Source organism: Paenibacillus sp. FSL E2-0190 (assembly GCF_037992965.1).
In the GTDB taxonomy this organism is placed as follows: domain Bacteria; phylum Bacillota; class Bacilli; order Paenibacillales; family Paenibacillaceae; genus Paenibacillus_AQ; species Paenibacillus_AQ odorifer.
This window is the reverse complement of sequence record NZ_CP150306.1, coordinates 1,498,962-1,614,304: the sequence shown is the minus strand read 5'-3', so window position 1 is coordinate 1,614,304 and position 115,343 is coordinate 1,498,962. Positions and strand designations below refer to the sequence as shown.

At 43.5% G+C, this 115,343-nt stretch carries 90 protein-coding genes and 1 pseudogene (2 of these 91 cut by a window edge); 12 read left to right on the top strand and 79 right to left on the bottom strand.

Features of this window, described 5'->3' with window-relative positions:
* From NST25_RS06990 to NST25_RS06965, 6 genes are all read right to left on the bottom strand, one after another.
* On the bottom strand, window positions 1–62 hold the 5' end (the start) of the coding sequence (locus tag NST25_RS06990) for a hypothetical protein (protein WP_340393588.1). 271 nt of this gene lie to the left of the window's left edge; only the first 62 of its 333 coding nucleotides appear in the window; it begins with the start codon at window positions 60–62; its stop codon lies beyond the left edge, outside the window.
* 1,148 nt (window positions 63–1,210) lie between these two features.
* Complete coding sequence (locus NST25_RS06985) at window positions 1,211–1,534, bottom strand: hypothetical protein (protein WP_076305683.1); 324 nt, start codon at window positions 1,532–1,534, stop codon at window positions 1,211–1,213.
* A 354-nt stretch (window positions 1,535–1,888) separates the two neighbouring features.
* A complete protein-coding gene (locus tag NST25_RS06980) occupies window positions 1,889–2,857 on the bottom strand; it encodes a hypothetical protein (protein WP_076187628.1) in 969 nt (322 codons plus the stop codon).
* An 80-nt stretch (window positions 2,858–2,937) separates the two neighbouring features.
* Entirely contained in the window at window positions 2,938–3,435 is a 498-nt protein-coding gene (locus NST25_RS06975) for a hypothetical protein (RefSeq protein WP_076187630.1), read from the bottom strand.
* Window positions 3,436–3,603: 168 nt separating this feature from the next.
* Complete coding sequence (locus NST25_RS06970) at window positions 3,604–4,839, bottom strand: IS110 family transposase (RefSeq protein WP_340393583.1); 1,236 nt, start codon at window positions 4,837–4,839, stop codon at window positions 3,604–3,606.
* A 235-nt stretch (window positions 4,840–5,074) separates the two neighbouring features.
* The gene (locus NST25_RS06965; RefSeq protein ID WP_076305685.1) at window positions 5,075–5,851 is read right to left on the bottom strand and encodes a recombinase family protein; all 777 of its coding nucleotides are present in this window, start codon (window positions 5,849–5,851) and stop codon (window positions 5,075–5,077) included.
* A 182-nt stretch (window positions 5,852–6,033) separates the two neighbouring features.
* Between NST25_RS06965 and NST25_RS06960 the strand changes: the two genes are divergently transcribed.
* Window positions 6,034–6,243 carry a helix-turn-helix transcriptional regulator gene (locus NST25_RS06960; RefSeq protein ID WP_076305686.1) on the top strand — a complete coding sequence of 70 codons (210 nt, stop codon included), beginning with the start codon at window positions 6,034–6,036 and terminating at the stop codon, window positions 6,241–6,243.
* 251 nt (window positions 6,244–6,494) lie between these two features.
* Here NST25_RS06960 and NST25_RS06955 read toward each other — a convergent pair whose 3' ends face one another.
* The 26 genes from NST25_RS06955 to NST25_RS06830 form a co-directional block, all read right to left on the bottom strand.
* Entirely contained in the window at window positions 6,495–7,400 is a 906-nt protein-coding gene (locus NST25_RS06955; RefSeq protein ID WP_076305687.1) for a phage/plasmid replication protein, read from the bottom strand.
* A 134-nt stretch (window positions 7,401–7,534) separates the two neighbouring features.
* Window positions 7,535–8,143: a helix-turn-helix transcriptional regulator gene (locus NST25_RS06950; protein WP_076305688.1), complete on the bottom strand. Its 609-nt coding sequence runs from the start codon at window positions 8,141–8,143 to the stop codon at window positions 7,535–7,537.
* Between the two features lie 113 nt (window positions 8,144–8,256).
* Window positions 8,257–9,030, bottom strand: coding sequence for a hypothetical protein (locus NST25_RS06945; RefSeq protein WP_076305689.1), 774 nt, complete (start codon window positions 9,028–9,030; stop codon window positions 8,257–8,259).
* Between the two features lie 36 nt (window positions 9,031–9,066).
* On the bottom strand, window positions 9,067–9,696 hold the full coding sequence (locus tag NST25_RS06940) for an endopeptidase (protein ID WP_340393578.1): 630 nt from the start codon (window positions 9,694–9,696) through the stop codon (window positions 9,067–9,069).
* Between the two features lie 143 nt (window positions 9,697–9,839).
* Window positions 9,840–11,075, bottom strand: a complete 1,236-nt coding sequence (locus tag NST25_RS06935) for an IS110 family transposase (RefSeq protein WP_340394369.1) — start codon at window positions 11,073–11,075, stop codon at window positions 9,840–9,842.
* Between the two features lie 153 nt (window positions 11,076–11,228).
* Window positions 11,229–12,032 (bottom strand): recombinase family protein, encoded by an 804-nt coding sequence (locus NST25_RS06930; protein WP_340393576.1) that lies wholly within the window; start codon window positions 12,030–12,032, stop codon window positions 11,229–11,231.
* Between the two features lie 322 nt (window positions 12,033–12,354).
* The gene (locus tag NST25_RS06925) at window positions 12,355–13,152 is read right to left on the bottom strand and encodes an RNA replicase (RefSeq protein WP_340393575.1); all 798 of its coding nucleotides are present in this window, start codon (window positions 13,150–13,152) and stop codon (window positions 12,355–12,357) included.
* A gap of 797 nt (window positions 13,153–13,949) precedes the next feature.
* A complete protein-coding gene (locus NST25_RS06920) occupies window positions 13,950–14,300 on the bottom strand; it encodes a hypothetical protein (RefSeq protein ID WP_076187637.1) in 351 nt (116 codons plus the stop codon).
* Window positions 14,301–14,311: 11 nt separating this feature from the next.
* On the bottom strand, window positions 14,312–19,852 hold the full coding sequence (locus NST25_RS06915) for an RHS repeat-associated core domain-containing protein (RefSeq protein WP_340393572.1): 5,541 nt from the start codon (window positions 19,850–19,852) through the stop codon (window positions 14,312–14,314).
* Window positions 19,853–20,513: 661 nt separating this feature from the next.
* A complete protein-coding gene (locus NST25_RS06910; RefSeq protein WP_339190050.1) occupies window positions 20,514–21,590 on the bottom strand; it encodes a hypothetical protein in 1,077 nt (358 codons plus the stop codon).
* Between the two features lie 37 nt (window positions 21,591–21,627).
* On the bottom strand, window positions 21,628–21,921 hold the full coding sequence (locus NST25_RS06905) for a hypothetical protein (protein ID WP_076187705.1): 294 nt from the start codon (window positions 21,919–21,921) through the stop codon (window positions 21,628–21,630).
* A 101-nt stretch (window positions 21,922–22,022) separates the two neighbouring features.
* Window positions 22,023–23,639, bottom strand: a complete 1,617-nt coding sequence (locus NST25_RS06900) for an RHS repeat domain-containing protein (protein ID WP_339190048.1) — start codon at window positions 23,637–23,639, stop codon at window positions 22,023–22,025.
* Window positions 23,640–23,877: 238 nt separating this feature from the next.
* Entirely contained in the window at window positions 23,878–24,411 is a 534-nt protein-coding gene (locus NST25_RS06895) for a hypothetical protein (RefSeq protein ID WP_139329986.1), read from the bottom strand.
* Window positions 24,412–24,749: 338 nt separating this feature from the next.
* Window positions 24,750–25,070 carry a hypothetical protein gene (locus tag NST25_RS06890; protein WP_340393567.1) on the bottom strand — a complete coding sequence of 107 codons (321 nt, stop codon included), beginning with the start codon at window positions 25,068–25,070 and terminating at the stop codon, window positions 24,750–24,752.
* A 1,214-nt stretch (window positions 25,071–26,284) separates the two neighbouring features.
* Window positions 26,285–27,826: a hypothetical protein gene (locus NST25_RS06885; protein ID WP_340393565.1), complete on the bottom strand. Its 1,542-nt coding sequence runs from the start codon at window positions 27,824–27,826 to the stop codon at window positions 26,285–26,287.
* A gap of 105 nt (window positions 27,827–27,931) precedes the next feature.
* Window positions 27,932–28,858, bottom strand: coding sequence for a carbohydrate binding domain-containing protein (locus tag NST25_RS06880; RefSeq protein WP_340393563.1), 927 nt, complete (start codon window positions 28,856–28,858; stop codon window positions 27,932–27,934).
* Between the two features lie 15 nt (window positions 28,859–28,873).
* Window positions 28,874–29,947, bottom strand: coding sequence for a hypothetical protein (locus NST25_RS06875; RefSeq protein ID WP_076187607.1), 1,074 nt, complete (start codon window positions 29,945–29,947; stop codon window positions 28,874–28,876).
* A 2,239-nt stretch (window positions 29,948–32,186) separates the two neighbouring features.
* Entirely contained in the window at window positions 32,187–32,501 is a 315-nt protein-coding gene (locus NST25_RS06870; RefSeq protein WP_340393561.1) for a hypothetical protein, read from the bottom strand.
* A gap of 996 nt (window positions 32,502–33,497) precedes the next feature.
* On the bottom strand, window positions 33,498–33,992 hold the full coding sequence (locus tag NST25_RS06865; RefSeq protein ID WP_076187609.1) for a hypothetical protein: 495 nt from the start codon (window positions 33,990–33,992) through the stop codon (window positions 33,498–33,500).
* A gap of 41 nt (window positions 33,993–34,033) precedes the next feature.
* Window positions 34,034–34,870: an RHS repeat-associated core domain-containing protein gene (locus NST25_RS06860; protein ID WP_340393559.1), complete on the bottom strand. Its 837-nt coding sequence runs from the start codon at window positions 34,868–34,870 to the stop codon at window positions 34,034–34,036.
* Window positions 34,863–35,045, bottom strand: a complete 183-nt coding sequence (locus tag NST25_RS06855; protein WP_340394367.1) for a hypothetical protein — start codon at window positions 35,043–35,045, stop codon at window positions 34,863–34,865. Before NST25_RS06855 ends, NST25_RS06860 begins: the two co-directional genes overlap by 8 nt.
* A 342-nt stretch (window positions 35,046–35,387) precedes the next feature.
* Window positions 35,388–36,089, bottom strand: coding sequence for an RNA polymerase sporulation sigma factor SigK (sigK, locus tag NST25_RS06850; RefSeq protein WP_036675850.1), 702 nt, complete (start codon window positions 36,087–36,089; stop codon window positions 35,388–35,390).
* 207 nt (window positions 36,090–36,296) lie between these two features.
* The gene (locus NST25_RS06845) at window positions 36,297–38,156 is read right to left on the bottom strand and encodes a DUF2264 domain-containing protein (RefSeq protein ID WP_340393558.1); all 1,860 of its coding nucleotides are present in this window, start codon (window positions 38,154–38,156) and stop codon (window positions 36,297–36,299) included.
* A 10-nt stretch (window positions 38,157–38,166) separates the two neighbouring features.
* Entirely contained in the window at window positions 38,167–39,303 is a 1,137-nt protein-coding gene (locus tag NST25_RS06840) for a glycoside hydrolase family 88 protein (protein WP_340393556.1), read from the bottom strand.
* Between the two features lie 72 nt (window positions 39,304–39,375).
* Window positions 39,376–41,184, bottom strand: coding sequence for a hypothetical protein (locus NST25_RS06835; protein ID WP_340393555.1), 1,809 nt, complete (start codon window positions 41,182–41,184; stop codon window positions 39,376–39,378).
* A gap of 73 nt (window positions 41,185–41,257) precedes the next feature.
* Window positions 41,258–42,400, bottom strand: a complete 1,143-nt coding sequence (locus tag NST25_RS06830; protein ID WP_340393554.1) for a DUF2264 domain-containing protein — start codon at window positions 42,398–42,400, stop codon at window positions 41,258–41,260.
* Between the two features lie 180 nt (window positions 42,401–42,580).
* Here NST25_RS06830 and NST25_RS06825 point away from each other — a divergent pair, with 180 nt between their 5' ends.
* On the top strand, window positions 42,581–43,417 hold the full coding sequence (locus NST25_RS06825; RefSeq protein ID WP_076307333.1) for an AraC family transcriptional regulator: 837 nt from the start codon (window positions 42,581–42,583) through the stop codon (window positions 43,415–43,417).
* 167 nt (window positions 43,418–43,584) lie between these two features.
* Here the strand turns inward: NST25_RS06825 and NST25_RS06820 are convergent, their stop codons facing one another.
* The 4 genes from NST25_RS06820 to NST25_RS06805 form a co-directional block, all read right to left on the bottom strand.
* Entirely contained in the window at window positions 43,585–50,271 is a 6,687-nt protein-coding gene (locus NST25_RS06820) for an S-layer homology domain-containing protein (RefSeq protein WP_340393553.1), read from the bottom strand.
* A gap of 149 nt (window positions 50,272–50,420) precedes the next feature.
* Window positions 50,421–51,260, bottom strand: coding sequence for a carbohydrate ABC transporter permease (locus tag NST25_RS06815; RefSeq protein WP_081383301.1), 840 nt, complete (start codon window positions 51,258–51,260; stop codon window positions 50,421–50,423).
* A gap of 15 nt (window positions 51,261–51,275) precedes the next feature.
* A complete protein-coding gene (locus NST25_RS06810; protein WP_036675858.1) occupies window positions 51,276–52,214 on the bottom strand; it encodes a sugar ABC transporter permease in 939 nt (312 codons plus the stop codon).
* A 99-nt stretch (window positions 52,215–52,313) separates the two neighbouring features.
* Window positions 52,314–53,657 carry a sugar ABC transporter substrate-binding protein gene (locus tag NST25_RS06805; RefSeq protein ID WP_340393551.1) on the bottom strand — a complete coding sequence of 448 codons (1,344 nt, stop codon included), beginning with the start codon at window positions 53,655–53,657 and terminating at the stop codon, window positions 52,314–52,316.
* A gap of 227 nt (window positions 53,658–53,884) precedes the next feature.
* Between NST25_RS06805 and NST25_RS06800 the strand changes: the two genes are divergently transcribed.
* From NST25_RS06800 to nrdF, 5 genes are all read left to right on the top strand, one after another.
* Entirely contained in the window at window positions 53,885–55,708 is a 1,824-nt protein-coding gene (locus NST25_RS06800; RefSeq protein ID WP_081383302.1) for a sensor histidine kinase, read from the top strand.
* A gap of 30 nt (window positions 55,709–55,738) precedes the next feature.
* Entirely contained in the window at window positions 55,739–57,388 is a 1,650-nt protein-coding gene (locus tag NST25_RS06795) for a helix-turn-helix domain-containing protein (protein WP_340012079.1), read from the top strand.
* Between the two features lie 403 nt (window positions 57,389–57,791).
* Complete coding sequence (nrdI, locus tag NST25_RS06790) at window positions 57,792–58,151, top strand: class Ib ribonucleoside-diphosphate reductase assembly flavoprotein NrdI (protein ID WP_036675861.1); 360 nt, start codon at window positions 57,792–57,794, stop codon at window positions 58,149–58,151.
* The gene (gene nrdE / locus NST25_RS06785; RefSeq protein WP_076185378.1) at window positions 58,138–60,222 is read left to right on the top strand and encodes a class 1b ribonucleoside-diphosphate reductase subunit alpha; all 2,085 of its coding nucleotides are present in this window, start codon (window positions 58,138–58,140) and stop codon (window positions 60,220–60,222) included. Before nrdI ends, nrdE begins: the two co-directional genes overlap by 14 nt.
* Window positions 60,223–60,261: 39 nt before the next feature.
* A complete protein-coding gene (nrdF, locus tag NST25_RS06780; RefSeq protein WP_076275365.1) occupies window positions 60,262–61,221 on the top strand; it encodes a class 1b ribonucleoside-diphosphate reductase subunit beta in 960 nt (319 codons plus the stop codon).
* Window positions 61,222–61,285: 64 nt separating this feature from the next.
* Here the strand turns inward: nrdF and NST25_RS06775 are convergent, their stop codons facing one another.
* The 16 genes from NST25_RS06775 to NST25_RS06700 form a co-directional block, all read right to left on the bottom strand.
* On the bottom strand, window positions 61,286–61,645 hold the full coding sequence (locus NST25_RS06775) for a hypothetical protein (protein ID WP_036675871.1): 360 nt from the start codon (window positions 61,643–61,645) through the stop codon (window positions 61,286–61,288).
* Window positions 61,646–62,144: 499 nt separating this feature from the next.
* Window positions 62,145–62,918 carry an SDR family NAD(P)-dependent oxidoreductase gene (locus NST25_RS06770; RefSeq protein ID WP_036675873.1) on the bottom strand — a complete coding sequence of 258 codons (774 nt, stop codon included), beginning with the start codon at window positions 62,916–62,918 and terminating at the stop codon, window positions 62,145–62,147.
* Between the two features lie 289 nt (window positions 62,919–63,207).
* Entirely contained in the window at window positions 63,208–64,470 is a 1,263-nt protein-coding gene (locus tag NST25_RS06765; protein WP_340393547.1) for a HAMP domain-containing sensor histidine kinase, read from the bottom strand.
* A gap of 101 nt (window positions 64,471–64,571) precedes the next feature.
* The gene (locus NST25_RS06760) at window positions 64,572–65,231 is read right to left on the bottom strand and encodes a response regulator transcription factor (protein WP_340394366.1); all 660 of its coding nucleotides are present in this window, start codon (window positions 65,229–65,231) and stop codon (window positions 64,572–64,574) included.
* 15 nt (window positions 65,232–65,246) lie between these two features.
* Entirely contained in the window at window positions 65,247–66,008 is a 762-nt protein-coding gene (locus NST25_RS06755; RefSeq protein WP_076282265.1) for a lantibiotic immunity ABC transporter MutG family permease subunit, read from the bottom strand.
* Window positions 66,009–66,010: 2 nt separating this feature from the next.
* Window positions 66,011–66,757: a lantibiotic immunity ABC transporter MutE/EpiE family permease subunit gene (locus tag NST25_RS06750; protein WP_340393544.1), complete on the bottom strand. Its 747-nt coding sequence runs from the start codon at window positions 66,755–66,757 to the stop codon at window positions 66,011–66,013.
* Window positions 66,754–67,464 (bottom strand): lantibiotic protection ABC transporter ATP-binding protein, encoded by a 711-nt coding sequence (locus tag NST25_RS06745; protein WP_076185383.1) that lies wholly within the window; start codon window positions 67,462–67,464, stop codon window positions 66,754–66,756. The genes NST25_RS06750 and NST25_RS06745 overlap by 4 nt, the downstream gene beginning before the upstream one ends.
* Window positions 67,465–67,622: 158 nt before the next feature.
* Entirely contained in the window at window positions 67,623–70,694 is a 3,072-nt protein-coding gene (locus NST25_RS06740; protein WP_340393541.1) for a glycoside hydrolase family 2 TIM barrel-domain containing protein, read from the bottom strand.
* Window positions 70,695–70,731: 37 nt separating this feature from the next.
* Complete coding sequence (locus NST25_RS06735; RefSeq protein WP_076185385.1) at window positions 70,732–71,553, bottom strand: carbohydrate ABC transporter permease; 822 nt, start codon at window positions 71,551–71,553, stop codon at window positions 70,732–70,734.
* A complete protein-coding gene (locus NST25_RS06730; RefSeq protein WP_232061505.1) occupies window positions 71,553–72,365 on the bottom strand; it encodes a sugar ABC transporter permease in 813 nt (270 codons plus the stop codon). Before NST25_RS06730 ends, NST25_RS06735 begins: the two co-directional genes overlap by 1 nt.
* Window positions 72,366–72,593: 228 nt before the next feature.
* A complete protein-coding gene (locus NST25_RS06725) occupies window positions 72,594–73,895 on the bottom strand; it encodes an extracellular solute-binding protein (protein ID WP_076125404.1) in 1,302 nt (433 codons plus the stop codon).
* Between the two features lie 184 nt (window positions 73,896–74,079).
* Window positions 74,080–75,870, bottom strand: coding sequence for a sensor histidine kinase (locus NST25_RS06720; protein ID WP_076192957.1), 1,791 nt, complete (start codon window positions 75,868–75,870; stop codon window positions 74,080–74,082).
* Entirely contained in the window at window positions 75,867–77,426 is a 1,560-nt protein-coding gene (locus tag NST25_RS06715; RefSeq protein ID WP_076193035.1) for a response regulator, read from the bottom strand. The genes NST25_RS06720 and NST25_RS06715 overlap by 4 nt, the downstream gene beginning before the upstream one ends.
* A gap of 239 nt (window positions 77,427–77,665) precedes the next feature.
* Window positions 77,666–77,896 carry a hypothetical protein gene (locus NST25_RS06710; RefSeq protein WP_340393538.1) on the bottom strand — a complete coding sequence of 77 codons (231 nt, stop codon included), beginning with the start codon at window positions 77,894–77,896 and terminating at the stop codon, window positions 77,666–77,668.
* 6 nt (window positions 77,897–77,902) lie between these two features.
* Window positions 77,903–79,126: a Ger(x)C family spore germination protein gene (locus NST25_RS06705; RefSeq protein ID WP_076125410.1), complete on the bottom strand. Its 1,224-nt coding sequence runs from the start codon at window positions 79,124–79,126 to the stop codon at window positions 77,903–77,905.
* Window positions 79,123–80,637 (bottom strand): spore germination protein, encoded by a 1,515-nt coding sequence (locus NST25_RS06700; RefSeq protein ID WP_340393535.1) that lies wholly within the window; start codon window positions 80,635–80,637, stop codon window positions 79,123–79,125. The genes NST25_RS06705 and NST25_RS06700 overlap by 4 nt, the downstream gene beginning before the upstream one ends.
* Window positions 80,638–80,782: 145 nt before the next feature.
* On the opposite strand from NST25_RS06700, the gene NST25_RS06695 reads away from it, so the two are divergent.
* Window positions 80,783–81,886 carry an endospore germination permease gene (locus NST25_RS06695; protein ID WP_340393534.1) on the top strand — a complete coding sequence of 368 codons (1,104 nt, stop codon included), beginning with the start codon at window positions 80,783–80,785 and terminating at the stop codon, window positions 81,884–81,886.
* Window positions 81,887–82,178: 292 nt separating this feature from the next.
* Here the strand turns inward: NST25_RS06695 and NST25_RS06690 are convergent, their stop codons facing one another.
* Complete coding sequence (locus tag NST25_RS06690; RefSeq protein ID WP_076125416.1) at window positions 82,179–82,592, bottom strand: zinc ribbon domain-containing protein; 414 nt, start codon at window positions 82,590–82,592, stop codon at window positions 82,179–82,181.
* A gap of 286 nt (window positions 82,593–82,878) precedes the next feature.
* On the opposite strand from NST25_RS06690, the gene NST25_RS06685 reads away from it, so the two are divergent.
* Window positions 82,879–83,097, top strand: coding sequence for a PspC domain-containing protein (locus NST25_RS06685; RefSeq protein WP_038569266.1), 219 nt, complete (start codon window positions 82,879–82,881; stop codon window positions 83,095–83,097).
* Between the two features lie 59 nt (window positions 83,098–83,156).
* The gene (locus NST25_RS06680) at window positions 83,157–83,849 is read left to right on the top strand and encodes a PspA/IM30 family protein (RefSeq protein ID WP_076136267.1); all 693 of its coding nucleotides are present in this window, start codon (window positions 83,157–83,159) and stop codon (window positions 83,847–83,849) included.
* Between the two features lie 27 nt (window positions 83,850–83,876).
* Here the strand turns inward: NST25_RS06680 and NST25_RS06675 are convergent, their stop codons facing one another.
* The 4 genes and pseudogenes from NST25_RS06675 to NST25_RS06660 all read right to left on the bottom strand — a co-directional run.
* The gene (locus tag NST25_RS06675) at window positions 83,877–84,587 is read right to left on the bottom strand and encodes a DNA alkylation repair protein (RefSeq protein WP_076185389.1); all 711 of its coding nucleotides are present in this window, start codon (window positions 84,585–84,587) and stop codon (window positions 83,877–83,879) included.
* Between the two features lie 22 nt (window positions 84,588–84,609).
* Window positions 84,610–85,227 (bottom strand): DNA-3-methyladenine glycosylase, encoded by a 618-nt coding sequence (locus NST25_RS06670; protein WP_076302163.1) that lies wholly within the window; start codon window positions 85,225–85,227, stop codon window positions 84,610–84,612.
* Between the two features lie 184 nt (window positions 85,228–85,411).
* Entirely contained in the window at window positions 85,412–86,083 is a 672-nt protein-coding gene (locus NST25_RS06665) for a VWA domain-containing protein (protein WP_256715766.1), read from the bottom strand.
* A 111-nt stretch (window positions 86,084–86,194) separates the two neighbouring features.
* Window positions 86,195–86,710, bottom strand: a pseudogene (locus NST25_RS06660) (TerD family protein); the annotation flags it as partial.
* 111 nt (window positions 86,711–86,821) lie between these two features.
* Between NST25_RS06660 and NST25_RS06655 the strand changes: the two are divergent.
* Window positions 86,822–87,478, top strand: coding sequence for a 3'-5' exonuclease (locus tag NST25_RS06655; RefSeq protein ID WP_076125424.1), 657 nt, complete (start codon window positions 86,822–86,824; stop codon window positions 87,476–87,478).
* Between the two features lie 70 nt (window positions 87,479–87,548).
* Here the strand turns inward: NST25_RS06655 and NST25_RS06650 are convergent, their stop codons facing one another.
* Together NST25_RS06650 and NST25_RS06645 are read right to left on the bottom strand one after the other, a co-directional pair.
* Window positions 87,549–88,505, bottom strand: a complete 957-nt coding sequence (locus tag NST25_RS06650; RefSeq protein ID WP_036680004.1) for an HD domain-containing protein — start codon at window positions 88,503–88,505, stop codon at window positions 87,549–87,551.
* A 197-nt stretch (window positions 88,506–88,702) separates the two neighbouring features.
* Complete coding sequence (locus NST25_RS06645; protein WP_340393531.1) at window positions 88,703–91,000, bottom strand: FMN-binding protein; 2,298 nt, start codon at window positions 90,998–91,000, stop codon at window positions 88,703–88,705.
* Between the two features lie 450 nt (window positions 91,001–91,450).
* On the opposite strand from NST25_RS06645, the gene hemH reads away from it, so the two are divergent.
* The gene (gene hemH / locus NST25_RS06640) at window positions 91,451–92,464 is read left to right on the top strand and encodes a ferrochelatase (protein ID WP_175619972.1); all 1,014 of its coding nucleotides are present in this window, start codon (window positions 91,451–91,453) and stop codon (window positions 92,462–92,464) included.
* A 93-nt stretch (window positions 92,465–92,557) separates the two neighbouring features.
* Here hemH and NST25_RS06635 read toward each other — a convergent pair whose 3' ends face one another.
* The 20 genes from NST25_RS06635 to NST25_RS06540 form a co-directional block, all read right to left on the bottom strand.
* Complete coding sequence (locus NST25_RS06635) at window positions 92,558–93,010, bottom strand: IDEAL domain-containing protein (RefSeq protein WP_076125508.1); 453 nt, start codon at window positions 93,008–93,010, stop codon at window positions 92,558–92,560.
* A gap of 358 nt (window positions 93,011–93,368) precedes the next feature.
* Window positions 93,369–95,186: an adenine deaminase C-terminal domain-containing protein gene (locus tag NST25_RS06630; RefSeq protein WP_340393529.1), complete on the bottom strand. Its 1,818-nt coding sequence runs from the start codon at window positions 95,184–95,186 to the stop codon at window positions 93,369–93,371.
* A 233-nt stretch (window positions 95,187–95,419) separates the two neighbouring features.
* Window positions 95,420–96,652 carry an alanine--glyoxylate aminotransferase family protein gene (locus tag NST25_RS06625; protein ID WP_340393528.1) on the bottom strand — a complete coding sequence of 411 codons (1,233 nt, stop codon included), beginning with the start codon at window positions 96,650–96,652 and terminating at the stop codon, window positions 95,420–95,422.
* A 34-nt stretch (window positions 96,653–96,686) separates the two neighbouring features.
* On the bottom strand, window positions 96,687–97,943 hold the full coding sequence (locus tag NST25_RS06620; protein ID WP_340393527.1) for a Zn-dependent hydrolase: 1,257 nt from the start codon (window positions 97,941–97,943) through the stop codon (window positions 96,687–96,689).
* Window positions 97,940–99,334 carry an allantoinase gene (locus tag NST25_RS06615; protein ID WP_340393526.1) on the bottom strand — a complete coding sequence of 465 codons (1,395 nt, stop codon included), beginning with the start codon at window positions 99,332–99,334 and terminating at the stop codon, window positions 97,940–97,942. The genes NST25_RS06620 and NST25_RS06615 overlap by 4 nt, the downstream gene beginning before the upstream one ends.
* 33 nt (window positions 99,335–99,367) lie before the next feature.
* The gene (gene uraH / locus NST25_RS06610; RefSeq protein WP_076125436.1) at window positions 99,368–99,742 is read right to left on the bottom strand and encodes a hydroxyisourate hydrolase; all 375 of its coding nucleotides are present in this window, start codon (window positions 99,740–99,742) and stop codon (window positions 99,368–99,370) included.
* Window positions 99,742–100,692 carry a factor-independent urate hydroxylase gene (pucL, locus tag NST25_RS06605; protein ID WP_340393525.1) on the bottom strand — a complete coding sequence of 317 codons (951 nt, stop codon included), beginning with the start codon at window positions 100,690–100,692 and terminating at the stop codon, window positions 99,742–99,744. The genes uraH and pucL overlap by 1 nt, the downstream gene beginning before the upstream one ends.
* 43 nt (window positions 100,693–100,735) lie before the next feature.
* Window positions 100,736–101,248: a 2-oxo-4-hydroxy-4-carboxy-5-ureidoimidazoline decarboxylase gene (uraD, locus tag NST25_RS06600; protein ID WP_076185397.1), complete on the bottom strand. Its 513-nt coding sequence runs from the start codon at window positions 101,246–101,248 to the stop codon at window positions 100,736–100,738.
* 4 nt (window positions 101,249–101,252) lie between these two features.
* The gene (locus tag NST25_RS06595) at window positions 101,253–101,789 is read right to left on the bottom strand and encodes a (2Fe-2S)-binding protein (RefSeq protein ID WP_081383303.1); all 537 of its coding nucleotides are present in this window, start codon (window positions 101,787–101,789) and stop codon (window positions 101,253–101,255) included.
* Window positions 101,776–104,070, bottom strand: a complete 2,295-nt coding sequence (gene pucD, locus NST25_RS06590; protein WP_076302168.1) for a xanthine dehydrogenase subunit D — start codon at window positions 104,068–104,070, stop codon at window positions 101,776–101,778. Before pucD ends, NST25_RS06595 begins: the two co-directional genes overlap by 14 nt.
* A 34-nt stretch (window positions 104,071–104,104) precedes the next feature.
* Complete coding sequence (locus NST25_RS06585; RefSeq protein ID WP_340393522.1) at window positions 104,105–105,004, bottom strand: FAD binding domain-containing protein; 900 nt, start codon at window positions 105,002–105,004, stop codon at window positions 104,105–104,107.
* Between the two features lie 58 nt (window positions 105,005–105,062).
* Window positions 105,063–105,992, bottom strand: coding sequence for an ABC transporter permease (locus tag NST25_RS06580; RefSeq protein WP_340393520.1), 930 nt, complete (start codon window positions 105,990–105,992; stop codon window positions 105,063–105,065).
* Window positions 105,993–105,995: 3 nt separating this feature from the next.
* On the bottom strand, window positions 105,996–107,138 hold the full coding sequence (locus NST25_RS06575; RefSeq protein WP_340393519.1) for an ABC transporter permease: 1,143 nt from the start codon (window positions 107,136–107,138) through the stop codon (window positions 105,996–105,998).
* Window positions 107,135–108,667 (bottom strand): ABC transporter ATP-binding protein, encoded by a 1,533-nt coding sequence (locus tag NST25_RS06570; RefSeq protein WP_340393517.1) that lies wholly within the window; start codon window positions 108,665–108,667, stop codon window positions 107,135–107,137. The genes NST25_RS06575 and NST25_RS06570 overlap by 4 nt, the downstream gene beginning before the upstream one ends.
* A 109-nt stretch (window positions 108,668–108,776) precedes the next feature.
* Window positions 108,777–109,937, bottom strand: coding sequence for a BMP family ABC transporter substrate-binding protein (locus NST25_RS06565; RefSeq protein WP_036680038.1), 1,161 nt, complete (start codon window positions 109,935–109,937; stop codon window positions 108,777–108,779).
* A 242-nt stretch (window positions 109,938–110,179) separates the two neighbouring features.
* Entirely contained in the window at window positions 110,180–110,752 is a 573-nt protein-coding gene (locus NST25_RS06560; protein ID WP_175617362.1) for an NTP transferase domain-containing protein, read from the bottom strand.
* Window positions 110,694–111,818 (bottom strand): XdhC family protein, encoded by a 1,125-nt coding sequence (locus NST25_RS06555; RefSeq protein WP_340393515.1) that lies wholly within the window; start codon window positions 111,816–111,818, stop codon window positions 110,694–110,696. The genes NST25_RS06560 and NST25_RS06555 overlap by 59 nt, the downstream gene beginning before the upstream one ends.
* Before the next feature lie 95 nt (window positions 111,819–111,913).
* Window positions 111,914–113,488 carry a PucR family transcriptional regulator gene (locus NST25_RS06550; RefSeq protein ID WP_076306739.1) on the bottom strand — a complete coding sequence of 525 codons (1,575 nt, stop codon included), beginning with the start codon at window positions 113,486–113,488 and terminating at the stop codon, window positions 111,914–111,916.
* A 483-nt stretch (window positions 113,489–113,971) separates the two neighbouring features.
* The gene (locus NST25_RS06545; protein ID WP_340393513.1) at window positions 113,972–114,286 is read right to left on the bottom strand and encodes a hypothetical protein; all 315 of its coding nucleotides are present in this window, start codon (window positions 114,284–114,286) and stop codon (window positions 113,972–113,974) included.
* 769 nt (window positions 114,287–115,055) lie between these two features.
* Window positions 115,056–115,343, bottom strand: partial view of an amidase family protein gene (locus NST25_RS06540; protein WP_340393511.1) — the end only. Its footprint extends 1,149 nt past the window's final position; 288 of the gene's 1,437 nt are visible here — the last part of the coding sequence; its start codon lies beyond the right edge, outside the window; the stop codon is at window positions 115,056–115,058.

The following is a 115,343-nucleotide window of genomic DNA, read 5'->3' as shown; positions in this document are numbered from 1 at the left end:
GTGTGATAATACGTTTGATCCAAGTTGTTAAGATCATCCGTTCTAACCAAGATATTACTCAATGCCGTTTTCTCTAGAATATTTCCGTTTCGATCGTATGAAAAGTAGTAGTTCCCTGGACTCGAAAAAGAATATACTAGTCTTCCATTTGAATTGTGGTAATTTGATGTCTATACTGAGCCGCGATGGCTCTCTGATCGAGCAACTGAAAATGAATACATAGTATTAATGCAGCCAAAATTATAAACTTCAGAGATTTTTTCATCTTTATTCCCCTATATAATTAAAGCCATACGTTTCGACATTGAAACTCTCCTCATCTCAAAGACATCGAATAATAAAAAACCAAGATTTTATATTAAATTCTATAATTATATTTTTTTGAATTCGACATCATCTATCAATATTGAACCACCGAAATGAATGCCCCATATTAAATAATACGTAGATTGAGTATGCAAGAATTAAATTACAACTTCTTCCATAAAAAGCATTGGTACCATTTTTATTAACGATGAAATAGATTGAATCTGCTGCAATAAATTCTACCGTTACACCTACTTCAAAACCCATTGTGTTATTGTAGGTCAATTTTTGTGAATATAATTGAGTATTATTATTTCACACCTTTACGATTACACTGTCTCCAGCAACCATTGTATTCTTGGCCACATTCAGCTATTCGAATAAATCCTGACATAGGCGCAACCCATTTTCTTGCGGAATTAAGACTCTCGATACAATACGACCGTAACAGCATATGCTGTTACGGTCCAGTTAACATTACCAATTTCCAGTTTCAAAGTTTTCGTTATAGACTTTTTCAACACTTACGTTGTTCGAATTTTCATAATGAAATTAAATAGTTGATTTAAATCAGTGCTTGTATAGTTACAATTAATCTCACATCTAATTATAGATATATAGTATACAATTTGTGCTTTTAATTCTGACGTATATATAAATACATATTCAGAATTCATAAACTTATCCAATTCAATTCAGTTTTCAATTTCATAAAAATATCAAAAAATAATTTATTTATTTCTTCTGAAACAATAATGCCATACTCTTTTATTAACATTTGCAATACCTCGTATGGAATATCGGAATCTCTTGATACCGAATTTTAAGATCATCTTTATCAATTATCATTACAGTAAATAAATTATTCTTCCTTTCTCCATCATACTTCAAACATATTTTTATATTATCTTGAAATATCTGATACATCTTTAATAACTCCTTCCGCCATGTTATTTATTAGATTAGATTTTTGCGAATCTGTTAAAGGACTCTTTAGATTAAAATCTTTAAGCAACATATTTAAAGTATCTAGTGCTGTTCTTTTATTTCCATTCTCAAATGCATGCTGCGTAATGCTTCTTGTAATTGAGGAAATCTGATCATATTTATTATCATAGTATGAAATAGTCTTTTTTAATACCGTAGCCACTACTCCGTCTCCACCGTTTATCTCAGCATTGGCAATATTACCTGTTACTCGAATGAGTCTGACTTTGGTGCTATCCATGTCCTCACCGAATCGATTTCGGCTGGATGGTGAATATCTTTATTTATTAGTGTATACGGAATACTTTCTTTCCAATATCCATTCTTATACTTCAGATTCGTATACTCATTTGCATTCCATTCCTGATAATACCAGTTTTCATTACCTTGTATATTACTTTATAATCCAATCACAGATGAGCTAGGTGAGTTTCATTGCAAGGGGGAAGTTTCAATCAGCACTCAAAAAGAAACCACATAGAGTATGTACTCACATGTGGCTCAACATATAGATTATAAAAAACTCATTTTTTTCGAGAAAAATATATAGTTTATTTAAAGGAATGCATCAAACCACATTTGCATAAAGGGAACTTTATATATCAATCTTACTTATCCAAAGGGTATTTCCATTGGAATCCAGTTCGTATGATACCTGTTGCTTTGCTTGTGATCGAGGCACGCTTTTGTTATAGATATCTAAATATAGACGTACTAAACGTACTCCCCCATGTGTACAATTAGTATTGAATATTTCAATAGCAGGATCTGGATTTCCACTCTTATTTCTGACTTCATTCTGACGCAAAGTACTTACTAATTCATTGATTCTAAAGTAATTCCTAAAAGCCCATTGAATATTACGCGATTCTTTTTTTTGGACTTCTTCGAATTCTTCGAATAGCTGAAAAACTACTGTATTATTACTTAGTATTTTTACTTTATAAGCTTGATCAAATTCAAGTAAACGCTCTTGTGGGATAAACTGAAAATAATCAGGACCAAACCACATCATCCATGTAGAACCAAACCAAATATCATTTACATATAAAGAATTTCCTGGGAGAGATGTAGGGTCAATCATAACAGTAGCACTATCTATATTCTGCAATTTCAGCTCATCGACTGGTCTTCCGTATTTCTCGTATTGCCATAAATCCGTATTTTGCTGCCAAAAATAATCATCTTCAGGATAAATGCAAGCTACAATTCCAATATTATCTTCAAAAAAACCATCTGTATATGCGATCCAATCCTGTAGTTCTACTCTAGTTATATTACTAAGATTAATGATTAGCGATGCCGCATCTCTCCCTTTATTAAGCATAATTTTATTGCCATTTAAGTCAAGTAACGTTATAAAAACAGGAGCTTTTTTACTCATCTCTTTTGTAAAGCAATTTGAAAAGTCTTTTTCGTTATAATCCAAAACATTCCCTTTAGTTACTAAATCTGATATAAAATGTTCTATTTTAAATCCAGGAGCGTTCCTTATCCAATTTAATACATTTTCTAAACTCAGATATTTACTTTCAAATATAATTCGTAATTGTGTTTGAGACATTTTAAAACTCCTTTATATAAATTTTAGTATCCCCTGCTTTGTCAAGTAGCGATTTTAGATCTATCATCCCTTTCGTACCTTTAGGAACAACAATATCTAATCGCCTTCTGTCTAGAGTAACATAAGCTTTGTCTATATATATCAAGACTGTTCAATTCCTTTAGATATTGAGATAGGGTACTATTTAAACTACTTGCCGTGTAACTCCTAGGGTCGATTGTTTTGAGGCTTATAATTTGGCGATCATTTGTTACAAAATCAATTACTGGAAGGTACCCCCCATTTTCACTTCCTATTTGATACATATCTTTATAATCATATTCTGCTAAAATCTCTTCAATCATTTCTCCTCTTTGAGTAGAACTCAAATCTGACCAAATCATATCCGATACTACTGATTTTGCTTCTTGTTCAACTATGGCTTTTGCGAGTTCGCCGAATAAATTCAGTCTTTTAGCTTTACTTCTTATTCCACTAGCACGCTTTTTCACGCCCTGCCAATAACTAGGGCTTTCCAAATCCATCCTTTTTATTTTTTCAGGTGCATAATAAGACCCCGGAGTTTCTTCGAAAATCATGTGACCACTTGGATCACTATAACGTATCGGGTTGTTATGCACATACGTATACAGGTTCAAACTCAGTGGATTATCAATCTGCCCCTCATACGTATCCTAGTTTATAAAGCGTACTTTTAATAAAGAAGGTGGCAACCGAGAACATACTCCCAATCACCACCAATTCTATCACCCTGCTTGCCGTACAGGTGTATTCGGCATCACGTATGCTGACTTTTTCTTCATCATGGCGTAGATGATGTTTACCAACTTCCTCATTAAACATACAACGGCTTGTTGTTTGGTTTTTCCTTCTGCTATCTTTTGCTCATAGTATGAATGAAAAAAGGCATTCTTCGGTTCTCTCTTGGTACGAATGACACCGATCTGACGAATCGCAAGGCTCTTGATAATATCGTGCAATTCTCGATTGCCTTGCTTACTCTTGAAGTTTCGTGACTTGTTTCCTGATCCTACAGTTACAGGTGCAATGCCAGCAAATCGGGCGAGTTTATCGGGGGATGAAAATCGGTGTATATCTCCGATCTCTGCCACAAGCTGCGCTGCTGTTACCACCTCTATACCTGTCATAGATTCAAGCTGGAAGCCAAGCTGCTTCATCAATTGCTCAATCTCTCCCTCTACCCTAGCCATTTCCTCCTTAAGAAATTTAGCAGTCTTGACTTGACTGATTACTACCGAATCTCGTGAAGTCTGGAAATCCCGATACGTATCCCCATCACCTTCGATAAGTGCAAGAATTTGAATAGCCTTCTTATGCGACAGTCCATTATTACTATGGCTTCGTAAAAAAACAGCTAATTGTTCCTCCGACATGTCCTTCAAGGTATGTGGAGAAGGGTATGCTTCCCAGAAGGCAAGTGCCGTTTTACCATCCACTTCCGAGAAGAACCTTTTATAACTTGGATACGGATAGCTAATCTGCTGATGTAGCTTCTTTACCGTTCCAGTTAAATTTTTAGCAAACCATCTTCGTTGCGTGACAAGCTGACTAATCGCCCAGAATAGATCAATGGGCTTCGCATCAGGTAGACGCTCCAGTTCGTCTCTTAATACCTTGGCGACACATTCAGCATCCCAGCTATCCGACTTCTGAACGGTCACATGGCTCTGTCTTCTGGCGTTGGCGAGTTTTGCGTTCACTTCCTTCACCCAGCAATGATTGTCCTTGAGATAAACAGCCAATCCTCTGCCGTAACCACCAACATCCTCCAGTCCATAAACAACGGATAAACCTTTTTCGGTGTATTTTTTCAATTCTTTAATGAGCAATGGAAAGGCAGACGGTTTGTTATCGAATTTAAGTTCTCCTAGCTTCTTGCTCCAACAGTCAATAATGACGGCTGTATGATGTTGTTTATGCAGGTCAACCCCTACATAGATCAGATTCTGCTGTTCTATCATTCTTCTTCGCCCCTCTATATTCGATTTGAATAGTTACTAATGAGTTTGAGTCATTTTACTCAAGAATCAGTGCTACTGTAGATGCTAGCTTTCGTATGTATCCAGCCCCATTAGTAACCACTCAATCGAGTGGATAGAACAACAATGGTGAAATAAGTTTGCATCCTCAGTTCGAGCGATCTATGCCGCAAAGATACGTTAGCAATATCTTATTTACCTTCCTTGCATTCCTTGACTAAAGAATCGCTTGATGCAATCCATCTGCTTCAATCTGTCCGTAACGATATGTTCCCTGATAGAACGCCTTATGGTCTAGGATTCGTTTTACCTGTACTTTGGTAAACTTCATTCCCTGTTCCGTGGTGAATCCTTCTTCATTTAACTTCTCAGCTAAAGCCGATAATGACCAAGCTGGGTATTGATCTTTAAAGTTGAATAATTGCTGAACAATATATGCTTTCGGCTCGTCAATGAAGATTTGCTTTGACCCTCGCTTTCCCTTGTAACCAAAAGGGATACCTCCACCTGCAAACTTACCTTCTGATGCTTTTTTATTCCGTCCTCGTCCCAGCTTCATGGCAATTTCTAACCGTTGGTAAGCATCCAACAACTCCATTAATCCGTTAATTAGAAAGTCAGACGGGTCTTTCTTAAAAATGCTATATGTTGGTTGTTCAATGCTTCGAATGTCGATACTATGTTTTTTTAGTTCTCGATGCACAAGGACTTTGACAATATCACTTCTCCATAACCTACTTGTGTTAAGTACAACAACGTAATCCACTTTTTGACTTGATACATAAGTCAGCATATCTTGGAAGCCATCACGTTCGATCTCTAAGGCGTCCTCGTCCACCTTCGCTCCACTGATTCCCTCGTTTGCAAAGACTTGAATCAGATGCCATCCCTGCTGCTCACAATACGACTGAATCTCGTCTTGCTGGTAGGAGAGACTATATCCATCCCTTGCTTGTCCTTGTGTACTAACTCGTATATATCCTATGACATTCATAGGTTTACCTCCCCTATTACCTCTAGCGTTACATGAATTAGAATTGCTGTAACACCGACGCTATATACCCTTAAGAGTATATAGTAATTATAGTACCTTTAAGCGTATATATCAATGCTAGATTGGACACAATGTGATATAGTACGGTTAATAGTACGTTTTTACGTTGGAGGATTATTCCTATGAAATTAAAGATTCGCTTAAAAGAAATACTTGCTGAGAAAGGAATTTCTCAACGTCAACTCTCCATGCAAATGAACATTCGCTACGCAACCATCAATCATCTCTGTTCCGATTCAGTAGACAGAGTCTATATCCGAACGCTGGAAGCGATATGTGATGCCCTAGACATCTCCATCCATGAACTGATTGTTGAAGATTCGGAAGCTTAAGGTGTCTAAATGCAAGTCGGGTCGGGCGCTGGATGTGCTACACCCTATTCCTCAACAAGAATCATGCTTTTTGATGTAAACCACCCCCGGGTGTTTTCCTATCGTAATGGTGAACATTTCCCGGAAGGTAGGGGTTGTAATCTCTTTATTTTCAAGTACAATAGAGACTATGTTATTTTTATTTCATCCAGCATGTTGGACTTTTTATCGTTATCGGCAAAATAACGTGTCCATCGGTGAGGATGTGTCTTCTAGCTATTTATAGCAAGACGATCTAGGCAGTTCCCTTTGGGGATTGCTATTTTTTTTGCCAAGTTTTTGCGATTGGCATACGTAGATGATGTATAAAGCTGCCTTAATACGGATTCATCAAATTTGCTTTGCAATAGCTGGAAACCAAGAACAATTTCAATCTTGGAGATGTTCTCTCTGTTCTCCATTAGCCAAGACAAATCCATATCGCTGACTTCCTCTGGATACTCAATCTGTGCAAGTGTCCTCTCCATCGTATAGTCAAAGAATGGTTTTTGGAGTAATTCTACTGCCTTCCTCGTTGGCGAGAATCTTCTCAGATCATTGTCACTAGGTCGGACTTCTAGTCGCAGTATACCTTTAGAACGTTCAATAATCTCGTTTGATTCTTCTTCCTTCCGAGTCTGCTTGTGCTTATCATAAAGCATAATTCTGCTGCTCTTGTTCCGGTATTCAACGGTCTGGTCTTGGTTGTACGCTATTGTATTCTTGTAAGCAAGCTGCTGCCTACTTAGCATCCTCACATATTCACTGACCTTCTTACCTACCTGAAAATTACAACAGACATCACATCGGCTTATTATCCATTCAGAGTGTGGGATATGCACATCAAAGAGCTGGAGCAGCCTCTCTTGCAACTGTTCAAAGAACAAGGGAATGTCTGCTTCTGTGAGCATCGTAACGTTGTCTCCGTATAGAAACTTTGGCATGGATACTTGTATTGTGAGTGTTTGGCTATTCTCGATATACTTCATATATGGCAACTTTTCATCTTTTAACGTATAGCTTGTGTTTAATGCACCTGTTTCTTTGCTAAAGAATGTAGTTGAATGTCCGTTGTATTGATTCAATATATCTGGATCAATAGGAATAGGTCTTGCTTTCAGTATGATAGTGTCAAACATATGAAACCTTCTTTCATTTCTAGTAGTCTAAAATATTGGATAAGATTGGAGATGTTATAAGAACGAGAATCCACGGCTGGAGTCAGGCTATTGTTCAACTCGTATTTATCTTGTTCATCGTGCTCACCACCTCATTAAGGTTTTATTCCTATTTCTTCAAACAGCTTGTCAAGTTTCTCAAAGAACTGTTTCTGTTCGTATTTTGCGTAATCTGGGTGGACTCCCCATTCGTTATCCCGGTGAACGAGATAATATAAGACCAATTCCAATGCTGTCTTTTTATTGCGATTCTGTTCTTGAAATACTGTAACTACATCTTCAAGCCGTTTAAAATTCTCATTTTCTTCGTCATTGACCAGTACTTCCAACTGTTCAATCAATCGTTCTTTTTTCTGCTCTTCATAGATATAGTCAACGAGCTGCCTATTATGCGAGTAATGCTCTGTTGTTGTATATTCATATCCTTCGTCATCAACACCTGTTATCTCAATTTCCTCATGTTCATCTGTTTTAGTTAAGTAAACCATCAGAATTTCCGACTTTTCGGATGGAAGCAACTCCTTCTGGAACAAGGTTTGATCCTCAATCCCAAATAACTCAGACAATTGCTCCAGACGTGGTTCAGGTATCTTCCGTCTTTCTTTGATCCAGTCCTGAAATGTTTGCTTGGAAACCCCGATGGCTTCTGCTACAGATTTGTACTCCATGTGAAACGTGTCAGCTATAAATTGTAATCCTATCATCTTATTCACCGCCATACTTAGTATGTCTTGCTGTGATGATTATACTTCGCCATACTCAGAATGTCAACATAAAAAACCACACGGATTCTCCATCCATGTGGTCAACTAATATATTACTTATTTACTACTATGCTATCTAGCAACTTATTTTCTTTCTTTATATTTTCACTTAATTCTGCAAAACTTATCTCCATTTCTAGATGGTCGCCTAACGCATGTGGAACTGAAATACTTACTCCAATTGAATCTTGGGTGATATAGCTGAATGTGCCTGATTCATTTATCTGACTTACTTCATCTGATTGTTTAAAATAATTAAGTAAATCTTGAGCATCATATCCACTCCAGATATCTTCTATAACTCCTTCCTCTTGCAAATTTAAATCTTTATCATAACTTTTATAGTTACCCTGTTTAAATGCTTCAACGAATGCTTCGTTTATCTCTAATAAATCAGTTAATTTAACCTTAACCCCCTTTTCCAAATCAATATTTGAGGTATAAAAGACATTTAACGGATAGGCTGCTCCTTCAGCAAATGCTGATCCAGAGTATTGAATGCTTAGTAACTCATTACTCTTAAATGTAATTCGATATCCGATTTCAAGACTATCCTTCTCTAATGAATACGATTTAACTATTCTTATTGCTTCTTCTTGAATCAATTCATTTATTTTCACTTCATTTGTATCATTAGCTAAATTCACTAATTTTGGATACGTTATGTTAATCTTGTTTTTAGAATACTTGTTACTTTCAACTTCGTAACTTTCTCCTATACTTGATTCACTACTATTTTTTGCTTTATCAGAGTTTAGCTCAGCTTTCGCACTACAAGAAATTAATATTAATAAAATTGGTATTATAATTATTAACCGTTGCTTCACATCTCTTCATCTCCATTCCAAGTAGTAAGTCTTTCTTTAACGTATAACTTTCTTAGTAAGTGCGTAGTATTTCTGTCTATTAGCAAGATGATTTGTCCCCCCATTAACTCGCCTTGTTACTTTTTCAACTGAAGCACCTGAATCAACCAATTCATTCATATTGTTATCATCCCACCAGAATCCAGCTGCACGCCATGCATAATTTTCAGCAACATATTCAGCACCTAACTCCATAATTTTCTGGTCATCCATTGCGTCAGCAAAACGCTGATAGTTATACCTACCAGTCATTTGTATATATCCTGCACCTCTAAATTTATATCCATCACCCTTATCCTTGTTGCCAAGTTGTTTACCTAATTTAGTTCCAGGCTCATATTTTGAAAAATATTTTTTACCACCTAATTCAGTAGTCCACCTACCCAATTCAGATTCCTGCATTACCTGTGCTAGAAAATGACTAATCCTATCGCTAGTTGTTATATCAAACATGCCCAATGTAATATTTAGGTCTTTCAACATATCATTAGTTACATTTTGGAATCCAAGTTGGGTTAACTGATTTTCTGTAACATATACTATATAACCCTTAACAGTATTTGTAGGGGCTGTATCATATGGACTATCCCCCACGATTGGCGCATGTCCACTTGGATCAGTATACATTAATGGGTTGTTCTCTACATACGTATACAAATTCAAACTCAACGGATTATCAATCTGCCCCTCATACGTATCCTAGTTTATAAAGCGACTATTCTAAAATAGAGGACGGCGACTGTTTCCAATCGCCGCCATCCAAGATTATATCATCCAGCTTTTGGTATGGATACTTCTGGAATTACGTATGCCTTCTTGGTTTTCATCAAGTAGAAGATGACACTCACTAGCTTCCGCATAATACACACAATGGCTTGCTGCTTGGTCTTCCCTGCGGCTAACTTTTGCTCATAGTACCAGTGAAAGTAGGGGTTCCGGGGTACTTTTGTAGAACGTGTAACCAGAAGCTGACGGATCGCAAGAGATTTAATGATGTCATGTAATACTCTGTTCCCCTGCTTACTCTTGTAGTTTCTGACCTTGTTTCCTGAGCCAACGATTACCGGAGCGATTCCGGCAAATCGGGCCAGCTTATCGGGCGTAGCAAAGCGATAGATATCACCAATCTCTGCTACCAGCTCCGCTGCCGTGACGAGGTCAATGCCTGTCATGCTTTCCAGTTGGAAACCTAACTGGTCCATCAGTTTTCTGATCTCTCCTTCGCCCCGTCTCATTTCCCTTTTGTAAAAGCGGATGTTTCGCACAAGGCCTTTGACAATGAAATCCCGCTTGTCTTGGAAATCACGTGTTGTGTCGCCATCATCTGCGATAAGAGACAGGATTTGCTCTGCTTTTTTGGTAGATAAACCGTTATTACTCAGCTTTCGGAGATACAGGGCCAGTTCCTCCACCTTCATACCTGACAGATGATTCGGGGAAGGGTACTTATGCCAGAAGGCTAAGGCGGTTTTCCCATCAATTTCTGAGAAGAACTTTTTGTAACTTGGATAGTGATAGCCTAGCTGCTGATGTAGCCGCTTGACCCCATCGGTCAAATTCTTAGACTGCCAATTACGCTGGGTTACTAGCTGGCTAATGGCCCAGTACAGATCAATCGGCTTGGCATCCGGTAGATTGTGTAATTCATCCCGTAAGACCTTAGCAACACATTCTGCATCCCAGGAATCTGACTTCTGTATGGTTACATGACTCTTACGTCTATTGTTCGCCAGTTTCGCATTAACTTCCTTCACGAAGCAGCCCTTTTCTGTTAAGTAGACTGCTAGTGCTCTACCATATCCGCCTACATCCTCTAACCCGTAAACCACAGACATTCCCTTCGGGGTATGCTTCTTTACTTCTTTTTCAAGTAGCGGAAAGGCCTTAGGCTTGTTATCGAACTTAATTTCTCCTAGCTTATGATTCCAACAATCCAAAATGACGGCTGTGTGGTGCTGTTTATGCAGGTCAACGCCTACATATACTAACTGATCCGGCTTTATTATGATTGTCCACTCCTTGAAGTCAACCGGAGAAATCAAGAATAAAGAAACAGGTCTGCATCCTCAGTTCGAGCGGACGGGCCGCAAAGATACGTTAGCAAAATCCTGTTTCTCCCTCATGGCTTCACACGGCTCTTTATTTCATCGACTCATAAATCAATGAGAAATGCTACTGTTCTCCATTTCCAGAATCGCTGGATGGACACCGACAGCCTCCACGTTTCCGTAACGGTATATCCCGCCGTAAAACTCTTTACGATCAAGGATTCGCTTGACCTGAACCTTCGTGAACCGCTTACCTTGCTGGGTGGTGAAGCCCTCAGCGTTCAAGCGTCTCGCTAACTCTGCTAATGTCCAATCCGAATACCGCTCTCTCAGTTCAAACAGCCGCCTAATGGCTGACGCCTCCACTCGGTTAATCTCCATCACTTTCGTGCCTCGCTTGGCTGAATACCCAAAAGCTACTCGACCCCCGGCATATCCGCCTTGCTGTGCTTTCTTATTCCTACCACGACCGAGCTTCAAGGCAATTTCCAATCGCTGATATTGGTCGAGCAGTTCCATAAGTCCATTCATCAGAAAATCATTCGGGTCTTTACGATGAATACTATATGTGGGCTGCTCAATACTCCTGATATCTACACGGTATTTTCTAAACTCCCGGTGGACTAGGACTTTGACGAGATCGCTTCGCCATAGTCGGTTTGTATTCAAGACAATTACATAATCCACACCACTCGAAGAGAGCGCATCCAGCATCATCCGAAAACCTTCCCGCTCTACTCCCATAGCTTCCTCATCTACCTTAGCGCCGCTTACTCCGGCATCCGTATAGATCGTGATTAAATTCCAACCCTGCTCCTTGCAGTACGCTTTGATTTCATCCTGCTGATACGATAGGCTGTATCCCTCTTTGACTTGCCCTTGCGTCGACACGCGAATATACCCAACTACGTTCATCTGCCTTCTCCCAATCGCAACGAAAATTTTAATTACCGTAACGGCAGTCTAGTTTAGCGCTTATTATTTGGTAATTAATTCCTTTTAATAAAAGCAAGCATAGTACGCTCCGCAGAAGAATTCAAGCTTTCTCTTCCTCCGTTGTTAATTGGTATTAAGTTCCCATATAGACTATCCAAGTAGCCTTCGGAGAGCTAAATTCCATGCAGAAACTCTAGTTTAAGCTCTAAATTATAGCCACCTTAACAGATCGAACCCAAATACGTGTGAGGGCCTAGAGGGACTCTTTATACACGTCTCGTTAAACTGTTAGGCTTTATGTTCAAGCGATAATTTGATGTGTTTCTAACCGGATAAAATTCAAATAGTCCACAGGAAATTGTCTGGATTCTATCAGCCTCAGCTCAACTCCCATCTTCCGTAAGTCCTCCATAAGCTCGTCATAGTTACCCTTAATTATTTCAGGCAGCTTTAGGTTCTTGCTTTGGAGGAACAACCGCTTGCCATAGGAGCGCTCATCCGCTTTAAATTCCTGAAGGTTCTTCAGGAGATACTTCTTAAGCTTATTTCTCCGATCTCCTGCAGATAATTCGTAAACTTGCTTAAAGTCAACATTTCCGTGGCCCCAGATAGCCCTAAACGTACCATCCGCCAGTTCCTCCCTCGGAATTCGGGGAAGATTCGCCAGTATGTGAAAGTGAATCGTTCCTCTACCTTGAAATGAGCGTACCGCAAGATATTTAAAGTCCCCATACCGCTCCCGCATCCGCTTGACCCAGTTTTCAAAATCCTTACTGGCTTCGGCCAGCGAAACGTGCTCTTTTCCATACGTTAGGGTGATGTACTTATGACCCTTGGCGAAGTTCAAATCCATCAGATTTTCGAATCGTTCTCGTTCTGCCAATGACAGCCGTCTAGGCTGTGGGATGCTGTTATATCGTGAGAAGTTGCCCAGATCTAGCGACTCAGGTTTCAAGGGAAAGTTAGAATTAATCCCTTCCATTTGGCGCTTAGTCATCGTTCGGTAGGGCTTGATGCGGCCAGGGTGTATGGGTTTCCCATACATCTTTACCTTCAAGCAGTTACCAATCCATGTTGCCTGACAGTTATACGCATTCATACTCTTCTTCCTCCTTAGGGTAAGGCCCCTTTGGGGTAGCCTTTGCCATAAATAAAGCAAGGGGAGAAGAGTGTACTCCGTGTGTATGCCATGGGGTGAAGAGTATTTTTGACGGATTTGTTACGATTAATTACGGAGATGTTTTTGGGGTAGAGCTTTTGCGGGGGCTTAAATGTATACAGCGGATTGTAATAGGGCAAATACATGCGTTTGTGAAAGTACTGACGTTTTCCTTTCTTACGGATGCAAACGCCTCCTACAGCGCCTTAAAGAGGTATCGTGTTCATCTAAACGCATATGTCGAGGAACGTTTAAGTATTGCTACCCCTCGCTGCGCTCGGAGACTCCGCTTCGCTTCGTCCAGAGTTCTTGCATTAAGAAATTGAAATGGTTACAGACAATTTAATTCAGGTAATTTACGCCTTTATTGCTTATACAGTCGGAAGTTCATGTTTAGAAAGACTTGGCCTTCTATAGTGATTTCTAATTACGTAGCATTCGTTTCTATCGCTCAGATACTGGGAAAGTTTTATCCGATCTATTTTGTTGATCAGATTGCCTCATGCAGTTTTTTTTACGAAAATCTGTTTATTTTAGTTCGGAGGTGAATGAGTGATTGAGGTGGAAATAGTCCATTAGCCGAGAGAAGTCAGTATATATATTAAAATAAACTTTGTTGATTCCATTTGAGTTTAATTTACCTTATAAAGAAAAACCTTGAAAGGCATTAGCCGATCAAGGTTCTTGATAAAACACCATTACTTGAAAATCTAAAAAGCCCCTTATGTCCGTTAACACTATTGGTCATGGTTCTTTAGTAAATCGAGAGCTACTGCAAGTTTAATTCGATATCGCTGACTTAGTCCTTTACAATATTGTGAAAGAGTTAATGCATCAGTAATTACAGCAACACCTTCATCATGCTTTAATAAAACTTTTAGGATACAATTTTCGCTAATTAAAATATCAAACAGTTCTTCTTCTTGTTCAGGAATCCAGTCAATTATATATGCTGAAAATGTATTATGAACTTCTTTCTTAAGCTCATCAATAATTGGATAATATTTACTATTACTAAAAAAATCTTCATTCGACTTAGTTAATAATTGTCTATATTCTTCCTCAGTTTTGCTTCCTTTTAATTTCATTTTTATGCTCCTCACTTAATTACTCCAGGTGTAGCTGTTACTAAGTTCCCATGTACGTCTGTTAAAATTGTCATTATTGTTGTAGGGTTATAATCATTCATTTTATCAAGTCCTATTACTTGGTTAAAAGTTATCTCTCTAACATATCTCACTCCATCAGCGCTATCAATCGTACGAATAATAGGGGATCCTATAACATCTTTACTAGATAACAAATTACGCAACTCGTTTTGAGAAATTGTAAACTGAGAGGCTGCTTTTTCTGAAAAATGTCTATCCAGTACATGAGTCCAACCTTTATTGCTGATATTTATTCTTGATTGTGCAATACCAGCCTTGATACCTTTTAAAGAATTATTGACAACAACTTCTAACTTTTTTTCACTCTGTAAAGCTTTTCTAGCCATATTAAAAAGACCTTTAGCTCCTGCAGCCGCTTTATATGCTCCATTTTCTATAAGCATAAAGTTTCTTTTAATAATTTCAGCCATTGCAGCTGCTTTTGTATCTTGTGTATTACTGTTATCCGCAATAATAGACGATAGCTGGAGTTGGGTAAGGGTTGATAAATCAACATATTGTCTTTCCCCCATACTTCCTCCGACTCCACCAGTACCCATTTGCGCAAAATGTCCTGTCGGATCAGTATAAATCAACGGATTATTATGCACATACGTATACAAATTCAAACTCAACGGATTATCAATCTGCCCCTCATACGTATCCTCATTTAAAAACCGCCCCATACTCGGATCATAATATCGTGCACGCAGATAGTAAAGACCTGTCTCTTCATCATACACTTCACCTGTGTACTTGAATGGGTTTGGCGTTTCTTCTTTTTGGCTGGTAATGTTGCCCCACACATCGTAAGCATAGCTATTCACTACTGCACCACTCGTATCTACCATCTGTACTACATCGCCGTGACCATTGTACAGATAATAATAATCTTTACTAGCGGTCTTGTCTTTCTTCACCAGTACTCGGTCGCCTCGGACATACGTGGATTTCTGCACGATATTATTACCATTTAACTTTTCTTCCGTAATTACCTGTCCATTTAAATCATAGTTTACTTGCGTATGCGTGCTACCTTTGCTCTTTATCGCACGAAGTCCGTCACCATAGTACTCGAACCTCGTCTCGCTTCCGTTCTTTGTTACGGATGTTAACGTATTCCACAAGTCATAACTATAGCTAGTATCCTCAAATGAAGCTACTGGATCACCCACACTTTGTTCCATTGTCAAGCGGTTGCCACGTACATCGTAGGTATATCCATCACGACCCCCACCTGGATGTACTGTTGCTATTAAGCGATTCAATGCATCATACGCAAATGTTGTCGTTTGTTCCGTTCCATCTTTTTTCGTTTCCTTGATCGAGATCACATTTCCGTTATTATCATATCCGTACACATATCTAGAAAGTACGCTACTTCCCTTCTGGTTCGTAATACTCTCGACCCAGTTCAGCGCTTTGTTATACGCATACTCGGTCCGTAACACACTGCCGTCTGTCAGAGTCGGATAGATAATGAACTTCACTAGGTTATTGGCAGAATAAACGTATTGAACATTGGCTGCTGATGCACTATCCACTACAGAACTTCCGTTTGTCTGCACTTTGTCCAATCTCGTTTTGTTGTATTGGTAGTTTACATAAAAGCCTAAGTAGCTATCATTCAGTTGTGTCATTCGACCAAGCGCGTCCCGCTGGTTCAGTATATAAGCAGAGTGGGCAGCTACCCCAGATGGATAGACCGTACCGCTCATACTCCGTACCTGATTCAAACTGTTCACACTACTGCTCTGCACAGCCTTCATTGTTCCATTAAGATAGGTTTTAGTAGTCTGCAAATTCGGCGAGCCATCGCTATATGTCAATTCAGTTTTCTGTGTCTGAGGTACATTGTTGATACTCCCGCTGACTGTGCTAGATTTAAGCCCACCAATTTCGTCATAGCTGTAGTTAAACACACTGCCATTACGATCGGTTTTGCTGGTTAGTTGCCCTAATGCATTGTAGGATAAGCTTTCACTTTGAGAGGCCCCATCCAGCTTGCTCGTCAATAACCCAACTTCGTTGTAGCTCTTGGTATTCAGCGTTTGCTCCGCTCCACCTTTAGCTTGCACCGTAACTTTCGCAAGCTGACCAATTCCATCGTACGTATAGCGTGTGCGCTGGTTTAACGCATCATAGACGGAGGTTAGACGATTTAGAGCATCATAGCTATACGATGTTGTAATCCCAGCATCGTTCAGATGATTCGCAGGGTCCGTATAACCGATCACGTTACCACTGATGTCGTACCGATAACTTTCTGTGAGGGGCTGTGATTGACTCGGCCAGTCTTTATAGGTTTTCATGGTAACTGGCTGGCCCCATGGATCATAGATAGTTTCCAGATAATTCAATCGTTCTTGAGTGTCAGCAGCAATCATGTAACTTTCTGTCTTGCGCTGCTTAAGGTTATGATCCGTTACATATATATTGTTATTGGCATCTGTGGCACGATTCTGCCTTCCCCATGCATCGTAACTAGCCGTAATCTCATTGCCTAACGCATCCTTTTGATAGATCGCTTGTCCTTGATCATCGTAGTGGTACTGGGTGAAGACCCATTGACTCACGTTATCGTCATAATGCTCTTCTAACAACGCTAGGCCCATTCCATTATATAACGTATTCGCATACGTTCTCATACTACTGTTAGTGGATAATTGAGTGACAGTTTTAATCGTATCGACCTTCAGAACATAGGTCCCTGCATTCACCGAATCAAAGTTACTGGAGGTTTGATGATAATAATTGTAATCGATAACCTCTCTGAAGGTTTCTCCATTGCTATTGGTTCGAATCGGATGTGTTTCTTTTTTTAGACGACCTGCTGCATCATATTCATAGACCGTAGTCTGATCGTTGCCGTCACTTTGACTTTTCAGCAAACCCGTTCCCATCTCGTAACTCATCTTCGTCTTCACGATTTTCTGGTCAGACTTCCCGATGTTGAACCACTGTTGTTGTTCTGTCGGGTAGGCGTAACGACTCTCAGGTCCGTATATGGTTACACTTTTAGCTACCAATTGACCCTTGGCTGTCTTTTCAGCCGTCATTTGAGAGATTCCACCCAAGGTATCGCGGTTACCATAACTATATGTGGTTTGTTCCCCCGACGCATTCGTTACTGTCGATAGCCTTCCCTTGTCAGTGTAGGTGTATCGTTCAATTAATGGGGCCGGATCAGATTCATTCTGGTACCAAGATTTTGTTTCTAGGAATCGATATTTAGGTTCGTATTGATAGGTTGTTGTATAGTGCTGTTTGATTCCCGGAGTGTTGAATTGTTCACCACTTAGTGGCTCCGTTTGACTTTGAAGTAAGCCCCAATCATTCCATACAGTTTCGGTATACTGATGATTAGCAGTGGCTTCACTATCTTGGGCCGCATATTCTGAGATTATCGTTCGTGTGGGTGACTGAGTAAATACCCCATGAAATGCTGTATTTTCCGTCACCTTCCGTTCTCCGCCAGCCTCCCGGGTCTCTGTACGTAAAACCCTACCGTCTTTATCAAAGGTATTTGTCGTTTGAAGGTTGTTACTAGCTGTATTACTGACCACTGCTGATGCGGTACTAAATCGGAAGTCATCAGGTAAGTGACCTGGATATTGAGTAGGCGCGTTTCCGGCATAATCTCCATTATACAAATATTTTATTTGCTGGTAAGCATTTGACCCAGTATAATCACCTCTTGAAGCCACTTGAAATTCTCTGACGCTCTCATATTCACCAATATGCCGATTAACCCAAGTATAATCATATTTGGTGGTAGAGTGGGGGTGCTTCACTTCTTTTAAAAGAGAATTAAACATATATCCATAATGAGAATAAAGAGCCACCTCATTCTGATAGTTAAAATAGGTTTTTTCTCCATTTTGTTTGGTAATCTGTGAGAGCACAGGAATACGTATTTGAAGAGGTGCTACATAATCGCCATTAGGAATACTAGCTATAACACTTTCCTTCGTCAAAACTACCTTTTGAACTTCATTTTCTCCGTCAAACACACGGATAACCACATCTCCGTCATAAAGGTTGTCTTCATAACTAAATTGAATCACACGGCCCATGGTGTCCGTGATGGAGGATAACTTACCGGCATTCTCATATTTAAACGTAATAGTATTGTTAAAGCGATCAACAATACCAATTAAATCGCCATTACCTGAAAAATATTCACGCTTAAAGTCAGAATATTCAATGTAAGATGAGGATTGGATTTGACCATTGCTAAACTGACCTTGGTTCCATGTTTCACTGACAAACCTTTTATCCTTTCCTTTATAATTGATCAATCCCGTATAATTGGATAAACCATCTATGCTTCCAACTTTATATGTGTTCCCTTTTCCATCATGATAGAACATACCTTGATCGCTGACATATTGCATAGATGGAAATTGAAATGACCATCCAATACTCATAGGAGGAGTACTATAACTATAACTCCGATCCCACATCTGCCAGTAAGAGTTCCAGAAAACATAAGAAATAAAGGGGACGCCCTGATTAGAGTCATACATAAGACCAACATCAAGATCCAAACCATCTACACCTGGCAAATGTATCAAATTTTCTTTCCGCGTCAAACTTCCCGACACCGGATCAACCACTTCACTACTATTGTTACTGTCATTATACTGAGGTTTTTGGATCTGGTTGATTTGGGAATGAACGATTAAATCATTAAACACACTAGAAGATGCTGCATCGAAAGCGTTGATCGTATTAGCTGCAAGCGCTGAGTACTCCCCTGACTCATAGACACTGGAAGTCACGGACTGCCTCTCACTAAATATAGCCGGGGTGTCGGCATATACATCGTCTTCCACAGAAGGTCGATCAATTATTTCTACATCCTTCTCAAGTTCCTGTTCAATTTCTTCCCAAGATAATTCCTTTTCCTGTTTCCATTTCCAAAACTCCAACGGTGTCAGATGTGATTGACCTATCGTGAGGTAATTAATCCAATAAACATCGACCTTGGATGCTCCAGCCTCAGCTAGTTGTTTAATTTCAGATTCAGATAAATCCGATAATTTATTGCCTTCAGAACGTGATAAGGTCTGTTTTGAAAGGGATTTACCTGCCCGTACTGCGTCTAGTTGCCCTTGTTTTTGTAAGGTTTTGGTTTTCAACTTAAGAATGATCAATGTACCCTGATCGATCTGATCATAGACGTCTGTAGACACAGATACGACTTCATCGGTAGACAGATCATTTTCGTTTAAAGCCGCTTTACTCGCGGAGTTCTCTGGACGAGTCGTAGGTGTAGGCTGTGTTCCCGAGTCCGTTAAGAAATCTACTAAATCTGGTGGTGTAGGTGAGGGAGCAGGTAAATCTTGTGCTTTGTTTATGTAAGTTTGATCAGAAGTACTTTTAACGGCTGTACTCGCGTTCGCAGTTCCTTCTAAAATATTTGGAATGATCAGAGATAAACACATGATGACCATTGATATTTTTCTGACTAGCTTTATTTTTTTCAACTTAGTTTCCTCCAGCAATTATTTTAGTTACTTATTAACGGAATAATAATCTCTACCTTCAAACTAACTTTGATATCCTATTAACTATTCAGTTTTAATACTAATTAGATTTCCATTTGAGTCATAATAGTATTTGATCACTTTATTATCTGATTGCCTTACTTGCACTAATCTTCCATTACTATCATATTGAGGAGTTTGTAATTGGGTTATAATAATATCATCTAATGAGAGAGCACCACCCCCATGGATTCCCCAATATATGTAATAATCATCACTATCTCCAGTTGTAAAAGTTACTGTTCGTGTTCCTTTTGTACCTATAGGATCCCTCCAGTAAGTCCATCCCTTATCTTCAGTATTATCAGCACTACGGGCTAAAAATAAAAGTAACGATTATCATCAGATACTTGCATATCTATAGTTTTATAGGTGAAGGTTACAGAGTAGGCTGTATTTTTTTGAAATCTACTCTTAATGCTATCGTTTCTTAAAAAATCACTCCATTCCTCTGTACCCGATGAACTCAAATACGCTGAATATTTACCGTTAACCACTTTAGAGGGATCAAAAGTAATGATTCGAGAAATCGGAGAATATAAAGTCTTAGTGTAGGACCCCTGCTCAAAAGATTCGCTTACCTTAGTTATTTCAATATCATCTATTGAAATTGCTCCCCCTTATGAATTCCCCAGATCAAATAATAGTTTTCTTTACTACCAGTTGTAAATGTTATGGTCCTCTTCTCTTTTGTTCCACTTGATTTTTTCCACGCAGTCCAACCTTTATTGTCCTGATTATCGCTACTTCTTGCCAAAAAATAAAAGTAATTATCTCCAACAGGATCCATTTCCAATGATTTATATATAAAAGTAATTGAATATGTTGTGTATGGTTCAAATCTCACTTCTTCCAAATCGGAATAACTGAACTCTTTCCATTTTTCATTCGTTTGGGATCTAAGATACGCAGAATATTTACCGCTTACAACAAAAGTAGGATCAGTTGTAATCATTCCAGATCCTGCTTTAAAATTGGTATTAAAAAAGCTTCCATTCTCGAATGACTCACTTACTTTAGTGATTTCAATATCATCAAGAGATAGCTCTCCACCATTATGAATTCCCCAGATCAAATAGTAATTTTCTTTGCTACCTGTTGTAAATCTAACTGTTTTTCTACCCTTATTTCCGCTAGAATCCTTCCAATCTGTTCTATCTTTATCTTCAAGGTTGTCAGTACTTCGAGCTAAAAAGTAGTAACATGAATCGCTATCATTTTGTTGCATATCTATTGCTTTATAAGAAAAAGAAATAATATAGGCAGTATTCGGCTCGAATTTAACTTTATTGGAATTTGTATAAGCAAATTCTTTCCATTGCTCAGTTTTAGAGGAACGAAGATTAGCTGAATAATTCCCACTTACTACCTTCGTGGAATCACTAGTGATAGTCCCATTGATAGCTAAAAAATCAGTTTTACCGAAAGAACCTTCTTCGAACGATTCACTTTTTAGTGAAATTACTTTTCCGACCTTAATATCATCTAATGAAAATGCTCCTTCCCCATGGATACCCCAAACTAAATAGTAATTATCTTTATTTCCGGTTGTAAAAGTTAACGTTCTGAACCCTGTATTCCCACTTGCATCATTCCAAGAGTTAAAGTTTATATCCTCCTGATTATCTATACTACGAACTAATGAATATAAAAAACGACTCTTATCTAATGGTTGCATATCAATTGATTTATATGAGAATGTTATCGAATAAGTATTATTTTTCGAATTTCACCTTATTTTGATCTGAATAGGTAAATTCCTTCCATTCATCAGATAAGGAAGATTTTAAATAGGCTGGATAATCTCCACTTACTACATTCTTTGGATCATTTGTGATTGATCCTGAAACAGGTAGCAGATTGGTTCCATTGAAAGTACCATTCTCAAAAGATTCATTTATTATCAGTTCAGTATTTGCAGCCAAAACTTCATTTTGAAATATAACAAAAATTAGAACTAATAATAATGCTTCAAGTACATAAATATGTAATTTCGATAATCTTATCATCTTCTCCCTTTCTTATAGACATTATATTTATTAATCTTTGATTGTCATTCTGAATAAATTCTATAGTTTGTTCTACTACTAATTTCAGTTTGGAGTATACATTACTCCCCAATATAAGTAATTTCTGGATTCCATGATGTTGCATCATATTCAGTACTTCCATTTTGATTCACTATAAAATAAATCGAGTCTCCCATTGTTACATTCAAATTTAAATTGATTTCAATACCAGTTGCATCATCTCCTTGTATACTTTTCCACCCAGTTGCTGGCCAAACTGGTGTATTATTTTTCATGATTTTGACCCGCACGCCATCTCCTTGCAAATTCACTGGGTGTTTCGCTACTCTTCCCGTTACTCTTATCGAACCTGTCTGTGGTGCGACCCACTTAAGCACTGAATCATTCCCATCTGGATGTATCCATTCTTTACTAATAATGTCCCAGTTATTTTTACCTTTCCATCTTAATTCTGTGGTGTCCCAACTCATATCTTCATAGCGAGTTCCATTCCATATTTGATAGTACCAATTGTTTCTTCCTTGTTCTGAGCCGAATGCTGAAGATACCTTCTCTATATATGTCACTGCCGGATTCCATGATGTTCCATCATATCCTTGGTTTCCATTTTGATTCACTATAAAATAAATCGAGTCTCCCATTGTTACATTCAAGTTTAAATTGATTCCAACACCAGTTGCATCATTTCCTTGTATACTTTTCCACCCAGATGCTGGCCAAACATGTGAATTGTTTTTTAGAATTTTGACTCGCACACCATCTCCTTGCAGATTTACTAGGTGTTTCGCTACTCTTCCCGTTACTCTTATCGAACCTGTATGTGGTGCGACCCACTTAAGCACTGAATCATTCCCATCTGGATGTATCCATTCTTTACTAATAATGTCCCAGCTATTTTTACCTTTCCATCTTAATTCTGTGGTGTCCCAACTCATATCTTCATAGCGAGTTCCATTCCATATTTGATAGTACCAATTGTTTCTTCCTTGTTCTGAACCGAATGCTGAAGATACCTTTTCAATATAAGTAATTGCTGGATTCCATGATGTTGCATCATATTCAGTACTTCCATTTTGATTCACTATAAAATAAATCGAGTCTCCCATTGTTACATTCAAATTTAAATTGATTTCAATACCAGTTGCATCATCTCCTTGTATACTTTTCCACCCAGTTGCTGGCCAAACTGGTGTATTATTTTTCATGATTTTGACCCGCACGCCATCTCCTTGCAAATTCACTGGGTGTTTCGCTACTCTTCCCGTTACTCTTATCGAACCTGTCTGTGGTGCGACCCACTTAAGCACTGAATCATTCCCATCTGGATGTATCCATTCTTTATTAATAATGTCCCAGCTATTTTTACCTTTCCATCTTAATTCTGTGATGTCCCAACTCATATCTTCATAACGAGTTCCATTCCATGTTTGATAGTACCAATTGTTTCTCCCTTGTTTTGAATCGAACGCTGAGAGGAATTCAAAATAAGGTTCCCCTGTATTTTTAGAAATTAAATTTCCATTTTGATCATACAGATATCTAACCGCCTCACCACTTAAATCGCTTTCTTGTATTAATCTGCCATTAGTATCGTAATAATATGAATTCATGGCATAAATACAATTAGAAGTAGGAGCAATAACCAAGAACAAAAAAATACTTATAAAACAGATAACTCGAAAAAATTTATTTTTCATATAATCCCCTTTTTTTTAATTATTTATAGTAGTCCTTCACTTTTCCCCATCTCTGTGAGCTGGTTGAATTGTCTATATAAATTGCGTCCATCCCTCTTGAGAACATCTAACATTTTGAAAAAAATTCACATTGAGACAACCTGTCCTATTTTTATACTCTCCTATTATTCATTACTGAGATATAGCCCTATTTCTCCATACATTCAAAAACATTTTTATTTTTATATTAATCTGAATACTACTGTTCGAAGTCTGCTGAATCCACAAAAAAAGTACCCATCCCATTTGCACTAGTAGATCGCAATATAATATAAACCCTGGCATTTACAGCAGTTACAGGAACACTTTCACTTATGTTCAGTGCCACGTATTCGTTGTTAACCAAAGCTGTATCTGTAATGAAAGTTCCCACGAATTTATTCTGTGCATCTACGAAATCAATGTACAATTGTACAATTGCCTCTTTGATTTCAAAGATTTGTACTTTAGCATTGGTACGAAAAGCTTTTCCACCTACGACTTGAACTGTCTGATAAAGACCTGAAAAATAGCCTACGCCTACGCCTAATCCTGAGTCCCATATTTTCTGCGCACTTTCTTTGGTTACGTCATCATAAATCAATTCGAAACCTGTGTTTGTTGCAGCCATTTTTGACCAGGCGTCTGCTGAGGTTTTTATCTGATTTTTTGCTTTTTCAAAGCTTCCATTTACTAACAGATTCTTTCTGGATTCATACTCGAAATTAGCCGTATCTACTGCAAAATCACCCATTCCTTTTACACTGGGGATCGCAATATAATATATACCCTGGCTTTTACAGCAGTTACAGGGAAATTTCCCCTTATGTTTAAGGTAACATATTCCCAATTGGCTGTGTTTGCCTCCGTTACTTGTGCCTCAACAACATAATTCTGTGCATCCACAAAATCTATGTAGAATTACACACTTGCTCCCTTGATCTCTCGAATCTGTACCTGGGCATGAGCTGAATATGCCTTCCCTCCAGTAACTTGGATTGTTTGACTAAGACCTGAATAAAGGCCGAATCCTAATTCTGTGTCCCACATCTTTTGGGCCTTATCTCCACTAGCAGCGTCATTTACCAGCTCCTAACCTGTGTTGGTAGAAGTGCTCTTGAACCAACCATCTGCTGAAGTTTTCACCTTACTTTCTAATTTCTCAAAGCTAGCGTTTACTAACAAATTATTCCTCGATCCATATTCAAAATTAGTCGTGTCTACTACAAAATTCCCCATTCCATCTATACTAGTGGATCGCAATATAATGTAAACTCTGGCGTTTACAGCAGTTACAGGAACACTCCCCCTTATATTCAATGTAGTATATTCCCAATTGGCTATGTTTACTTCCTTTACATGAGCCTCTACAACATTATTCTGTGCATCCATGAGAACTATGTAGAACTGCACACTCGCTCCTTTAGTCTCACGACCTGTACTTGAGTGCTCGCAGAATATGTCTTTCCCCCTGCAACCAGAATTTTTAACTAATACCTGTGAATAGTCCTAATCCTAATCCTGAGTCCCATATTCTTTGTGCCACTAGCTGCATCATTTACTAGTTCGAACCCAGTACCCTTACTAGATATCGATTCCCATACATCTGCTTTAGTCATATTATTGCTATCTACTTTTTCAAAACTAGGGTTAAAGATCAAATTCTCTATTAGTTTTTTTCTAAGCAGATTACCATTATCATCATAAACAAAATCATATCCTTCTCCCAAAGGGCTTGTTGCACTTAAGACACAGCCGGAAGAATCATAGTAATATGAATACGAAGTTCCAAATACATTTACACAATAGAGTAAATTAATAAGTAATACTAAAATTATAGAAAAATAAATTTTAAAATGACTTTTGAAACAACTAATATGTCCCTCCCCTGAATACTAATTGATTACTCCGCAAAAAAACAACAATATTACTACTATATTACAATTGTTCATTTTTGGAAATAATATTATATATAAGGATAAACATTCATTTTGAAAAGAATTTTTTCATTTAAATATCATTAAATATACTTTTACAGAGATTTCTAAAAAAGCTATAATTCTATCAGATTTTATAAGGAGGTAATATGATAATGAGAATATTACAAAGGTAATGACGATTTAGAATCTCCTTGAGTGGCAGGTCAAGAAGTCTCAGATGGAGTCTGGAAAGCTGTTGTTCCTTTTAAACAAACATAACAATGAAACTGGCTCTACTATAATGATGTTTGGGTTAATAGTGTTTACTTTGGAGGGGTTACAACGGTTGTAAAAAAAATACTGTCACAGAGTCAAATGGTGAGGATGATCTAAAACAAAGTGGGGGACAAAAAATATCAGCTGGAACATGGAAAATAACTTTTCCAATTAGTGAGCACAACAATGAAATCGGCACTTATACAACTCACATCTATTCGACAGATTTATTCGGAAATAGTACTGAGATTGTTGTAAATACTCAAGTTATTAATTAAGATTGACATTGTGGCCTTATCGAGATTAAACAAGCAGCAAGACCTCAATACTGAGTCTTACTGCTTGTTGTAATATAAATCAAATTGTACCGTACCGTTTCTATAAAAATTTGCAGAGAGTTCTTTTAACACTGACACCTAATAACAACAAATATTACGGAACATTCAAAAATTGTATACTATCCACGTAGGCTGTTCCCGTTGCGTCCGAATCGCAAACAATTCGCAAGACAATACTTACTGTCTGAGGCTTTGTTATAAATTCAACACTATTGTATCCCCATTGTTTCTTTGAGGCGTTATATACCGTACCACCATCATAAACAAGGTTTCCTTTCGCATCGTACTCCAGCCAATCTATGTATACTCCACCAGTGAGCAAGGCATCGTAAATCCAACCAGCAAGTCTATACTTAGTATTCGAATTAACTACAATATGCCCATATTCTGCAGTCACAGTCACTGCATCCTTAGAGTGAAATTGCATACTAGAAAGACCTTCTCTTGCAAATCCTCTCCACAGAGAGAGAAGTGGGCTAGGTGCATACCACAGAGAATCATCTGCTTCAAAAGAAGTATCCAGTAACGGCAGATTATTGTCTTTTCTGAATTCAATTGCATCAGCATAAATACTTCCCGTTGCCCCTTCATCCACAACTACACGAATTATAATTTTACTAGTAGTTGGTCTTGTGGTGAATTCTACCGAACCGTATTGCCATGTTTTATTTTTTCCTGTCGTATATATTGTTCCTCCATCATATACTAATTTTCCTGCTTTATCGTACTCCATCCAATCAATATATGTATTCCCAGTTACTAGCGAATTGTACAACCACCCGTCTAAAACATAGGTTGTATTAGGATCTACTATAAATTCTCCACATTCAGCAGTTGCCGTAACCGGGATATTAGAATTAAATCGCAAGCTTTGTTTACCGTCTTTAAATCCATCTGTTGAAAAAGTAAAGAAACTACTCGGAAGATTGGAATACCACGAATTCTCTCCGGACTCAAAGGAAACTCTAGAAAGAGGAAGTTTATTTCCTTTTTCAAATCTTATATCATCAAAGTAAGCCTCACCTGCCGCTCCAGCATCAAGGACTACTCTGAGAATAATTTTAGAAGTTTGAGGTTTAGTTATAAACTCTACTCTGTCATATTGCCATTTATTTTTATCTAGTGCACTTAAAGTACCACCATCGTAGATTAGCTGATTTGAAGCATTATACTCCAACCAATCGATGCTCGCATTTCCACTCAATAATTTGTTATTAATCCACCCGCTTAAGGTATATAGCGTACTAGGAGTCACTTCAAGTATTATAGACTCTGCTGTTACAACAGTAGATTGGGTAGAGTAAAAGTAGAGACTTTGCGTCCCTTCTTTGGGGTTAATGGTGGAAAGAGAGAACATTGAATTTGGTAATTTAAAATTCATTGCTTCTGTCCTTTCTTCAAATGAAGATTCCAGAATTAAATAATCTTCTGATTTATTTGATTTCCCCAATAAACTTCCATTGTTGTCATAAATGAATTTTTTTTGATATTGAATATTATTTTTGATATAAGTCTCTGATTGTAATCTTGAATTCATATCATAATTATAAATAGAGGCCGAAGTTGTTTCTGGGTGGGCAATAAAAACAATTATAAAGGCCAGAATCAAGATCCTTAAAGTCATATGTTTCGACATTTGAAATCTCCTATTCTCAAGTTATATAAATTCTTATCCGATCTCTTGTACCGTTATAGATGCCATCTTTTTTCACCTACCTTTTATTAAATATAACTGCGCCACTCAACTCTCTTTAAAAGTAACCTTATCTACTACAAATGCGGCTCCAGATGAAGAATCTATGTGAAAATGAACTCTCGCTGTCACCGCCCCAACTGGCGGCTTTAATGTTCCTCTCACAGTTGTCCATATATTTAAGGCTCTTACATCTGCCAATGTCACTCCGTTGATCAACCTTCCGGATACATCGTAATAATTCACGATGAACTTTAATGTTCCACTTGGCAAGTTGATTACATTAATCAGACCGCTCAGAGTATACGATGATTCAGTAATTACAGCTACTTCTTGATATATTCCACCTACGCTGGTCATTACTATTTTTTGGGCTTGAGTCCCAGAAGCTACAGTTGAGGTTGTCAATTGATAATCCCCATAGGCTCCATATTTCCCCCAGCCATCTGCAACACCTCCGATTTGAGAAGCCTCGAAATCCCCGTTTGCCAGCATACTTCCATCTATACTTTCCTTAAAATTAAGCATATCTACTACAAATGTACCTCCAGATGAGGATGCTATGTGAACATGAACTCTCACTATCACGGCTTCTATTGGAGTTTTAATAGTGCCTCCCATGGTTGTCCATACGTTTAAGGTACTTATTTCTGCCAATGTCACACCACTGATTGCTTTTCCCGAACGATCGAAATAATCAACGATTAGCTTTACCGCCCCATTTTGCACACTACTTATATTTATTCGACCTTTCAAGTCATACAGAGTATTCCCACTTACTGCTATATCTTGATATAAGCCCCCAGAACCAGTCATCGTAAGGCTTTGGGATTGTTTACCTGAAGTTACAGTCGAACTTATAAGCTGATATACTCCTGAAGCTCCGTATTTCCCCCATCCATCTGCAACACCACCGATTTGGGACGCTTCAAAATCCCCATTTGCCAACATATTACCGTCGATACTTTTTTTCATGGTTACAATATCTACCTATGCTGTGCCTCCAGTTGAAGAAGTCACTTGAATATGAATTCTTGCTATTCGAGCTCCTACTGGCGTCTCTATTGTTCCACCAGTGGTAGTCCATGTGTTGAGCACACTTACTTCCGCTACCTCCCTCCCACCGAGCGCTTTTCCCGATATATCAAAATAATTGACGATCAGTTGAACCCTTCCATTCGACATGCTGCTTATATTTATTCGACCATTCAAGTCATACAGAGTATTCCCACTTACTGCTATATCCTGATACAAACCTCCTACGTTAGTCATCGTAAGCTTTTGAGACTGGGCTCCAGAAGTCACATTTGAGGATATGAGTTGATATTCACCAAAAGCCCCGTATTTCCCCCAGCCATCCCCCACGCCATTCATTTGAGATGACTCAAAATCTCCGTTTGCTAGCAAATTACCGTACGTACTCTTCTGCACTGAAACCATATCTATCAACAATGTACCTCCAGATGAAGAAGCCAAGTGAAAATGTATCCTTGCCATAATCGTTCCCTTTGGCGTTCTTATTGCTCCTCCAATGGTTGTCCATAAGTTCTGTACACCTATTTCTGCAAGAGTCTCTCCACTGATTAAATTACCCGAAGCATTATAATAATCAACCCTCAGCATCACCGTTCCATTCAGCATATTACTTAGGTTTATTCGGCCATTTAATTCATACGCTGTATCCTCACCTACCTGTATATCCTGATACAATCCTCCTACACCGTTGGTTATTATCTTTTGAGACTGTTTACCACTAGCCACTGCAATCACTTCTACTTCACTTTTTGGTTTTTGAAAACCCGGTCCAGAATAAGTGTTCCAGTAATTCGCAGTACCACTGCTCGTATCAGATATTTCAAAACTCCCATTTCTTATTAAATTACCATTCGAATTTTTTCTCATTAAATTCCCATTGAGATCATAATAAAAATCAACAGCATTATTAAATGATTTCACTGACTCCAATCGACCATTTTTGTCATAAAAATATTCATTCGCGTAGGTTTTTTGTGGCCAAACACTGATAAAAACAAGGAACAATATAAATAGTTTAATATTTTTCAAATTTCTCAGCTCCAAAATAAAATTATGAATTGTTATCAAAAAAAGTTTATTCTAAAATCCCCAAAAAAGTGGTCTCTGTCATTGTAAATGCTGTGGGACAAAACCTTTTTCAGTTAATCTAACTTTATAGGGAACTAATAGCATTATAAATCTAATGACACAGCTTCATGAGCACCCGTTTCTCAATTCGCGACACATAACTGCGGTTGAATTCCAGCTTCTCAAAATCTCGCGCTGCCTCTTCCCCTATATCCAGATCTAATCGGAAACTACAATTCATTCTCCAGATTTTTTAGATGGTCGATATTCAGAGTTCTGAAAAAAGTCGACCTTAAGTTCGAAGAGAGCAGGATGTAGGACTTATAGTTTTACTGCCTTATATACATAACCCGTAGCTTTATTACTTCCATTTTATAAACAAATAAGATTCTAAAATATTATATTTAGAATAATAATTAGTCATACTGACACCTTTATACGAACTGAGTGTAAATATAATTTCCAACAATTCTTTTATGTAAATTTCAGTTCCATTATCGTATCAATTATAAGTAAGACGAAATATTTATCTTCATAATATAGAAGAAATAATTTCCTTTTTTTGGATTACACCATTGATTTAATATACAATAAATTCAAAAATTTGATAATAGATATACTAGTTATATTTTATTAGATTACTTCCTTCAACATTACAAAATAAAGCTCAACAAGGCCAGCCATGTTTCTTTCACTAATTATGTTGGACTTAAGTTCCATTATTAATACGAGCATCTTTAACATGAAACCCTCTACAGTGGTTATTCTATCGCTTATTTCTTATTGCAATCATTTCAATTCCTCTTAGTTCCAAAAATACTCCTATTCGTATCCATCGAATATCTGATTTTCGAATTGACCATGCAAGTTACACTCCGTTTCTTTTCTCAAATCTACTCTAGTCAGTGGTATCACTAAACATGTAGATCATTACGTTACCGTTCGCCTTGCCTAACATTGTATGGTCAGGGATTAGTTGATTTTAACGGACAGATTAGCCAATGATTCTGTAATTTGATTATTACATCAGAAATGTAAAACATCATAGATTATTCTTCTTAACACCGCTTAATCTTTAATTCTCTATTTATTCAAATGAATTTTAATAGCTAATTCAGAACAAAAATTCGTTGAACTATATCTTTAGCTATAAAAATTGTCTCTTAAAATAATTTAATTATCTCTGATATAGATCTTGGTGCTATTCATTATTCTCTTATACATGTAACAATTAAATATGGAGATCTTAAAAAAGTTTATTTTCTGAATATACTTTTTTATAATCATTTAGTGCTACTTGATTGAACAAAAAAGCAACTTCCCTGTTGGCAAGTTGCTTTTAAAATACTCTATTATAAATCTCAACTTATTATCTAAATTATCGTATAAGTCTCACCGCTTAGCCTTATAAAACTCATGATACAGCTTCATCAGCGTTACTTCGTTGAGCATTTTGCAATTTTTCCATCATTTTTTTAATTTTGGCTTCTGATTGCTCAACTTCCTTAATATGATTCCATGGTTTCCCGGTCCGTAACGGAAGCCTAGTTTAGTGTTTTTTGGTAATTAATTCCTTATAATAAAAGCAAGCATAGTACGCTTCGCAGAAGAGTTCAAGCTTTCTCTTCCTCCGTTTTTAATTAGTTTTGAGTTCCCATTCAGGCTATCCAAAGTAGCCCCCGGAGAGCTTAATTCCATGCAGAAACTCTAGTTTAAGCTCTAAATTATGGATACCTTAACAGATCGGACCCAAGTGCGCCTGAGGGCCTGGAGGACTCTTTTTGCAAGTTTCGTTAAACTGTTAGGCTTCATGTTCACGCGATAATTTGATGTGTTTCTAACCGGATATAATCCAAATAGTCTACGGGAAACTGTCTAGATTCTAGCAGCCTCAGCTCAACTCCCATCTTCCGTAAGGACTCCATAAGCTCGTCATAGTTACCCTTGATTATTTCAGGTAGATTTAGGTTCTTGCTTTGGAGGAACAGCCGCTTGCCATAGGAGCGCTCATCCGTTTTAAATTCCTGAAGGTTCTTTAGGAGATACTTCTTAAGCTTATTTCTCCGATCTCCTGCAGATAATTCTTAAACCTGCTTAAAGTCAACATTACCGTGACCCCAGATAGCCCTAAACGTACCATCGGTCAGTTCCTCCCTCGGAATTCGGGGGAGATTCGCCAGCATGTGGAAGTGGATCGTTCCTAGCCTTGAAATGAGCGTACTGCAAGATATTTAAAGTCCCCATACCGCTCCCGCATCCGCTTCACCCAGTTCTCAAAATCCTTACTGGCTTCGGCCAGCGAAACGTTCTCCTTTCCATACGTTAGGGTGATGTACTTATGTCCCTTGGCAAAGTTCAGATCCATCAGGTTTTCGAATCGTTCTCGTTCTGCCAATGACAGCCTTCTTGGCTGTGGGATGCTGTTATAACGTGAGCAGTTGCCCAGATCCAGTAACTCAGGTTTCAAGGTCATGTTAGAATTAATTCCTTCTACTTTTACTTGGCGCTTAGTCATCGTTCGGTAGGGCTTCATGCGGCCAGAGTATATGGGTTTCCCATACATCTTAACCTTCAAGTAGTTCCCAATTCATGTTGCCTGACAGTTGTTATAAGCATTCATACTCTTCTTCCTCCTTAGGGTAAGGCCCCTTTTGGGGTAGTCTTTGCCATAAATAAAGCAGGGGGAAAAGAGTGTACTCCCTGTGTATGCCATGGGTTGAGATTGATTTTTGACAGATTAGTTACGGTTCATTACGGAGATGCTTGGGGGGAGCACGATTGTGGGTACTTAAATGAATACAGCGGATTGTAATAGGGCAAATACAAGCGTTAGTGAAAGTACGGACGTTTTCCTTACTTAAGAATGCAAACATCTCCTGCAGCGCCGTAGAGAGGTATAGTGTCCATCTAAACGCAAACGGGAGGAACGTTTGATATTGTTACCCCTCGCTGCGCTCGGAGACTCCGCTTCGCTTCGTCCAGAGTTCTTACATTAAGAAATTGAAATGGTTACAGACAATTCAAATCAGATAATTTACGCCTTTAATGTTTATGCAGCCGGAAGTTTACATTTAAGAGGATTCGACCATCTAGAGTGACTTCTTAGTGCGTAGCATTCGTTCTATCGCTAGGGACTGATTATTTTTTTCTATACGGCTAATCTATTCCGTTAATCAAAGTCCTTCATGCAGGTGTTTTTTCGGAGATCTGTTTATTTCAACTCATCTGGAGTGTTCAAAAGTGAATGAGTCAGTGAGGTGGAGTAGTCCATAAGCCGAGGGAAATCAGTATATATTTATTAAAATAAAATGTTACGTTTAAAACAGGGGGTGTACGTTTGAGCTTCGGGCAATTTAATTGCTTGAATTGATTTAGAATTCCCATACACTTGCAGAATATTTTATAAGAAAGATGTGGGTTGTAGTCTTGAGAAACTTTCCGCAGGTTTATTCGGCACTAGTTTAAATTAGAGAATGACCTTGAGGAAGAACACCCTCAAGGTCAAGATAACTTATACTTTCCAATCGTTTAATAGAGTATTATTCACCAGCCCTTCACAAATCACAGAACTAAATTCTAAAAATTTGATATATATTTCTTCAAATACTTTAGAAACTGCAGTCTTTTCCAAAAATACAGAACTTGGGTGAGGCACCCATTCAGTACGACTAACGCAAGTAACCTTAACAAGATTCATATCCTCTTCGAATAGGAACTGTCTTTCAATTCCCTGTTCGTAGAAATCTAATTCAAAGGAGAATATGCCCGCTCTTGTTTTCGCTAATATATCAGGAACTTGTTCCATAACAGTAGATAAATCTGTTCTGCAATCAACAGGCCAGTTATCTTGCCCAAAACCACCAACAACGAATGATACAGATTGTGAAATTTCAAACGCCTCACATATACACATTAGAATTCCCACTGAATCATCGAGTTCTAAATCAGGTATTAAGTATTCTGTTTCAGGTATACTTTCCAACGGCTTATATAATGTTAACTCCATCTTGAAAATATTGTATCAGCCCTTTCATAGTGGGTTACTTATTATGGAATCGGATAAGCAGTTTTTATACCAGTTGAAGATGGAACAAATATAGCCTTCGTTGCAGGTATTATAACACCCTCAGGAGTAATCACTTGTCCCATACCTGCAGGCAAATCAAATGTTCTAACTTCTGTGATTGGACCCTTAGAAGTAATAAAGTCTGCTGCTTTTTGATTATCCAGCCATTGCCCTTGATTATTTTTTGTACTTCTGGCCCTATCTACTAAACTTCGTGTATTTTTAGCACCAGCTCCATGAGTTAAAAATGCATGTCCAAATTGCTTTGAGCTTTTCCAATTAGAACTTCCCCCGGATACCGCCCCTGCTCCCATAGCTCCAATCGTTAAGGCAATCGTAGTGGTCTTGTCATCTTTCCCATAACTGAAATAGTTATCTAATTGAGAAATAGCCCATATAGCCGTATCATTATTTCCTAAACCCTTAGCCATCGCTAAGTTATACAGATATTCAAATTGATTTCGAGTCATTCCTCCCGAATCATCACCATAAAATCCGTATTTATATTCTTTCATTAATGATTTTAAAATCTTAGCTTGAGTAGCTGCATCCACTGAACGAGCTGAGATAACTTTCATAGTAGCATCAGTAGTTGATACATTGTACAGCGGATCTCCACCTGAGCCTCCGTTTGCAGCAGCCATATGCCCTGTAGGATCACTATAAATCAACGGATTATTATGCACATACGTATACAAATTCAAACTCAGCGGATTATCAATCTGCCCTTCATACGTATCCTCATTTAAAAAACGCCTCATACTCGGATCATAATACCGTGCCCGTAGATAGTATAGTCCTGTCTCTTCATCATACACTTCCCCTGTATACTTGAATGGGTTTAGTGTTTCTTCTTTTTGTGGTAATGTTGCCACACACATCGTAGGCGTAGCTATTCACTACTGCGCCACTCGTATCTACCTTCTGTACAATATCGCCGTGACCATTGTACAGATAATAGTAATCTTTACTAGTGGTCTTGTCTTTCTTCACCAAAACTCGGTCGCCTCGGACATACGTGGATTTCTACACGATATTATTCCCATTTAACCTTTCTTCCGTAATAAACTGTCCATTTAAATCATAGTTTACTTGCGTATGTGTGTTACCTTTTCTCATTATCGCACGAAGTCCGCCAGCAACAATTGAATATAAAGATCATATATTTCTTTGTATGTCATAAAACAACCCTCAGCAGTTACAAAGTTAATTTTCTGAATATGCTTTTTTATGTTCATTTAGCCCAACTACTTGAATTAACAAAAAAGCAACTCCCTTGTTGGCAAGTCACTTTTAAAACACTCTATAGTGAATCTTTAGTTATTATCTAAGATCCTACCGCTTCGCCTTATAAAACTCATGATACAGCTTCATCAGTGCCCTTTTCTCTATCCGCGATACATAGCTGCGACTGATCCCCAACTCCTTAGCAATCTCCCTCTGTGTCCTCTCTTCCCCACCCGTATCCAATCCAAACCGCCCCACGACAACTTCTTTTTCCCGGTCATCCAGAATATCAAGGTTACGATAAATCTTACTCTTTTCGATCTTCAGATCTACTTCTTTAATGACATCATCCGCTTCCGAACCGAGGATATCAATGAGTGTAATTTCATTACCTTCTTTGTCAGTCCCAATTGGGTCGTGCAGGGATACGTCTTTACGAGTCTTCTTCAAGGATCTTAGGTGCATCAGAATTTCGTTTTCAATACAACGTGCTGCAAATGTGGCTAGTTTGGTTCCTTTGTTTGGACGATAACTCTCAATAGCTTTGATCAGGCCGATGGTGCCGATGGAGATCAGATCCTCCATGTCTTCTCCGGTGTTATCGAATTTCTTCACTATATGGGCAACGAGCCGCAAATTATGCTCAATCAACAAATTGCGGGCCTTGGCATCTCCCTCAGCCATCATCCCTAAGTATCGGCTTTCCTCCTGCTCCGAGAGCGGTTGTGGAAATGCATTATTCCTTACGTATGATACCAGCAGCGTCAGTTCTTTGATCAGCAACGCAATCGTGCTTAAGAATCCAGGCAACTTGGCGACACCTCCCGCACTTGTACAATGAAACCGATCTGTTTGCCTTACGGGTTCATGGTCATCCTTATTGTATGTGGGCGTGCGCCTAGAAGTGCCTGTACGGGGGAAATTGTACAACCACAGAAATTTATTTTTCATACGAGAAATCAGTCATACTCTACTCAATTACTTGTCTTTTTAACACAATGTTGTTAGCGGTAATTCTCACTCTCTTTTGATAATAAATTCCGCTTCACTAGACGTAAAAACCTTTATGATGTCCTTATCAAAAGTAACCTTCAAAATAGACTCAGGTGATTGTTCAAGAATACCACCGCAAGAATCTCCCGACGGATCACCGTATACAGCCGAAGCCAGCCAGTGGATTCCAGGCTCAAGGAAAGTCGTCAGTGTAGGCAAAACAGTCCGGGGATGAAGCAGGTTTGTGTTGGCATTAGGCCAAATTAGCTCAGCCTTTTCATAGCCGATCAAACCCTTGACTCCGCTTGTTCCCCATGCTGTAGATACTGCGGCGGTTGTAAGGCCGATCTGCTGTTCCACCCCCACTTCCTGACCAAGTGCGAAGCCACCCTCTGCAGCGTCCAACGGTCGTCCGGTCTCGATCCGGTGTATCCGAATATGCCAGGGCAGCCCAGCAACGATCCAGGTCCGAACCTCCACATTAGTCCATGGCTTCCAGACGGAGTGCAGCACATTGTCCACAATTTTTGACTCCATATTCCGCCGTCTGACCCGATACAAGTTGTCCCCGCTCTCACTTAGAGCGAGCATGGAATCAAATGCCCCTTGAGACAATCCCCATTCGGAGCGGGGTACGCTGAACCCGAAGCCTGTTGAGTATACGAATTTCTCATACTTGGCAGACGTGTGGGTATGCTCATTCGTATATAGATGACCACTGTTGAAGGCAGCCACATGGCCGGAAGCAGGTTCGCGGACAATGACAAGATGCGCAGGCTTCTGGACTATAACTGCAGGAATATCCGGCAGCGGCAGTTCCTCTTCTTTCCAGAATGGATGCTCCGCGCTGAGAGCCAATGGCAGGAATGTCTTTAACGCCCAGTAGGGCGAACCGGGAGCGTTATAATTCTCCGCCATGACCAAGTTGGGGTAGGTATAACCAATCGTCAGAACGCCTCCGGCATCAAAGATCGGTTGGCTGAACCACCAGCGCAAATTGCGCAGTACTAATCCTTTGACCACACCTACAGGGAATACTTCAACGCCTGCATAGACGAGTGCGCTCCAGAAAGCAGACTGGGCAAAGCGGTAGGTTAAGCTCCTTCCATAAGGAAGGGCAGATCCATCCGGAGCGAACCAGCCCAACAATTCGGTGGCAAAAAGCCGGGCCCGTTCTTTGAACACCTGTGAACGTTCCGGGTCCTCCTGTTCCATCAGCTTCGCGTACAGTAGCGCATAATAATGGATGGCAAAAGGAACATAATAATCGCTATGCCCGTTAATTCCATCACTGTACCAGCCATCACCCAGATAGAAATCATCCATTCGCTTCAGATTGTTCTCTAGCTGCTCCGCGTCGTAGGGTCGGCCGATTCTGCGGAATCCGACATTAACTAGCACGTTGAAGAACAGCCAGTTGCAGTCATAGCAAGGATGGGAATTAATCTGATTCAGCCAGCTGTACAATTGCTCCTGTTCCTTCTGGGTAAGTGGTGACCAGATCTGTTCAGGAATGGCGGCTAAGGCGAAACCGAAGACCGCCATCTCTACCAGACGCTGGTCATAATCTTGAACTTCACCCCAGTATTCTTCATGGGCAGGATCCGTGCCGTGGCGTATGCCATCCAGCACAGTATCCCAAAGCCCGTTTTCTCCGCCTCCCATGAGCAGGGGCACTAAGCCCCACAATACCCGGGAGAAACCTTCCATTTCTGCAGTTGCTGCTGAATAGCTGGCTCCTGTTCCGCCGATTGCCAGCCGTGTGCCGCCTCTGCTGTAGAGCGGCCGAAGCGGTTCTGTAAGCTGTTCAAGAGCAGAGACCAGATCCTCCCGGGTCTTTAGCGGATTTTTAGCAATAGTCGTAAAAGTCTTTTCAGTCTGCATTATATGCCCCCTATTCCCAGTAGAACGGTCCGGCTTCTTTTAGCCGGGCTAGCGCTTCGACATAGAAGAAATCGCCATAGATAAGCGGAACATCTATATTCCGATCTTCAGGATAGTTACTCGTACCATGAAGCAGCAATCCTTCTTCTTCTGCATTGTCCCAAGTTCCATAATTCCGATAAAGGGATTCAGTAATTCTTATAGCCCCGTTCCGATACACATGAGCCTCCGAGTCGTCCACCTGGCTAGCCAGCAGGAGCAAGCCACTCGCTGCACAGGAACCAGCAGAGCTATCACGAATCTCGCCAACTTCACCGGGAGCACGGAAATCCCAATGTGGAACGTGATCTTCGGGCAGACGGGTCAAGAAGAAATGCGCGACCTGCTTGGCTGCATTAAGATAACTCTGCTTGCCCGTATGATGATAGGCCAATGACAGTCCGTAGAGCGCCCAGGCTGCCCCGCGCGACCAAGCCGACTCGGACGCATAACCTTGCCCGCCAAGCTTTTCAACCACTTCGCCCGATTCCGGGTTGAATTTGACGATGTGATAAACCGAACCATCCGGCCGGATGAAGTGCTCCAGCACCGTATCCATATGCGCCTCAGCGATATGCCGATAACGTGGATCCCCTGTTACTTCGGAAGCCCAGAAAAGCAGGCTGGTATTCATGCAGCAATCGATAATGGCTACCCCGCTGTTATCCTCGCCTTCACTCCATGGATTCCAGGCCCGGATGTAGCGCCCTTTCAGATTGAAGCGGGCCGCCAGATAGTTGGCTGCCTTCAACGCCCGGACTCGTGATGCTTCTCTGCCCGTGAGCTTATAGTTCGCAACACTGGTCAACAGCCACATAAAGCCTAGATCATGGTCCAGCTTCACATAACCATCCAGCACCTCGTCAAGCCGTTCTTCACACCGCTCAGCAACCGCTTTCAAATCCTCATCACCACTCTCAGCATAGAGCTGCCAGAGCATTCCCGGCCAAAAGCCGGCCGTCCACCAGTTTGGTGCTTCAAGCACGTATTTGCCGCCTTGACTGGCATGGGGGAATTCTGCACCGATTCTCCAGCTGTTCGTTCTAGTCTTCTCCAAGGCTTTGCCCCAAGCCTCGTCTACCCAAGCTTGCTTTACTAATCTACTCATCTAAATCCCGCCTTTATTCGAATTAGCCTCTACCCTCTGATAGAGGACTTTTTATATGCTCAGGCCCATCTTTTATAGAAATTGAAAAGTGAATGCCAGTTTGCCCACCGCGCCAAGCTGAAGCACATGGAAGTCCAGACTATACCAGAGCTTCTCCATGCCAAAATGATCCCGGTACACATGCACAGTAATCTCCGGCTCAACTTTCAGTGAATCGTAAGTCACTTCAACGCCGCGAGTCATAGTCCCCGGCAGCAGCAAGGTACCCGGATGAAGAAGCTTAGGCTCACGCCAGGTGACAAACCGCTCCGTCCAGCTCGCCGGAATTCCCTCATACCGGTAAGTGTCTGTAAGCTCCAGCCGTGGACATTCCTCTTTATGCCAGACGAACGAACGGATTAAGGACTGTAGTCCTGTTACCTGATATGCCTGTGTCAGATCCAGTGTCAGCACATCATTCTCCTCCGCCGATGCATGCAGCACTGTGGAGCTGAACGCCCGACCGGCCAGCTGATACTGGCCATCAATGATCGGCAGCGAATGACCCTGCGATCCATTGCAGTCATACTGGTAACGGCCAGCCCCAAAATAATCAGCAGTATACTCTCCGCTTCCAAGATCGGATGCGTAGATCTCTCCCCGGCCGCTCAGAATGAAATGTCCCAGATCATTATGGTTATGCGGTTCAGCATTGTGCCCGCCCTTGGCGGCGAATCCGAATGAACCCGCCTCCGACACATGACGCGAGACAAGCCAAGCGGCATCAGGGAGATAATAGCTGGCGGCTCGCCAAGCTTCGTCCTCCTTGCCAGCCCTGGTCCAGATCAGATTGCGGAAAGCCGGTGCAAAGCGGCCGCAATGATCTTCAGTGTAAGGAGCGCGCAAAGCGGATGGGGGGCGTTCGACATCCGTACAGACTTCCGCCAGATAATGGGACAATCCCATATGTACTAGCACCTGAGGCACTGAATCAGAGAAATTGGCTACATGACTTCCGTCAATGAAACATTTTTGTTGGAAGCGCGCGATTTGCGCTACCTTCTCTTGCTTGAACCAGTCCAGTCTGCCTGCGCTTCTGGAACAGAGCAAATCGCTATAATAAGTGAAATAACCAAACCCATAATTCCAGTACCCAAGGCCTTCCAGACAGGCACCGTCCTCACCGAACCCTTCCAGGTAATACAACATGGCGCGCTCTGTCCTCAGCAGAATATCCGCAAGCATGGCTGGGTCCTCCACAGACAGCAAGGCAGCAGCCCCGATTGATCCCGCACAGACCGCTGCCCAATTATGCCGCGCTGTCTCCCAATCATAAGGGCCATTTTCAAGAAATGGACGAAACAGTCTCCGCTCTACTTCATGGTGGATTCGGGATCCCAGAAGCTGCGAAAGTCGTTCCCCGAGCAAAAGTAAAACTTCACTTAAAGTAAATCCGGTCTCGGAAGAAAACAGATCAATATACCGGTTGATATCAGCTGCATTATGATCCGCTGGGAGGTGGGCCGGAAGACACCAGGTGTACTCATCGCATATAGCCCAGAGGATGTCCTCTAGCTTCTCCAGTACTTCCGGATGATCCGGCTCCAGCAAAGCCAGAAATACATAAGTATTCAGCCTTCTTCTCCGTTCAAAATAGACCCGTTCATATTCCAACCTCGAACCCGTGCGCGAATAAATGGAAAATAACGTATACGACAGTTCAGGTATAGACTGCCCGTCCAGCCTTACCGCCTCCGCGCGGATCTCGCTGATATCTGCCTGTAGTACTCCCGATGATAACGCCCGTTTCCAAAAAGCAGCCGCATCCCCCTTTGGATAATACAAGCTCAGATCGACTGGCTTCATTTCATGCACTATTTCCAAAAGCATCTGTTTATTCATGCCTTTTTTCCTCCTTAAAGGTCAGTCAGATCCGCGAAGCATCTTATTCTTCACTAATATGGCTGAATACTTTTTATTCCAAGGCATGATCTCTCATAACATCCTCACCGGCTGCAATTTTTAGTGAAGTCCATTTCATCTCTTCCCCTGACCAGAAAGGATCGGAAGGGAGCAGCCCCAGCGGGAGGAATACGGAGGCGCATAAATAAAGACTGCCTGTATTGATATAGCTCTCCGCAAGCTCCGGCTGATAACCGTATACCCCCGGACGTAGCCATCCGGACTCATCCAGCGTACCCGGATACTCCATAATTCGCGTAATCACAGCTGTCAAAGCGCAGCGTACCTGTGCAGGGGGTAATGCTTCCTCCAGAAAATGCTGCAGCGCCGCCTGCGACAGCAGTTGAAACGCCCCAAAACGGTAAACGATCGAACGCCCGATAAAGGGATAGGTTCCATCCGGTGCAATGATCCGTTCGAGAACAGTAGCGTATCGCTGTGCCCGTTCCAGAATCAGCGGTTTCAATGCGGAATATTGCTCCGACTCCTGTTCAAAAAGTGCCACCACATCCACCAGCATCGGCTGAATAACAAAGCTGTTGTAATAATCCCAGTGAAAGTCCTTGCCATCCCCGTAAACTCCGTCGCCCTTATACCAATCCATGAACATATGGACCGCATAACCAACGCGCATCCGGTCATATTCAGGATCGCCAAGTATATACAAAGCGGCTTCCACCATTGCGCTGAACAGCAGCCAGTTGCTGCCGCTTGGCGCTGTCCGGCGTGTCTGCTTCAGCGCTGTTATTACATTGCCTTTGACCCGCGCACTCAGCTTGCCGGCAAGCTGCTTTGGTGCACGCACCAGCGCATGTGCCAGGAATGCCGCATCAACCAGCGGTTGGCCTTCAGCCTTGAATTCCATATAGTCAGGTGAATTCGGATCAACAGCGGCATCAATGGCTTCCAGCATTAGCCCGGCATAACGCGCTCTAAGCTGTTCTTCCTCACCCTCAAGTCCCTCTAGCTCAAGCCAAGGGGCCATTCCACATGCCAATCTAGCAAAAGCCTCCAAATGGGCAAACTGGCTCCGGTCACTATGAAACTTTGTAGGCAACTGTTCCTTTAATTTCCGCTCAGCCAAAGCATTCAGCACAGGCCCCCCGATCAGCAGCATTGTATCCAGCCAGTATTTACGCTGTTCCTTCCCATTCATGCACAATTCCACCCTTTCAATTGCATCTAATCAGCTACAGCTACTTCTCTTGCCTACCGCCTGAATCTTGTTATATTGCGTAATCTTCTACTATAGTTTAGTGTTGTATTATTGCAATGTCTTTGCGAATAATGATGTTTTATTGCGTATATTGTGATCAATCTGAAAGGGGCAGTTCCAATGAAGCATGCCCAGTATTATGAGCCGTTCGATGGAGATATTCTGGCAGGTATCGGAAATTCGCCGATCTCACCTACCAGGGATTTCCACATCCATGACCACTATGAAATTTTCCTGTTCTTGGGCGGCAAGGTGAACGGTTTTGTAGATCAGTTCAGCTATCCCCTGCAGCGGGGCAATGTCCTGTTGTTCAACAATCACGAGATTCATAAAATCATCAATTTATCTCCGGAGCCCTATGAACGGTTGACTATCCATTTCAAAGCTCCGCTTGTCTATCCCTTCTGTACCGCAACTACAAATCTGCTCGCTTGTTTCCAGAACCGCCAGCCCGGAGAGCATAATCTCGCGCAAATGGATGAACCGCTGATTGCAGAGTATACAGCCCTTGCTTCCCGCCTGATTGAGACATTAGAGAATCAGCAGTACGGGAGCGAAGTTCTGGCTCTGACCTACCTGGTTCAGATCCTCGTCCTCATCAATGAGCTGTACAGCCGCACCCGATCTACCGTGCCCAGCATCATTTCCTCACATATTCAATCAGCCATGAGCTATATCGACAACCACTTGCATCTAAATCTGTCACTGGAGCAAATCGCTGGAGAACTGAACGTCGATAAATATTATCTCAGCCATCTGTTCAAACAGCAGACAGGCGGAACCATCTACCGTTACGTCTTGCTCAAAAAAATTGCGTTATCCAAGCAGCTCTTGTCCGCCGGGAACTCCGTATCCGATACCTGCTATCTGTCCGGCTTTAACGATTATGCCAATTTCATCCGTACCTTCAAGAACATCACGGGCATTCCACCCGGAAAATATAGTAAAAGAAGCTGAGCTTTAAAACTCAAATTCAAGGATTTTTCAAAAAAGATGCAATCGCTACTGCGGTGAATAGTTGGACTTCCGGCCGCTGTTTTCCTAAGCACTCCCCCGTCTCTCCAAATCTATAAAGAACCTGGCAGCCCGCTTAATGCAGCCTGCCAGGTTCTTTGAAATGCTACTTACAAATATCCCAGCAGATTGGAGATAACTTGCGCACCTTCGGCACGGGTCATCGTCTCTTGTGGCGCTAATTGCTTATTGCCGCGTCCCTTGATCAGTCCCGACTGTTCGGCGATGTTTGCTGCGTTCTTCGCCCAGTCATGAATCTGGGAATAATCACTGAACGATCCTACAGCAGGTTCATTGGTCTCGCTTCCCTGCAAATATTCATAAGCACGAACGATCATCACAGCCATTTCCTCGCGGGTAATGCTCTGATCCGGGGCGAACGAATCCGCACTGCGTCCGAGCACGATACCCGTTCCGCTAACAGCTGCAACGGCTTCGGCATACCAGGCTTTGGAATCCACATCACCAAATGTTGAATGGCTTCCTGCCTTAAGCCCAAGCGCGCGTGCAATCATAGCAGCGAATTGTGCCCTAGTTACATCCCCTTGCGGATTAAACTCCGTACTGGAAATGCCTTCAATAATATGCTTCGCAGCCATGGTCTTAATCACATTGCTGGCCCAGCTGTCACTGCTTACATCTGTGAACAGCTTATCGTATTCCAGGACTGCATACTGGCTGAAATGCCGTATTTCAGCAGTCCATTTACCATTAGTCAACGTTCCGCCCATGAATTCAAGCGCACCATTTGCAGAAACATAGTAGCTACCGAGCAAGCTTATATTGGCATCCGGATCTACGTTGAACGTAAGTGTCAACGGTTTATCAAAAGCAGTTACCGTTACAGCAGTGCCGTTGGCAGCAACAACCTCCAAGCTGAAGTTAATCACATCACTTGCCGCAGATAAATGTACGGAACCATTAACAGCCCGATTATTGATTAACTGTTCCACAGCATCTCTGGATACCTTCACTGCTGAGAGCTTAATTCGCGCCCCCTCCGTTTGACCTCCAGTAGCTTTTTCTTGAATGCTCTTCAGCACTTCTGGGGTCAGATCGATAGCAACCTTACTCCAAGCCAGACGTAGAGTGTTCTCTCCGATGATTCCTGATAGTCCTGCTGGAAGGAGCACGGATTCTGTAGCTTCAGTGAGCTGAACCGTTATTACTCCTCCAACCGGTGCCGTGAAATCCTTTCGATCAAGAACCTTTTCGGTCTGCAGCAGCGGTGTTGGCGTTGGGGACGGGATGACTGCTGGTGTCGGTGCTACCGTCCACACTGGTGCTTCCGTTGGCGCCGGCGTAGATGTTGGTGCTGTTGTTGGCTCCGGTTCCGGCGTCGATGTCGGTGTTGGTGTTGGTGTTGGTGTTGGCGTCACTACCGGAGGTTGCTCTGCTTCGCCCACTGTCACGGTTCTAGTCACTTCGATAGCCGCGTTGCCCGCCGCATCACTCACATTATAATGATAGGTGTAGATGCCTGCCGCCTTAGTGTCCAGTGCCAGCACATTCTCCTCATTCTTCGTAATCGTTGCTATAATAAGCTCCGTAATGTCGCCGTCACGGTCATCTACCGCTGTGGCTCCGGCATCCATATAGCTTGCGCCATTTTCCAGTTGAATGGACGGTTCACCAAGCAGTGTAATCACCGGCTTCATTACATCCGGATCAAGTGCAACGACTACTTTTCTTGTCACTTCTTCAGCCTCATTGCCCGCAGTATCGCTGACATTATAATGGAAGGTATAAATATCAGCTTTCGCTGTATCGAGAGCAGTCAAACCGTATACTTCACTGCTAACTGTTGTAGTTATACGGTCTGTAATATCACCATCCTTGTCATCATAAGCAGTCGCTCCTGCATCTGTATATTCAGAACCGATGTGCAAATTCACTATTGCATCACCTAACAGAGTAATCAAAGGCTGAACAGTATCCGGTTCCGGCAGCTTGATTGTTCCGCTCACCGAACTGTCCGCTGTGGCCTCTCCCTTACTCAGTGATACCGTAAAGCTGAAGCTGCCGTTAGTCTCATCGGTTGCTTCTTGGAAGGAAGACAAGGTAATCTCACCGATCGTAACTCCGGTATCATTGAGACCGGGCAGAGCGCCTATCGTCTGCAGCAGCCAAGTCTGGACAGCTTCTTCGCTGTTTGCCACTTCCTTCTGCACGCTGTATACCGCACCTTCTATGATACTCTTAGCCTCATTTACAGCCTGCTCATTAGCAACACTGGCTTTATCTCTAGCTACAGCCACATAGCTGATCAATGCAGCCTGATTGCCTGAATACGTATTGTTTATTGAGTATTTCACAGTACCGCTCACCGGAAGCGTGAAGTCATAGTTAATCATAGCGCCATTAGGACCTGCGACGAGTCCGGTTCGGACCGATTTGGTCACTTCTTTCCCTTCAGCGTCGATATAGCTAAGCGTAATATCCATCGTGCGGTTGGTGTTGTTCCACCAGTCCCGATGGAATGACGTAATCGTATATTTGCCTGCGTTCAAAGGGAGCAGGTATACAAGTGGATTATTTTTTGTATCCGAACCATAAACACCTGTCTGACTTTTATCAGAAGGAACTACAGCACCACCAAGCCCCTTAAGGAGGTACTTAGTACTGGTATGCCCCCATACCCCATTGCCTGTCGAAGGCTGATCCGCCTTGTTATTAAGCAAGCTGTCACCTACAAAATCCTTGATTAATGTATACGGCGGCGTGATACCGTCCACCGATACACCAGCATCGAGGAAGTATAAGAGCCCCTCCGGCACCACTTCCACATAACAAGTTGTTTTCAGATTTCCATAAGTGCCGGTTACAGCTACCCGTTCATACGGATTGTTGAAGCTGGCCGCATTTACATTCCACTTTACTGATACCAGCAATTTGGATCCGTCTGCCCGAGTGGCTTCCACCTTGTCTGGAAGATCCGGCAGTTTTCCGGCATAAGTAGCCAAATCCTGAGGAGCGACAAGCTCCCGTATATCTCCCGTAGTCAACTGGTTCTGGGCGGAGATCAGGCGTGCTTCAAGCTGAGTAACTCCTTCCTGATCCAATTTGTATAAAATAGGATTATCCAGTGCTCCCTGTGCATCGCTCTGTGCATCTACGAAGAGCTGCCAGTCTCTGTCCGAATATTCATCCTGTTTGTTCATTTCTTTCGCGGCTGTTACCGCCGCCTGAAGAGCAGCAGTATCTACAGTACCAGTTACTTCCCCGGAAACAACCGCCACCGCGTCGACAACCAAGGTGCCGCTTACCACCTTTATCTGCACATGGTGCTGGCCATATTTAAGCCCGCGGAGTGCGTACGTCTGGTACAGCTCCTTGGAAGCTACTGTATCAGCCAATAGAGCAATAACTTTTCCGTCCACCGTTACCTCAAGCTTCGCCGATCCGTTATTCGCTCCTAGAATATCCAGTCCGGTGCCTTCAAACGTATATTCCATTGCAGCGTCTACAGCCTGGCTGGTAGAAAGAGAACGCTGGTAAATGTACATGCCCGCTCCATTTATATGGCTCCACGACCCGGTATATATCAGTTTAGGGTTCGGAGCAGCTGCCAGGTCATACATCTCAAGATTGTCTAGAAGCTCTGAATAATACGGCGTGTAGCCCTCAACCTTCTCCACCTTCAAATTATCGAAGCGGACGTGATAGTAGCCGCTGGCCAGATCTACCCGGCCGGACAATTCAGGAGTAGGGTCGGTATAGGAAGCCAGCTTCACCCCATCCAGATAGGCAGTCACTTTATCACCTGCAACCTGAACGGCAATATTATGCCATGCGTCATATGCGGTATCGAATCCGTCGATCTTCACGCCGCCGGAACCGTTCGCGGCATTTCCGCTCGCAACTGCGCTATTGTTGACCAGCAGCTGCCAGCCGCCGTCGAACCAGAATTTCAGCACATACGGTGTACCGGTTATGGAGTGGGAACTGCCACCTCCCTGATAACGGGCGCCTATCGCAGCATAATTGGCTCCGCCCTGAGTATTGTTTGTTTCGAACGATACATCAACACTGGCCTTGTAGTTCATCCACCGGTTGTCGCCGATGGCCGTTACGGGATCTCCGCTGTTCCATGTGCCGCCAAGCCCCATGGTTCCCGTGTCCAGCTGCTGCCGCAGGACATAATTGTCTGAACCGTCCGGAAGATAGGCCTCAAATGCCCCGTTGCGGTCATGGGTATAACGCGGGATAACGCTTTGGGAACCGCCGCGGGATTCGATATAGCTCTGGGTACCCTCAGATTGACCGCCTGCACCAATCTTCACAACAGTCTGCTTGGAATAGTCAAAATCATCAGCGTACAGAATGTTGTCCCCAGTACTGTGTCCTGCTCCTGTAGCATCAGTATCCAGTACGGTACGCTCGCCTTCTACAGGCAGCGGTGTATTATATTCTTCTTTGTCCTTGTTCTTCAAAGTAGACACAGTCACGGTCGAATACGGTTTAACCTTAACGGTATACACCCCGCTGCCATCAGCAGTGGCATCACCGAGATACTGCATATAATTGCTGTTGAACGCTTCTCCTGCATCAGCGGCACGGGTTTCCCATACTTCCATGGATGGATTACCCGTATAAGCCATATTGACTGTCTGCAGCTTGTAGATTTTGGAATACTCGCTATCGTTCACGATAACCGTCGAGAAATCTTTTTTATCAGGTGCTGCAAGGGTTATATAGCTAGGGGAACCGTTGCGGCCGCTGACCGGATTGGTGCCTGTCGCACCTGTAGAGCTGGCTTGAGGAACCGCTCGCCAGATCCCAGCAGTATTATCCTCGTTCTCCCAGCCTACATTCGCAAACCAGCTGTAATGCTGCAGAGTGACAAGACCCGCATCATAATGAATCCATCCCGACCACGGATCGCGCATGCTGACCAATTCCTTGAAGGAATATTGTCCGCCTTCATAAAAGGAACCAATGGCTGGCTGGTAAATAAAGTGTGTCCGGCGGGAGTTAACGAATCCTTTAATAATCGTGTTACTCATCTCCAGCGGACTGCCGACACCACCAATGCCGGTTCCTGCCACTGTAGGATCTTTCATATTGTTGTTGGGACGGAAAGAGGAATTACTGAAGGTAGACTGCGCCTCGCTGTTCCAAACCTCAATATCATATTGTTCTGCAAGTTTTTTGAAATTGCCTGCGCTGTCGTCGTCCGTGTTGTAGTGGTATCCAGCGATCGGCACGGCTTCCCGCAGAGAAGGATCACTCACCATACTGGCACCGAAACTGCCAATCCCGACTTCATCGGATATCACAGACTTGATCCGGTTGTACAGTTCCCGCTCTTCGGTGCTGTTGAAGCCTTCGCTGTCAGTCTTGACTCTCTCAGCGTACTGTTTGGTCCACGCCAAATCTGGAGCGTGCTCGTTGATATAAGGATTAACGTAATCGGCCATATAACCGTATTCACGATAAGCGGCCAGAATGGTTTTTTTGTACCAGGTATAGATTTTGTCGTTGTTATTCGCCCAGGCCGGAGCACTCCATCGCAGGATGCTCACTTTAAGATCAGGGTTCACTGCCTTGGCATCTGCGGCAAGCTGGAAGCCGGGATGCCGGGTAACATTTGCCTCTTCATCGGCCGTACGCATAGTCGCCGGGTCAGGTCCCGTGGAGTTATTGCGGTCATTGCCCATCTCGATTTTCACATGCGTCATGAGCGGATGTTCTCCACCGAACAAGATCTGTAGCATTTCTGCATAAGCCTCTGGATGCTCTGACTTATAGTCCATCAAAAGCGCACTGGTGCTGTTAGCGCTTAGTACGCCAAATCCCTTGAATGTGAGGCCGTTGACATTGTCAGCTTGGATATCGTTGCCGTCAAGCAGAACCTTGACCATAGAAGCTGCGCTCTGTGTAGCCTCTTCGATCTGTTTCTTGATTCCGCCCTTGGCAACGGCGAACCAGCTCAAAATAGGTTTTTCGTCAGCAACATAGGCGTAAGTCAACGTCATTGGACTACTAACGTCAATGTCTCCAGGAATGGTGAATTCGCCTGAAATTAGCTTAGTCACATTAGTGTTGAACTGCTCAAACAAGATCGTCTTGGTTGCCCCGATAGCATCCTTATACTCGATCTGAGGACGTATTACACGGGAGCGGCTGCCGTACCAATCATGGAAACCGCTGCTGAGCGTATAGGTTCCAGCTTCAAGCGCTTTTAATTTATACACGATATGATTGCTGGCAGGGTCGGCACGAAGTCCGACAGTCCATAGGGACGGATCGGTGGCTGGATCGGTAAGTCCCCCGTCTTTGGAATTCTTGACCTTGTTTACGGAATCATCAAATCCCCAGTCCGCCGTACCGCTGATATACTTCTGGTCGGGTGACTGGTTGAGCAAATCGCTGCCGCTCAGCGTGCGGACCGCTTCGTACAGCGGCGAGGAAGTAGGCCCGTTGCCTACGGAATCGCCCCCTCTGCCGCTATCCACAAAGTAAACCAACGGATTACTTGCGGGCGGAATAACTTCCACACTGGCTACGACCGGCCCCCCGTTTGCTGTACCGCTGACGGTCACGGCATCGTATGGCACGGCAAAGGTATCTGCTCCAATATTCCAGTTCACTGCTGTGCTCTGGCCTCCGATATCAATGCTGGCTGGCAGAGTAGTATCTGCAATTGTTGTAGCCCCCATATGGGCGGCAGCGTAGATAGAATTTACGTTAGCAGCAGAGACTGCAGGCAGAGTGAATGCCGGAAACATCCCAACTACGAACGCAGTAGTCATCGTTATTGAGAAAAGCCTTTTTCGAAAGTACTTTCTGTTCATTCTCTTCTCCTCCTTTGATGGCCAATAATAAAAGAAAGCGTATTCATTTTATTGTTAAATGAATAATTACTAGAGTTATACAGACCCCTTTGACTTATAAAAAAACCTGGCAGCCTATGAAGCATGCAACTGCCAGGTCAAATACGGTTCTAGCCCTTAATGCCCGATGCTGCAACACCTTGTACAAAGTACTTTTGCAGAGCCAGGAAAACAATTACAACCGGAATAATGGACACCACACTCGCGGCCATAATCAGGCCATATTCGGCGGAATATTGCGAGATGAACATTCTTAGTCCGATTTGGATAGTCTTGAGTTTCGTATCTGTCAGATAAATCATTGGCCCTAGGAAGTCATTCCAGGTAGCGACAAAGGTGAAGATCGTCAATGTAGACAAGGCTGGCTTGGACAACGGCAACATGATTCGCGCCCAAATTCCATATTCGCTCAAGCCGTCAATACGGGCAGCCTCGCATAATTCATCCGGAACACCTTGATAGAACTGGCGCATCAGAAATACTCCAAATGCCGAGAATGCCTGCAGCAGTATGATTGCCAAATGCGTGTTGTTAAGTCCCATGTAACGCATCAGGATAAATTGCGGCACCATGTAAGCCTGCCAAGGGATCGCAATCGTTGCAATATATCCAAGGAATAGAATGTTTTTTCCCCGGAAATGCAGTTTGGAGAACGCGTACGCAGCAAAGCTAGAAGTCAGTAGTTGTAGAATCGTTACGATAATCGATAATTTCGCCGTATTGTAAATAAAACGGCCCAGCGGAATGCGTGTCCAGATATCCGCGAAATTCTCCCAGCGCGGATTCTGTGGAATCCACTGCATTGGGAAGGAAAAGACATCTTTGTTCATCTTGAGTGAAGAAGACAACATCCATATATACGGAACCAGCATCGCCAGTACTGTCGCAAACAACAAAATATACACAAGAACCATAATGCTGATTCGAAGTCCTTTACTTTTACCAACCATATCTTTTGAATCCTCCTATTGTCCGTATTTCTTCTCGCCGCGGAACTGGACGATGGTGATGCCAAGTACCAGCAGAAACAATACAATGGCCATGGCGCTGGCATATCCGTAATCAAGCGAGCGGAACGCCGTATTGTAGATTTGATACACCATAACCCTTGTAGAATCATTCAACTGGTTATCGGCGCCGGCAAATAGGTTGATAAAGATATCGTAGACTTTGAACGAATTGATGACTAGAATCATCAGAACAAAGAAAGAGGTAGGCGCCAGTTGAGGGACCGTCACATTGCGGAATCTTCTCCACGCACCCGCACCATCAAGTTCAGCAGCCTCATACAATTCAGGGTTGATGCCCTGAAGACCTGCCAAGTAAATAACCATGTAATAACCCATGTTTTTCCACACTGTAAACAGTATTACTGTGAACATCGCCCAGTGTTTATCCGCTGCCCAGCGGGGAAGATCCTCCAGCGGGATACCGGTAAGGGTATGCAGGATATTGTTGATCGGACCCATCGTAGGACTGAAGATAAAGTTCCATACGGCAGCAACGGCTACCAGGGATGCTACATAAGGGAAAAAGAATACGGTTCTCATGAAATTGCGGGCCATTATCTTCTGATTAAGCAGAATCGCCAGCGCCAGCGCGACAATCATGGTGAACGGTACTACGCCAATAGTGTAAACAATGGTATTCCATAATGCTTTGTGAAATGTTGTATCTCTGATCAACCGGGTGAAATTGTCCAGCCCGATAAACTTCATTGGATTGGCCCCGTCCCATTTCACAAAAGCAAGGATAAAGGCAAAAAACATAGGTACCAGTGTAAACAGGGCAAATCCGATAAAGTTCGGCGCAATGAAGCTGTAAGCTACCAGGTTTTCCCGGACACCTTTTGACAAATGACGTTTAGGGATCTTTTTTGTACCCAATATGGTTTCGTTCTGCATTCTTTCTCCTCCAAACCTTCTAAAACTTTCCCCACAAATCTATACTTTTTAATATAAAAGGCGGGCTTTCACCCGCCCTTAGAACCGGCTCTCTTAAGGTTAATTATTCAAGAGCTGCTGTACGCGAGCATTCATATCATCCAAACCTTCGTCAATCGAAGCATTTTTAGTCATAATATTGTCATGCGCTTCATTCAAAATAACTTCGATGTCTGCGCTCTTTTCATGCATAGGCATTTCCAGATAAGTCTTAACAGTAGTCAGTGCCGCTTTGCTGTTCTCATCCGTAGGGAAGCCCTCGATGGAAGTAATGGAATTGATAACTTCATCATTCTTAATCGCTGGAATGGTTCCGGTGGAAGCAATGACTTTAGCGCCTTCTTCACCAGTCACGAATTTCATGAAATCAAGTGCTGCTTCTTTATGTTTGGATTTCTGATTTACAGCTAGGGAAGTAATTGTACCCAGGGTTGTACCGGCTTCCACACCATCCGGATGAGGGTATTTCGCAATGCCCCAGTTAGCCGATTGGGACTCGCCACTCTTCACTTTCTCAATTTGTGTAGCGATAAACCAGCTGCCCATGTTCATAGTAGCAACGGAATTATTGTAGAATACGCCAGAATAGTGCGTACTTGAAGTCTTCAGTGTGGCGTAATCCATTACGATGCCGTCTTCCTGTTCTTTCAGGATCCGCTCATAGGTTGGTTTCAAGAAATCGTAGTTTCCGTCAACAACAGTGTTCTTGCCGTCCAGAATACCGAACAGTTGAACCGCACTACGCCAAGTATGGTAGTGAGCTCCGTACACTTTTTCAGAACCGCTGCCGGAAGTCATTTTTCTGGCCAACTCATCATATTGCTCGAATGTCATATCATTGCTTGGATATTCCACTCCTGCTTTGTCGAACAAATCTTTATTGTAGTAGAGAATCCAGAAATCGCTGCGGAAAGGAAGCGCATACACCTCATCGTTCACTTCGATTTGTTCTACAGTACCTCCATATACCGAAGGATCAATAGCGTTGCCACTCATAAAGCTTTTAAGCGGCTCCAGGTGATTCTGTTTCACAAGGTTCGAGTAGCCCGGAATATCTTTAATTGTAAGTACGTCCAGATCTGCGCCACCGGATAGTTGTGTGCTTAACATGGTCATATAGTCCGTCGACCCCAGATCGACATTTTCGATCGTTACATTCGGATGCTCAGCTTTATAGGCATCGATTAGCGGCTTGTAGTAAGCGGTAGCTTCCCAATCCCACAAGGCCCATTTCAAAGTCACAGGCTCCTGGCTCGGTTCAGCGGAAGCGTTTGCAGAATTCCCCGTTGCTGGAGCTGTCGTTGCAGCAGCACCTTCGTTGTTGTTATTACCAGAACATCCAGCCAACAGACTCATGGAGAATACTGTGGCGAGGGTTATGCCATAGAATCTTTTCAGTTTCATTTAAATATCCCCTTTTCTTCTGATTGTGTAACTACGATCGGCTCTTCTGAGCTTAGTTCAAAGTTTATAGCTTTTTTCGCAAGAATGGCATGCATTATCAAACAAAGTTCATTCACTTTTCTGTGTTCTTCTTCCCTGCTCCGGTTCAAACCTGTAATTTTCTATCTAAAACATGTAAAATATTCAGCTTATGTACCTCCCCCTGTATCGGAACGCAGGAATATGCTATGGTATATGAAAACGCTTTATATGTTTTCACATTTTGTAGAGGAGTGTTAAATACGGTAAGAAAATCCACCATTAAAAGTCGCATTATTCTGCTCATGGCCGTATTCGCACTGCTGATAGCGTCGCTGTTGTCTTTTTTTAGCTATGAATTAATTACTTATTATCAGCGTAAAACAACCATCCAGGCGACCGAGTTCAATCTGCAGCTGGTATCCCATATTATTGAACAGGATTTAATTGATCTGTCATCGCTGGCGATGACCTGCAGCACTAACTCTTCTACTAATACCCTGATTACAGACTACTTCAGCTCACCTAAGGCTAGCTCTAAGGAAGCAGTTAATGTATTCAACTCGATGCAGCAGGACTTCCTGAACAACCGCTCCAACAGCTATGCCCGCCGTCTGATTGTTACGGACAGCAACGGAAAGTTTCTGCAGGTGGATAAAACCGGCACCTCTGTTCCGCTTACCATACACAATATCGGTCAAATTACCGGCCTTAGCAATGATGCCGAGGAGAAATGGGACCGGGTGATCAAGGACCCGCTCTCCAACACGAACGGAATTCCTTTTGTTTTTCCTATTTACGGCAAAGGAGCTTCCCGCGTTGGAACAGTGTACCTGTTAGCGAATACCACTGTTATTACCGACAAGCTGAAAGGGTACTCCCTGCCGAAGAATTCCCGGCTGCTGCTGACGCTCGGCAATCATCATTATCAGCTCATCGGCGACCAGGTCATCGCCATTGCAGAGCCGTATGAACCGGTGGCCTATACCAATGATAAACCTGTCGGTCCGCAAACTGAGCTATCCATGGTCAAGCTCGAGGACGAGAAAGAGAGCCATATCGTGGTATCTTATCCCGTACGCAGCGGAGTCATTCTGTCACAGACTTTATCCAATGACCTGTTCGCTCCCAAGACAAATATATGGATTCTGGTTATGCTCGGCGTCTGTCTCCTGGTTATTGTCTTAAGCGCTATCATTACGCTGTATCTGACCCGTACCATCAGTCTTCCGGTGGAAAAACTGAAGAAGCGGATTGATAAGATCGCCCAGGGCAATTTCCTGCTGGACCGCAATATCGAATGGAACAGCGAGCTTGGCGATGTCGGCCGGGGCATTAACCGCCTGTCCCAAGATATCGTAGCGCTTATGGACAGCCGGCTCGCTGACGAGAAACAGAAGCAGGAGCTGGAATACCGGATGCTGCAGAGTCAGATCAATCCCCATTTCCTGTACAACACACTGAATTCGATCAAATGGATGGCTACAATTCAGAATGCTACCGGCATCGCGGAAATGACCACTTCACTATCCAGACTGCTGCGCAGCATCGCCAAAGACAACCGTAGACTAATGCCGTTGAAAGATGAGCTGAGCCTGCTGGATGATTATTTTCTAATTCAGAAATATCGCTATGGCAGTACGGTCTCTATGGTAAAGGAGATTGACAACGAGGAACTGCTAACCGGCCTAATTCCACGATTCACGCTCCAGCCCCTGGTCGAGAACGCCATCTTCCATGGCATTGAGCCCAAAGGCAGAGGAGAAATTCTCATTAAGGTGGCCAAAAGTGGATTCGCCGATATTCTAGTTACGATTGAAGACAACGGTATAGGGATGAAGGAAGAAGAAATCTCCACGATTCTGTCGAATCCAGGTAATGGAAGCAAAGAAATGCCCGAGAATATTGGACTCCGCAGCGTAAATGAACGTTTGCGCCTGGCATTTGGGGATAATTACGGTCTTTCGATTGAGAGTGAGTCGGGCCAATATACCCGGATGAAGATTCTTCTGCCGTTCCTGCAAAAGGAATAGAGTAGCATATCAAGCAAGGATGTGATGGAATTGATCAAGTTGTTAATTGCTGATGACGAGGCGCTGGTCTGTATCGGCTTGCAGTCCATGCTGAAGTGGGAGCAATATAATATAGAAATTGTCGGCATTGCACACAACGGGGCTCAAGAGGAAGAAATGATTGACACCCTTCGTCCTGACATCGTAATCAGCGATATAAAAATGCCAATTAAAAGCGGCTTAGAAGTTGCCAATGCGGTACGCAAAAAACACGGCCGGCTTCCGCTGTTCATCATCTTAACAAGCTACGAGGAATTCGAATACGCGCGTGGAGCGATTGAAGTGCAAGCCACAGATTATCTAGTGAAGCTAGAACTGACACCAGAGGCACTTGATGCCTCCATTCGGAAAGCAATTTCCCAGTTGGAGGCTTTTCAAACCCTAGACAGCTATCCCATGCTTGCTCATAGAGGCAATCTACAAGCTCAACGCGATAAATTTTTCATCCGCCTGTTCAATAACTTATTCGCAAATAAAAACCAGTACCTTTTGCAGAGAGATGATTTAAACCTTGAGCTCAAGGAACCTGCTTATCTAGTCTGCACTTGCCGTATTTTGGGGCCAGACAGTGTCCCGCCCCGCGGCGATAAAATGGTTGCTCTGTGCTCAAGTACCGTCCAAATGGCTAAAGATACGCTTACTTCCATAAGACCTTGTTATGTGAGCAGTCTGGACTTGCGCAATTTTGCTGTAACCCTGCCCGTCAACGGGACGGATTCACGGCAATGGATGCCTGAGATTGAAATGCTATTGACCCATATGGCCTCCATACTCCATAACTACTTCAATGTAAGGATCATCGGCGCGATCGGCTTTGCGGTCGAGGATCCTTATTTGCTGCGGGAAAGCTACCTCGCTGCCCGAAAAGCGCTTCCTGCTGCGGTTAAAGCACAGTCGTTTGTGTTTTTTGCCGAAGGAGAGTCGCTGGAGCAGGATCATCTGTTGTTTGATTTCTCCGAATTGCGTACAGAGATCCGCCGTGCTTTTGAAGAAATGGATACCCAAGCTTTATACGCCATTATCTCCAAAATGATCGAAATCTTCGACGGCCGGGCCGACCTGCTGGTTCCCGCCACTGATGCTGCCTGCAACATTCTGTACATGGCCACTTCACTGCTCGCAGACGGCGAGAACATTGTGGAGCAAATTTTCGAAAATGAACCGGAGGGCTACCGGGCTATCTACCAGATGCATACGATTGAAGAGATCGCCGGCTGGCTGATCCAGTTCCGGGACGGTTGCTCGGACATCCTCTCTACCCGCAGACAAAGCTACAAGGAGCAGCTCGTCAAAAATGTCCAAGAGTATATTAAACGAAATCTCGGAACTAAGCTCTCGCTCAATCAAGTGGCAGATGTCTTCAATTTCAGTCCCAACTATCTGAGCCACCTTTTCTCCAAGGTTGCCAAGGTCAACTATGTGGAATATATCACGGAGATCAAAATCACGACAGCCAAAGAAATGATGGCACGCGGGGAAGGTCGCATCTACGAAATCTCACAGAAGCTGGGATATGAGAGTGCCTTCTATTTCAGCAAGGTCTTCAAAAAGGTAACCGGAATTTCCCCCAGAGAATACATGCAGCAACTTAAAGCAGATTCACCGCCTGACCGAAGCCTCGGAGTAAACAACCGTTCTTGAGATCAAGAGATTATTAAGAATAATCCCACTTCGCAAAAATAAAGCCAATAAATCTGCAAGGAGCAGGCTCTGTTCCTTGCAGATTTATTGGCTTGCCATCACCCTCAGCAGCATCCCTAAGTATCACCCTTATTCCTGCAATTTTTTTATTTTTATTTTTAAACTAGCAAAATGCTAATACTCCGGTCTTTCTGCCCTAAAAGTCTACCAAAAAACCGCTTACGAGACACTTTCTCAGCTATTAAGACTGCTGTTCCCATATTGACTTTTCAACATATAGTAATTAAAATAAACAACGCACACTAAATATAGTATAGATACGATTTTTCAGAATTTATAGCTTATCCATTCAGTTTTCATACTATTTTCAATAGTTTTTAATATTTACAGGGGGACAGACACCATGCTAGTCGCGTATGATTCAAAAACAGGAAATGTCAGACGCTTCATCAGCAAACTTAAGTTGCCGGCTGTGCAGATTGAGGAGCATATGACGATTGATGAGCCCTATGTGCTTATTACATATACCACCGGCTTTGGACAGATTCCAGAAAAGGTGTCTACTTTCTTGAAGAACAATAATGCCAATCTGAAAGGCATCGCCGCCAGCGGCAATAAGAACTGGGGCGAGCTGTTCGCGCACAGCGCGGACTTGATTGCAGATCGGTATAACGTGCCCGTTATCGGTAAATTTGAGTTATCAGGTACATTTGGCGATGTAGAACGGATTAAACAGGAGGTGAGCCGGGTTGCGGCATATTGAATTAAACAACATGTTGATGAAGAGAGACGAAAGTGGCTTCTTTCAGCTAGACAAAGATCTTGAGGCAGTAGCCGAATTTATGCGGGATGTAGAGCGGCGGAGTCTGGTTTTTGCGAATACAAAAGCCAAGGTTGATTATATGATTGAACAGGATTTCTACGAGAATTTTTACGAACAGTACAGCACGGCGGAAATTGAAGAAGTCTACCAGATTACCCATGCCTACAACTTCAGTTTTCCATCTTATATGGCAGCTTCGAAATTCTACACGGATTACGCTGTAAAAACCAATGACCGCAAACAATATCTGGAGCATTACCCGGACCGTGTGGCGGCAGTCGCCCTTCACCTGGGACGCGGCAACGCCGATACTGCGGGGGTACTTGCCCGTTCGATGATGGAACAGCGCCTGCAACCTGCGACACCAACCTTCTTAAATGCCGGTAAGAGCCGGCGTGGTGAGCTCGTCTCCTGCTTCCTAATCGAAATGGACGACTCGCTCAATTCCATCAACTATGTGCTGAATACCTGCATGCAGTTGTCGAAGATCGGTGGCGGTGTGGCCGTTAACCTATCCAAGCTACGCTCCCGTGGTGAAACTATCAAGGGTGTTGAGGATGCTGCGAAGGGAATTATACCTGTACTCAAGCTGATGGAAGACGGCTTCTCCTATGCAGATCAGATGGGTCAACGTAAAGGATCAGGAGCAGCCTATTACAACATTTTTGGCTGGGACGTTCTGGAATTCCTCGACAGCAAGAAGATCAACGCCGACGAAAAAACAAGACTCAAAACCCTGTCCATCGGCCTGATTATTCCAAACCGCTTCTATAAGCTGGCGAAGGACAATGAAGCGCTGCATGTATTTGCTCCTTACAGTGTGTACAAAGCCTACGGCACGCATCTCGACGATATGGATCTGGATGACATGTATGATAAGCTGCTGGCCGATCCACGTGTCAAAAAGAAGAAAGCTATGAGCGCACGGGATATGCTGACCAAAATTGCCATGATCCAGCTGGAATCTGGCTATCCATATATCATGAACAAGAGCAATGCCAATGCGGCCCATGCCCTGAAAAACGTCGGACAGATCAAAATGTCCAACCTTTGTACTGAAATCTTTCAGCTGCAGGAGACCTCAGAGATTGCCGACTACGGACAGGAGAGTACAATCCGCCGCGATGTAAGCTGCAATCTGGCTTCCTTGAACATTGTTAACGTGATGGAACATGGCAAAATCCGTGAATCCGTACATGAGGGCATGATTGCCCTGACCGCTGTTAGCGATATGACCAGTATTTCCAATGCCCCAGGCGTAGCCAAAGCAAACAAGGAAATGCACTCTGTCGGTCTTGGCGTCATGAATCTGCACGGCTATCTGGCTAAGAACAACATTGCTTATGAAAGCGAGCAGGCCCGCGATTTTGCCCGGACCTTCTTTATGACCATGAATTTCCACTCGCTGGAGAAAAGTATGGAAATCGCTGCCGCCACGGGCCGATCTTTCCATGGATTTGAGGCTTCTGATTATGCTACGGGAGCTTATTTTGAGCGTTACCTGACTACCGATTACCGCCCGGTTACCCCAAGGGTACAAGAGTTATTCGGAGATATTTATATCCCATCCCCAGCAGACTGGGAACAATTGCGGGATGCGGTAAAAACAAATGGCCTATACCATGCTTACCGTTTGGCGATTGCGCCAACGGCCAGCATTTCCTATATCCAAAACGCCACTTCAAGCGTTATGCCGATTGTTGAGCAGATTGAGACTCGGACTTATGCTAATTCAACTACTTATTATCCGATGCCGTACCTGCGGCCGGACAATGTGTTTTTCTATAAATCGGCTTACCAGATGGACCAGTTCAAGGTAATCGATCTGATCGCGGAAATTCAGCCCCATATCGACCAAGGTATCTCGACCGTTCTGCATGTTAACAGTGATGTTTCCACCAGAGAACTGGCCCGCTCCTACCTGTATGCGGCGCATAAAGGCTTGAAGTCGCTGTATTACACCCGGACCAAAAAGCTGTCCGTCGAGGAATGCCTCACCTGCTCGATCTAAAAGGAAGGCTATAGCCGCAGAAAAGGAGATTGCAATATTATGACCGCTATCCAAGCCGTTAACTGGAACCGTCCCGACGACGATTTCTCATTGATGTTCTGGAATCAGAACATTATGCAATTCTGGACGGACGATGAAATTCCATTATCCGATGATAAAATGTCCTGGCTCACGCTCAGTGAGCAAGAAAAGGACTCCTATATGAAGGTGCTGGGCGGTCTGACACTGCTGGATACGATTCAAGGCGGAGTCGGAATGCCGCAGATTATGGAGCATGTCGAAGGCCTTCAACGTAAAGCTGTACTGGGCTTCATGGGTATGATGGAACAAATTCACGCCAAATCGTACAGCAGTATTTTCACCACTTTGTCCTCTACAGAGGAGATCGACAGTGTATTCCGCTGGGTAGAAGAGAACCCCTTCCTCCAGTTCAAAGCGGAGACCATCTCACAATATTACAAAAACATAGACTCACCTAAAGACCTGTACCTCGCCATGGCAGCCTCCGTGCTGCTCGAGAGCTACTTGTTCTACAGTGGTTTCTTCTATCCCCTATATCTGGCTGGGCAGGGCAAAATGACTTGCAGCGGTGAGATCATCGACCTTATTCTACGGGATGAGAGCATCCATGGGGTATATGTCGGTGTGCTGGCACAGGAGATCTTTGAGGGGCTCCCAGAAGACGAGCAACGCGAACTTCACCATACGCTGGTAGAATTGCTTCGACTGCTGCATGAGAATGAAGAGCGTTATACCGAGCAGATCTATGCCCCTATCGGATTGGTGGACGAGGTTAAGACTTTCCTAAGATACAATGCCAATAAAGCGATGATGAATCTGGGCCATGACCCGCTATTCGACGAGGAAGAGATCAACCCGATTGTTCAGAACGGGATCAGCACCCACACCAAGCAGCATGACTTCTTCTCGAAGAAAGGCAACGGATATGTCCGGGCGCTTAATGTGGAGCCACTGAAGGATGAAGATTTTCAATTTTAAATATAGATAAAACAAAAAGTGCGGAGAAAGCTCTCCGCACTTTTTGCTAACTCTATTTATTAGATTATTGCAATTTTTTCAGAACTGTTCTAGCTTCTTCATAGGTATCGTAAGCATCAGCAAAATCTCTGCCAAAAATACGTTTCAATTGCATTTTCCAAATTGGGTTTTTAGTTACATAAGCCCATCCTGCTTGGCCAGCTGCTTTCGCCATCTCACCTGTTGGAGCCAACATTGCTGCAACTTCAGGAGAAAGTACACTTGCAGATTCAGTTACATCAGTTGTACCCGTAAATTTAGGACTAACAAGCTTCATGATATTCTCAAAATCTTTCAAGTATCCTGGAACATCCTCAGCAGAAAAATCGATAGATACTACATCGATGTGGTTTTCACTTTTGTTGTATTTAATTGTGTATGACATAATTGTATTCCTCCAAGTTTTAATAGTTATTTTTTAATAATAGAAAGTAATGTATGTAACTCCAACAGACAAAAAAATTTCTGACCAGGCTTTTCAGTAACTTCTACTTTTGGCAACTGGGTTTGGAACAAACTGCCTTGTTTAAATGATGCCATATCGTTACAATCAATAGTTAATGACATCTATTTCCTGTATCGTTTTATTGCAACATCCTTTCTAATATATTTTAACTCATACCTATTACCTATATTATTATCGACAAATTTCTTTTTTTATTTATATTAAAATACAAATTTCTACAAATTCCAACATATCCATGGTTATATTTGCCTTAATTTCATTCACACTTGTGTAATTCCGTTATCATTTAGAAACAACTAAAAAAGGCTCTGCGTGCGCCTTCCAACTCCAGTCCATTCATCCTACAGGATTTTCGAACAGGAATACGCCGCAAAGCCTTCGATACTAGATGCTTATATAAGTAAATTAATCCGTCTAATTACTTAGTTGCGGAGTAGCCCCCGTCAATCACATGTGCTGTACCTGTAATAAATGAAGCCTCATCACTTAGAAGGAAACATGCAAAAGCAGCTACTTCCTCAGGCGTACCATATCTGCCCAAAGCCGTTCCAGAAGCGATAAGAGATTGAAGCATCTCTACATCATCAGACAACAGCTTTTCGTATCTGTTCATGGTTGGTGTAGGAATAGGACCAGGACAAATAGCATTTACTCTGATATTACGGTGACCCACTTCTTTAGCAACCGATTTAGTCATGCCCACAATGGCGTGTTTACTTGCTGAATAAGCTGCATCATTTGCCATCCCAATAAAAATACCATGCAAGGAGGAACAGTTTAGAACGGAAGCACCGGATTTCATATGTGGTAATGCATAATGCAACATGTAGAATTGGCCATTAAGATTTGTCTGAATCACCTTTTGAAACAATATCGGATCATATTCTGTAACATCCGCATTATCTCCTGTAATTGCTGAGTTATTATAAAGGCAATCAATCTTTCCATAAGCTGCTAAGGTTTGATCTACGATATTTTTGCAGTCTGCTTCAACTGAAACGTCTGACCGCACAAACAGCGCTTCTCCACCTAAAGCTTTGATTTCTTCGACTGTGTTAGCGCCAGCATCTGATCGATTGGCAACTACTACAGTACCACCCTCTCTTGCTACTCTCAATGCTGTAGCTTTTCCGATTCCGGTACCAGCACCCGTAATAATAACTACTTTGTTTTCAAATCTGTTGCTACTCATTATGCGCACCACTTTCTTATGTCTTTTTCAGGAAGAGGATTTGAACCTCATAGACCCTAATGTCACCTGATACAATGTGGATTGGAACATTTTTGCAGAAAAATCGACAAAATTATCCTCTATATGACAACTTTATTGTATTTAATTGTATATAGCAATCAATATTTTAATCTACTTTTCCAACAATTGAGAATTTGGTTTTGATCTTCATAAAAAATACACCCCTTAGAATTTCATCAGATAAACCAGAAGTTTTATCCAATGTTAGTCTAAGAGGTGTAATAAACCTCTACCTAACTCCACGAACTGGGACGTCGATTCGAACTTGACCTCCACCCGTCAGGGGAGAATTGCTAATATGCAGACTGCCCTGATGCTGCCTGACAATGGTGTCGGCAATATAAAGTCCCAATCCATAGTGACTTTTGGAGGTACGGCTACTGTCCCCTCGATAAAACTGCTTAACTGCTGATTGGAGTCCCTCACTCGTAAATCCTGATCCACTGTCTGCTACCGTTATACTCCACCGATCTTGTTTTGCCTCAACCTGCAAATAAATCACACTCTCATACGGGGAATACTCTACCGCATTAGCGAGCACATTCATCACAGCCCGATGAAGTAGCTCATTGTCTATCAACACCTCAGGGGGCAGATCATTGTCTTGGTGGAATTCTATCTGAAGACGCTTAGGGACAACCAACGCATCTAACTGCATACGAATTTGCTGGATAAAGGCATCCGTTGCAACCCATTTAGAGCGGGGAGAAATTTGTTTTCTTGTATTAGAAATCTCAATAAGTGTTGCCATGTATTGTTCGATTTGATCTGCATTTTTGGAAATATACCCTATATATTCTTGCTGATTCTCTGCTAAATCTGAGTCTATCAGCAAATCTGCATTTCCTTGAATAATCGTAAGAGGAGTCTTAATGTCGTGGGCAAGCGCAGAAATCTGCTCTTTTTTCATTTGTTCCAGATTCCATTGCTGTTCTAGTGACTTTTTCAATTCCTCTCTCAGCTGTTCCAGGGATGATAGCACCTCATCAATTTCACTGACCCCAGAAAACACGACAGTAAAATCCAAATTTTTAGCTTCAATGTGATGTGCAGCTTCCTGCAAGGAAGCCATTTTTTGACTCAGTCTTCGAGCGAAAAATCCAGAAATCAGAATAACTTCCAGTAACATCAGAACTACAAAAAACAGCAATAGCGTTAATTGCGGATTAGGCAGCGTGTTATGCAGAAAATTTGAGGTGAACTGCGGTACAATTGCATATTGCAGTACGATAACCTCATGCTCCCGCTCAATCACATCGGTGCAGTTTGTACCCATAAGATTACAACTGCTTTGATTCTTCTGCAATATATCTAGAGCACGTTCTTTAGGAATATTTCCTGAAATATAGTTCTTTTGCTGATCCAATACCGCATATTCCGCTCCCCAAGGGATCATTTCTTCCGTAATTTGTGGCGCACGCTGCAAAACATCCCAAGACTTTGCAATGGATTGCTCGGTATGGTTTGCTGGAACAATCATTCCATACTGCATTAAGAGAGTAAATACCCCTAAACACAGAAATGCCAATAATAGAGTACACGCACCTAATGATAATAAATATTGAATGAAGACTGTACGGAGCCGTATTCGTTTCACACCCATTTGTAACCTATCCCCCAAACGGTTTCAATCGGTGAAACCTCCCTCGCACTCAGCTTATTGCGGATATTTTTCACATGTTCTGTAATAGTTGAGCTATCGCTTTCTCTGTCATAGCCATAAACCGATTCATAAATTTGTTCTTTGGAAAAAACCTGACCTTTATTTCTAGCAAGAAATTCACATATCTGATATTCACTTTTAGTGAGATTTATTTTCTCTTTATCAACAAAAATCTCCTTTGCCGAGAGATTGAATTTCACTCCAGATGCGCTTAACATATGATTTTTCTCTCGATTTTCACGCCGCAAATGAGCGTTCACCCGAGCCTTCAACTCGCCTGCACGAAAAGGCTTCACGATATAGTCGTCTGCACCTACACTAAGTCCAAACATAATATCCGTTTCCATTGATTTAGCTGTAAGAAACAGAATCGGACAGTCTACGATATCCCTGATTTGAGTACAGAGCTCAAAACCATCGATATCTGGCATCATCACGTCCAACAGGATTAAATCAAATGTCGAGTACTCATTCAAAGGCATATGTCGTGCACTTGTTTTTATCGTAACCCTATGGTGATCTTTGCTAAGAATATTATTTACTAGCGCCAAAATATCAGGTTCATCATCTATTATTAAAATATTAGCCAGTGACCTCACTCCTATTTATTCATATGATTTCCTACCCTGAAAGTAATGAAACCATATCAAGCCTAACACTGCCATTACCATTGTACTAATAAGTATAGCAGGTACGGAATGAATAAGTTGCAGCTTCAATACTTCCGTTTCAATGAGCCCGTTGGGTTGTGCATAAAATAAGGGAAGTTGAATCATCCGCATCGACCAGGCCCACGGTATGTATAACCACACTTTATCTCCTACAATTGTTCCACCTACGATGGCTGCAATTAGCGTACCTGCACTACCCACCGTTAGAGAAAGTCCCATGCCTCCAGCATAACTTAAGATGAGATGAAAGATCATTAAGATTAGAGCAGTGCCTACTACCCAACAAGCTCCTTGCCAGAATATTAGATATTGTATCCGCTCTATATGCAAAATTTTTTTCATGCCCAGTATTAGAATTGATGTTGAACCGAATACGATCCATATCATCGCCAAGATTATGAACCCTAGTTTTCTTATATAACACTTCGGACGTGAAAGAGCACTTAATAGATTATAGAATCCCCCTGCCCCCTCCTCTAAACCACTCATTAAAGCAGAGAATAATCCTATCCCAACAGGCAACCCAAAGGCTAGTAATGAAAAATAACCATCATAGATGTGAAGCTGATCCGCACGCTGTGAAAAATACCAAAGTACCATCATCGGATATAGAACAGGAACAAGGAATATCAACCAACGAATTGCAGTGTGCTTAGTCATCAACCATTCAGCTTGTAATAGTCGGAGTATCACCATCTCTATCGCACCTCTCTTCTACTAAACCAGCAGCTAGTTAAGGTGAGGGTTACCAAAAAGAATACAAGCGACACCACAATTCCAGGTAAAATAATCGAAGAGTCTCTTAGAGCATCCTGTGCTGAAAGAGCCACACCATTGGGACGCACACCAACAATCGGACACATTAACCTTAAAGCCCAACTCCACGGAACATAAATCCATGAAGGTTGATCCGCTGCTAGTACACTCACAATCATCCCAAACAGACCTGCAAGAATAGATACTACCGCCCCAAATTGTTCGGCTAAGAATAGATAGATTGGAATCATCCCCAAAGAGGTCAACCAAACAACAATAGCGGCTGTTGTAATTTCAGATAAGGGTGCTGCACCCAAAGGAAACAAAAGACCAGATAGGTACATTACTGCAATAAGGAGCAGCGAAGACAGCAGCAAATAATATGACACCACAATTATTTTACTGAGCCAAAGTTTAGCGATACTAATTCCGTGACTGCTTAAGCTACGGTACCCTCCAGCCTTACGATCCTTGTTATTCGATAGTGTAGACAACAAAGCAGATCCTATGGTCATGAATAACAGCGGCCACCAATTAAATACCATTTCCATAAAATAGTGGTCTTCCGTTTGCAGGTTCTGTTGTGTGAAAAATGAAAATAGAAGAAAAAACAGTGGCACCGCAACAATCAATTTTCGCGAAAATGTTCGTTTGAATTTAAGATTTTCGGATAACAGATAGTGGATCATCTTGTTACCTCCTGTCTGTTCCGAGTCACGACTTCCATGAACAATTTCTCCAAATCATCACCAGGATATATTGCATTCTGATACCCTAGAACACCATTACTAATGATTCCAATATGATCGGCAATTTGCTCCACCTCATGTAGAATATGACTCGATAAAATGACTGTAATCCCTTGTGCAGGAAATGAGCGTATAAGCTCACGTAATTCCTGAATCCCAATGGGATCAAGCCCATTTGTCGGTTCATCCAGAATCAAGAGTCTAGGTTGATTTAACAAGGCGATCGCAATCCCGAGACGTTGCTTCATGCCCATAGAGAATTGTCCCGCTCTTTTTTTGCCTGTTGTTGTTAAATCAACAATTTCAAGAACTTCCCGAATCCGAGAATCCGGTAAGTTTAATATTGTCGTATGTACCTTCAAATTTTGGGCAGCAGTCAAATTCCCGTAAAGTGGCGGGGACTCAATCAGCGCTCCAATGTGTAGTAAATCCTTACGTGTCCATGGATGACCGTCAAATAAAATTTGTCCTGACGTCGCTCGAAGAATCCCTGTTATCATTTTTAGAGTCGTCGATTTACCTGCGCCGTTTGGGCCTAGCATTCCATAAATCGAATTAGTTTTTACGGTTATGCTGATATCATTAACCGCACACTGCCCCCTAAAATTCTTGCATAAATTATTAGTTTGTAAAATATATTCTCCCATCCTATATCATCCTCTCATTTGCTATACGTTGATCATATATAGCAAATCTAAGGACTTTATAAGGTTTTACTGAGCTCAAATTATACGGGATTATAACGAGCATAAAAAAAAGCTCGGTTCAAATTTAACGTTGAACCGAGCCTGTTGAATTTTTATCATCATGCTCTGCGAATTGTAAATTCAAAATCCATATCTAAGGATGGATTGATTTGATATTCATCAAGAACTGGAGCTCCCCAGCTGTCATCCCCGCCTACGCCCATTTGACGTCCAGCAATGGTAACAACGGTATAGTGAACGTTCGGCAGCTCATAATGATGTGTCGCATTCTCCAGCTCCATTGCCGAGTAAGGCGAGATATTGGCTTCAACAGGGGCTGTAGCGGGTGCCGATATTATAATGCCTTGACCATAATCGTTCTTAATGGATACTTCGCGCACACCTGTGCGGTTGCCCGATTCCTGCGGCACCAAATAGGACGACACATTATCCACCGCATGATTCTGGAAGCGACACAATCTTGCTCCACACGCACGGTCGATATAATTTTCTTCCGGCCCATTTGCATACCAATTCAGCTGGTGATAATCCGCTGGCACCTTAAAGCTTAAAGCGAAGAGTGGAAGCTTTGGTAAACCCGCTGCTCCATGGTAGCTTGATTTCACCTGTATGCTTCCATCGGAGAACACTGTGTAAGTTACACGTACACGTCCCTCCTCTGATACACTAAGCTTATACACGTAAGTCACGGTCGCACGATCTTTCTCCTCCACGAGCTCGAAGCTTAACGTTCTACGGGTCAAGCTTGCTGCATACCAAGGGGAAGAGTCGAAATGCATTCCTGCCCCCTTATCATTGTCTGTCATTGCTCTCCAGAAGAGTGGTGCCGGCGGTGAAGAGATCATTTCCTGTCCTGAATATTTAACAGAAATTAATGTGCCCGCCTGCTTTGAGAACATTACGGAGAAGTCACGACCATGTACACCAATATTCACATCTCCTTCAACCACGCGAAAATCATTCACGACAGATGTTATTTTAGCATCTGTTAAAGACTCCTCGGCTGACGTATTGGCCACTTGAAAAACATGCTGGCCAAAAGCGATTTCATAACCGCTATTCGCCCATAATGAATCTTCCTTCAGGACAAGTGAAACATCCAAGCTATACTCGCCAGACTGATTCTTGATATCGGGTAGATCAACTTCTACATATTTTTCCTCGCCTGGATTAACCTGAGCGAATACAGTTCCACGCTGGATGACCCTACCCTCATAGTTCAGAGCGTATTGTAATTCATAAGCATCCAAGCCCACAAATAAGTTTTCATTTCTGATTGTAAAACCCTGACTGTCCGGGAGCAGCTTGACGTTCTGATACAGAAATTTCACTTCCTGCATTTTTGGCGACCATCTCCGATCCGCATACACAATTCCGTTACCGGAGAAGTTGTAATCGGTTGAACGGTCATCAAAGTCTCCTCCATAAGCCATGAAGGGCTTACCGTATCGATCATTTTTTATAATCACCTGATCCATATAATCCCAGATAAATCCACCCTGATACATTGGATACTTCTGTTCTAGCTCTGTGTATTTATGCAGTCCCCCGACGGAATTACCCATCGCATGCATGTATTCACAGCTAATATATGGCTTTAACGGATCTTCTGTTAAATATCTTTCAATATCTGCCGCTTTCGCATACATGCGGCTTTCCATATCGCTCGAATCATCATATTCACGGTTATGGAACACCCCTTCATAATGAACCAAACGAGTAGGATCCTTCTCTCGAAAATAATTGGCTACGTTCAAAATTACTTCTCCTGCAAAAGATTCGTTCCCACAGGACCAAATTAGAATGGAGGGATGGTTTTTGTCTCTCTCTACCATGGAAATCGCACGATCCATCACGATATCCTGCCATTCAGGCTTATTGCCGGGGATGTTCCAAGACGGCTCAACTGCCCCCATTTTCTGCCATGATCCATGCGACTCTAAATTCATCTCGTCAATGACATAGACTCCGTATTCATCACACAACTCATACCAGAGCGTCATATTCGGATAGTGCGATGTCCGCACAGCGTTGATGTTCGCCTGCTTTAAGGTTTTTATGTCCCATAGCATATCTTCTTTTGTAATGCTGCGTCCAAAGCGCGGATTAAACTCATGTCGGTTGACACCTTTAAATACAATACGTTTGCCGTTTAAGTGCATAATCTTATCTATCATTTCGAATTTCCGAAAACCAATTTTTTGCGGCACAACTTCTACAAGATCCCCGGATGCGTTGTAAACAGAGACGTAAAGGGTATACAGATTAGGAGCTTCTGCGCTCCACAGCTGCACCTTTGTTGCCGCAAGCGTAAGCGAAAGGGAATCTCCTGAAACTTCACTTTCCCCACTAGCTACAAGATTACCTGCTCTATCCTTTAGCTCAAGGAGCACTTTTGAGGCAGAATTACCTATCAATTGCATGACAGCCGTCAGCGTTCCTTGCTCAAACTTTTCATCCAAATCGGTTTGAACGTGGAGATCCCGCACATGAACATCCGGCACGGTGTATAGATACACCTCACGAAAGATTCCCGAAAAGCGCCAGAAGTCCTGATCCTCCAACCAACTCCCCGTGCTGCGCTGATAGACTTCGACCGCCAGCTTATTTTCACCTTCCGTCAAGTACGATGTTAAATCAAATTCACTCGGTGTAAAGCTATCTTCGCTATAGCCAACAAATTCCCCGTTTAACCATATATAAAAAGCCGATTCAACTCCTTGAAAAGATATATACACCGGACGTTGCTCCCAGCCCGCAGGAACTTCAAAATATTTGACATAGCTGCCTACAGGATTGTGGTCCTCAGAGATCATTGGAGGTCTAAGATGCTCATGACCGTCCCATGGATACATCGTATTCACGTACTGAGGCTGCCCATAACCCTGAAGTTGGATATGACCGGGAACTTTAATATCCTTCCAGCCTCTGCAAGACACGTTCTCCTTATAAAAATGAACCTGTCGTTCCATGGCATTTTGGGCATAGCTAAATTTCCAGCTGCCGTTCAGGCTGTGGCGCCAGGGCATTTCTCCAAGCGCTTCGGCTTCATTTTTCGTTTGGTAATATCGATGGTCAGAATGCGCGTGCACTCTGCCTATTGCATAAATGGAAGGGTCTGATAACCATTCCAGACTTGGAGTGAGGTTTCGTTCAACCTGCTGCTTCATCTATATTTCCTCCTCTATTCATAACATGATCGCTAACTTATTTAACCGAACCCGTCATCCCAGCTACAAATTGCTTTTGCATCATGAAAAACACTAGTGCTGTCGGCAAGGTTGTAATGACAATCGCAGACATGATCAGACCATAGTCAGGGGCATAACCTGAGCCTAGATTCGAGATAAGAAGAGGCACAGTCATATTTTCTGGTGATTGCAATACGATCAAAGGCCACAGATAATTGTTCCAGCTGTTTAAAAATGTGATAATCGCTGCGGCAGCGTAAGTTGATTTCATCGTTGGCATATAAATGCGGAAGAACAAACCAAATTCCGAAAGACCATCGATGCGCCCAGCCTCCATCATATCCTTAGGAAACATTTTTGTACTTTGACGAAAGAAGAAAATTAGAAATGCTGTTGTAAATGTCGGAAGAATGACCGCCGATGCTGTATCGATGCCCAGAAAAGGCACTACACTAGATACTTTTGCGAACATTTGAAATAGAGGTACCATGATCGCCGCAAATGGAATCATCATTGAAGCAAGTAAAATATTGAATACGATATCTTTACTCCGGCTGCGGTACATTTCAAAACCATATCCAGCCGCCGATGCGACTAGCAGTGAAAGCACAGTAGTCACCACAGAGATTTTTGCAGAGTTCCAGAGAGCCTGCCACATATCCACTGAACTAAATAGATTGTTTATATTTTTCACTAAATGTGCACCCGGCAACAATGTCCCTTTGGTTACATCAACCGACTGGTTCGTGGCGCTTATAACCATCCAGATAAATGGAAAGATAGAGATCAGCGCAGCGATGATTAGAAATACGTAAGTAAACATGCGTTTGGTTTTCATTATCTCTTATCCCCTCCTACTTTGTTCTGAATAAGCGTCAGAATGAGCACCATTACAACAATCGAATAGGAGACAGTTGCAGCATATCCAAAGTTAGGTGTGTATTCAAAGGAAAGGTTATAAATATATTGGGAAATCGACATGGTTGCATTGCCGGGTCCACCTTTCGTGATGTTAACCACCTCGTCAAACAACTGAAGGGTACCAATGGTCGATGTGATCGTCGTGAACAAGATAATCGGCTTCAATAGGGGAATTGTAATTTTGAAAAATTGTGTAAATGCACTCGCACCATCTATATGAGCAGCCTCATATATTGATTTGTCGACATTTTGCAGTGAGGACAAATAGAAAATCATATTATAGCCAGTAAAGCGCCAAGTGATAGCGATAATGATAGTGACTTTGGCCCAGAAGGGGTCAGTAATCCATTGAATCGGTTCGCTGATTAGATGCAGATTCACCAGAAATTTATTGACGATACCTTCGGCTCCAAACATGTACTTGAAAACAACGGAGTAGGCTACAAGTGAAGTTACCGTTGGCAGAAATATGGCCGTTCTGAAAAACCCTTTAAATTTCAGTCTTTCGTCATTTAGCAGCACAGCGATAAAGAGCGCCAGCACCAGCATAACTGGGACCTGAATAATCAAGTAAATAAAAGTGTTTTTGACGGCTGTAAGGAAAGTGGTGTCGCTAAACAGCCGAATATAGTTATCAAGGCCGGTAAAATGAAGATTGTTGCCTCTACCTGTCTTGAAGGATAGAATTAAGGCTTGAATCATTGGATAGAAATAGAAAATACTGATCATAATTACCGGCACAATAACGAATAACCAACCTGTCAGATGGATCAGCCGTTGACCCTTAGAGCTTTTATGTCTTTGAGAGCTTAGCCCTGGCTTTACATTTTCCACTCCACTTCACACCCTTCTGTCTGATTTATTAGAGATGAAAGCCCCTGCTACCCATCCTTCTGTAGAAATCCAATTTACAGGAGAAGTAGAAGCAAGGGCTTAGATTGTACAGCCTAAGTGTGATTAGCGAACTTGGGTATCTGCTTGCTTCTGGGCATCCTTCAGAACAGTATCTACATCTTTTCCACCAAGATAAGATTGCACTGCTACAACCATAATGTCCTCTATTGCGTAAGTGTTCATGCCGTAGTTGACGTTAGGAATTTGCTCGGTCCATGCCGCAAAATCTGATACAACCTTTTGACCTTTGAAAAATTCATCCGCTGCTGAATAAGCTTCTCCGCTTGCCGCAGCTTTTAAAGTGCCGATAACACCAACTTTTGTATTCAACGTCTGATACAAATCAGCATCAGAAGCAAATGTTTTTGCAAGGAACTCCGCAGCGGCTTCTTTACCATCTACATTCATTACATACCATGAGCTGCCCCCAAGGTTAGATGCATGGACGGAGCCTGCTGTTGCTGCCAGCTTAGGAAGTGGAGCTACTGCCCACTTACCGGATTGGGAAGCTTCGGCTTTAATTGAAGGGGTAATCCAGTTACCCGTCGGCACGGTTGCCACTTCACCACTATTAAATGCGCCTACAAATTGGCTCCAGTCTGAGTTAACTTTCACGATGCCGGAATCCATCATTTCTTTGTACAATACAAGTGCCTCTTTCAAAGCAGCGTTGTCTGCAATGGTCGGAGTCTGACCGTCTTCACCTGTATACCATGCACCCGCCGATTGAATCATGACCCGGATAAGTCCAAGATCATTGGGATCCAGTGTGATCATGCTTTTGCCGGTTTTTTCTTTTACAGCTTTACCGATCTCGATATATTGCTTCCAGTCGATATCCTGTAGTGCATCCAGGCTGTAGCCTGCTTGCTCAAGATAGTCTGTCCGTACATACATTCCAGTCACACCAGAATCAAACGGAACACCGTATTGCTTGCCGTCAACACTGGTCGGGCCAATCTTATAATCCGCAAAATCAGCGGCTTTTACAACATCAGTCAATTCATAAAAGGAATCCGGATACGCTTGTAAAAAGCTTTGCGCACGGTAATCCTCGATCAATACAATGTTAGGAAGACCCTTCGTAGATCCAGAGTTCAGCCCTGTGTTCAGCTTTTGCACGATATCAGCCTGCGCGTTCTCTACGACGTTTACCGTTATGTCTGGATTGACTTTCGCATAAGCTTCTTTGGCAACATTCATGGCTGCAATGTTAAACGCTGGGTCCCAAGCCCAAACTGTGATTTCTTGTGGCTTACTGCTACCTTCGCTTCCGGAGTTGCCCGTTTCGTTTTTCGTTCCACCTGAGGAACATGCCGAAAGTAGAACCACACTAGCCAGCATCACGGATAATAATTTTTTCACTTCGTAACCCCCTTGTTAATCTGTAAAATAATAAAGATGGAAGCGTTTTCTCTGCTACAATTCCATATTATCATTTTGTATTCGCTTTCTTTGGCAGTATCTTTGTTAGCTTTGGTGTTATTATTGGATTCTATTTTCCCTCTGAGATCGACGCTGGTACTAATTTTAGATTTTTGTAAATTTTTTAGCCTTTTAACAATGGAAGCGTAATTATGATCTTCGTACCTTCATTTCGTTTGCTTGTAATGTTAATACCGTAACTCTCTCCGTACAGCAATTTGATTCTGTCATCAACATTCCGTATACCGATCCCGGAGAACAATTGGCGTTTGTGCTTCGAGGCTGGCAACTGTTCTTCTTTCAGAAAATTAGGATCAAGGTCCATCCCGTCACCATTATCTACAACTTCGCATACAAGCTGATCTTCCTGAACGGCGATCATGATTAGAATTCTTCCCTCATCTTTAAGATTGAATGCATGAAAGAACGCATTTTCGATAAAAGGCTGCAGAATTAGCTTTGGCATATGATAATCCAAGCTTTCAGGCTCCACAAAATAATTCACGCGGATCTTCTCGCCGTACCTTACATGATTGATATATACATAATGCTTCAGCGATTCTAATTCCTGACTAACAGGTATAGTGGATTGAACATCACTGACAGTATTTTGCAGGAGTGAGATTAGCGAATTTATCGTGCCAGCTGCTTTTTCTTTGTTGCCCTGTTGCACCAGAAATTTGATAGAAGCCAGTGTATTGTATAAAAAATGGGGATTGATCTGCATTTGAAGAGCGGCCAGCTCCGCATTACGCTGCTGCTTCTGGGTCTCCATCAACCGATCAACATAATCATGTAGGGAATCAAGCATAAAATTAAAGGCATTGCCTAGCTCCTTAACTTCATAACTACTAGTGGCGACATCCACGTGGTTATCGAATCCCCCCTTAGGAATACTCGACATCTGTTCAACGAGTACACGCAGGGACTTCGTCATTTTCCTTGTAATCAAAAATACAATAATAAGCGAAATGGCTACGATAGCCATGATCGTCAACGACACTGCTTTGGCATTAACCATCTGCCCGGTCACAGCTTTTTTATCGATCAGATTCACCAAATAAACATCAAATTCAGGCAAGTATTCCGAGAATACTACCCGTTCATTCCCCATCACATAGACAGATTCTCCATTGTCTCCTGTGCTCTGTTCGTCAACTACTTCTTGAAGCAGCTGTTGATCGTTCAGTCCAATCAGCTCTGTCCTGTTGCTGGATACGATTTGCCCTTTTGCATTCAGCAACACAACATCATTACCTTCACTCGTAAAATTGGCATAGAAGGCCTTGAAATCGCTATCACGAATTGCAATGTACATAGTGCCATAGATACTGCCGGTCGAATGATCAAATAGAGCTTTAGAAGCCACTAACATGATCTCTTTCTTATGGGTTTGACCATCCTCTTTTTGATAAAGCTGGTACAGAATTTGCTGCGGATGAGCCACTGTCGCTTTCGTAATCGGGTGGTTCTTCAATTCTTCAGCAGTAGCAGACCAATACCAAGGGTCAGTTGAGTAACTTCTGCCATTCGCACCTACAATCATAATCCCCACATCAAAAGCACTTAGGTTGGAGCGGACTGCCCGCATGCTTTCTGTCATCTGGTAGGTTTTGATAGCGAGTGTCAATGAATCCGTCTCTCCCCCAGACAAATAGCTGCGGATGGCACCTTTCTGAGCTGTCATTGTAGCACCCGTAGCTACAACGTTGTTGTAGGACTCCAAGTTTGTCTTCATCTGATTTAGTAGTTTGCCATTCGTTATGCTGAAGGTCTTTAAGAATAAATTTTCTGACATACGGATGGTAATAGACAAAGTCAGCAGGGATACAGCAACAATGCTTATGAGGGTCACAAGAAAAAGCTTAAGAAATAGGCCCTGCTTTCTAATCTTGTTAATGATAGTTCCAATCATGGTCGCTCTACGTCCCGTCTTCGGTACTGGCTCGGAGAAATACCAGCCTGTTTCTTAAACACTTTAGTAAAATAACTCTGATCCGAATACCCCACACTAGCGCTGATATCAGAAATTGTTTTTTCCGTCGTCACGAGTAACTCCATGGCTTTCTCCAACCGGACCTTATTCAAATATTCATTAAATCCTTCACCATTCTGAGCAGTGAAATGGCTCGATAAATAAGAAGCGTTGAAATGAAACTGCCGTGCAACCCCAGTCAACGTGATGGGATCAGCGTAATGAGTCTGAATGTATTCAAGCAATCGGGTCATATTGGGATTGGTCGTTAGGTTCGTCTCACCAATCGCACGTTCAGCTTCGCGAATAAAGGCTTCAGCAACAGCAATTGCGTCTCCGGCATACATCGCTTCATCTATTTTTCGAAAGAAATCGTATTTGGATGCCTCCAAGCCTCCAGTCTCGTACTTCATTTTTCCAAGTGTGGTCGCTACGTTAAATATGAAATTCCCCAATAACGATTTGAATTCGAAAATATCGGTCCGATAATCCATCGAACGGAGATGAACATATTCCAGAAATCCAGTAAATGCCTTCTGGTATTGCTTACGTTTCAGTTGTTCCATTAATTCGCCCATATCATATTCCTGATAGGCTCTCGGAAGGCTGGGCAAATGATCGTTTTCAATTAAGCTTCGATCCGGCAAGTAGAAACTGTATCGTGTAAGCTTTAAATAATTGTCTCGATAAATCTCTCCCAGCTTATTAAAATCCGTAAAGCTTTGGCTGATAACGAAATGTGTTTCTCTCGCCCAATGATCCATTTCCGAGACCAGATATCGGAGCTCTATAACAAGCTCGTCCCACTGTTCCGGGTTTGCATTAAGCAAATAAATAACTGAATCATTGACAAACTTCAACCGAATAAACACTGTATCACCCAAAGGGAGCGTACTAAGCCCTTTTTCTATTTTCTGTGTGAAAGTTAACCTATCCCCAGAATCTTTAATATGTCTCATATCCGCTCCGAAGAAAGCGAATAGTGGGTGTGGAAACTTCGCATGAAGCAAAGCATGTTCAATCCCAGACTCATATCCGGTCATAACCTTCTCGATAACTAGCAAAATTTGCTTTTCGCCAGGTTCCGTTCCTTGATCGGACATCTCCATCCCTACCAATTTAGCAGTGGTTTTATTTAGGATGGATAACAAATAATCAGCTTCCAGCTTTGGCTTCAGAATGTAGTCCGCTACCCCACTTTGAAATGTGGATCGGACATAATCGTATTCACTGAAACTACTTAAGACGATTACTTCAATATGAGGGTATTTCTCCTTAACAATCTTAACCAGTTTCTCTCCGCCCATTATTGGCATAACAATATCTGTAATGATGATATGTGGGCTGACCTCATCCATCATATTTAGTGCTTCAAGACCGTTAGCAGCCTCACCAACAATTCGATACCCTTCATTCTCCCAATCCAAAAGATGTTTGATTCCTTGTCTTACTAGCATCTCGTCATCAACAATCATAATTTTGAATATTGGTTTCATTTCTTCCCCCTTGTAACCGTTTTCTTTCCATTTGTTAGTATACAATACATCCAACAAGGAGCAAGCTTCTAGACAAGTAAAGCCGTAAGCTTACTTAAAAATTGTTCATTCCAAATCATATGCCCCACTGACAAATATGGTCAACCTCTCATTTTTCATCCCATGAAATATTCTTAAATTTAAGGAAAAAACTTCTAGATGATGCAACAAAAAAAGCTGCGATATTTGCAGCTTCTTTGTTAATGAAACAATAATCCAAATAAATTATTTATTGGCTTATAGATAAAAATAATAAGAAACAGCGGACTGGGGATGTTCAATTTTAACAACGAGCAGAAGGTCGCACCAAGACCCAAAATCCAAAAAATAAAATATACGCTAAGATCACGCACTCGGCGCTTTCGCATTAATCTAGGCAAATCAAGTGCCATACAACCTACAGCAATCACCGAGAATAACAGTACTAGCATCTGACTTCACTCCTTGATTTTTTCAAGAAAAGAATTATCTGTGAGACCCACGCGGTTAATAACTGCTGAGGCTTTGTAATGGATGGGCAATGATTTAAGGTAATCGTCCCCCTTTTGTTGCTGCAGCTTTGCCCAAGCTTTAGGGCTGGCATGGTAGATCGATTGTCCGAATCCCATAATATCAACATTGAAACGATCATTTACATGCTCCACAGTTTTTTGCATCCGCTCTATAATCCGCTCCTCTGTTTCCTTTTCCAAACGTTTTATAGTGCTTTCCGATTCCAAATTTTCTACACTTTGCACTTCTTCAATATTGCAAAGCGTCTTAACACTAAGGTAAATATGCGGCTCCCCATTAATGATTTTCACTTTGCGTTTAGTTGTAGCCTGGATCGCTTCGATTACAATGGGCTTTCCGTCTTCCCCTGCGATCGGGCCAGAATGTGCGGTTACCTTATCGTTGATATAATTGTAACCAATCGTTTCTCCCTCGGTTAGCCAACCGATCAACTTGTCTTTTTTGAACACAGCTACAGTATGGTATTCCAATCTTGCCTTAGGCATTGTTCGCTCTACATTGCTTTTGTCCTCTCCATCTTTGGGATCGCCTATAATTTTCACTCCGGTTAGCACAGGATTCTCGCCTTCAGACAATAAATTCTCAATAAAATCATCCAGCGTGACAGCGACTGTTTTTGCTGAATCTTTATAAGAATTATCCAAGGAACTAAATAATTTGTTCGCTGGTAATTTATCCATAGGTGTAAGGACATTCAAGACATTGCTGGCGGTTGTATCTCTGGCAACCATAACGTAGAAATCCATCCGGGGTTCCCGACTTCTTTTAAATACATCGAGTATCTCACCCACTCCGGTGCGGGCAAGCTCCTCCCCAATCACCAACACCCGGATATGACCGAGATAACTTGACCTAGAGCTATCCAGATTCAGCTTACGCAGCGCATCATAAAACGTAGGTACAGTAAATTTATATACAACCACTGGGACTCCACTGCCTCCCCCTCCTCCATTCGTTTGGGAGGAAATCGCAGATGGAATAACGACCTGCATCGAAACGGTATAACCTTTTTCTGCCTTGTCAATCCCTATCCCCAAGACAAAAGCTATCTCATTCAGCTCATTTCTTTCCCAACAGCCGCTTAGCACTAACGTAAATTGGAGGGCTATCATTAATCGAAGAACGCCTCTAACTAATTTTTTATTCATTTTGTTGGTTCCTTATCACTGGATGTGCTTTGACGAAACAGGTTCTGCGTCTTATTCTCAGCAGGCCTTGTCTTTAAAAACGGCCACGGAAAGCGAAAAATAGAGTCTTTTAAATCTTTGGAATTATACGGTCCGAGCGGACTCATATAAGGCATTCCGAAAGAACGCAGACTCGACAAATGCAATACGATGATGAAAATACCGAAGAGAATTCCATATAATCCGATAAATCCGGCCAAAGCTATAAGCACAAAACGGATCATCCGCGCAGCAATAGACATTCCTGTCTCCGGAATAACAAAACTAGAAATGGCTGTTAGCGATACAATAATGACCATTGCGGATGAAATAAAACCCGCTGCTACCGCGGCTTGTCCTATCACCAGCGTTCCGACAATGGAAATCGCCTGACCAATATTTTTGGGTATCCGCACCCCGGCCTCCCGCAAAATTTCATAAGTCATTTCCATGATCAGCGCCTCAATAAAAGCAGGAAAAGGAACACTCTCCCGCTGGGCAGCTAAACTGATTACAAGATTGGTCGGTATCATCTCTTGGTGATAAGTAGTAATCGCAACATACAATGAAGGGGCAAGCAAAGTAATAAAAAATGAAATAAAACGAACTAATCTCAGCAATGTTCCAATATCGGCCCTTTGGTAATAATCCTCAGCTGACTGGAAAAATGCCACAAAAAATGTGGGCACCAACAGTACAAAAGGAGTTCCATCAACAAGAATGGCCACTTTTCCTTCCAAAATACCCGCTGCAATCGTATCTGGACGATCACTGTTGTATACGGTAGGAAAAGGTGTAACTGCCGTCTCTTGAATAAACTCTTCAATATATCCACTCTCGAGAATACTGTCCGTATCTATTTTATTCAGACGGCGCTTTACCTCTTGCACCAGTTCCTTATTCGCGATGTTACTTAGATACATAATGGATACGCTGGTTTGAGTCACCCTTCCGATCTGAACGGTTTCCAGCCATAAATGGCTATCTTTGATTTTTCGCCGAACCAGTGCCGTATTCGTCCGTAAATTCTCAGTGAATCCTTCCATTGGACCCCGAACAACCGACTGTGAGCTAGGCTCCCCTACATTACGATCTTCCCAGCCTGGTAAGCCGATCCGCAGAGCGCTGGATAACCCGTCAAGCAGCAGCATTATATTACCGGACAATAAATGATGAATAAATTGGCTGTAATCGTCAATAACGGCTATATCGCCGGCTATTAATATCTGTTTCTTAATCATCTCAAACTTCTGCTCGGGAGAAAGCCCCCTCAGCTGTTCGTAAGGAATGTGTTCCTGCAAGGAATACAAAATTGAATTATGCAGCACCTGAGTATCCACAAGACCATCTATGTAAATCAAAGAAATATGAGTGTTCTCTTCTATCTGCAACTCTTTTATCACTACATCAGAGCTTTCACCCATCAATTGGTACAAATTAGCAATATTAACTTCCAACCGGCTTGATAATGTACCAATCTCCGTATCTTTCATGATGCAGCCTCCACTTCTCCATAGATAGATGAGTATAGTTTGATGTTAATTATGATAATTATTCCTTCGGATTAAAAAATCGGGATGGCATAATTCTGGTAACTACAACCATACTAAAACTAGTCCAATAAATTTGAGGGGGTATATGAGTTTGGAGAAAGATCGAATTAGTACCAATCAAATGATTATACTCGGGCTATTCACATTTATTGGGGATATGGCGCTTGTGTATCCGGCGTTAATGATATCAGGAGCGAAACAAGATGCATGGATTGCTGCTTTGATTAGTATTCCCTTGGGTCTAGTGACCATAAAACTGCTACTCTGCTTAGCAGACCTTGAGCCGAACAAGAATATTATCGAGCTTAGCCTACAAATTTTAGGGAAATGGATCGGATCTGCTGTAGCCTTGTTCTATTTAGTGTTCTTCCTGATTGCCGCCGCCACTTACATAAGAGAAATTGAAGATTTCATGTGTACACAGATTTACGAGAAAACACCCGGTGGGGTTATTCGTTTCATGGCCATTTTCCTGCTGGTATATGGGGTACGACTTGGCCTAGAAACCTTGGGCCGGGCAGCTCAGCTTTTTTTCCCTTTATTTGCAGTTTTTTTAATCGGTCTGCTGCTCCTGCTGACCCCCGATGTCAAAATGGAACGTTTATACCCCATCTTGAACACACCAGTACCGGACATGCTTCATACCTTGATGTATGGTGTTTTTTATCCTTTTGGCGAATTGTGCGTGTTTCTAATGATATATCCTTATGCTCAGAAAAATGGCAAAACAAGTCGGGATATTTTCATAGCCTTGATCATCGGAGCTCTGGGCCTTAACCTCATCTTATTGTTTTCCCTTACCGTTCTAGGTGTTTACGCTTCTGAACATCAATTTTATGCCGCTTATATTCTTGCTCAAAAAATTAATATTGCTAATTCTCTGCAACGTATTGAAGCGCTTATGGCTACAGCATGGATTATCAGCACATACTTCAAAACTGCAGTTTATTACTATGCTTTAACCTTAGGTACAGCCCAATTATTTAAACTCAAAAGCCACCGTCCTCTGATCATACCCACTGGATTTTTGTTATTCGGGATGTCACAGCTGATTGCCAAAGACATCATTTTCTATGTGAAGGAGATCCCCGCCTACTGGGTAGATTGGGATTTCACCTGTGCATTTGTTCTGCCGCTTATGTTGCTAGTTGTGTATAAATTTAAGAAACGCCACGCTTCTAAGGTTTAAACGACACTAGATTGTGAATAAGTGAAATTAAGATTGTAGATACGAATCCCGCTTAATGATCTAATTACGCTCCACTAAAATAATTGGGGAATTTCTCCCTGAAATTCACAAAGTGAATATTCCGCCGCCCAACCTAATGGCATAGAATACTTTGTGTGCGTAGCCCATAGTCTATTGGCTAAAGCAAGAATCCGCTTATAGCCTTTTTACTAAAAAAGAAGCTGCCTCATAAGTAGTATTCACTACTTTTAAGACAGCCTCTTTGTTCATAAGTTTCTTGTATGAAGTAACTCTATTCCTTCTTATCCAAAGAAAACGACGATGGAGTTACATCACTGACAGGTTCTTTTGCCACTTCAAAAGTGGATCCGCAGGCCGGACAAAAGCGTGCCTCGATCGCCACATTCCCACCGCATGCTTTGCAATGCTTTACATCGGACAACTCAGCTATTTGCTGAAGGTTCGTCTCAATCTCCGCCTTCAATTCGAGAATACGATTGATATTAGTCTCGATTTGCTCACTTGGCAGTGGTCCTGCACCTTGAGTTACGGCTTCAAATAACAGTTTGCCCATGACCTGATACTGCTGGTCAATATCATTTTGCTTACCGTTATTTTGCAGCTTCAACCGGTTAATCTCCACCACTGTTTTTGCTTTATTCCCAGCCTCGCTTACCCCTGCTTTTACTTTGTTAAAAAAACTCATATTCAGCCCCCAATTCCGTAGTAGTCATATATAAGCATATTTCGACACCGCCAGAAGTATTCCTTTCTTTATTGTACCTAACTTCGTCCATGGTTTGTAGCCTATAACCGATTTACTAACCCTTTCCCCGCCTTCCTGCGGGAACGAACCTCGACTCAGGTCTGGTATACAAAACCGCCTTCAGGCCGTTTTTTCGCATGCAAAAAGACATTAGAATGAGTACATAAGCAAACGGGTTGCAGGATTCAATAACAATCACACCCATACGAGAGGAAGAAAACAATAAATGAAAAAATTATATCGTTCCCAAAGTGATCAGAAGATAAGTGGTTTGTGCGGAGGTCTTGCTCGTTGGTCTGGTATTGATGCTACAGTAATCCGTCTTGTTGCTGTTGCCGCAGCATTGTTCAGCTTCGGAACAGTACTTATCTTCTACGTCATCGCTAGTATCATCGTTCCTAAAGAACCTTTTAACAGCTTTTCAGATGGACATGATTTCTATTAATTAATCGTCGTTTAATACAAGCCAGCCCTAATATAGCCATAAAAAAGGAGAGATAGAACATGAGTCTATTAAAAAGAATTTCCACAATTACTAAAGCAGCCCTACACGAAGGTCTAAATAAATTAGAAAACCCGGTATTGCTGACAGGTCAGTATTTACGTGATCTTGAAAATGATATTGCTAAGGCGGAACGCAATGAGCGTGATTTACAAGTAACAGCCAGTGTGTTGGAACGCCGCAAGCAAGAATATACTCAGTTAGTAGAGCAAAGTGAAGCCGAAGCCGTTCAAGCAGTTGAGCAAGGAAATGAAGAAAGAGCTCGCCTGGCACTCATAGCCAAGTTACGGTACGTGGAACAGCTGGAAGAGTCCATAAATAGCCAAGTACAAACTAAGCAATCCCTGGCAGAGCTTGAGATCAATATCGCTAGAGCTAAAGAAGAGCGTGAACATCTCAAAGCGAAAAGAACTGAGCTTATCGCTCGCGCTCAACAAGCCACAGAAACACTCCACTCAGCTCCACGTAGTTCTACGAAAGGTCTAAATGTAGGATCAGCTTCACAAGGCTTCGAACGTATGGAAGAGAAGATTTTCGAGTGGGAAGCATTGGCGGAAAACTCCAAAAATAAATTCAATACAGGCACAGGAATAAGTCCTTCCATCGATCCTAACCTGCGTAGCGCTGTTGACATCGAAATCGAGCGAATCCGCAACCGTAAAACTAACACTGAAGTAAACACTGAGAAAAAATAAATAGACAACAAACCCCTTATTACTCAGCTATTGTGCTGAATAAGGGGTTTGTTTTTTACTTCTTTTCATCCCGCGAATCCATTTTTTCGTTTCCGGATCCACGCGATAAGACTCCGTGATTTTCTGCAAAGCCTTGTTGTAAGTGAAATCATCTAAGCTGTTGTTTCTCAAATAACTCATCGTAGGCTCTGGCAATTTCACATAACAAATCGAAAGCGCCCAAGAAACCGCCATTTTTACATAATAGCCTTCATGACTGACCTTATCGAGCAATGGTAAAATCCGGCTGATATACGTTTCTTCAATAAAGAAATTAAGCAGCATTACCACAGCAAATCGGATCTCATATTCTTTATCTGATGATAAGTACGGCATTATAAACTCCCATACCCGTTCTTTATTCTTTACGGTAAACTTCAGGCCTGTGCAAAAGCTATCGCAAACCGACCAGTTATCGATTCTGGGAATAAAGTCAGCGATATAACGTAGGATTTCTTCAAGATCTGTCTTCACGTAGCCAAGCACCATACCTTGCAGCATCACTTCTTCAAAATAATCTGTCTCGGCATGCTCCAAATAGGCTCTCCAATCACCCTTTGCAATGATTTTGGCAAGCTTGCGCAGTTCCGGTAGCCTGACGCCTATAACATTATCTATCGTCGGAATTAAGGCCGCAGAAAACTTTTGGTAGTCCACATCTGCCAAATTCAATAGCTGTTCTCTTATTGTTTTTTCCATAGTAGTACTCCTTACCCGTCCATTATTCAAATGAAATTTCCCATAAATATATAGAAGCCACAGAACCCAAAGGAGAATAGTTTAGCCGGTATTGTTCAAATTGATCTTTGGTAAGCTTATCAAGTCCATACAGCTTCATCATCCCCCGACGAATCGCAATATCTCCCCAGCTGACCACATCCCGTCGTTCCATAGAATGGATTAACATCATTTCTGCCGTCCACTTGCCAATGCCCTTTAACGTCATAAGTTTTTGTATAACCTCTTGATCTGATAACCCAGGCAATTCCTCCAGCTTAAAATCACCCTGAGCGACCAAATTGGAAATCTCATGGATACATAGTGCCTTTTTCATCGTCATCCCACAGCTTTGAATCTCATCCGCCGTATGTAAGGCTAACTGCTGCGGAGTGATGTCTCCGAACTGAGCCAACATTCTGTTCCAAATGGTCCGAACCGCTTTTACTGAAATAAGCTGTCCTACTATAGCATAGATAAGCGCAGCAAAAAGATCCGGTATAATTACACGTTCCACTCTGCCCATCCGTGCCATAGCTGCGCCAAGTACTGGATCCACACTTCGGAGATAATCTATGTCTTCTTGCCCATAATCAAAAAACTTAGTAACTACGCTGCTCAAAGTGTTTCCTCCCGTATCTGATAGTGATGACCCTAATCCTAATATACAATACCTATTTGGCAGTGTACGGATTGTTGAATAGAATAGCAAGATAGCGAAACTAAAAAAAGCCATAAGACCTCCTAAGATAGGTGGTTATGGCCTATTGTAGCGCACAGGCTTATTCATTCTCAGTAATGTATTTTTATGCTCGCAGGATTCTTTTTTCTTTCGCTGCGCTTAGCCACAAGGGGAATTCATTCAGCAGCTGATCATACAGATCTTCATCAGTCACCTTTTCAATGTGGTCCAGATGAATAAAATTGGCGTTATCCACCAAACGGCCCTTCATCGTATCAAGTTGCTTCAATACTTCAAAATCCGAGTTACCGATTCCGACAAACTGCCAGAAAATCGGTTGGACCGAAGCTGCCATAATCACATTTTTAGTGGATTTCACTACACCACCATCGTTAATAAATATGATAAATACTGGTGTAGAATCGGGTTCTTCCTCCGTATATTTTTTAATGATATCCTCCATTACTGGCGGTTCATTATTGCGGCCAAACTTATGAATGGTACGATTATTTAAAATATGTGTAAACACATATCTTCCTAAATCCTGCTCTGTCACAGGTGGCAACCGGCTAAACTCCGTATCGTACACCCAAACATCTAACGATTGGTTATCATCAAATTTGCAGGCAACGGCTAATATACGCTCAACTACTTCTTGAACGGTTCCATTATTATAGAGATTTCTCATAGATCCTGTAATATCCAGGACAACGCCTACCCTTGCAATGACTCCTGTCAGATTCTTTTTTTCTAAGGTAATCTGAACAATTTTTTTACGTAAATCAATAGAGGACAGTACATTCTTCTCTTCATAACGGATCGTCTCTAAAGGTAGGGTTAACTCAGCTGTGGCCGCTACCTCAGGGTTCCCTTCCTCTTCTTCAATAACGAGCCCATAGTTTGTACATAACGCAGCCAATCCTCCCTCAAAGCCACTACCAATCGCACTGAATTTCCACTCTGGGCCATAGCGATATAGCTCTCCAACCACAATAGCTGTCTCCGTCGACAGGTCAGAGCCATACTCGAAAACGAATAATTCCTCACCGCTAGCAGCATCCACTAAGCGTAGATAAGGAGAGGTTACTTGCTTCATAGAGTGTCCTAATTTTTCTCCTTCATAGATCGTTAAAGTTAAAGCTATTCTAGTAATATCCTTAGGAAGTTGAGAAAATGTAATGGCGATAGCTTCTTTATCCCCTTGTTGTAAGACAGAATGAGTTACAGCTTCGTCTATAGACAACGGATTACCATAAAAGATAAAGTTCTCATCGCGTTCGCAACGGTTCTGCTCTGACAGTAAAAAAGCAGCAGAGTCTATGCCAATTCTAGTATCAGCAGTCATCCACCCAAATTTCAGCAAAAGCTTGTTCACGTTTCTCCCTTTCGTAATATCCACCTTTTGCCCCTTTATAAGCCGCACTCTATCATCTCCTTATTTTTACTGAACAGCTCATTGTGATTCACTAGATTGTATTTATCATTTTACTACTTTAATATGAAACGTATATATGATAGATAAGGAGCTTTACGAATGGACTTTATAGCAATTGACTTTGAGACCGCGAACTCCAGTCGATCCAGCGCATGTGCCTTGGGACTTGTGGAAGTTAAAGCTGGAAATATAACCGCAGAGCATTCTTGGCTAATTGACCCGCAGCAGCGGTTTGATGGCATGAACATTTCGATACACGGCATCACGCCATCAATGGTAATCGGGCAACCTACTTTTCAAGAGCTGTGGCCAACCGTTGAACCGTTACTACACGGACAAATCGTCGTGGCGCATAATGCTGCTTTTGATATGAGTGTCCTGCGTTATTGTCTCGATGGAATGTCCCTGAGCTACCCAAGCTTTCAATACTTATGTACCTATTTATTAGGCAAAAAAATGCTGCCCGACCTGCCCTCCCATAAACTTAATGTAGTCTCCGAGTTTTTCGGCATTACGCTAAAGCACCATGATGCCTTAGATGACGCACGCGCAGCCGCTGCAATTCTAGTAAAACTTATGGAGCAGGAGGAGCACTATGATCCTCTATTGCTCTCTGCCAGTCAAGGATATACTAGCGGAACGATGTTTGCAGGCGGGTATACCCCATTTTCCACTCGCGCGAAAAAGCCTGCTAAGAAACAAGGCACTAAACATAAACCCTCCATTTATAGCAGCCGCGCCACTTTGTCCAAATAACCAAAGAACATCAAAAACCCCCAACCAGCTGCTTTCTGCTGATTGGGGGTTTGGTTTTACAGGGTATCTCTTAAATCTTCAAACGATACACAGCCTTATTCTCTAGACCTCTGATGAACGGTGTCCATTCCTCGGTCTCCGGTGTGGTATCCAAAGCATCCTCCACCATTTGCAGCTTCGCATCCATCGCATCGATATGATGCAGAGCGACTGCCTCAGCTGTCTGTGGCTGAACAGGACTACCCCATTCGCCCAAATTATGATGTGACAATACGAGATGCTGTAACGCCATAACCTTTTCCGAATTCAAATCAATATCTAAACGGATAGCCGCTTCCGTGATCCAGTTAGACGCCATCGAGATATGGCCAATCAACTTGCCCTGAACGCTGTATTCCGAGACAATCCCAAGCTGGGAGACCATCTCCTCCGGCTTCGCGATATCATGCAGAATGATTCCTGCCTTCATTAGATCTGGATTCAAGAACGGACGCTGCTTGCACAGAAAATCACCAATCTCCAGCATACGCACCATATGATAAGCAAGTCCGGCAAAATAAGCATGATGATGTGTTTTGGCTGCCGGATAATGCATCAATTTCTCTTCCACTTTACCCACACAAAAAGAGACAATCGAAGCAATTTCCGGATCTGAAATACTTGCCATAACCCCTTTAATCGTATGAATAAGGTCTACTGGACGAATTGGGGCAGAACGGATGAAATCCGTAAGTGCAACACCATCCTCATCGTTAACCAACCTGATTTTAGTAATTTTTATTTGTAATTTCTCACGATAAGTATGAGCAATCCCGCGTACCTTCACAAGCGCCATAGGAAAAAAAGTTTCTTTATCGGTTGTGCTGGCATCCCAATATTTCGCAGATAATTGTCCAGTGGAATCCCCCAGAACGATGTCAAAATAATCTTTTGGAGGAGTGCCGTTCGTTTGTTTAATTGCCAGCTCTCTTAAAAGATAAAAGCCAACAAATTCATCTTGTGGAGCGAGCTGTTTAATTTGTGTCATGTTGGAGCCTCCTATTAATAACAGGCTTTTGGCCTGCTCTCTATATTAAACTTTAGACACTCACCTCCAAAATCCCTTTAAATCACTATACGATCTATTTTCATATTTATGTACAAGCCAAGAATATTTGAAAAAGGAGGCTACTCCCCGGCCATATTCTGGCACTGGAATATCCTCCTTTTATTATAAAACGATAATTATTTACCAGCCGATTCAAGCGCTGATTTAATAGCTTCTACCGCTTTAGCGGATATTTCTTTCTCTGCATCATTTTTTCCGAAGGCTGCTGGACGGTAACCATATTTGTGCAGGCTGTATCCGGTCGATGTCGACTCGATTTCACCTTTCACTGCCAGCTCCGCGTCCGTTAACTGATTGATTGTTCTTACACTTCCGTTTTTATCCAAATAATAAACAAGCATTTTGACAGGAACACCGTACTCTACATTCACCATAACATTTACAAGCTTATCGGCACTTACACCAATGAAGATTCCATCGAAATAAGCCGCTTTATTAGCTTCTACAACCTCAGCTTTTCCGTATGCTCTATCCACCGCAGTCTTCAAAGCCACGCTGCTGCTGGTTGCACCAGACACAGCATCTACTTCCTGCACACCTTCTCTAGTCCCTGCTGCGAGGAAGCTAGCCGTCAACTGAGGAATTGCTTTTACCACCTCAGGGTAAGCAGCGTTCCCTCTATCTACAAGGTTCATTCCTACACGGTACAAGGCTACATTTACGATTTTGCCGTTACGCAGGGTAACGTCTGCTCTGTTCGTTCCTTTATCATAAGCATCACCAAATGCAGTAAAGGTTCCGTCTTTATAGGTTCCTTGGACTTTGGATGCATTGGTCAAAGCATCTGTCAGTGCTGCTTTAGCTGCTGCCGACAATGCTTCTTGGCCTGTAATATCGGCCATTTGTACACCTTTTTCTAACAGCCCGGATGTGAGTGTAGCTACCCATCCTTTTTGTTCTGCACTCATTTTATCGTCAGCAATCAGCTTGCCGTCAGCTCCAAACAGACTTACTTTAATGCCTGTTACCGCATCTGCATCAACATCAACTAGCAGCAGCACTTTAGATTGGTTATCTACTCCGGCAAATTTGCCGTCAAAATATTGACCTTCAGCAGGAACCTTCAGCGCTTTCTCAAATGCGCTTTCTACAGCTTGGTTCCAGCTGTGACTACTTTCCGTAGCTCCGGAAATTCCGTCAACCTTTTCATCATAGTTAGCGATATATGAACCATTCGCTAGCAGCTTAGCTGTCATAGGAGCATTTGCTTTTACTACTTCCGCATAAGCTGTTGCCCCTCTGTCAATCAGGTTGTTGCCAAGTCTAAACAGCTTCACATCAACCAACTTACCGTTGCGAATCACGATGTCAGCTCTTTCAACGCCAACACTTCTTGCCGTACCATAAGAGGAATAGAATCCGTCTACATAAGCAGATGTATTGTTGATTATTGCATTCTGCTCAGCATCCCAGAAAGCGTTAATCGCTGCTTTAAAGTCGGCTTCAAGACCTGCAACAGGCTGTGCCTCTGTTCCTTTGGCCAGCAAGGCTGGAGCTATAGCTGCAACCGCTGCCGCTTGCTCAGCTGTGTAAGCTTTCTCCTCAATGAAATCACCAGCGCTGTTCATAGGATACACTTTAACATCTGTGAGCTTGTTGGATTCGTAGGTCGCAAATACAGAATATTTACCTGTAGGATCTACGCCCATATGAACTCCATCAAAGTAAACTGCATTTGTATCTTTCACTGTTAGAGCTCTTTCAAACGCTCTATCTACAGACAATTTCCAGCCATTACTGGAGCGGGTAGCTCCCGAAACAGCATCAACTGCCGCTGCTCCATCTCTTGTTTTGCCAAGCAATCTATCCTTCATCAATCCATAAGCTTGCCATAAAGCACTATAATTGTTACGAGCATCTCTATCAATCAGCTTAGGACTGGTTCTCAAAAGCTCAATGCTAGTAATTTTACCATCTTTAATTTCGATCTTGGCACCTTCCGTGCCTTTGGAGTATGCATCGCCATAAGCTACGTAAACTCCATCTTGGTATACGTTTTCATTAACTGTAACAGGCTTTGCTGTAGCCACAGGCTTAACAGTTTCCGCTGGTACTACTGTCGCTGCTGGTGCAGCGGTTGCTTTTGGGGTTGCTACTGGTGCTGCTGTAGCTTTTGGGGTTGCTGCTGGTTTGGCTGTTGCCTTTGGTGTTGCTGTTGGTTTTGCCGTTGGCTTTGGCGTTGCTGTTGGTTTTGCCGTTGGCTTTGGTGTTGCTACTGGTTTTGCCGTTGCTTTTGGTGTTGCTGCTGGTTTTGCCGTGGGTTTTGCTGTTGGTTTTGCTGCCGGTGCATCCGCTTCTTCGGAGGCTGCCGATACTGCATCCACCTTCAAGTTTACAGCAGGCACATTAAGTGTGTAAGCAAACGGCGCTAACAATATAGCCGCGCTAACCGTTAAAGAAATTAGTTTTTTCAATGAAAATTCTCCTTTACCAAACCCCAGTGATATGTAGCTTTTTGTTAACCAAACCTTTTTCGTACGATGCCCCTTCTCTTCTTATGAAGCATAACTTCTCTCTTCATAAGAACTCATCCCCCCTCTCATGCCTTTACACGCTCGATTTTCAATAAAAAATAGCTTGAATCTATTTCATTTCTTCCTTTTAACACAAAGCTGTATAAAAGGTGAAATAATTCACATAAGTTACTATAAAAACACTTACACCCGTTTTCCATCAATTTCTGGTTTGATACTACCAGACCTTTCTGCGGTTCTTCTGTATCGAAAATCACACACCCTATAAGAAACATCACTATTTGCGATTAAATTTAATTTATACGCGCAAAGTGATCTCAATAACTGTGCATTCAAGGCTAGCTATGCTATTTTAGAACGATCTCTTATATGGGAAAGGAGTTCTGTGCTTTGAGCAAACAGCCACCTATTGGAGTTATACTCGCCCAAATCGGCACCCCTACTGCACCAACTGCAAAAGCTGTACGGCCTTATCTGAAACGTTTTTTATCAGATCGCCGAATCATAGATTATTCTCCTCTGCTGTGGCAGCCTTTGCTGCGAGGTGTCATTCTGCGTTCACGTCCACGCCGGTCCGCTGAGCTGTACAGTCAAATATGGACAACCGAAGGATCACCATTGCTCTTTCACTCTTTAGCTCAGCAATCTGGATTACAAGAACTGCTGGGTCCACGGTATCAGGTAGAGCTTGGATTGGCTTATAGCGAACCCAGCATGGAGCAAGCGATGGCGAAATTCGACACCGCCGGAGTTACCCGAATTATCATTGTGCCGCTGTTTCCGCAATATTCGTCCACGACTACCGCGTCCGTATTCGATCAGGCCAGCTTTGCAGCCTTAGGTCGCCAAAGCTCCACTGGACCTGTAACTAAACGTCTGATTCCGGCTCTAAGATTTATTGATGCCTACTATAATGAGCCCGGTTATATTTCAGCCTTGAAGTCACACCTACTGCGTCAAATGGAGATTCTGGGCAAAGAACCTGATTATTTTGTACTGACCTTCCATGGGATTCCCAAACGGTATGCGGATACCGGCGATCCCTACCCGCAGCAATGCATGGAAACCGCGCATCTTCTTGCTTCTGCTATGAATTGGGAGCCCGAACGCTGGCAGCTTAGTTTTCAATCACGTTTCGGACGAGAAGAATGGGTAGGACCCTCTACTGCGGATGTTCTGGGAGAGCTTGCCGGACGAGGAATACGTAAGCCTCTGATTTTTTCACCGGGTCTTGTGACCGATTGTCTGGAAACGCTGCATGAGCTAGCCATAGAAGGACGAGAACAATTCGAGGCTGGTGGAGGACAAGCAGAGGAATTTATGGCAATCCCCTGTTTGAATGACCATGAGGATTGGCTTGATTTTTTGGCTGAACATGTAGAAAAAAACGCCCAAGGATGGTAAATCAAAAAAAACCGTCTTGTCCACAGATCATTTCTGTTGCAGACAAGACGGTTATCTATATCAATTGTTAAGCATGAAGAATCGAAAGGATACTTATGCTGTAAGCTGCTTATATTTCGTAGTCAGTTCATGGAACCACTGCTTGTCCTGCAAGGTCAACGCAAAATCAATCAGCTCGGCAATCTCACTCGGCTGTAAATCTGCTGAGTCATTAAAGGATACTTCAGCCGTAGCTGTAGCTGCGCCATTCCCATCCTCTGCGTAATCATAAGAAAAACATAACTTAATGTCACTTTCCAGAAATTCATTACGAAGGAAATATAATACCTCACACATTAACACAGGTCTAACATGATCATCAAAGACACATTCCATAACCTTTGCCCAATATTGCTGGTTGTTGAGGTGTAACTTATCATTAGTTAAGAGATATTTCTCACCCTGAAAATCGGTGACAAATCTCAGTTCAAGCGGCTTCATCTTAAAAATAGTAGCAATTTGCTTCATGCTAATATTCAAAATATCTTGCGTTTCTAGTCTGATCATCTCTCCATGCACCTCGTCCCTCTTAGTTGGGTTATTCGAAACCTGCCATTATCTATAATTCTTTATATGCCATTAATGTAAAATTAACTCCATTAATTCACTTTAATTTTATCTAATTTAACATTATTATCGTCACCTGACTATGCTTTATTTATATTTTTTTAGGATTTCGCTCAGAAAAATGTTTCATTCTCTAAAAATCTGTTTAATATTATTGTTCATTACAATAAGATGTATAAAGATTACGCATCATGTGAAGCTTTTGCTTTCTTATATTTAAACAAAAAAAACTGTTCTGAAGGGTCATTACGACCTCAGAACAGTTTTTTGCATTAGGATTATACTTCAGTTAATTTACTTAAACAAACAATGGCACTAACTGTATTCCCTCGGGTGAAATCCGTACGAGTCCTTTATCTGTGATACGTAACGTTGGGATAACCGCCAAAGCAAGCAGCGATAAAGTCATAAACGCGTAATTCAAAGTACAGCCGGCATCATACAACGCTTTGCTGATCGCAGCTGATTTCTCAGCAGCAATTTCAAATGGCTCTGTAGACATTAGGCCTGCAATGGCCAACGGGAATAACGTTTCTCCACTAGATGTAATTACAGCGACCCCACCCTGAGCGTCCGCCACCGCGTTCGCAGCTTTGGCCATTAGCTCATTATCATTGCCGATGACGAGTACATTATGACTATCATGAGCAACAGTCATTGCGATAGCAGCCGGTTCTTTAAAACCGATGCCTTCCACAACAGCCACTGATTTATTTCCTGTTCCTTTATGCCGTTCGAGCACAGCGATTTTACATAGACCCTCTACAGCATTTACATCCAGCTGCCCTGCTACTACAGGTACCGAAACCATACGTTCAATGGTCTCCACATGATTTTCTCTTACTTTAATAACTCTTGTAGTAAGTTCCCCTGTTTCAATTGGAGCCGCGATAATAAAATCTTCGGCGGTAGGACGCTGCGGCAAATGAACCGAAGCCAAAACTTCCTCTGGATATGTGAATTTAGCAAGCTCTGCCGTCATCACACCGTTTTCGGCAACTAATACACCCGCGGCAATCGTAAGTACCACGTGAACATCGGCCAAATTCCCGTCCAGCAGAATAATATCCGCAAAAGAACCTGGAGTAATAGATCCGATATCCTGAGACAACCCAAAACGCTCTGCCGTATTAATAGTTGCCATTTGGAAGGCTGTTACTGGCTTCACGCCTTGAGCAATCGCATGGCGAACAACGAAATCCATATGACCTTCGTCCCGTAACGATTCCGAGCTGCGGTCGTCAGTAACCAGCATCATGCGACGCGGGTCAAGTCCACGCTCTGTATGAGCGGTGATGGTCTTGGCAACATCATGCCAAGCCGAGCCCCGGCGCATTTTGGCATACATCCCCAGTCGAACGCGCTCAATCACATCGTCTGCTGTAACACACTCATGATCACCAGTCACCCCTGCCGCAGCATACACTGGCAGTCTCCAGTCGCTGGAAGGCCATGTGAAATGACCGTCAACAAATCTGCCTGCCCGCAGCGTAGCTTGAATCTCTCCAAGCATTTTCTCATCGCCGTAAACAACGCCAGGGAAATTCATCACTTCGCCCAGAGCAATCACATCTTTGCCCCACGTAAAAGCTTCGGCAACTTCTTCAGGACCAATTGAGGCACCCGTTGTCTCGAATTCCGCACCTGCCGCAGGCACACAAGAAGCCACCTGCATGTAAGCAGCTAACGGCGTCCCCCGCATCTCATCCAGCATCAATTGAATACCCTTCAGCCCGAATACATTAGCAATCTCATGTGCATCAAAGAAACCACCTGTTGTGCCAAGCGGCAGAACAGCGCGGGAAAATTCAGTAACGGTTAGCTGGGTGCTCTCAATATGGCAGTGGCCATCGAGCAATCCCGGAGCTATATACTTGCCATTCGCATCAATAACTTGCGTTCCTTCGCCAATCATATGTGTCACATCTTTACCAACATAAGCAATTCGTCCACCTTGAACACCAACAGACATTCCTTCTAGAATTTCACCAGAGCATACGTTGACCAGCTTTCCACCTGTAATTACCAGTGTTGCCGGTTTATCGCCTCTTGCCGTAGCCACAAGCTCAGGTACACAATCTGCTAAAGGCTTTCTTGTAAAAGTTGTCATCTTCATCTCTCCCCCGTTAGTATCCAAGTGTTGTCTTGATGTAGTGAATAGATCCGTATCATAGAGGATTGCCTAACTATTAAGCCTAGGATAATATAGTTGCGCAGGTCTGTATTTGTAAGAAAAAACGGCTCAATCATCCCTGTAGATGATAGCCGTTTACTTATTCCCAAAGATTGTCCGAACCATCCGGACATGCCCCTGTTTTTACTCTCCCGCCATCCGCTCTATTCCAACGATTATCTTACTTTTGCCTCATATACGTCAAGTGCTGCCTGAACCCCAAACCCGCAAGGCCCCTTAAATCCATGACGCTGTAATGCGGCTTCCAGCGCTCCAAGCAGCCGCAACACGTTATTCTCACGACAGCTAAAACCCATCGTACCGATGCGCCAGATCCTTCCCTTTAACGGTCCAAAAGAACTGGCAATTTCAATTCCGAACCGCCCCAGCAGCAGCGAACGGACAGCTTCCCCATCTATCCCCTCAGGGATCAGCACACAGGTAACAACAGTAAGCTTGCAGGAAGGATCCCCGTATAGTTCTAAACCCATAGCTGTTAATCCAGCTACAAGTGCTTTTTCATGGAGGATATGTCTGGCGAATCGGGCATCCAGCCCTTCTTCAAGGGTAAGCCGCAAGCCCTCCCGCAGTGCATAAAGCATTGAGGTCATCTCTGTATGATGATTGAGACGTTGTGGACTCCAGTAATCCTGAAGCATGCTGAGATCGAAATAATTGCTGCGGACAAAAGATAAGTCACCTGGCTGGACATCACTTGTTCTAATCCCGCGTTCTACTCGTTTTCGGGTCATGAGCTTAGCTTCAGCACGATCATTATACGTTATCGGTGCCATTCCGGAAGGGACGGACAGGCATTTCTGTGTACCGCCAACGACGGCATCCAACATCCAAGCATCTGTCTCGACAGGAATGCCCCCAATGGTTGCAACTGCATCGACTATGAATAAAGTATCCATCCGGCGGCAAGCTCTACCAATTTCCGCGAGTGGCTGCACACGTCCTGTAGAGGTCTCCCCGTGAACCATTGCCACCACATGTGGCTTAAAAGTCTCCATAGCTGCTATCACTTCATCCGGCTCAAACACACTCCCCCATGGCTTTTCCAACACGAACACCTCAGCGCCACATCTTTCAGCAATCTCATGCAATAGATGTCCGAAGCGGCCAAAGATCGGAATCAGCACACGCTCACCCGGCAGGATCAAACTAACCATCACGGCTTCAATTCCAGCACGGGAGGTACCATCAATTGGGTAAGCCCATGAATTAGAAGTAGCAAACAGCTCCCGCAGCATTTCCATCGTTTCATTCATAATAGAGGTGAACTCTGGATCAAACTGACCCAGCACCGGAAAAGACATCGCCCGCAGTACACGCGGATCTACCTCGACCGGACCCGGAGTCATAATACAGCGTTGGGACGGCGACAAATCTTCGTAACGCTTCATGATGATCCTCCCTTAAAAGTTCGGCGAACTCTTATTAATAAGCTAACTCATATAACATCGCAGTCAGAACCTCAAGCCCAGCAACGAGCTGCTCAGGGGAAGTATACTCTTCCGGAGAATGGCTGATGCCAGCTCGGCTTGGCACAAATATCATCGCAGTAGGGCAACGCGGCGCAAACAGCTGGGCGTCATGTCCCGCTCCACTTACCATCATGCGGTACGTCTTCCCCTGTTGGCGGCAGATATTTTCCAGCATTGCAGATAGCTTCGTATCCATAGGTGCAGGGACTGTGTGGAGCACGGATGTAACCTCAAGAATCACCCCACGTTTAACAGCAATTTCATTACATTCCGCTAGAAGCTTCTGACAGAAACGTTCCAGTTCGTCCTCTTCACTATGGCGGATATCTAGTGTAAAAAGAACCTCACCCGGGATCACATTTGGCGTATTCGGATACACCTCAAGCTTACCCGAGGTTGCTACAAGAGGTTCACCAGCCGTTTTAGCAGAACTTTCAAGCACGTACAGCATTTCAACCGCACTAGCCAGTGCATCCTGCCGCATAAACATCGGTGTCGTGCCCGCATGATTAGCAATACCACTGACCTTGACCACATATCGTCTCTGGCCAACAATCCCCTGAACTACGCCTATCTGAGTGTCCGTCTTCTCCAGAATAATCCCCTGCTCGATGTGCAGTTCTACAAAAGCACCAATATCATTTCTGACTCCAGTCCGCTTAGAAGCTTTCTCCTCCGTTATGTCCTGTAAGAAGCTGGATTGTGCCATTGCTGCTTTTAACGTCACGCCCTCTGCATCCATACAGGTCTCGGCCTCGCTTCCGTCATACCTTTCCGTGACATGGCCCGAACCCCAATAAGCAAGCGGAAATCGGCTCCCCTCTTCTTCACAAAAAGATACGACCTCAAGCGTCCGCTGCGGCTGGCCAAAGTTCCTCTGCAAATCTTGAAGCGCAATCATAGCCGCAGTGATCCCATAGGCACCATCATATTTTCCGCCATTGACTACAGTATCGATATGCGATCCGGTTAAAATAACCTTTTGCTGCGGATTGCATCCACTCAATCGTCCATATACATTGCCAACCTTGTCTATGGAAACTTCTAAGCCGAGCCCAGCCATTTTTTCCTGCAAAAAAATCTGCGCCCGGGTCCATTCCTCCGTATATAGCAGTCTAGTAACTCCTGGCCCAGGTGTGCTGAATGCCGCCAGCTCCTCCAGCAGCTCCAGCAGTTTCTGAGTCGACGCTTGAACTCTGGAATCATTCATAGGCTGTACTGCTCCTTCCTAATTCGCAGCCACTGTCCACCTCCCTCACTGATCACTCCTTCTTCAGAGGTATAGATCACATTCCCGCGACAGATCGTAGCAACTACCTTGCAGGACAAAGTTCTTCCGATGTAGGGGCTGTGCTTGTGGCGATACAATAAATCCTCCGCAGTCAGCGTATAGGTTGTGCTTGGATTCAGCAGAACTAGATCGGCATCTAGACCTAGGGCTATAGCGCCTTTACGATGCTCTATTCCAAAACGTTTTGCGGGTTGCCCTGCGAGCAGACTGGAAATTAATGTAACATCCAACCCCCGCACATTCACGCCTTCATGGAACATAAGCTCCAGACTGCTCTGCGCACCCGAGATCCCACCCCAAGCTGCAAAAAAAGATAAGTCCGGCTTCACCTTCAATTCCGTTGGACAGGGGGAATGATCCGAAGCAATCAGATCGATTTTGCCTTGGGCCAGCATCTCCCATAACTTCTCCTGCTCCATCGCACTTCGCAGCGGAGGTGCACACTTCGCCACAGGGCCTAAAGCCTTCATATCATTTTCAGTGAGGACCAGATAATGTGGACAGGTTTCGGCCGAAACGTCCAGACCTCGAAGCTTAGCTTCATAGATTTTCTCAATGGCGGCGGCCGTGCTGATATGAACAAAATGCAACCGGCAGCCCGTACGTTCACTGTACAGTAGCGCCCTGGACACTGCCTCCAGCTCTGCTTCAGCAGGGCGGCAAGCCGCAAAATCACTTGCGCTGGTTCTGCCATTTCGCACTGCATCTGCGGTCAACACCGCCGTGATAGCCTCACTTTCTGCATGCAGCGCCAGAATCCCGCCCAGAGAAGCGATTCGCTGCATCCCTTGATAGAGTGTATCCTCATCCACTTCACGGAATCTGCCTTCGCCCTCCCCTCCAGGATTGGAGAGAAAGGCTTTAAACCCAGTGACGCCAGCGGATGCCAAAACTTCTAAATCATCCAGATTGCCGGGAACGAGCCCACCCCACAGCACATAATCAACGGCAGAGTTTCCAGCCGCAGCATCTACCTTTTGACGAAGCGCAGCCTCGTTCACAGTAGGTGGATTGCCGTTAAGCGGCATATCTGCATAGGTTGTGCAGCCGCCAGCTGCCAACGCCGCAGAACCGCTGCGAAAGCCTTCCCAATGTCCAAACGTTGGTTCATTAAAGTGGACATGCATATCAATCATACCGGGGAGCACATAGATCCCATCTGCGTCGATGACTTTGGTTAGCGGCGCAAGCGAAAGTTCCTCTCCAAGTGCAACAATCTTACCCTCTGATACTGCAATATCCAGCTTGAGTACCTGATCGGGCAGCACTACATTCCCGTTCTTAATCACAAGTTCATAGGATTCCTTCATGAGCTGCCACCTCCTCCGGTCGTCAACTTTCTCTTAACTTCCCCGATACGTACTATATCCACCAGGTGCTACTAGCAAAGGTACATGGTAGTGTTGCATGGAGCTCTCTATATGAAAGCGAATAGGTATCTGTTCTAGAAAAAAAGGCATCTCACGTTGAGTGTCTGCTGACGCTTTGGCATCCGCTCTACGGTAGTAATCGCCAACCATAAACAGCAGCTCGTAACATCCAGACTCCATTTCGTTTCCCTCCAGCAGCGGAGCATCCAGCCTCCCGTCACTGTTCGTGACTTCTTCACACAGAAGCTTGCTCATCCCATCCGTAAGCTTCCAGAGCTGAAGCGTCAGACCTGTAGCAGGAATCCCCCGCGACAGATCCAGCACATGGGTGGTAAGACGCCCGCTCATTACGCTGTCTCTCCGGCCAGATCTGCACGGCTGACAGAAAAGCCCTGAAAGCCATAGGGTGGACGAGGTTCGGTGAAGACTCCACCTTTAGTTTCTTCAGGCTCAACAATGGTTTCCCAAGTCCGGTTATTGGACTCAAATGAAACGGTAGCCAGCTGAGGAAACCGGGACAATACGCGCAGCCCAATTTGATAAATCAACGATTGAATTGATGGACTGTTCAGCTCATGAAAAGCGTTATGGGCGATATCGCGAACCTGCTCCGCAGCCACATATTGGCCGAGATCTCCATCCAGAGCATGCTGAACACCACTGTAGGTCCAGTTAATATTCAGAAAAATATAAAGCGGACGGTCAAAGCTCTCCGGCAATGTTGTGTACTCATCACGGACGAATCCATAAAACGAGCTTCCACTCACTTTTATCAGCTGTAAATCCTTCAATCGGCATTCATGAGCGATAACCTCAGTCCCATTCTCTCCACGTTTTATAGTTAACGAAGCCGAATAAGATTCATTATTGGAGTGACGCAGTACTAAATGACTCTGTTTAAGCCCCTCAACCCCGAGCACCATCACCTGTTCAAAAGGTAACCGGTCTGCGGAAACTGAAACTGCGGTGACATGATCGTATTTATCGAGAAAACGGCTGCTTAGAAGCTGCAGTAGCCCCTCCGTTGTGCTTCCAGTGTAGTCCGCGGTATTGCGCAGGATAAAATTTTTCATAGAATCGGTAGCAACGACCATGGAATTATCCCCCTCTGAAAAAGAAGGAAGAAACGCTTCGCCCGTGACCGCGAATGTAATATTATGTGCGAATATAATGTTGTCGCAGCCCGTGAAGGAAGATTCGGGAACGGGGGTAACGGCCAGTGGTTTAGCATAGGTACGATAAGTTAGCACATCACTTTTTCCATAAAATATTGTACGTCCGTTAATTGGTTCCAGCATGGCTGACACCCTCCCCGTTTATGATGAATGAATAATTAAATAATTAAATAATTAAATCACTTAGGCGAAATCTCGTAATTGTACCGACTTCAGAAAAGGCTTGAACCCATTCCTCCTGAGGGGAACGCTCAACTCGCACGCCAATGGCGCTGATAATGTCATCTTTGTTTTTGCCACGAACAGCTAGAATAAAAGGGAAATGAAATTTGTCCGTATACTTTCGATTCAGATCATTTAATAGATTAAACTCTTCCGTTGTTAACCGATCCAGTCCAGCTCCCTGCTGCTCAGAAGCAGATAAAGCCGTAACTTGAAGCCTAGTCGCCAAATCCGGGTGAGCTTTTAATAGTCCCTCCATTCGGCTCCGGTCAGCACTCAGTACGGTCTGCATCATTGTGCTATGCAAATGCTCTAAAGAATGGAACGGAATCTGCTTATAAGCCTCCTCTGCTACCCACGGTGAATGTTCAAAAATGCCGCCTAGATGCTTCACAAAATCCGTTATACTCATGGCATTTATCTCTTCCATCGTAAACCTGCCTTCAGAAACGACCATCCACTCAACCTCCAATAGCTTTGTTAACAGCTCGTAAAATGCCACCGTACCCCGTACAGCGACAAATGTTACCCGATAAAGCTTCTTCCACTTCAGCCTGAGTAGGATGCGGGTTCTCTTCCAGCAGAGCAACCACCGAGATAACCATCCCTGGTGTACAATAACCGCATTGGAACCCCCCCTCTTCTAAAAAAGCCCGCTGAACGGGATGCAGGCCTACTTCACTAAGACCCTCAATCGTTGTAATTTCCGCACCTGAGCATTGATAGGCCATGACCAGACATGAATTCACTGGACGTCCATCCACCAGCACCATACATGCCCCGCAGCGGCCAATCTCACAAGAACGTTTTGTGCCGGTCAGCTCCAAATCTTCACGTATGACCTTTAAAAGCCGGCGGGAGGGTGGAATCTCCGTGGATATCGCTTTGCCATTAAGATTGCAATTAAAGGTGAACCTCTCTTCTGCAAAGGCTTCCTCAGACGATAAGGGGGCAAGGTTATCTTCATCTAGATTCGCATCTGAATTATGGCTCGACATGGATGTTCACCACCTTTTGTGGAATAAACGGTGTAGACTGCAGCCATTCGGGATCAATGGGAAGCTTGGTTATCCGCTTCCCTACAGCCTGAAATATGGCCGACACGACTGCCGGAGCTAAATTGACGGAACCCACCTCTCCAATGCCGCGAGGACCGTACGTGTCATGATCCGGCAAATCCTCTATCGGCTGCACCTGAATGCTGCCATTCATATCGGCAATGGTCGGCACCAAATAGGTGTCTAAATTTTTGGTGACATAGCTGCCGCCAGACATCACAGCATCCTCTGACAAGGTGAAACCGACCGCCATACTGCTGCCACCTTCGATCTGTCCAAGATAACCTTGCGGATTAGCCACCGGTCCCGCCGCTACCGCATGATATTGATCCAGTACACGAACACGTCCTGTAAGCAGATTAACTTCCACACGGACCGCGATTGCGGAATAGGTGTATAGGAAATGTGCCCCCACTCTTTTAAAGGGTGTGGTTGGATAAGTAAACTTTGTATTACAGACAATGGGTTCTGAAATACGCTGTGCCAAGTCCTTGTAAGTCAGAAGCAGACCGCCGTCTTTTAGCCAAATACCGCCAGGGCCGAGCTTCATTTCATAGTTATCCAGCTCTGGCTTTATCATCGCAGCTGCCTGCAGCACTCGAGCGGTGAAGTCTGGACGCAGCCGTTTTAAGGCCATCCACATCATGCTGGTTGATCGGGAAGCCGTACTAGATCCGCTATCGGGCACAACATCCGTATCGCCAATGACGATGCTTAGATCCTCTGCCGCCAAGCCAAACTGTTCAATCAGCATTTGTTCCATTGTTGCGATTAACCCCTGACCAAACTCCTCGTAACCAAACACCGCCTCAATCTTGCCCTCTAGCGTCAAAGAGAGCCTGCCACCCGCCGGATCGGGAATACCATAGCCAAGTCCTGCACCATGCATAGCTATAGCAGCACCCGTTCCAGTTACGATCCAAGGTTCCACAACACCTGAATCACTGTCTGTAGATGCGGCCTCAGTCATAAGAGGCGAACCCGCCAGCGCTTCCCACACCTGAAAGGCACCATCGGTCTGAGCAATTTCCTGACCCAGCGGCCCCAGATCTCCATATTTACGCAAATTGCGGCGGCGCATTTCCCACGGATCGATCTGCAATCGCTCAGCCAACCGATCGATTTGTCCCTCCAAAGCGAAAATCGCCTGATTGCCGCCAAAACCGCGAAATTCACCAGATACACCGTTATTGGTATATACAGCAAAACCCTTCACATCCACATGATCGATGATATAGGGGCCCATCACATGTTCTGTCGCAAAGTTGAGCACCTCCGCCCCCAGTGTTGCGTAAGCTCCCGTATCCGAAATAATTCTGACCTGATGTGCCCTGATGATTCCTTCGGGGTCGCAGCCAGTTTTCATGGTGATTTTCATGGGATGGCGTTTTAGTCCTGCACGTACCGATTCAGCTCTCGAATTATGCAGTCTTACCGGACGGAGTGTCCGCAAGGCGAGCAGCGCTCCATACGGTTGTACATTCAGCTCGTCTTTTCCTCCAAAGGACCCGCCGATAGGACTCGAGATGACGCGAATATCTTCTTGAGGAATAGCCAGAATTCTGGATAGCTGCAGGCGATCCATCAACCCATGTTGTGTAGCTGAATATACGGTAAGCCGTCCGTTATCCTCTGGGATAAACAGTCCACCTTCAGTCTCCATATAAGTGTGCATTTGGCGTGGTGTATAATAAGTCTCCTCTACCACATGACAGCAATCCGTAAATACCGCTTCCGGCTCCCCTTTCCGATATTCCGTATGATGAAGCACGTTTCCCTCGGCATGCAGCAGAATTGCGTCCTTTTTCATCGCCTCTTCCGGGTTCTCGAGTAAGGGTAGAAGCTCATAATCCACTTCGATAAGAGATAAGGCGTATTCCGCAATTTCGTCCGTCTCTGCCGCGACTGCCGCAATCGCATCGCCAGTGTAACGCACACGGTCACTGCAAAATACCGGTTGATGCGGCAAAGCTATGCCAAAGCCGTTAAGTCCGGGCACATCCTCATAAGTAATTACAGCGTGTACACCAGGGACTTCAACGGCCTTCTCAATGCGTATGGACAAAATACGAGCATGTGCCTGCTCACTGCGGAGCACGCGGCCGATCAACATTCCTTCTGCCCTCATGTCGGTCAAATACTGCAGCTTACCGGATACCTTGCCCTCTCCATCGGGTCGTGTACGCCAGCGGCTACCGCTGGATTCCTTATTCAGCAGCATTTTCCCTCTCTCCTTTCGTCGGGTTATTCACCTCTTAACTCCGTATATTCATAGCCTTCCACAGCTCAGATACAACCAAATTCCCAGCAGTCTTTTTCTTGTAAAGTTCTGTTGCAAAGGGATCACTATACGTCTCAAAGCTGTTCTCAACCTCTTCATATAAAGAAGCCAACAGCTCCTCTGTATACCTCACACCTTCAAGCATAACTTCAGCTCTACTTAGTCGCTGCGGCCGCCCAGAGCCCCCACCTGCGGCGATACGCACCTCACGGAAACGGAGTTCCTCATCGATTGATGCTGAGATTGCTACCGTTACAAGTGAAGGGGTGAACACTTCCCTGCGGCCAACCTTACGAAAAATTTCTAGCCTATCCGTTAACGGACTCTCTAAGCGAGTAGGTGAGATGCGAATCTCAGCCACAAGATCTGCCGCAGGTTTTATCCCGCTCCAGTGATTGTTTAGCCACTCTATCAAAGGTAGTACCGTCATAAATTTGCCGTCAAAGGAGATTAACTCCGCGTCATAGACCAGTAACGCAGGTAGAATATCTCCGAAGCCAGAAGCGATATTGCCCCCGAGCGTGGCAAGATTACGCACCGACGGAGCCGCTATGCAACGTGCAGCCTCTTGCAGCGCAGGAGCCACGGCCTGCAAATGCTCATTACTGCGGCACTGGGAGAGTGGAACAAGAGCGCCCAGAGATAAGTGAAATTCCGTTAAGGTAATGTCGCCGAGATTTGTGATTTGCCGAAGATCAATCAGCTGTTTGGGCATATGATCCGTTCCATTTTCCCACCCTGTTCTCAGCAATGTTCCTCCTGCGACATATCGGGAACTGTCTCCAAACGCCGTTTTTCTCTCCCAAGCTTCGTGCAGGCTGTGGGGTTGAATTACTTCAGGTAGTCTTCCATCCTCTTCCCGTATAACTCCCATACACTCCGCCTCCCTTTTTGAGTACCAGATTGCCGCTTCCCTTCTCGTATAGCCTGCCTTAAAACCTTTGTTCCCGAATATAAGGAACTCCGAGCGCCTCCGGTGTACCGGATGGTTTGTTGCGATTGCGGTACCCCAGGTACATCAGGACCAGAATGGTCACAAGGTACGGAATCATTTTGAGAAAATAGGGCGGAACTCCACTGCCCAGCAATTGAATGCGGAAGCCAAGTGAATCCAATGCCCCAAAAAAGTAAGCGCAGAACAAGGCGCGCAGCGGATTCCATCTGGCAAAAATCACTAGCCCTACCGCAATCCAGCCTCGACCGGCTGTCAGCCCTTCATTCCAGGTTGGCGCATAGGCCAATACCATATCCGCTCCGGCCAGACCGATGAGAGCAGCACCGGTGATCACATAGCTGTAGCGGATAAGCTGCACACGGATCCCCATCACATCTGCGGTAGCCGGACTGTCTCCGACTGCCCGCAAATGCAGGCCCCATGAAGTGCGGTGAATTAGCAGATGCAGAGCAAGCACTAGCAGCAGGCTGAACCAGGTTAGGTAGTCCATGTTGCCGAATATTTTTCCGATGAACGGTACATTTTCCAGCCAAGCCAGATGCAGCTTAGGGGAGGTTCCCGGCAAAGGAATGCCGCTGATCGGTTTACCAAGATAAGCGCTCAACCCACTACCGAACAAGGTCATCGCAAGACCGGACATCGTTTGATTCGCCCGCAAGGTCACACAGAGAAAAGAATGCAGCAAACCAAGCACAGCCGTTACAGCTACGGTAGCCAACAGAGCCAGCAACAGGTTTCCGGAGCGAATATACACGATACAAGTGGTGACCGCCCCCATCAGCATCAGACCTTCAGCCCCAAGCTGTATAATGCCGGCTCGTTCATTTAGAATGCCTCCCAGCGTAGCCAGCAGCAGCGGGGTCCCTGCGGAAATAGCGGCAATAAGTAGCTGTGTTGTAAAATCCATCGTCTATCTCCCCCCTTTCAGCTGAACCCGGCTACGGCGAATGCGGAAACGATAGATCATATCGCCAGCAATCAAGAAAAACATGATGGAGCCCTGCAGCATTTCTGATATCGATGAGGGCAGCCCGATGGTTTGAACACTATATCCGCCAACAATTAAGCCACCGAATAAAATAGAAGTAACGATTAGACCGAGTGGATTCAATTTGGCCAACCAAGCCACAATAATGGCGGTGTATCCATAACCCGGTGAAATGCCTTGCATCAGCTTGTGTGTAACACCGGAGACCTCCGCCATGCCAGCGATCCCGGCGAGCCCCCCACTGATCAGCATGACGATAATAATATGGCGCTTGATAGGAATCCCCGCGTATCTGGCTGCAACAGGATTGGCCCCGATCAGACGGAGCTCGTAACCCCACTTGGTAAAACGAATCATTAAGTAATAAATCACAACGGCGATAAGTCCAAATAACAATCCAATATGCAATCTTGTACTTCCGAGAACAGGCAGCGACTGAGCCGCAGTAAACATAGGTGATCCCGGGAAATTAAAACCTTTAGGATCTTTCCAAGGTCCGAATACCACGTAATCGAGCGCCAATAGGGCAACATAATTCAGCATTAATGAAGTGATTAGCTCATTCACTCCAAAATGCGTCCGCGGAATAGCAGTCAATAGTCCCCAAAGCGCACCCGCGGCAATCCCGAACAGCAGCATTAAGCTCAGGGACCAGAATGAAGGTAAGTCAGGAAAATAAATCGTGACCGCTGTGGCCGCCATAGCCCCAACGGTTAACTGGCCTTCTGCTCCAATATTCCATACCGAAATGCGGTAAGCCACAGCAATCCCAAGCCCACATAGAAGTAGCGGGATCGCTTTAACCATCGTTTCCGTGAGCCCATACGCAGTGCCAAATGCGCCACGGAACATTTTTTCATAGACCAGCACCGGATTCATACCATTCGCCGCAATAAATAGGGCACACAACAATAGCGCTAAAACTATAGATACAATAGGTGTCCACCAAGGAGAACGGATGCGGCTGGCATCGTATTCGAAACGTAGAGAGAATCGTTTTCCGGAGTGGGAGGAGAGGGGTTCCAGTACTGCTGCTGCGGTATTTCTTCCATTCTCCGGGCTCATACGGCGCTCTCCTCTCTATTATGAATACCAGCCATTAGTAGTCCGATGCTCTCTCGATTCGCTTCCTCATGTGTACTCTCACCAATAATTGAGCCGTTATAGATCACTAGAATCCGGTCGGACAACTGAAGCAATTCATCTAAATCCTCCGAAATTAACAACACGCCACTACCTGAACCACGCAGCTCCATAAGAAGGTCGTGAACACCAGCCGTGGCACCTACATCCAGCCCTTGTGTCGGATGAACGGCGACCATTAGCTTAGGCCGATGACTGATTTCACGTGCAAATAGCAGCTTCTGCTGATTACCACCTGACAACTGTTGTACTGGCGTCTCCAGCTCAGGTGTCTTGACGTTAAAGCGCTGGACCAGCTCCTGTGACCACAAACGGTTCTTCGCGGACTTCAAGAAACCAAATTTGGAGTGCTCCTCTGAGCGGTAAGACTTAAACAAAAGATTATCCACCGATCCGAGGTGTCCAGCTAAACCGCTCTTCATCCGGTTCTCCGGCACGTGGGAGATTCCTGAATCAATTGCCCCTCTAACCGAAGCCGATTTCACCGTCTTTCCATCAAACGTGATTTCACCACTTTTCCAGCCTCTAAGACCTGTTAACACTTCAGCCAGTTCCTTTTGCCCGTTACCAGCTACCCCAGCTACGCCTACAATCTCCCCTTTACATACGTTCAGTGAGAAGTGATCCAGTGCTTTTCGCCCGTGATCGGCATATACGTCCACATCTTTCACTTCTAATAAAGAATCCCCTTCAGTGGCTTCCCGTTCTTGACGGGTGATGGTTACTTCCTTGCCCACCATCAGACGAGCCAGCTCCAGTTCATCTGTATCTGCCGTGGTCAGTGTGGCGATCATTTTCCCTTTGCGCATGACGGAAATCCGATCGGAGGACGCCATAACCTCTTTCATTTTATGAGTAGTCATAATGACCGTTTTCCCTGCCTGCTTCATGACCCGCAGCGTTTCAAATAGCTGTTCCACCTCTCCCGGGGTCAATACAGAGGTTGGTTCATCCAGAATAATAATGTCAGCCCCGCGATACAGCGTCTTAACGATTTCAACACGCTGCTGCTCCCCCACGGACAACTGCCAGATCGGGCGATCCACCGGGAAATTCAGTCCAAACCGTTCCGCTAATGCCTCTATCTCCTCGCGTTTGTTCTTCATCCACTTACGGCCGCGCCAGAAAGACGACTTTTCGCCAAGCACGATATTTTCTGCTGCTGTGAGGCTTTGCACCAGCCTAAAGTTCTGAAACACCATACCTACACCCAGCTGCGCAGCATCTTTAGGAGAACGGATCTGAGCACCTTTCCCATGAATGAAGATTTCTCCTTCATCTGCTCTGTACACCCCTGACAGCATGCTCATCACCGTGCTCTTCCCGGCCCCATTCTCCCCAAGCAACGCATGAATCTCACCCGCATTTGCCGAAAAGTCGACTTGATCACTGGCGGTTACCGAGCCGAATTTTTTCACAATCCCCCGCATTTCAACTGAAGTTCCCCGCATGGCCTGAACCCCTCCTTCCTTCAAGTTGTAGTACGGGTGGGGAAGTTTCCGCTTAACGGAACCCGCCCCACCCATAGATTGTGCACATCTTATTCCCTATTTTTAAACATTATTGCGGGATAGTTCCTTCCACACCTTTTACGAGCCAGTTCATGCCCAGCACTTCCTCCAAGGTCAGCTTCTGACCCTCCTGAACCTTCACATTCCCTTGATTATCTGAGATCGGACCTGTGAAAACCTCAAGCTCACCACTGATAATTTTGGCTTTGGCGTCTTCGACAAGCTTTTTCACATCATCTGGGATCTTGTTCCCGAAAGGAGCCAGCTCCACCATACCGTCAGCCATATCACCGGAATATTGCTCGCTCTTCCAGGTTCCATCCATAACTGCCTGCACAGCTTTTACGTAATACGGCCCCCAATTCCATACCGGATTCGTCAAATAATTGTCCGGAGCGTATTTACTCATATCCGAGTCATTTCCCCCGGCAAAAGCCCCTCGTTCAGCAGCAGCCTGCAGGGTTGCAGGTGAATCCTGATAGGCCAAAAGCACATCCGCACCCTTATCCAGCAAGCTGATTGCCGCTTGACGTTCAGTCGTCGGGTCATACCATGTATTCGTCCATACCACATTCACCTTTACATCAGGATTGACACTTTGTGCTCCAAGGGTAAAAGCATTCAAGTTATAAATCACTTCGCTGATCGGAAAAGCCCCTACATAACCCAACTGATTATTTTTGGTCATTTTCCCTGCCGCTATGCCGCTCAGATAGCTGGCCTGATAGTTCTTTCCGAAGTAGGTCCCCATGTTCTCTGCGGTTTTGTAACCCGAAGCATGCAGGAACTTCACGTTGGGAAATTTGCCTGCTACATTTAATGTAAAATCCATATATCCGAAGCTCGTTGTAAACACGATGTCGTGTGATTGCGCAAGCTCTGTGATGATTCGTTCGGCGTCAGCACTTTCAGGGACATTTTCTACAAAGTCAGCTTTAATCCCCAGCTCCTTCTCCATATACAGCCGTCCTTGATCATGTTGGTACGTGTAGCCGCCATCCCCTGGAGGTCCGATATAAACAAAAGCAACCGTCGGTTTCTTTGCAGCCGGTTCTGTTGTTGCAGTTGCCTCTGTTGCCGCTGTAGTTGTCGCTGGTGCCTCCGTTGCATTTGTAGAAGTATTATTATTGCTGCCACACCCCACCAAAGCCACCGTCATTAGAACCATTAATGCAAGACAAGATGTTATGAACTGACCCCTTTTTTTCATAATTCTCCTCCTCCAAATCATCTCTCATCATGGCTGCAACCATTAATGTACTTCTACTATACTTAGAGGTGGCCTTGGCGTAAATTTATATAACATACGTTTGTATAGGAATATAAGAATCAGAACTTTTTTTGTGTGTAATGCACTAATTGGTTTTTGTAAGGTGAGTTACGTGTCATATTATATGACCAAAGGTGGAAAAGGAACACTGTTTCAGATTACTTTTCAGACTATTCTTTACTTCACTTTCCATTTCTCAGAATCCATTGCTCCTGAATCTCACCAAAATCTTCTTTTGTATCTGCGTCCATGAAATAATGGGCAGACTCAGATTCCAGAACAATCCCCTTATAATCAGGTGAACGCAATATCCCCGCCGCTCCTCGATCTCCATCTAATCCCTGTAGTGCTGGAAACAACGTCTTCGAGAACAAAGCCGGGGGCATAGCCGACCCATTGCTGACGCTAGCGACATAGTCCATCTCCGGAGATTGTTCAAACGTTTGTATTAGACGGTTCACTAATGCTGTAGTAATAAATGGCTGATCCGCAAGCGCCACAACTACTGCATCGGGCTGTAAAGGTAATACCGCATTAAGACCGCAGCGCAGTGAAAAAGACAATCCTAGATGTGCGGTTAAGCAAGTTTCGGTACGTCTGGAGCCTTGCGGCTCAATCGCGGGTGGCAGCCATTCCAAGTTGTCATCCGCACGCACTACCACGATTAGCGGTTCTAGATTGCAACGATCCAATTCACTAAGCGCGACGCTCCCGAGTGAGACCTCCTGCGACAATTTCAGTGAAACCTTGGACACGCCCATCCGCCTGCTCTGCCCCGCTGCCAAATATATTCCTGCTACCTTCAATACTATCCGCTCCTTTGGGCAGCTCTCGTGAGCCCACCCTTCTAATTTGAATAATTTCTGCTATAATACTGACCGCAATCTCCTCCGGACCTTCTCCTCCAATCGGCAACCCTACAGGTGCATGCAAAGATGCAGGAGCCTCAAACCCTTCCAGTAAAAGAGATATTCGCGCCTTCGAACCGATAATCCCTATATATAGAGGAGCAAGCGGAATCACACTCTCCAGGAACTGTCTATCCCGCCCAAGTTGATGACTGCAAATCAATACATAATCCTCTCGAGCTACGCCCAATCGCTGAACAACCTCCATAGGGGAACAAATTACTTGTTCAGCTCGAGGAAACTTATTGTGCAAGCTTCCTTCGCGCCAATCCGCAACCGCAACCCGAAAGCCAACTCTGTCAGCAAGTTCCGCAATTGGAACCACATCACGTCCCCCGCCAAAAATCACAAGCCGCGGTCTAGGCACGAAAGACGTATGGAATGCTGTCAATTCTGCTGGAGCGGCCATAAAGCGACCTGCCGCCAGGTTTTCTTTTGCCGAGTGGGATAATTTCAGATGTTTCTTGCTCTGCGGCAGTACAAGGTCTGGATCCAGCTCCAGCTTATAGGCAAAACCTTTCTCCAATGCTTCGCGGAACAGAATTAGCTTCTCTCCCCTAGCCAATCTGTCACTCGCCTGCACTAAAAGCTTGTAGAGCTGACCTTGCACGGGTTCAAGCACTACTTTGATTTTGCCTCCACAGCCGACAACTTCACCCCAGGACAGATCATCCGGAGAAAGCACGTTGTATTCCACAATTTCGGGCAGCCCTCGTTCCCAGATCTCAGAAGTTCGCAGCTGCAGATCGTTTTCCAGACAACCTGGACTCAGGCTCCCAATCGTACCTCCTTCAAAAAACAACATCACCGCTCCGGCTTTACGATACGAGTGTCCCTCCACCTCTATTAGCGTTGCCAGCACCGCAGGCGCCTGATGGGTTTGAATATGCATTGCGATCTCATGTGTATTCACGAGGTTCCCCTCCTCCGTGTTTGCATTTCAACCCAGAACTTAGAACTTAGAACTTAGACCTTAGACTTTAAACCTTAGACCTTAGAACTCAGACCTTAATCCCGTCCGAGCATCCTCCGAAACATGAATACTAACTTCAACCTCATGAGATCATTTATTTTTTTAAAATCCACGTCCAGCAGCTCACTAAGCTTCTCAATCCGGTAGGTAGCCGTGTTTCGATGAATAAACAGTTTCTTAGCCGTCTCATTAACATGACCATCGTTCTCTAGATAAACTTCCAGCGTCCGCAGCATTTCCCTGACATACTCCGGTTCTCGGCTAAGCAACCCTCTTAGACTTCCATTACAATATTTCTCCATAACCTCTGCCGGAATTTGCCCGAGTAGCAGGTTAAGCTCAAGCTGCCGGTAATGCACAACACTCCCTTTTACTCCCCCGCCCTGAAGCATTCCCATACAATCCTTTACCTCGGCAAAAGCCTCCTTCAGCCCCTCCGGCTTCGCTTTACAACTGCTTATCGCAGCTCGCGGGTAATATCCCTTATCAAACTTCATGTTGTCAAAACAAACCTGGATTAGATCCCGAAATTGTTCAGGACGCTGACGATCTCCCGGATATATAGACAAAAGTCCTTGATCTATGATCACATGAATTCCCTTTACTTCCCGCAGCCCGGGATGTTCAAGATATTCTTCTTTTAGCCTGAGTAGCTCCCCTTGGCGTTCTTCCCCAGTCGCAGCTGTATCGGTCAATAAGAGACAAAATGGTGATTGAAGCAGCTCAATCTCCAAATCGAGAGCAGCCTGCGCCAAATCTGTGTAAGATAAATTACCACTCAAACAACGTCTCAGCAATCCGCTAAACTCCCTGTGTTCTGCCTGTTCAAAATAATCTTCGTATCCTGAATGAATATGATATGAAATAAGTTCAGCTCCCTGAACGAACAAACTTTCTTCCATTGGGAGCAATAAAGGGTCGATGGCACAAAACAATAGATATCCGGAACACTTCTCTCCTTGCAAAAGTGGCGTACGGTAGCTCACATGATCTCCCACACGAAAGCGCTGATTCCGTTTCTGCCATGGCCACCCCTCCAGCAGCTCTGAAGGATAGTATTCAGAGTTGTTGTAGATCACATCCCCCCGTGCGCTAACCACCACAAGTGAATGGCCAATCACTTCAGACACCGAGTCAAACAACGGACGGCTGCGGACAGATCTTAAGGCGAATTGCATCAGCTTTTTCTGCTTCTCCATAATGCTCTGCAGAACGTGAGTGCTGCGGCTAAGCTCGGCGCGAAACAGACCATTCATCTGATCCGAAAAAGTAAACTCGAACGGCAGTTGGATTAGAGGGAAGTTAAGACTCTCCGCTTCTGCGACCAATTGCTCTGGTACTTCATCCCAAAACCGCCCCAGCTTAATGCCCAAGGCTGAAGATCCCCGGCGATTTAAAGTCTGCAGCAAGGCAGAGGCTTCCTCCATATTGTCCTTTATCAAGTAGGCTGTCGTTAGCAGCATCTCGCCTTCTTTGATCCAATCCGAGATATCGGGGGCATCCATCACATTAATTGACTTCACAATTCGATGTTTCCCTTTAGATCCAGCGATAAGCTTCGCCTCGGACAAAGGATAAATGGACAACGCTTCTTCAACCGTAAGATGCATGCCACCCCTCCTTATTAGGATCAATAGAACCATTTCTGATTTATAATGTTATTTTATGTAACATTATAATTAAAATGAACCGTGTTGAATAGAGGAAAGTTGAATTTTCATGATTGTATGTAAATAAACTTAACACAAAATGAACATGGATGAATTACGAATTATGAATTATGAATTATGAATTATGAATTATGAATGATGAATTATTGAACTTTAGCTCATATCGTTCATGTGAACTGTATAAGGGGATTGGAAAATAGTAGGTGGAGTTGAGGGAGGGCTTTCGAGTAAAAACAAGTTTTTACGGGTTCAACATGGGAGTTGATGGGAGGGTATTCTCGGGCCATTCGCATTGGCCATCGGATCGAAGTCGCAGGCACACCAGCGCTGCAAGACGGGGAATTGAGCGGTGTAGGAGATCCGTACGAGTAGAGATAATACCACCCCACTGTAGCTGTGGCGGAGGTACAAGCGCTTATAGATCTACTGCTGCTGGTAGAAGTGGAGGGCTTTTTTGCCCTTCTTTTTGGCTGTTTGGCCGGATTTGCCGAGGTGAAGGGCACTTTTGCCCTTCTTTTTGGCTGTTTGGCCGAAACTGCCGAGATGAAGGGCACCTCTGCCCTTCTTTCCAGCTATCCAGCTGAAATTGCTGAGGTGAAGGGCACTTTTGCCCTTTTTTTTGGCTACATAGGCGTCTTCGCCACATTCTGCGGGATTTATACTGTACTTTTTAGTTACTTGTGCCACTTCCCAGACTTCTGCGGGATTTATACCGTTCTTTTTAGCTTCTTTAGCCATTCCCCTAGATTCTGCGGGATTTATACCGTTCTTTTTAGTTACTTGTGCCACTTCCCCGACTTCTACGGGATTTATACCGTTCTTTTTAGTTACTTAAGCCACTTTCCTAGATTCTACGGGATTTATACCGTTCTTTTTAGTTACTTAAGCCACTTTCCTAGATTCTACGGGATTTATACTGTACTTTTTAGTTACTTGAGCCACTTTCCCCGACTTCTACGGGATTTATACCGTTCTTTTTAGCTTCTTTAGCCATTTCTCCGATTTCTGCGGGATTTATACCGTTCTTTTCTCTCCAGCGACGTATTCACTTAATTCCACTGGTCTTACACCACACAATCGAGCGCTGAATTTATCTTTTCACACTACTGCCCCACTATTGAGCTAACTCCAACTGCCTTAGTATTAAAAGCAACTCCACTAGGCTCCCAGGTGTCAATAAAACTAAAAGCAGGAGGGAATGACATGTGCATTTCGTTAATTTGTGAATGAATAAGTGAGTGTGGCGTTAGAGTGTATTGCTAGAATGTAATCCAAGAGTGTATTCCAAAAGTGTATTCCAAGAGTGTACTCCAAGAGTATATTCTTAGAGTGTATTCCAAGAGTGTACTCCTAGAGTGTACTCCTAGAGTGTATTTCTAGAGTGTATTCCTAGAGGGTAATGGAGGAGTACCGGTTAACAGTAACTAGAAAAGTATCATCAAGATATGTTGTTCAGTACCTTCAGTCTGTTTAGTATCACTTTTTCAAGACCACTGCACCCAGCCTCTCAGGATAGCTGCCACACTTCATTCACCCAAGAGAGTAACCGGAGATCCTGACCATGTCCGGCAATAACGGATAATCCCAGTGGCAATCCACTTGTGGAGAGCATAGGTATTGTTACCTGAGGCAAACCCGCCAACCCTGCTATGCAACTCAACATCATCGCACCGCTACGATTCTCCTCCAATTGGCGCAAATCCCCTCCGCGCAGCGGCGCTGGTCCCGGAACTGTCGGAATCACAAGACAATTGTCCTCACCTAGCAGCAAGCGCATCTGATTAGAAATCTCTTT

Coding starts and splice junctions, on each gene's coding strand:
- NST25_RS06985 (WP_076305683.1), bottom strand. CDS start 1,534: ATGGATAGCACCAAAGTCAGACTCATTCGAGTAACAGGTAATATTGCC.
- NST25_RS06980 (WP_076187628.1), bottom strand. CDS start 2,857: ATGTCTCAAACACAATTACGAATTATATTTGAAAGTAAATATCTGAGT.
- NST25_RS06975 (WP_076187630.1), bottom strand. CDS start 3,435: ATGATTTTCGAAGAAACTCCGGGGTCTTATTATGCACCTGAAAAAATA.
- NST25_RS06970 (WP_340393583.1), bottom strand. CDS start 4,839: ATGATAGAACAGCAGAATCTGATCTATGTAGGGGTTGACCTGCATAAA.
- NST25_RS06965 (WP_076305685.1), bottom strand. CDS start 5,851: ATGAATGTCATAGGATATATACGAGTTAGTACACAAGGACAAGCAAGG.
- NST25_RS06960 (WP_076305686.1), top strand. CDS start 6,034: ATGAAATTAAAGATTCGCTTAAAAGAAATACTTGCTGAGAAAGGAATT.
- NST25_RS06955 (WP_076305687.1), bottom strand. CDS start 7,400: ATGTTTGACACTATCATACTGAAAGCAAGACCTATTCCTATTGATCCA.
- NST25_RS06950 (WP_076305688.1), bottom strand. CDS start 8,143: ATGATAGGATTACAATTTATAGCTGACACGTTTCACATGGAGTACAAA.
- NST25_RS06940 (WP_340393578.1), bottom strand. CDS start 9,696: ATGTATACTGATCCAAGTGGACATGCGCCAATCGTGGGGGATAGTCCA.
- NST25_RS06930 (WP_340393576.1), bottom strand. CDS start 12,032: ATGAACGTAGTTGGGTATATTCGCGTGTCGACGCAAGGGCAAGTCAAA.
- NST25_RS06925 (WP_340393575.1), bottom strand. CDS start 13,152: ATGAATGCGTATAACTGTCAGGCAACATGGATTGGTAACTGCTTGAAG.
- NST25_RS06920 (WP_076187637.1), bottom strand. CDS start 14,300: ATGAAATTAAAAGGAAGCAAAACTGAGGAAGAATATAGACAATTATTA.
- NST25_RS06910 (WP_339190050.1), bottom strand. CDS start 21,590: ATGCAACCATTAGATAAGAGTCGTTTTTTATATTCATTAGTTCGTAGT.
- NST25_RS06905 (WP_076187705.1), bottom strand. CDS start 21,921: ATGATAAGATTATCGAAATTACATATTTATGTACTTGAAGCATTATTA.
- NST25_RS06900 (WP_339190048.1), bottom strand. CDS start 23,639: ATGAAAAATAAATTTTTTCGAGTTATCTGTTTTATAAGTATTTTTTTG.
- NST25_RS06895 (WP_139329986.1), bottom strand. CDS start 24,411: ATGGGTGATTTTGCAGTAGATACGGCTAATTTCGAGTATGAATCCAGA.
- NST25_RS06885 (WP_340393565.1), bottom strand. CDS start 27,826: ATGTCGAAACATATGACTTTAAGGATCTTGATTCTGGCCTTTATAATT.
- NST25_RS06880 (WP_340393563.1), bottom strand. CDS start 28,858: ATGAAAAAAAGTATCGACGGTAATATGTTGGCAAATGGGGATTTTGAA.
- NST25_RS06870 (WP_340393561.1), bottom strand. CDS start 32,501: ATGACTAAGCGCCAAGTAAAAGTAGAAGGAATTAATTCTAACATGACC.
- NST25_RS06865 (WP_076187609.1), bottom strand. CDS start 33,992: ATGGAGTTAACATTATATAAGCCGTTGGAAAGTATACCTGAAACAGAA.
- NST25_RS06845 (WP_340393558.1), bottom strand. CDS start 38,156: ATGCAGACTGAAAAGACTTTTACGACTATTGCTAAAAATCCGCTAAAG.
- NST25_RS06840 (WP_340393556.1), bottom strand. CDS start 39,303: ATGAGTAGATTAGTAAAGCAAGCTTGGGTAGACGAGGCTTGGGGCAAA.
- NST25_RS06835 (WP_340393555.1), bottom strand. CDS start 41,184: ATGAATAAACAGATGCTTTTGGAAATAGTGCATGAAATGAAGCCAGTC.
- NST25_RS06830 (WP_340393554.1), bottom strand. CDS start 42,400: ATGAATGGGAAGGAACAGCGTAAATACTGGCTGGATACAATGCTGCTG.
- NST25_RS06825 (WP_076307333.1), top strand. CDS start 42,581: ATGAAGCATGCCCAGTATTATGAGCCGTTCGATGGAGATATTCTGGCA.
- NST25_RS06820 (WP_340393553.1), bottom strand. CDS start 50,271: ATGAACAGAAAGTACTTTCGAAAAAGGCTTTTCTCAATAACGATGACT.
- NST25_RS06815 (WP_081383301.1), bottom strand. CDS start 51,260: ATGGTTGGTAAAAGTAAAGGACTTCGAATCAGCATTATGGTTCTTGTG.
- NST25_RS06810 (WP_036675858.1), bottom strand. CDS start 52,214: ATGCAGAACGAAACCATATTGGGTACAAAAAAGATCCCTAAACGTCAT.
- NST25_RS06805 (WP_340393551.1), bottom strand. CDS start 53,657: ATGAAACTGAAAAGATTCTATGGCATAACCCTCGCCACAGTATTCTCC.
- NST25_RS06800 (WP_081383302.1), top strand. CDS start 53,885: ATGGTATATGAAAACGCTTTATATGTTTTCACATTTTGTAGAGGAGTG.
- nrdI (WP_036675861.1), top strand. CDS start 57,792: ATGCTAGTCGCGTATGATTCAAAAACAGGAAATGTCAGACGCTTCATC.
- nrdF (WP_076275365.1), top strand. CDS start 60,262: ATGACCGCTATCCAAGCCGTTAACTGGAACCGTCCCGACGACGATTTC.
- NST25_RS06775 (WP_036675871.1), bottom strand. CDS start 61,645: ATGTCATACACAATTAAATACAACAAAAGTGAAAACCACATCGATGTA.
- NST25_RS06770 (WP_036675873.1), bottom strand. CDS start 62,918: ATGAGTAGCAACAGATTTGAAAACAAAGTAGTTATTATTACGGGTGCT.
- NST25_RS06765 (WP_340393547.1), bottom strand. CDS start 64,470: ATGCAGTATGGAATGATTGTTCCAGCAAACCATACCGAGCAATCCATT.
- NST25_RS06755 (WP_076282265.1), bottom strand. CDS start 66,008: ATGGTGATACTCCGACTATTACAAGCTGAATGGTTGATGACTAAGCAC.
- NST25_RS06750 (WP_340393544.1), bottom strand. CDS start 66,757: ATGATCCACTATCTGTTATCCGAAAATCTTAAATTCAAACGAACATTT.
- NST25_RS06745 (WP_076185383.1), bottom strand. CDS start 67,464: ATGGGAGAATATATTTTACAAACTAATAATTTATGCAAGAATTTTAGG.
- NST25_RS06740 (WP_340393541.1), bottom strand. CDS start 70,694: ATGAAGCAGCAGGTTGAACGAAACCTCACTCCAAGTCTGGAATGGTTA.
- NST25_RS06735 (WP_076185385.1), bottom strand. CDS start 71,553: ATGAAAACCAAACGCATGTTTACTTACGTATTTCTAATCATCGCTGCG.
- NST25_RS06730 (WP_232061505.1), bottom strand. CDS start 72,365: ATGATCAGTATTTTCTATTTCTATCCAATGATTCAAGCCTTAATTCTA.
- NST25_RS06720 (WP_076192957.1), bottom strand. CDS start 75,870: ATGATTGGAACTATCATTAACAAGATTAGAAAGCAGGGCCTATTTCTT.
- NST25_RS06715 (WP_076193035.1), bottom strand. CDS start 77,426: ATGAAACCAATATTCAAAATTATGATTGTTGATGACGAGATGCTAGTA.
- NST25_RS06710 (WP_340393538.1), bottom strand. CDS start 77,896: ATGCTAGTACTGTTATTCTCGGTGATTGCTGTAGGTTGTATGGCACTT.
- NST25_RS06705 (WP_076125410.1), bottom strand. CDS start 79,126: ATGAATAAAAAATTAGTTAGAGGCGTTCTTCGATTAATGATAGCCCTC.
- NST25_RS06700 (WP_340393535.1), bottom strand. CDS start 80,637: ATGAAAGATACGGAGATTGGTACATTATCAAGCCGGTTGGAAGTTAAT.
- NST25_RS06695 (WP_340393534.1), top strand. CDS start 80,783: ATGAGTTTGGAGAAAGATCGAATTAGTACCAATCAAATGATTATACTC.
- NST25_RS06690 (WP_076125416.1), bottom strand. CDS start 82,592: ATGAGTTTTTTTAACAAAGTAAAAGCAGGGGTAAGCGAGGCTGGGAAT.
- NST25_RS06685 (WP_038569266.1), top strand. CDS start 82,879: ATGAAAAAATTATATCGTTCCCAAAGTGATCAGAAGATAAGTGGTTTG.
- NST25_RS06680 (WP_076136267.1), top strand. CDS start 83,157: ATGAGTCTATTAAAAAGAATTTCCACAATTACTAAAGCAGCCCTACAC.
- NST25_RS06675 (WP_076185389.1), bottom strand. CDS start 84,587: ATGGAAAAAACAATAAGAGAACAGCTATTGAATTTGGCAGATGTGGAC.
- NST25_RS06655 (WP_076125424.1), top strand. CDS start 86,822: ATGGACTTTATAGCAATTGACTTTGAGACCGCGAACTCCAGTCGATCC.
- NST25_RS06650 (WP_036680004.1), bottom strand. CDS start 88,505: ATGACACAAATTAAACAGCTCGCTCCACAAGATGAATTTGTTGGCTTT.
- NST25_RS06635 (WP_076125508.1), bottom strand. CDS start 93,010: ATGATCAGACTAGAAACGCAAGATATTTTGAATATTAGCATGAAGCAA.
- NST25_RS06630 (WP_340393529.1), bottom strand. CDS start 95,186: ATGAAGATGACAACTTTTACAAGAAAGCCTTTAGCAGATTGTGTACCT.
- NST25_RS06625 (WP_340393528.1), bottom strand. CDS start 96,652: ATGAAGCGTTACGAAGATTTGTCGCCGTCCCAACGCTGTATTATGACT.
- NST25_RS06620 (WP_340393527.1), bottom strand. CDS start 97,943: ATGAATGATTCCAGAGTTCAAGCGTCGACTCAGAAACTGCTGGAGCTG.
- NST25_RS06615 (WP_340393526.1), bottom strand. CDS start 99,334: ATGAAGGAATCCTATGAACTTGTGATTAAGAACGGGAATGTAGTGCTG.
- uraH (WP_076125436.1), bottom strand. CDS start 99,742: ATGAGCGGGCGTCTTACCACCCATGTGCTGGATCTGTCGCGGGGGATT.
- pucL (WP_340393525.1), bottom strand. CDS start 100,692: ATGCTGGAACCAATTAACGGACGTACAATATTTTATGGAAAAAGTGAT.
- uraD (WP_076185397.1), bottom strand. CDS start 101,248: ATGGTCGTTTCTGAAGGCAGGTTTACGATGGAAGAGATAAATGCCATG.
- NST25_RS06595 (WP_081383303.1), bottom strand. CDS start 101,789: ATGTCGAGCCATAATTCAGATGCGAATCTAGATGAAGATAACCTTGCC.
- pucD (WP_076302168.1), bottom strand. CDS start 104,070: ATGCTGCTGAATAAGGAATCCAGCGGTAGCCGCTGGCGTACACGACCC.
- NST25_RS06585 (WP_340393522.1), bottom strand. CDS start 105,004: ATGGGAGTTATACGGGAAGAGGATGGAAGACTACCTGAAGTAATTCAA.
- NST25_RS06580 (WP_340393520.1), bottom strand. CDS start 105,992: ATGGATTTTACAACACAGCTACTTATTGCCGCTATTTCCGCAGGGACC.
- NST25_RS06575 (WP_340393519.1), bottom strand. CDS start 107,138: ATGAGCCCGGAGAATGGAAGAAATACCGCAGCAGCAGTACTGGAACCC.
- NST25_RS06570 (WP_340393517.1), bottom strand. CDS start 108,667: ATGCGGGGAACTTCAGTTGAAATGCGGGGGATTGTGAAAAAATTCGGC.
- NST25_RS06565 (WP_036680038.1), bottom strand. CDS start 109,937: ATGAAAAAAAGGGGTCAGTTCATAACATCTTGTCTTGCATTAATGGTT.
- NST25_RS06550 (WP_076306739.1), bottom strand. CDS start 113,488: ATGCATCTTACGGTTGAAGAAGCGTTGTCCATTTATCCTTTGTCCGAG.
- NST25_RS06545 (WP_340393513.1), bottom strand. CDS start 114,286: ATGGCTAAAGAAGCTAAAAAGAACGGTATAAATCCCGCAGAAGTCTGG.